Consider the following 114,237-nt stretch of genomic DNA (forward strand, 5'->3'; position numbering starts at 1 on the left):
AGCCAGGTGCTGCAGCTCACCGGCCCGGCGCAGGCGCCGCGCGGCCCCACCCTCGTCGTCGGCCCCGGCACCGGCCTGGGCGCCGCGCTCTGGATTCCCGTCGGCGAGCGCTCGGTCGTGCTCGCCACCGAAGCCGGGCAGGCCGCGCTGGCCGCCGGCACCGAACTGGAAATGGCCGTGCTGCAGCACATGCTGCGCAACCGCAGCCATGTCTCCATCGAGCACGGCGCGCTGTCCGGGCCCGGCCTGCTCAACCTCTACAACGCCCTGTGCGCGGTGCGCGGCACCGCGCCCGTGCACGCCACCCCCGACGCGGTCAGCGCCGCCGCCTGCGATGGCAGCGACCCGCTCGCGGTCCAGACCCTGGAGCTGTTCTGCGGAATCCTCGGCTCCACCATCGGCGACATGGCCCTGCTCTACGGCGTGCAGGGCGGCATCTACCTGGCCGGCGGCATCCTGCCCAAGCTCGGCCCGTTCCTCATCGGCAGCACCTTCGTCGAGCGGTTCCTCAACAAGGGACCCATGGCCAAGGCGCTGCAGCGCATCCCCGTGAAACTGGTCGAGCACGGGCAACTGGGCGTCATCGGCGCAGCCAGTTGGTACCTGCAGCACCGCAGCACCTGAGCACGCTCCCACCCACGCAGCCACGACACCGCCGCACGGGCACGCGCCCGCGCACCGGCACCCCCCAGCAACCGCGGTTCAACCCACAATCACGCCAATGATGAGGAGAGACATCATGAGGTACCGCAAGTCCGTACTGTCCGCCGCCATCGTCACCTGCCTGAGCTTTTCCGCGCACGCGCAGGAGGCCGGCAAGAAGGAGGCCACCGACCTCGACCGCGTCGTCGTCACCGGCATCCGCGCCAGCCTGCAGCAGTCGCTGGAGACCAAGCGCAATGCCGACGCCATCGTCGACGTCATCACCGCCGAGGACGTGGGCAAGTTCCCGGCCACCAACGTGGCCGAGGCGATGACCATCATCCCCGGCGTGACCATCGACCGCGCCTACGGCCAGGGCGAGAAGGTCTCGATCCTCGGCACCGATCCGGCGTTGAACCGCACCCTGCTCAACGGCCAGTCCATCGCCTCCGGCGACTGGAACATGTCCGACTTCCCGACCCGCACCTTCAACTACTCGCTGCTGGCGCCCGAGCTGGTCGGCAAGGTGGAAGTGTTCAAGTCGCCGGAAGCGCGCATCGATGAAGGCTCGATCGGCGGCACCGTGATCGTCTCCACCCGCAAGCCGCTGGACATGCCGGAGAAGGTCAGCCTGTCCGGCCGCGTCAGCTACGGCCGCAACGACCGCGTCGAGAAGACCGATCCCAACGCCTCGGCCGCGTTCGCGTGGAAGAACGACGCCGGCAGCTTCGGCGTGATCGTCTCGGCCCAGGCCTCCAACGAGAGCATCCGCCGCGACGGCATCGAGTCCTACGGCATCGTGCGGGCCAAGGACTACATCGCCGGCGTCGGCGGTGCCCCGGGCTCGGTGACCAACCTGCCGCCGGACTGGTCCAAGCCGCCGGTCAACGGCGTGCAGCCGACGCTGCCGGCCACCTGTACCGGCACCTGCGCCGAAACCCTGTACGCCAACCCGAACGCGGTCGGCCCCAACTCCACCAGCGCGCACTTCTTCGAGCAGCAGCGCGAGCGCAAGACCTACTCGCTGGCGCTGCAGTTCAAGCCGGTGGAGCAGATGAACATCGAGCTGAACGCGCTGAAGATCGACGCCAACTTCGACCACATGGCGCAGTCGATGTTCACCCACCAGGGCAACACCTGGAACAGCCTGAAGACGCTGAGCGACATCACCGTCAAGGACGGGCTGATCACCAGTGCCAGCCACAAGAACGGGCTGGTGGTGTTCGACCTGCAGAACCGCCGCGCCAACGTCGAGTCGTCGACCTACGACGTCAAGCTCGACTGGAACGACGAGCGCTGGTTCGCGTCCACCCATATCGGCCGCACCAAGGCCGACGGCGGCCCGAAGCAGGTGTTCGGCGAGTTCCTGGCGCGCACCGACTACACCTGGTCCATCGCCGACGCCCCGGGCAATCCCGGCAGCGTCACGTTCACCGGCAGCAATCCGTTCCTGAACCCGGACCAGTTCCAGATGGACGGCGGCTGGGGCGGCGACCCGTCCAAGCCCGGCTGGAACACCGGCTGGGGCGGCAACCTGGTCGAGAAGCCGACCGTCGACAAGGAAACCTACGGCCAGGTCGACTTCGGCATCAAGCTCGACTCGCCGGTCTACCTGGTCCGCTTCGGCTACAAGCAGCGCAAGCACGAGACCAGCCAGGTCCAGCAGGGCATCGGCCTGGCCGCAGTAGCCACCTATGGCGACGCCAAGGCCTCGCAGTTCGATCCGCGCGAGCTGCCCGGCAACTACCTCAACGGGTTCAGCGGCTACGGTGACCTGGGCAAGCGCTTCACCATCGATGGCTGGAAGCTGGCCGAGTACATCAGCAGCGGCAAGTGGCTGGCACCGTGGCAGACCATGCCGGTCGTCTCGCCGTTCAGCGCCGAGGAGTTCGCGCGCAACAACTGGTCGATCAACGAGGACATCGGCGCGGCGTACGTGCAGGCCGATTTCAGCTTCGACAAGCTGCGCGGCAACGTCGGCGTGCGCTACGTGCGCACCGACCTGGAGTCGGGCAGCTACGAATGCAACACCGGCCTGGCCGGCTGTACCAAGCCGGAATGGTCGGCCGAGAAGCTGGCGGCGTCGTACGACCCGGTGGTGAAGAAGAACAAGTACAACAACGTGCTGCCGAACCTGAACCTGGTGTACGACGCCACCGAGTCGCTGGTACTGCGTGCGTCCGTGGCCAAGACCATCGCCCGCCCGAACTACACGGACATCTCCTCCTACCTGTGGCTGTCCGACACCGCGCTGACCGGCGGCGGCGGCAACCCGAACCTCAAGCCGTACCAGTCCACCAACGTGGATTTCTCGGCCGAGTGGTACTTCTCGGAGAACGCCATCGTCGCCGGCTCGATCTTCTACCGCGACGTGGCCGACTACATCCTCACCGAGTCCACCCCGGAGACGCACTGGAACCAGAACCAGAACAAGAACGACACCTACCTGGTGGACCGTCCGCGCAATGCCGGCGACGCGAAGATCAAGGGTTATTCGCTGGCCTGGCAGCAGAACTTCGGGCTTGGCTTCGGCATCGTCGCCAACTACACCTACTCCGACGGCGAAGCCACCGGCGGCCGCCCGCTGCCGTTCAACTCGAAGAACCAGTTCAACATCAGCCCGTTCTTCGAGAACGACACCTGGACCGCGCGCGTCACCTACGGCTGGCGTGACAAGTACTTCACCAACGTCAGCGCCGGCCGCCAGCTGTGGACCATGGACTATGCCTCGCTGGATGCGTCCATCGCCTTCCGGATCAACGAAAACCTGTCCGTCGGCCTGGAAGGCATGAACCTGCTGGACGAGCAGTACCACTCCTACTCGGGCGTGGAACAGCTCACCCGCGGTGCCTACCTGAGCGGCCGCCGTTACATGGCCTCGCTGCGCTTCGCCTTCTAAGGGCGGAGCTGCAGGAATACCGATTGCGTTCTTTCTCCTCCAACGGGCCTGGAGCTTTTCCAGGCCCGCTTTTTTTACAGTGGCGGCCGGCGGCCCGCGTCGCAGGCCCCACCGCCCGGACACCGGCGCGGGCCGCCACGCCGCCATCCAGTTCCAGGGAGTCACGATGATCCGAAACCGAACCGCCGCCACACTGATGGCGGCCGCCCTGCTCGCCGCGGCCGCCATTGCCACAGGCTGCACGCCCAGCGCGTCCCCCGCGCCCGCACTGGCCGTGGCCGCCGCCGACGTGCAGGGCGCACCGGTGATTCCATTGCCGGCCGTGGTGCAGCCGGCCGAGGGCCGCTTCGTCGTCGATGCGACCACCGCGGTCCGCGCACCGGGCGATGCCGCCGGCCGCGTCGCCACGCAATTCACCGAACTGCTGGCCAGGACCACGCCACTGCGGCTGGCCGACGGCCAGGGCCCGGGCATCGAGTTCCGCATCGTGCCCGCAGCCGCCGGCACCTCGCCGGAGGCCTACACGCTGCACATCGGCGACGAAGGCATCAGCGTCCAGGCCGGCGACGAACACGGGCTGTTCAATGGCGCGATGACGCTGTGGCAACTGCTCGCCGGGCCGCAGTCCAGCGCGGTGGCGCTGCCGGCGATGCGGATCGAGGACACCCCGCGTTTCGCCTGGCGCGGGCTGATGCTCGATTCGGCGCGGCATTTCTGGAGCGTGGAGCAGATCAAGGCGGTGCTCGACGCGATGGCCACGCACAAGCTCAACACCTTCCACTGGCACCTCACCGACGACCAGGGCTGGCGCATCGAGATCAAGCGCTATCCGCGCCTCACCGAAGTCGGCGGCTGCCGCGTGCCGCCGGGCGAGGCCGGGCGCAGGGCCGACGGCTCCCCCAACCGCTACTGCGGCCACTACACGCAGGCGCAGATCCGCGACGTGGTGGCCTATGCCGCCGCCCGCCACATCACCATCGTCCCGGAAATCGACGTGCCCGGCCACGCCCAGGCGGCGGTGGCGGCCTATCCCGAGCATGGCGTGGTCGATGGCCCCACCGAACCGTCGCACAACTGGGGCGTGAATCCCTACCTGTTCAATCCGCGCGAGGAAACGCTGCAGTTCCTGGAAGGCATCCTGGCCGAGGTGATCGAGCTGTTCCCGGGCCCGTACGTGCACATCGGCGGCGACGAGGCGGTGAAGTACCAGTGGCAGGCATCGCCCGCGGTGCAGGCGCACATGCGCCGGCTCGGGCTGAAGGACGAGGAAGCGCTGCAGTCGCACATGCTCAAGCGGCTGGAAGCGTTCCTGGAGGCGCGCGACCGCAAGCTGATCGGCTGGGACGAGATCATCGAAGGCGGGCTGCCGCCGCAGGCCACGGTGATGTCCTGGCGTGGCATCGAAGGCGGCATCGAGGCCGCCACCCATGGCCACGACGTGGTGATGTCGCCCGGCAACACCCTGTACCTGGACTTCCTGCAGACCAACCTGCCGGACGAGCCGCCGGGCCGGCCGAAGTTCACCTCGATGCAGAAGATCTACGCGTTCGACCCGGTGCCGGCGCAGTTGCCGGCCGCGCAGCGCCGGCACGTGATCGGGGTGCAGGCCAACATGTGGACCGAACACACCCGCACCTGGGAGCGGCTGCAGCACAACCTGTTCCCGCGCATGGCGGCGCTGGCGGAAATCGCGTGGACGCCGCTGGAGCGCAAGGACTACGACGGCTTCCTCGCACGCCTGCCGGTACAGCTGCACCGCTACCGCGCGCTGGGCATCGCCTACGGGCAGACCGCACTGTCGGTGGCGATGCAGCGCCAGGACGACCGCGCCGGCAACCGGGTGCGGGTCGAGCTGTCCAATCCGCTGGGTTATGGCGACATCCGCTACACCACCGATGGCAGCGTGCCGACCTCGCGGTCGCCTGCCTACACCGCGCCGCTGGACGTTCCGGTGCCCACCGAACTGCAGGCCGCGGCGTTCTTCGACGGCAAGCCGCTGGCCGACCGCGCGAGCCAATGGACGCTGGACGCCGCCGCGCTGCTGACCCGCACCGACAAGACCCTGGCGCAGTGCCCGCAGGGCGGCCGCCTGCTGCTGCGGCTGGAGGATGACACCCCCGCCGAAGGCCCGCGCGCGAGCTTCGACGTGACCATCTTCAACCCGTGCTGGTTGTGGGAAGACGCGCAACTGCAGGACGTGGCGTCCATCCAGGTGCGCGCCGGCCGCATCCCCTACAACTTCGGCCTGCTGCGCGAGGAAGAAGCCAAGCGCGGCTTCCGCAAGGCGGTGGCGGCGCATGGCGAGTTCGAGGTGCGCGATGGCTGCGAGGGCCCGGTGCTGGCGTCCCAGCCGTTGCCGCAGGCCACGGACGCCGATGGCTTCATCACCCTGGAGGCGCCGCTGCGGGTCCCGGCCAGCGGTCGCGCCGACCTGTGCATGACCTTCAGCGGCGACACCCGGCCGCAGATGTGGGTGTTGCAGCAGGCGACCCTGCGCACGCGCGACTGAGCCCGCATGGCCGCCGGCGGACAGCCGGCGGCCGCGGGCGGGTCGGCTCACGGATACAGCAGATAGCGCGTGCGCAGCGCCTCGAAACGCTGCAGCGCCGGCTGCCAGCGCGCCTGCATCGCATCGAGCGTGTCGCCGCGCCCGATCGCCTCGCGCAGCCAGGCATTGCCAGCCAGCTTGTCGAAGAAGCCGGGCGTCGCGCCCGGCGCATCGGACTGGAAGCGGAACGCGTCCGGATACAGGTCGTGCAGGGTCTTGACCACCGCCAGCCCGGTGCGGAACGGCAGGAACGCCTCGCGGTCGGTGACGTGGATCTGCACCCCGCCGCAGGCCTTGCCGGCGTGCTTGGAGAAACTCGGGGTGAACGCGGTCGGGCGGAAACGCACGCCCGGCAGGTCGAGCGCGTTGAGCGCATCGGCCAGTTGCCGCGCATCGACGAACGGCGCGCCGAGGGTCTCGAACGGGCGCGTGGTGCCGCGTCCCTCGGACACGTTGGTGCCTTCCAGCAGCGCCGTGCCCAGGTAGACCAGCGCGGTGTCGCGCGTGGGCATGTTCGGCGACGGCGGCACCCACGGCATCGCCCCGCCCGGCTCGGCATCGCCGCGCCGCCAGCCGCGCATCGGCACCACGGTGAGATCGGCGCCGATGCCGAACGCGGCGTTGAACAGCCGCGCCAGCTCGCCGATGGTCATGCCGTGGCGCACCGGGATCGGGAACATGCCGACGAACGAGGCCTGCGCCGGCTCCAGCACCGGGCCTTCCACCTGCAGCCCGCCCACCGGATTGGGCCGGTCCAGCACCCAGACCGGGATGCCATCGCGCCGCGCCGCGCGCAGCACGTTGGCCAGGGTGTACGGGTAGGTGTAGAAACGCGCGCCGACATCCTGGATATCGAACAACAGCAGGTCGATGCCGCGCAGCATCTCCGGCGTCGGTTCGCGGTGCTCGCCATAGAGGCTGTGCACCGGCAATCCGGTGGCCGCGTCGCGCGACGAATCCACGTGCCCACCGGCCTGCACGTCGCCGCGCACGCCATGTTCGGGGCCGAACAGCGCGACCAGCTCGACGTCGTCGCGCGCGGCCAGCAGGTCGATGTCGCTGCGCAGCGCGCGGTCGACGCCGGTCATGTTGGTGACCAAGCCGATGCGCTTGCCGTGCAACCCGGCGGCGCGTTCGCGCAGCAACACCTCGATGCCGGGTTCGGGCCCGTTGCCGGGCGCCGTGGCCGCCTGCACGGGCGTCGCCGCCAGCAACAGTACGCACAGGAAAAGGTTTCTCATGTATCCATGCATGCGTGCGTCGGCAACGGTATCGGCGATGCGCAACGATAGCCGATCATCGGATAATCCGGCCTGGCCTTGGTCCAACCGGAACCCCTGATGCGTCGATCCGCGTGGCTGTCCCTCTGCCTGCTGGCGCTGTGCCAGCCGGCCCGCGCCGGCGGCGACGCCATCGTCCCCTCGCTCATCCCACAACCGGCCTCGATGCGGGTCGATGCCGGTGCCGCGGCCTTCGCCGTGGACGCCAGCACCGTCGTGCAGGCCGAGGGCGACGCCGCGATGCGGGTTGCGGGCCAGCTCAACGCGTTCCTCGCAAAGGCCGGGCTCACGCCGTTGTCCATCGCCGCGCGCGGCCAAGGTGCACGCGGCATCCGCCTGGCTGTCGACCCGGCCAGCAGCATCCCGGCGGAAGGCTATGCGCTCAGCGTCGGCGACGACGGCATCACGATCCGCGCCAGCAGCGAGGCGGGCCTGTTCCATGGCGCGGTGACCCTGTGGCAGCTGCTCACCCAGAGCGAGGCCGCGCGCGTGACCCTTCCGGCGATGCGCATCGAGGACGCGCCGCGCTTCCCGTGGCGCGGCTACATGCTCGATTCGGCCCGGCATTTCCAGACGCCGGCGCAGGTGAAGCAGCTGCTCGACACCATGGCCCTGCACAAGCTCAACGTGTTCCATTGGCACCTGACCGACGACCAGGGCTGGCGCATCGAGATCAAGCGCCATCCGCGATTGACGCAGGTCGGCGGATGCCGCATCCCCGCCGGCGACGCCGGCATCGATCCGGCCAGCGGCAAACCCGCGCCATACTGCGGCTGGTACTCGCAGGACGAGATCCGCGACATCGTCGCCCACGCCACCGCGCTGCACATCAGCGTGGTGCCGGAGATCGACATGCCCGGCCATGCCACCGCGGCCATCGCCGCCTACCCGGCGCTGGGCACCGAGGGCCGGCAGATCCCGGTCTCGGCGCACCGCGGCATCCACGCCAACCTGTTCAACGTGAACGACGCCACGTTCGACTTCCTCGACGGCGTGTTCGCCGAGGTGGCGCAGCTGTTCCCCGGCCGCTACATCCACGTCGGCGGCGACGAGGCCATCAAGGCGCAATGGCGGGCATCGCCGCGCGTGCAGGCACGCATGCGCGCGCTCGGGCTGGCCGACGAGGATGCGCTGCAGAGCTGGTTCATTCACCGCCTGGAAGCGCTCGTGCACGCGTACGGCAAGCGTCTGATCGGCTGGGACGAAATCCTCGATGGCGGCCTGGCGCCGGATGCCACGGTGATGTCCTGGCGCGGCATCGACGGTGGCGTGGCCGCGGCGCGGCAGGGCCACGACGTGGTGATGTCGCCCAACGCCGATCTGTACCTGGACTACCTGCAGACCGACTCGCCGGACGAGCCCGGCGGCCGGCCCAGCCCCCGGCTGATTCCGATGGAAAGGTTCTACCGCTTCGAGCCGGTGCCCGAGGCGCTGGACGCCCCCCAGCGCCGCCACATCCTCGGCCTGCAGGCGAACATGTGGACCACCGACGACGTGCGTTTCGCCGCCGTCGAACACAACACCTTCCCGCGCCTGCTGGCGGTGGCCGAAACCGGCTGGACGCCGAAAGCCGGCAAGGACTACGCCAGCTTCCTGCAGCGCCTGCCGGCCTGGACCCGGCGTTACGCCGCGCTGGGCGTCGGCTACGCAAGTACGCCGTTCCGCGTGCTGCTGGCCGACGCGCCCGCCGGCCACGACAAGGCGACGCTGCAACTGTCCAATCCGCTCGGCTACCCGGTGCGCTACACGCTCGACGGCAGCGAGCCCACGCTGCGCTCGCCGCTGTACACCGGCCCCATCGAGGCCGCGCTGCCGGTGCAGCTGCGCAGCGCCGCCTTCGCCAGCGGCGCCGCGCTGCAGCCGGCGGACCGCTTCGAGGTGACCGCCGCCAGCCTGCGCAGCCGCGGCAACGCCCAGCTGCAGCCGTGCAGCGCCGAAGGCCCGGTGCTGCGCATGCAGGACGACACCGTGCAGGCCGACGGCCGGCGCGCCCTGTTCAACGTCGCCTTCATGCAGCCGTGCTGGCGCTGGGAGCAGGCGCCCATGACCGGCGCGCAGCACATCGAAGTACGCGCCGGCCGCCTGCCCTACGTCATCGACCAGAGCGAGGAAGAGAACGCCCGCCGCCGCTACCTGCCGGCGCGCAGCGCGCATGGCGAACTCGACATCCGCGCCGGCTCCTGCGATGGCGACCTCATCGCCACCGCGCCCCTGCCCGCACGCCCCGACGCCGACGGCTTCATCACCCTGCGCGCGCCGCTGCTGCGCCGCGCCGACAGGACCGAAGCGCTGTGCATCCGCTTCAGCGGCGACTTCCGTCCGGACATGTGGGTGCTGGACCGGGTGACGCTGCGCTAGCGGCGCGCACGGGCGCGGGCGGGCCGCGGCAGGGGCCGTCCGGCTGCGCCGGCAGCTGCGCGCGGCCTACACCCAGACGTCGTTCGCTGCGGTGTAGGCGCCGCCGGCGTCGCCGGTGTTGATCACCCCGCGCGGCTCCACCAGCATGATGCTGCACTCGCTGGACGCCACCGGGCGGTGCTCCACGCCCCTGGGCACCACGTACATTTCGCCAGCGGCCAGTGCGACCGTCCTGTCCCTGAACTCGAGCACCATCTCGCCGGCCAGCACGATGAACACCTCATCGGTGTCCGCATGCGAATGCCAGACGAACTCACCCAGCACCTTGGCGAGCTTGAACTGGTAGTCGTTCATTTCCGCGATGACCCGGGGCGACCAATGCTCCGAGAACCGGGCCAGCTTTTCCTGCAGGTTGATGGCGGTGTCCGGCATGTGCATTGCGCTGTTGTCCAAAGATGAAAGGCCGCCGGCAGGGGGATCTGGCGGGAGAGACCGGCGGTGGCGCGGGATGGCCACCGTGCCCTGCATTGCCGTTGTGGGTCAGCGCCTGCAACCGGGTGCCCCGGCGTGCCGACGCGGCGTGCAGGCCATCGCCCGGATGGCACGGTAGCACCCGCACCGGACCCTCTCAATGCACGGCGCGGGTGCACACGCCTCCGCGGCAAGCACGCCCGATCGCGACGTCGCCTTTGCGTCGGCCATCGCTGGCGCGAGCCTGCGGACGGCGCCGCTGCGCGGGAACAGCCTGGGCAGACGCAGGCGCTTAGCGCTCCCCTGCGCCGTCGCGACGCGGCTGCAGCCGCAGCAGCAGATCGCGCAGCGGAGTGAACATCGTCGCCAGGCCCGCGGCCACGCCGAGGGTATTGGCCAGCGCGTCGAGCGGGTCGGCGCTGCGGGTGTCGGTCAACGCGCCCTGCGCGAATTCGATGCATACGCCCATCGCCACCAGCGCCAGGCCCACGGCCAGCAACGCGCGGCCACGGCGGAACAACTGCACCGCGCTGGCCGAGAGCAGGAAATAGGCAATGAAGTGTTCGGCCTTGTCGCCGTTCTCCGGCAGCGGTGGCAACGGCGGCGGCGGAATCAGGCACACCACGGTCACGCCCAGCACCGCCAGCGCCCACAGCCCGATCCAGAACGGCAGATGGCGCAGCGGTTTGAACAGCGGGCCGCTCACAGGCGCCAGGTCAGGTCGCCCATCGCGAAGGCGGCCGACAGGTCGACGTCGCGGCTGAAGCCCATCACCTGGAAGCGCTCGCCCATTTCGGTGGGCAGGGTCAGCCGCTTGAACTGTTCGCGCAGACGCACGCGCCCGACCTCGTCGGTGCGTTCGTCGGCCTCCTCGAGCAGGCCGGTGATGCCGTTGCCGAACAGGAAGCCGGCCTGGTGGCAGTAGCCGGCCAGGTCGAAGCCGGCGCCGGTGCCGGCCTCGGCCAGGGCGGTGAAGTCCACCGAGGCGGTGATGTCCTGCAGGCCCGGCCACAGGTACACGTCGTTGTGCACGCGGTGGCGGTAGAACGCGCGCAGGGTGCCGTCGCGGCGGTCGTCCTGGTAGAACTCGGCACGGGTATAGCCGTAGTCGACGAACAGCATGGCGCCGCGGCGCAGGCCGCCGGCCACCGCCTGGATCCAGTACGGCAGCTGCGGCAGCAGTTCCGAACGGTAGCCGTCGGCGAACGGGCGTTCCAGGTAGCGCTCGAGGTGGCGGACCGCCGCCGACAGCAGCATGTCCGCCGGCTGCGCGCCGCGCACGAAGCGGCCTTCGCCGTCGAGCTCGACGGTTTCCTCGTAGACCTCGCCCTGGTCGATGAGGAAACGCGGCGTGGGCAGCGCGTCGATCACCTCGTTGGCGAACAGCACCCCGTCCCATTCATCCTCGAACGGGCGGTCCAGCCATTCCACCCGCGCGAACACCGCCGGGTCGAGCGCGCCCTGCAGGCGCTGGCGCTGGCGCTGGCGCAGGTCGGCGCTGGGCTCGAGGATGGCGTAGCGCGCAGGCAGCGCGTCCAGCCCGGCCAGGTGGCGTAGCGCGGCCTCGGCGAACGCGCCGCTGCCGCCGCCCAGTTCCAGCACCCGTGCCTGCGTGCCCAGCTGGCGCAACACCGGCGCCAGCGCGTTGGCGGTGGCCGCGGCGAACAGCGTGCCCAGCTCCGGCGCGGTGACGAAATCACCGGCGGCGCCGAACTTGCTGGCGCCGGCGCTGTAATAGCCCCAGCCCGGCGCATACAGCACCAGTTCCATGAACCGCGAGAACGGCATCGCGCCGCCCTGGGCGAGGATCTCCGCGCGCAGGTGCGCGGCCAGCTGCTCGCTGTGGGCCAACGCGTCGGATTCGGGCAGGGGCAGGTCGGAATGCATGGGACGGCGGTTTGCGGAGACAATGCACAGGATAGCCGAGCGAGGAAAACGCAGATGACGGATCCGCAACGGGTGGCTTTGGTGACGGGCAGCGCGCGCCGTATCGGCGCGGTCATCGCCCGTCACCTGCACGCCCATGGTTACCGGCTGGCGCTGCACGCGCACCAGTCGGGCGAAGAACTGCAGGCGCTGGCCTTCGACCTGGAGAGCGAGCGCCCGGGCAGCGTGCTGGCGGTGCAGGCCGACCTGCGCGACCCACGGGCGCTGCCGGAGCTGGTCGAGGAGGTGGTGGCGCATTTCGGCCGGCTCGACGCGCTGGTCAACAATGCCTCCAACTTCTTCCCCACGCCGCTGGGCCAGGTCGAGGTCGAGCAGTGGGACGAGCTGTTCGCGGTCAACGCACGCGCGCCGTTCTTCCTGGCCCAGGCCGCCGCCGGGCACCTGCGCCGCCAACGCGGGGCTATCGTCAACCTGACCGACCTGCACGCCAGCCAGCCGCTGCGCGACCACCCCGCCTATTCGGCGGCCAAGGCCGCGCTGGAAATGACCACCCGTTCGCTGGCGCTGGAGCTGGCGCCGCACGTGCGGGTGAACGCGGTGGCGCCCGGCGCGATCCTGTGGCCGGAACAGGGCAAGAGCGAAGCCGCCAAGCAGAAGCTGCTGGAACGCACGCCGCTGGCGCGTACCGGCACCCCGCACGAGATCGCCGCGGCGGTGCGCTGGCTGCTCGACGATGCCGGTTACATCACCGGCCAGACGCTGCGGCTGGACGGTGGGCGCACGCTGACCTGAGCGATGGCGGCGGCGGTCGCGCCGATGCCGGCCCGGTTCAGCGGCAGGAACCAGATGCGGGCGACGCCTGGCCAGAACCGCCGCCGCGGCCCCGGCGGCGCACCGCGTGGCTTTCCGCGGTGCCGCGGAAAGCGGGCCACCGGCCGTCGGACGGCGCGCTCAGTCCGCCAGTTCGACGGTATCGAACACGTCGCCATGCTGCGGGTGTGCCTGCCACATCTGCCGCAGGCTGAGGCCACGGACCGGGTCGATGAAGTCCGGCGCGATGTCGGCCAGGGGTTTGAGCACGAAGGCGTGCTTGAGCTCGGGCCGGGGAATGCGCAGGTGCCCGGGGCCTTCCACCACCAGGTCGCCGTAGTACACCACGTCGATGTCCAAGGTGCGGTCGCTGAAGCGCGGCCCGCTGCGGTCGCGGCCGTGCGCGTCCTCGACCGCATGCAGCCAGTCGTCCAGCTCCAGCAGCGGCATGCCGGTGTCGAGCATGACCGCGTTGTTGAGGAAATCCGGGCCGTCGAAGCCCACCGCCGGGGTGCGGTAGGCCGGGGAAACGGTGATCTGCCCGAAGCGCCCGCGCAGCACCCGCAGCGCCGCCTGCAGGTGATGGTGCGGGCGCACGTTGCTGCCCAGGCTCAGTAGGACGGTCGTCATCGAAGGGGAGGCGCGGTGTTGCGCCAAACGGTCGGAATCGGGACGCACATGATAGGGCTTCGGGCCAGGAACCAGTGCAGCGGAAGCAGGAACCAGGGAGGGTGCAAGCAGGGGCGGTTGCCGCGGCGGTGACCCGCTCCCGCCTTCCCCCACGGGTTCCTGGCTTTTCCCCTGCTTCCTACCCCGTGCCCAGCGCGTCGGCCACGACCCGGAACACGCGCCGCATCTCCAGCGGGCGCGGCAGCACGTGCACGCTGATGCCGGTGGGTACCAGGCCGTCGGCGAACGCTTCGTTGCGGTTCTCCTCCAGCACGATGGCCGGCCCGCGGTAGCCCATGCCGTGCATCTCGGTGAGCAGCTGCCCGGCGGACAGCAGCGGGATGCCGCTGTCGACCAGTACCGCGTCCGGCATGCCGGCCTCCTGCAGGTGGCGCATCGCCGCGGCACCGTCGGCGGCCAGCCGCAGCCGGTAGCCCTGGCTGGCCAGCGCGTTGCCCAGCAGCGACAGGCGCGTGGCCTCGTCGTCCACCACCAGTATCCGCTGGCCACGGCCGGCCGGGACCACCGGCATGGCGCTCTCCTCGCGCTCCACCACGGCGCCATGCAGCGGCAGCAGCAGGTCGAAGCGGGTGCCCTCGCCCGGGCGGCTGGACACCGCAATGGTGCCGTCCAGGCTCTCGACGATGCGCTTGCACGACACCAGCCCCAGCCCGGTACCGCTGGCCTTGGTGGTGAAGAACGGGCTGAACAGGCGCTCCACGGTCGCCGCGTCCATGCCGATGCCCTGGTCCTGCACGCGGATGCACAGGCGCTCGCCGTCGGTGGTGGCCACGCGTTCGGCCACCAGGCTCAGGCGGCCACCGTCGGGCATGGCCTGGATCGCGTTGAGCGCCAGGTTGAGCAGCACCTGCTGCAGTTCGGTGTAGTTGCCCTCCACCGCCAGGCGCTCGTCGCGCACCTCCAGGTGCAGGTCGATGTTGCCCGGCAGGCTGCTCTTGAGCAGCATGCCGACCCCCTGGAACAGGCGCTGCAGGACGATGCGCTCGCTGGGCAGCCGCGAGCCGCGCACGAACGACAGCATCGACTCGACCATCTCGTGGCCGCGCCGCCCGCACTCGGCGATGACGTCGGCCAGCCGCACCACCTTGGGGTCGTCGCTGCGGTCGCGGATCAGGTCCGGCACGATCAGCAGCGGCTGCAGGATGTTGCGCAGGTCGTGGCTGAGCCCGGCCGCCAGCAGCGCCAGGCTTTCCAGCCGCTGCGCGCGCATCAGCTCGTCCTCGACCCGCAGCCGTTCCATCTCGCGCCGCGCCTCGCGGATGGCGCGTGCCACCGCCGAGGGCAGCCGTGCCGGCTGGTGCTTGATGATGTAGTCGTTGGCGCCTTCGTGCAGCGCCTGGACCGCGGTTTCCTCGCCCATCGTCCCGGAGACGAAGATGAAGGGCACCAGCGGATGCGTCTCGCGCAGGATGCGCAGCGCCTGGTAGCCGGAGAAGCCCGGCATGCTCAGGTCCGACAGCACGATGTCCGGCGTCCACTGCGCCAGCAGCGTGCGCAGCTCCGGCTCGCTGTCGACCCGCTCGAAGCTGCATTCCAGCCCGGCTTCGAGCATCTGGTCGCACAACAGTTCAGCGTCCTCGGCCGAATCCTCGACCAGCAGGATGCGCAATGGACCCAACGGCGTCCCTTTGTTGGGCATGGCGGCTTACTCCAGCTCCGGGGCCTGGTTGATGACCGCCCAGAAGGTGCCGAGCGTCTTGACCGCGTTGAAGAACTGGTCAACGTCCACCGGCTTGACCACGTAGGCATTGACGCCCAGGTCCCAACTGCGCGCCAGGTCGCTTTCCTCGCGCGAGGACGACAGGATCACCACCGGCAGGCGCTTGAGCTCGTCCTCGGCGCGGATGCGCTGCAGCACTTCCAGCCCGTCCATGCGCGGCATCTTGATGTCCAGCAGCAGGACCGCCGGCAGGCCCTCCTCGCGGTTGGCATACGCCCCGCGGCGCATCAGGAAATCCAGCGTCTCCACGCCGTCCTCCACGTGCACGATGGGATTGGCCAGGCGCGCGTCGCGCAGCGCGTCGATCGCCATTTCGGCGTCGGCGGGGCTGTCTTCGGCGATGAGGATGGTACGCAGGGGACTCATTCGGGTGGACCTCAGCTGTGCGCCTCGGGCGCAGGGGGTGGCAGGATGAAATGGAAGGTGGCGCCCTGGTCGACCTGGGCCTCGGCCCAGATGCGGCCGCCATGGCGGGTGAGCACGCGGCGCACGCTGGCCAGGCCGATGCCCGTGCCGGGATAGTCGCTGGCCTTGTGCAGGCGCTGGAACACGCCGAACAGCTTGCCGGCGTACTGCATGTCGAAGCCGGTGCCATTGTCGCGCACCGTGAACTGGTGGCTGCCGTCGGGCAACTGCTGCGCGGACACCTCGATCAGCGCATGTTCGCGGCCGGCGGTGTATTTCACCGCGTTGCCGAGCAGGTTCAGCCACACCTGCCGCATCATGTTCTCGTCGGCCACCAGCACCGGCAGCGGGCCAATGTTCCACTGCACGTCGCGCACCGCGCCGTCGGCACCGGCTTCGGCGCGCAGGTTGGAATCCAGCAGCGCGCGGGTGTCGGCGACCAGCGACTGCATGTCCACCGCCTGCAGGCGCATCGCGCCACGGCCCAGCCGCGAATAGACCAGCAGGTCGTCGATCAGCGCCGCCATGCGCCGCGCCGAGTCGCCGATCACCTGCAGGTAGTGGCGCGAGCGTTCGTCCGCGTCCTCGCCCAGGTGCCGCGCCAGCTTGTCGGAGAAGCCGGCCACGTGCCGCAGCGGCGCGCGCAGGTCGTGCGACACCGAATAGCTGAACGCCTCCAGCTCGCGGTTGACCTCGGCCATCTGCTCGACCTTGCCTTCCAGCTGCCGGTTCAGCTCCTCCACCCGCAGCTGCACGGCACGCTGCAGGGTGATGTCGCTGACCGTCATCAGCACCACTTCGTCGTCGCTGTCGGGCAGCGGCATGCGCCTGGCATTGACCAGCATGATCCGCACCAGGCCGTCGACGCCCCGCTGTTCATGCTCGTAGTCCCACAGCTCGCGGCCGCGCAGCAGCACGTCGGCCAGGCGCTGGTGGATGATGGGGTCGGCCCAGGCGCCATCGCCGATCGACTGCAGCAGCTGGCCGTTGGCATCGCGGCCCTCGACGCCGTACAGCTCGGCGAACGCGGCGTTGTGCAGCACGATGCGCTGCTCGGCGTTGAGCAGCACGATGGGTTCGCGCACCGTCTGCAGCACCGCGCTGGCGCGGGCGCTGGCCTGCAGCAACCGCTGCTCGGCGCGGGTGCGGCGGCCGATCTGCCGCTTCAGCAGCCACAACACCAGCCCCAGCAGCAGCAGCTGCGCGGCCAGGGTGCTCCAGGTCACCAGGGTGGACAGACGCTGCTGGCGCTGCGCCGCGGCCACGCGCTTGGCCAGCAGCTGCTCCTCGTGGCGCTGCAGCTCGACGACGATGTCGCGGATCGGATAACTGAACGTCATTTCCTCGATCAACTGCCGCTGGCGCGGCGAATCGACGCTGTCGGCGATCTGCTTGGCCAGCGCCATGCGCCGTTCCAGCATGGAGGTGATGCGGCCGATGCGCACCAGCTGCTCGGGGCTGTCGCTGACCAGGCTGGACAGCTCGCCGACGGTCTGCCCGACGTCATCGGCGCGCCGCAGGCGTTGCCGCAGCGCGTCCGACGACACGCCCTTGGACATGGTCAGCGCGGCCGACTCCACGTCGCGGATGTCGGCCTGCAGCACGTACAGCCGCGCGCTCACCGCCTGGGTGTGCGCCACCCAGTTGGCGGCATTGACGCTGTCGCGCGAAAGCTGCAGCAACAGCAACGAGGGCACCACGACGATCAGCAGCGCGGCGAGCGCCAGGCCGGCAAAGCGCCAGCGGTCCCAGCCCTCGTCGGTGAATCGATAAGCCATCCTCATTCCTTAAGCCTGTGGCCGGTACGAAAACCGGGATCAGCGTGAACGGTTTCCCAGGGACGCCAGGCCGTTGGCAGGCAGTGCCGCGGGCACGGCTCCCCTGGGACTGGAGCCGGCCGAGTGCATGCGAACCGGTACGCAAGCATTGCATGATTCGGCGCCGGAGTGAACGCGGCGCACGCGGTGGTCGTCACGGCTGCGGCGCTGCCCCGGCAATCCGCAGCGCCTGCGCCTCGACGCCGCGCACGCCCCTGACCGCGGCCACCCGCTCGAGCACGCGCTCGCGGGCCAGTGGGCTGTCGACCACGCCTTCCAACGTGACGATGCCCGCCGTCGTGTTCACCCGCACGTCGACCGCGGCATCGCGCTGCAGCGGTACCAGCGCCGCACGGATCCGCGTGGTGATCCAGGCATCGCTCATCGGGTCGGTTTCCGGCGCTGGCGGTAGCGGCAACGGCCCCGGCGCTGGCAGCGCCTGCAACGGCAATGCCAGCGACAGGCCGCACCCGAGTGCGGCCAACAGCATCCACGTGCGCGCGTGCGTGCTCATCGTCCCGCTCCTCCGCATTCATTCAGCATCGTTGGCCGCCTTCACCGCATGCCCGCCGAACCCGCTGCGCATCTGCGCCAGCATCCGGTCGGCGAAGGAGTTGGCTTCGCGCGAGCGCAGCCGCTCCAGCAGCGAGAGCGTGATGACCGGCGCCGACACGTCCAGCTCGATCGCCTCGCTGACCGTCCAGCGGCCCTCGCCGGAATCCTGGACATAGGGCGCGATGCCTTCCAGCTGCGGGTTGTGCCGCAGCGCATCGGCGGCAAGGTCCAGCAACCACGAGCGGACCACGCTGCCGTGCCGCCAGGTCTCGGCCACCTGCGCCAGGTCCAGGTCGAACTCGCGCTTCTTCTGCATCAGCGCGAAGCCCTCGGCGTAGGCCTGCATCATTCCGTACTCGATGCCGTTGTGGACCATCTTGCAGAAGTGCCCCGCGCCAACCGGCCCCACGTGCGCCCAGCCACGCTCCGCTGCCGGTGCCAGCACCCGCAGCGCCGGCGCCAACCGCGCCAGTGCCGCCGGCTCGCCGCCCAGCATCAGGCAGTAGCCTTCCTGCAGGCCCCAGACGCCGCCACTGGTGCCGCAGTCGACGAACGCCACCCGCGCCTGCTGGCAGCGCTGCGCGCGGCGCAGCGAATCGCGATACCAGGAATTGCCGCCGTCCACGACCAGGTCGCCCGGCGACAGCAGCGGCAACAGCTGGTCCAGCAGCGCGTCGACCGCGCCCGCCGGCACCATCAGCCACAGCGCGCGCGGTGCCGGCATTGCCTGCACCAGCGCTTCGAGCGAGGCGGACGTGGCCACGCCGGCCCCGGCCATGCGCTCGCGCGCGGCCAGCCCGGGGTCGAACCCGGTCACGCCGATGCCCCCACGGTGCAGGCGCTGCGCCATGTTGGCGCCCATGCGCCCCAGCCCGATCATGCCCAGTTCCATGTTCAACCTCGTTCGTCGATGTCAGCGGGTACCGGCGCACAGTCGCGCAACTGCGCCTGCAGCCAGCGGTGGTACAGCGTGGTGTGCAGATTGTGCAGCGCCAGGTCGATGCTGTACGGGGTGCGCGGGTTGCGGTCGAGCAGGCGCGCGATGTGGTAGCCCAGCGGGCGGATGCCCTTGGGGTGCACGTAGAGCATCAGCCCGGCGTAGACCGGGTCGGCCAGCACCTGGTCCATCTGCGCCAGCAGCGGCCGCTGCGCTTCGGGAACGGCGTCACGCAGCGCCGGGTCGCGTTCGTGCAGCAGCCGCTCGAAATAACGCCGGCCGGCGCGGGGCAGCTGCCGCGACAGTTCCCACAGGCGCCGGTTCTGCCCGTCGTAGTAGCTGAAGCCGCCGTGCCGCGCCAATGCGTCGGCCGCCTGCGCGCTGACGTCGGTGATGACGAAGTTCTCGGCCTGGTTGTTGATGTCGTCCAGGTAGCGCTTGTCGAACACGTGCTCGATGAAGCCGGGCACGCCCATGAACGCCTGCCGCCCCAGGCGCGCGGTGCGCACCGCCTTGCCGTCGGCGAAGAACTCGCCCGCGTTGGCCCCCAGCAGGATGCTGGGCGTGTCGTGCAGGGTGAGGAAAGTGCCGATCGACAGCTCGCCCGGGGCGAATTCGCGGTCGAAGCCGGCGTCGCCATAAAGCTCGCGCTGGGTGGCCAGCTGTGCGACCTGGCGGCCGACGCCGCATTCCGAGCGCACGCGGCCGCTGTAGAACGCCTCGATCGCTGCGGAATTGGAACCGGCCGGCGCATAGCCGCGGCCGAAGCTGCGGAAGCGCTGCCAGCCCTGCGCGCGGGCGCCGCCGGGCCCGAAGCCGATCCAGCCCAGCTGCAGCGCGGAGAAGCGATACCCGCGGTTGTCCTGCAGCTGCGTGGCGGCGCGGCGGGCGGCATCGCCCAGTTGGAAGGCGTAGGCGCACAGGGTCGCGGGATGCCCGAGCAGGTCGCGCTGCAGGCGCTCACGCGACGCACCGGCGTAGCCGCGCGGCACCTGTACCTGCAGGTCGCCATGGCGGCGCGCGTCGTCCAGCGAGGCGCGCCGGCAGGGTTCGCCCCCGTGCACCACCGGTGCGGTCACGTCGCTTTCGCGTATCTGCCAGCCCAGCCGCTGCAGCAGCGACGGCAGGCATGCGGCGCCATCGGCGGCCGTTGCCGGCGGCGCCAGCCCCAGCGCCAGCGCGCAGCCGCCCAACCAGGCCGGGACACGACGGACACGCCTCACCGCGTGGCGTCCCCGGGAGCCGCCGGGGCCAGGTACTGCTGCAGGCGATCGAAGAAATGGCGGTAGAACACCGGATCCTGCACGGTGCTGCTGGCCACCCGCACCAGCGAATCGTCCTTGCCGCCGAACGGCAGCGACACCGAGCCCAGCGCGCCGACGCCGACGCTGGCCGAGGTCGGCGATTTCTTCAACGCGTAGCGGTCCTGGACCGCGCTGGCGAACACCTGCGCGCGGCCATCGCCATGCGCCGCGCAGGACACCCGCAGCACCAGCTGCTCGTGGAGTTCTTCCCGGGGCTGGAAGTTCTTGTTGGCCTCGACGCTGTCGGCGCCGGCGCGGGTGATCGCATACCCCTGCCCCAGCAACGCGCGGCGCGCGGCTTCGCACGCCTGCGCCGGGCTGGCGTCGATGTCGCGGGTATAGGTGTCGCCGGAGTCGAACGACTCGCGCAGCAGCGTGGTGTCGGCCGCGCGGCCACCGCAGCCGCCGAGGACGGCGCAGCAGGCCAGGACCAGCACGACGCGTGAACGATGCCTGTGCATGGCGCCTCCACTTGCCGAAGGCCCCGAGCATAACGCCGCCGGCGTGCAGGCACGCTGACGGCGGCTTGAACGCGGGCGGGCGCCCCGCCCCGCGCTCAGTCGGCCCAGCGGCCAGGGCCGGTGGACTGCGGCAGTACCTGCGCCGACAGCGGCCGGTCCTTTTCCAGCAGGTTCACCGCGTCGGCCAGGATCGACGCCGACTCCTTGAGCAGCGGATCGGGGCGCTTCTCGGCGGCCTTCTCGCGCGCGGCGTCCTTGACGATGTCCCGCTCGTTGCCGGTCAGGCCGTCGTCGCTGCCATCGTCGGCCAGCGGGTCCAGCGGCAGGCCCAGCTGCCGGCGCACTTCCTGCCGCTGCTTGCGCTGCGCGTCCTGCCTGTCACGCTCGGCACGGCGCTCAGCCTCGTTGAGCGAGACGTACTTCTTCTCCGCTTCGGTGCGGAACTGCTGCACGTCCTCTTCCCACCACTGGAACTCGCGGTCGCCGCGGATGCGCGCGGCATGGCGGGTTTCCAGCTTCGGCAGGATCGGCGCGAAGTTGCCGTACTGGGTGTGCGGCACCGCGGCGATGCGGGTCCACGGCAGCGCGTTGTCGTAGGTGCTCTCGCCGAACTCGCTGGCATCGACGCTGGCCGGGAACGCCAGGTCGGGCACCACGCCCTTGTGCTGGGTGGACGAGCCGCTGACGCGGAAGAACTGGGCGATGGTCAGCTTGACCTGGCCGAAGCGCTCCTTCTCGCTGGCCGGCCAGCGGTCCAGCGGCACCACGTTCTGCACGGTGCCCTTGCCGAAGGTGGTCTCGCCGATGACCAGGCCACGGCCGTAGTCCTGGATGGCACCGGCGAAGATCTCCGAGGCTGAAGCCGAACCGCGGTTGATCAGCACCGCCAGCGGCCCGTCCCAGGCCACGGCCGGGTTGCGGTCGCTGTTGACGGTGACCCGGCCGCCGGATTCGCGCACCTGCACCACCGGCCCCTGTTCGATGAACAGGCCGGTCAGCTCGATCGCCTCGTCCAGCGAACCGCCGCCGTTGTTGCGCAGGTCCAGCACCACGCCGTCGAGCTTGTCGGCCTTGAAGCCGGCCAACAGGCGCGCCACGTCGCGGGTGGCCGACGCGTAGTCGCTGGCGTTGCGGCGGCGGCCTTCGAAATCCTGGTAGAAGGTCGGCAGCTTGACGACGCCGATGCGGCGCGCGGGCTCGCCGGCCGCGCCGGGGATGGTCATGGTCTCGCCCTTGGCGGCCTGTTCGGCCAGGCGCACCTTCTGCCGGGTCAGGGTCACCATGCGGTGCTTGCCGTCCAGGCCTTCGGCGGCGGGAATGAACTCCAGCCGCACCTGGGTGTCCTTGGCGCCGCGGATCTTGGCCACCACGTCGTCGATGCGCCAGCCGATCACGTCCTCGACCGGGCCCGAGCGGCCCTGGCCGACACCGACGATGCGGTCGCCCGGCTTGAGCGTGCCGTCCACCGAGGCCGGGCCGCCGGCGATGATCTCGCGGATCACCACCACGTCGTCCTGGCGCTGCAGCTGCGCGCCGATGCCTTCCAGCGACAGCGACATGGCCTGGTTGAAGTTCTCGGCCGTGCGCGGGGTGAAGTAATCGGTGTGCGGGTCGACCGCGCGGGTGTAGGCGTTCATGAAGAAGGAGAACACGTCCTCCCCCTTCACCTCGTTGACCGACTTGAGCAGCGTCGCGTAGCGCTTGTCCAAGGTCTTGCGGATGTCGGCCGCCGGCTTGCCGGCCAGGCGCAACCGCAGCCAGTCGTTCTTCACCGACTTGCGCCACAGCTCGTCCAGCTCGGCGCTGCTCGCCCACGGCACGTCCTTGCGGTCGTAGTCGAAGCGCTCGTTGCTGGTGAAGTCCGGCTCCTGCCGGAGCAGGCGCCGCGCATAGGCGACGCGTTCGCTCACGCGCTGGCGGTAGACCGCGAACACCTGGAACGCCGGGTCGAGTTCGCCCGTGCGGATCGCCGCGCCGGTCCGCTCGGCCAGCGGCGCGAAGCGCTCCACGTCCTCGCGGGTGAAGAACTGCTTGCCGCTGTCCAGCGATTCCAGATAACGCTTGAACACATCCTGCGCGGTCGCCGCGTCCAGCGGACGCGGGCGGTAGGCGTAGCGGCTGTCGGACAGCAGCCCGTAGACCAGCTTGGAGGTGGTGGCCTGGTCGAGCGTCGCGGCGGACGGCAGCGCCGAGGTGTCGGCGCGCGCCAGCAGCGCGGCCGGTGCGGTCAGCGCGAAGGCCAGCAGGAAAGCGGGTACTCGGTAGTTCATCAAAATACTCGTGGCACCGGGCGGTGGAATGAGACTGCGGATGACTCGGACAACGGGACAGTGCCGGAAGTTGCAGCGCTTGTCATCCGGACCGCCCACAGCCTAGCGGCCCGACCGTAGCGCAACGTGAACCGTGCCGGGGCACCGCGGCGGCGGCCACCCCGGCCACGGCCACAGTGGTCGTTCCCGCAAGGGCAAGCGCGGTGCCCGGCGATCGCCCGGCGGCCGGGGCGAGGCTCCCGGGCCAGGGCGCGGCCGGGGCGGCGGAACCGGAAAAGCAGGCCTGTGCCACGTGGCCGGGCCGCGCGGCGCGGGTACCGGCGGCGGCACGGCGCCGTGCCACCGCAGGGTGGCACGGGTCAACGGCCGGCGGCGTGCGCCGGACGCGGGTCAGCCGACCCCGGCGCCGGCGGCCTGGCGGTCGGCGTGGTAGGACGAACGCACCATCGGCCCGGACGCCACGTGGTGGAAGCCCAGCGCGTAGCCGTACTCCTCCAGCGCCTTGTACTCGTCCGGTGTCCAGTAGCGCAGCACCGGGTGGTGATGCGGGGTGGGCTGCAGGTACTGGCCGATGGTGACCATTTCCACGTCGTGGGCGCGCAGGTCGCGCAGGGTGGCCTGCACCTGCTCCAGGGTTTCGCCGAGGCCGAGCATGATGCCGGACTTGGTCGGCACGCCCGGGTGCTGCGCCTTGAACTTCTGCAGCAGGGTCAGCGACCACTGGTAGTCCGCGCCCGGGCGCACGTTGCGGTACAGGTCCGGCACGGTCTCGATGTTGTGGTTGAACACGTCCGGCGGATTGGCCGCCAGGATCTCCAGCGCGCGCTCCATGCGCCCCTTGCCACGGAAATCCGGGGTCAGGATCTCGATCCGGGTGCCCGGGCTGAACTCGCGGATGGCGCTGATGCAGTCGACGAAATGGCCGGCGCCGCCATCGCGCAGGTCGTCGCGGTCGACGCTGGTGACCACCACGTACTTCAGGCCCATGTCCTTGACCGTCTGCGCCAGGTGCAGCGGCTCGGCGGCGTCCGGCGGCTTGGGCCGGCCGTGGGCGACGTCGCAGAACGAGCAGCGGCGGGTGCAGACCTCGCCGAGGATCATGAACGTGGCGGTGCCGTGGCCGAAGCACTCGTGGATGTTGGGGCAGCTGGCCTCCTCGCACACGGTCACCAGGCGGTTCTCGCGCAGCTTGGCCTTGAGCTGCTGGACGGCGTTGCCGGAGGGGATGCGCACGCGGATCCACGACGGCTTGCGCAGCACCGGGGCCTCGGCGAACTGCACCGGCGAACGGTTGATCTTGTCGCCACCGAGCTGCTTGGCGCCGGCCTGCAGCGGCGCGGACGGGGTGTCACCCTGCAGGACCTGCAGGGGAATGGAGCGGTGGGAGGATTCGTTCATGGCGTTCCGGCGGCGTCAGGGCCGCATGGTCAGGTCGGGCAGTCCGGGATCGTCGCGCAGGTCCAGCCCGAACTGCCGGGCCAGGTGGGACAGCAGCACCGGCTTGACCGCCGCGATGCCCGAAGGACCGCCCAAGTCTAGCACCGAGGTCACCTGCATCCCGGCATAACCGCAGGGATTGATGCGGTGGAAGGGCTCCAGGTCGAGGCTGACGTTGAACGCCAGCCCGTGGAAGCTGCAGCCACGGCGCACGCGGATGCCGAGCGCGGCGATCTTGGCGCCGCCGACGTACACGCCGGGCGCGCCTTCCAGGCGTTCGGCGACGATGTTCCACTCGTCCAGGGTGTCGATGATGGCCTGCTCGATGCGGCACACGTAGTCGCGCACGCCGATGCCCAGCCGGCGCAGGTCCAGCAGCGGGTAGACCACGATCTGGCCGGGGCCGTGGTAGGTCACCTGGCCGCCGCGGTCCACGTGCAGCACCGGGATGTCGCCCGGCGCCAGCACGTGTTCGTCCTTGCCAGCCTGGCCCAGGGTGAACACCGGGTCGTGCTCGACCACCCACACTTCGTCGACGGTGGCGTCGTCGCGGGCGTCGGTGAAGCGCTGCATCGCGTGCCAGACCGGCGCATAGGCCTGGCGGCCGAGGTCGCGCAGCGTCGCCACGCGGACCCTGCCGCCGCCTGCCGCCGCGGCCGCGGCCGCGCAGGCGCCTACAGCGTCCACTTCACTTCCGGGTGGTTGCGCAGGGCCACGTGCGCGGCGTCGTACTGGGCGCGGCTGTCGGCCTTGAAGGCGATGCGCACGGACACGTACTTGCCGTTGGACGAGTGCTTCCAGCTGATGCGCTCGTTGAGCACATCCACGCCCGCCTGCAGCAGCAGCCGCGGCAGCTCGTGCTCCAGCCCGATGTTGGCCGCGCCCATGGCGCTCAACTCGAAGGTGCCGGGAAACTGGAAGCCGTGTTCGGGGTTGTCGGACTTGATTTCCATGCCCGCCATTATCGGGGCGCGGGCCGGCAAACCCAAGGTCCGGGAACGCGGAAGGGCCGCTGCGGGCGGCCCTTCCGTGGAAAGCTGCGTTGTCGCTGGCGCCGGTGCATGTGCCGGCCAACGGCCGGCACCTACCCGAAGCGTACCGGCCGCGGCCGGTACCCTCGCTTATTTGGACAGCTCCAGCAGGGTCGAGGAGACCCAGCCCTTGTTGCCCAGCTCGTCCTCGACTTCCCACATCACGCCTTCCTTGTTGCCGGTGGGGTACAGCATCATGCCCGGATCCAGCGAGCGCACCGGCGCGCCGGTGCCCTTGGCGTTGGCCAGCAGGCGGCCCGGGCGGGTCACCGTGACCGCCTGCTGGGCGTTGGCCGCCGAGGCGTTCTCCGGCAGGCCGCCGAGCTGGGCGACGATGTCGGTATAGGCCTGCAGGTAGGCCATGGTGATCACCTGGCCGATTTCGGTATTGGCATAGCCGCCGACGCCGGCCGCACCGAAGCCGCCGCCGCCGAACAGGCCGCCGCCGGCACCGAAGCCGATGTCGCTCTTGCGCGCCGAGCCCTCGGAGATCGCCACCTGCTCGGAGGAGCGCACGTCGGTCACGGTCAGCACCACGTCGGCGGTCTTGCTGCGGAAGTTCAGGCCACCGACGATCGCGCCGGCCTTGCCGCCGATCAGGCCGCCCAGCAGGCCGCCGATGGCGTTGCCGCCGGCGTTGCTGTTCTGGGACACCAGGTCGGGGATCATCACGTAGTCGGCGGCCTTGATCTGGCCCTTGCCGACGTTGGAGCGGCCGCGCAGGTCGCCGCTGGCGGCCAGCTCACGCTCGAACTGGCCGGCGGCCATGCCGGCGCCGCGGTCCACCAGGGTGAAGCAGCGCGAGCGGCTGACGAACACCTTGATCAGCCGCGACGGCGCCGGCAGCTGCTGGCCGGTCCACCAGTTGGTGGCGTCTTCGGGCTCGATCACCGAAATGGTGCCGATCGGGCGCTGGCACACCGGGATCTGGGCGGCCGCCTGCTTGCGCTGCTCCTGCGCCTGGGTACCGGTGTTCTTGAACGACGCCTGCGCCGGCTGGCTGGACAGGACCGCGGCGACACCCACGGTCAGGGCAGCCGCCATCAGCGGCGAAAAGACATTACGCATAGTGTTGTATTCCCCGTTAACCTGCGCCGCGTGGCGGGCGCGTTCCTTTGGTCTGAAAACCCAGCGACAGGGTCCTGGTCCTTGCAGGCAGCCAGTATGGCAAGCGCGGAGTGGTCGGCGGCGATGCTACCGCAGGGCCATGACGCTTTCCAACCGGCACCGGTCACGGTTCGCGGCGCCCGCCGGCGGCGCTGCAACGATGTGATCCGCGATCGCCACTGCGCCCACCCGGCCCGCGCCGTTAAGCTGCGCGCACTTCAACGACCCGGATCCGAGCGCATGCACACCCGCCTCCGGCTGTCCCTGGCGCTGTCCCTGGCGCTGGCCGGCAGCCCCGTCAGCGCCGCGCCCCCGCCGCCCGATACCTGCAGCGGCAGCGCGCTGCACGACCACCCGCCCGCGGTCAATTTCCGCGTGGACAACGACCTGTTCGGTGGTGCCCACCAGGACCAGGGCTATACCAACGGGGCCATGCTGACCCTGGTCTCGCCGAACCTGGCCGACTACACCGACGACCCCTGCCTGCCGGCGCCGGCACGCTGGATCAACCGCCACCTGGAGCGGTTGCAGCCGGGCGGGTTCGAGCAGCAGAACATGATCTTCAGTGTCGGCCAGGGGCTGTTCACGCCGACCGACAGCAGCCGCGCCGACCTGATCGCCGACGACCGCCCCTATGCCGGCGTGCTGCTGGTCAACTTCGGCTACAACGCCCGCAACGGCGACCGCCTGCGCACCACCCAGCTCGCGCTGGGCATGGTCGGCCCGTCCGCACAGGGCAGGCAGGTGCAGGATGCCGTGCACGGCGTGCTCGGCGACGAGAAATTCAGGGGCTGGAAGAACCAACTGCACGACGAGCCGGTGCTGCGCCTGCTGCATGAACGGATGCGGCGCTGGCCGGCGAACAACGCCGCCGGCTGGGGCTGGGACGCGATCAGCCACTGGGGCGGCGCCCTCGGCAACCTGGCGACCTACGGCAACGGCGGCGGCGAAGTCCGCTTCGGCTGGCAGCTGCCGGACGATTTCGGCAGCTCGCCGCTGCGTCCGGCGGGCGAGAACACCGCGCCGACGCGCGGCGGCAGGGCGGCCGGCTGGTCCGGGCACCTGTTCGCGACCGCCGATGCGCGCTGGGTGCTGCGCGACATCACCCTGGACGGCAACACCTTCCGCGACAGCCACCGCGTGGACAAGCGCGCACTGGTCGGCGAGATCGGCTACGGCGTGGCGTTGATGCGCGGCAAGTGGAAGTTCGCGCTGGCCCGCTACCACCGCAGCCGCGAATTCGAGGGGCAGAAGCAGCGGCCGGTGTTCGGCAGCTTCACCATCAGCCGCACGCTGTGATCGCCACGGCCGGCGCCGGCCCATCAAAAAAGCCGGCTTGCGCCGGCTTTTTCGTGGACAGGGTCAGGACTTCCACCACATCATGAAGGCGTCCCACAGGCGCTTGAAGAAGCCGCCCTCTTCCACCGCCTGCACCGCCACCAGCGGCGATTCGGCGACGACCTTGCCGTCCAGCGTCACCTTCACCGTGCCGATCTGCTGGCCGGCGGCGATCGGTGCGACGAGCTGCTTGGGCACGTCCATGCTCGGCTTGAGGTCGGCGTAGCGGCCGCGCGGCACGCTGACCAGCAGCGGCTGCGCCACGCCCAGCTGCACCTCGTCGGCGGCGCCCTTCCACACGTGCTGGGTGGTCACGGCCTTGCCGGTCTCGTACAGGCGGTGGGTCTCGAAGAAGCGGAAGCCCCAGTTCAGCAGCGCCAGGCTGTCATCGGCACGCTGCTTCTCCGACGCGCCGCCCATCAGCACCGCGATCAGCCGCTGGTCGCCGCGCTGGGCCGAACTCAGCAGGCAGTAGCCGGCCGCCGAGGTATGCCCGGTCTTGATGCCGTCCACGCTCGGGTCGCGCCACAGCAGCAGGTTGCGGTTGGGCTGGGTGATGTTGCCTACGGTGAATTCCTTGATCTTGTTGTAGGCGTAGGTTTCCGGGTAATCGCGCACGAAGGCACGGCCCAGCAGCGCCAGGTCGTAGGCGCTGGACTGGTGGCCGTCGGCGGTCAGGCCGTGGGCGTTGACGAAGTGCGAGTCCTTCATGCCGATCTTGGCGGCATAGTTGTTCATCAGCGCGGCGAAGGCTTCCTGGCTGCCGGCCGCATGCTCGGCCAGGGCGATGGCGGCATCGTTGCCCGACTGGATCGCCATGCCCTTTTCCATGTCCTCCAGGCGCGCGGTCTGGTTGACCGGGAACCCGCTGTAGCTGCCATCGGTACCGGCGCCGCCCTCGCGCCAGGCGCGCTCGCTCATCATCACCTGGTCGTCGGGCTTGATCTTGCCGTTGCGGGTCTCGGCGGCCAGCACGTAGGAGGTCATCACCTTGGTGATGCTGGCCGGCGGCAGCGGCATGTGGATGTTCTCGCCGGCCAGCACCTGCCCGGAGGCGTAGTCCATCAGCACCCACGCGGTGGAGGTGGACGGCGCCGGCGCGGGCGGGATCGCCACCTGGGCGGGGGCGGCGGCCGGCGCCGGGGCCGGGGTGGGCGTCTGGGCGGAGGCCAGGCCGATGGCGAACGTCGTGGCCATGGCGGCGGCGGCAAAGCGGAATTTCATCGGAAAGCGGTTCCTGTCGGGACAAGGAATGGAAAACAGGCGGTCATTGTAGGGCGTGGTGGCGGCATCGCACCGGCATCAGCGCCCGATCAGCGTGGCTTCCATGCCGTGTATCGCAGTCAGTCGCGGACGATCTGTGGCCTGCCGAAGCCCAGACCGGTGATGCGGCCGGCAAGTTCCGCCGCCTTGGCCACGTCGTCGGCCGGCACGCGCAGGCGCCACAGGGTGCGTCCGCCACTGACCACGTCGCTGAGCGTGGCGCCGGCGATGCCGGCCGCACTCAACTGCCCCAGCGCGCGGGCGGCGTTGTCGCGGCTGGAAAAACTGGCGACCTGCAGCAGGATCGCGCCCAGCGCGCGTGCCGCGGCATCGGGCGCGGGCGTGGCCGCCACCGGTGCGGCGCCAACCGGCGCCGCCGATGACGATGGGCCGGGGGCCGCCGGCAACGCCTGCACGGCCACCGCCTGCAGCGCCGGACCGGCGGCGTGGACTTCGGCCGGCCGCGGCGTTGCCGGTGCCGGCGCGGCGGCCGGCAGCGCCTGGACCAGCTGGTCCATGCGGCTGGGCGACGGCGGCGCGGCGGCGGTGCTGCCGGCCGTCGCCGCGGCGCGCGCGCGCGCCGGGCGGCGCGTCTCGCGCGAGGCCAGCAGGTTGTCGCTGCCGGGCGTCAGCCCGCGTACTTCCACCCGGCCGGTGCCACGCTGGGTGATGCCCAGCCGCACCGCGGCGGCATAACTGAGGTCGATCACGCGGCCATCATGGAACGGGCCGCGGTCGTTGACCCGCACGATCACCGACTCGCCGTTGTCCAGGTTGGTGACGCGGGCGAAGCTGGGCAGCGGCAACGTCTTGTGCGCGGCGGTGAACTGGTACATGTCGTAGACCTCGCGGTTGGAGGTCAGGCGCCCGTGGAACTTGGCGCCGTAGTAGGAAGCCGTGCCCTGCTCGACGTAATCGTCGACCCGCTCCATCACCCGGTATTCCTTGCCGAGCACCACGTACGGCGAGCGGTTGCCGATGGCCGAGCGCGGCTCGTCGCTGACCACCGGTTCCGGGATGCAGGCTACGTCGGGCACGTAGTCGGGGGTGCTGTCCTTGACGCCCGGGCGGTACAGGCCGCCGGCACTGTAGTGGCCGCGCGTGCCGGGATCCTCCTGTGCCTTGGCGTAGGGCGAACCCTCGGGGCAATGCGCGGGGCGCCCGCCGCGGCCCTGCACCACGCTGCCGTGCGTGGCGCCATGGCCGCTACCGGCGGACTTGGACTTCGGTGGCGCGCTGCTGCAGGCAGCCAGCCCGAGGACGATAAACGCAGGGACCAGCCACTTGCTGTTCATGCCGGCGGCAACTCCTGTCCGGCGATGGCCTGCGACAACTGGAACACGGCCATCGCGTACATCTTGGAAAGGTTGTAACGGGTGATCGCGTAGTAGTTCTGGAAGCCCAGCCAGTACTGCTTGCCGTCGCTGCCTTCCAGGGTGATCGGGGTGGCGGTGGCCCCGGCCGCGCGTACCGGCACCCGCGGGTGGTAGCCGCGGGCGGCCAGGGCGTCGAGGCCCAGGGTCGGCGTCCAGTCGACGGGGTTGAGTTCCTCGCGGCCGGCGTCGAGCGTGGCCGGCACCGCGACCGTGCCGCCGCGCACCCAGCCGCCCTTCTTCACGAAGTAGTTGGCGATGGAGGCGAACACGTCGTCGTAGCTGGTGAACAGGTCGCGGCGGCCATCGCCGTCGCCATCCACGGCATAGTCCAGGTAACTGGACGGCATGAACTGGCCCATGCCCATCGCGCCGGCGTAACTGCCCTTGAGCGCGGCGATGTCCAGCTTCTCCTGCGCGGCCAGTTCGAACAGCTTGGCCAGTTCGTCGCGGAAGAACAGTTCGCGGCGCACTTCGCGCTCGAGCTTCTCCGGGTCGCCGCTGCGCGGGTACTTGAACGCCAGCGTGTACAGCGCATCGAGCACGCGGTGGTTGCCGGTGTTGGCGCCGTAACTGGTCTCCACGCCGATGATCGCCACGATCACTTCGGCCGGCACGCCGCTGCGCGCCTGCACGCGCTGCAGGGCATCGCGGTGCGTGGCCAGGAACCTGCGGCCGCCGTCGATGCGCGCCTGGCTGATGAACATCGGCCGGTACTCGTTCCACGGCTTGACCCGTTCGGCCGGGCGCGCCATGGCGGCGATGATCGGTTCGCGGATCTGCGCCTGCGCCAGCACCGATTCGATGTAGGCCGGGTCCAGCCGGTAGCGCGCGGCGGTATCGCGTACGAAGTTGGCGCGCGCGGTCTCGAACGGCACCGGGGTCAGGTCCACCGGCGGCAGGTCGGACCTGCGCTCGGGGACGGCTTCGGCCGGCGTACCGCCGGTGCCTATCGGTTTGCCCGCCGCGGGCGGAGCGGGAGCAGGCGCCTGGGGCTGGGTCGCGCAGGCGACCATGCCCAGGGTGAGACAGCAGACCAGAACACGTCGAATCATCAGCCGAGATTAACAGGTCATTGATGAATTTCCATCAATAACACCATGAATCGCAAAGGGATTGGAAGTGCCCGGGACGGGCGGCCCGGGAGCCGGCGGTAGTCCATGCGACCACCCGGCAACTGAATGCGCTGCCAGCGGAAAGTACCGGCGCGGCGCCCTGCCCGCTCCCCCTCCGCACCCGGCGCGGAGGGCGGCCCGCTGCACGCACCGGCCTGTCCGCACCTGCCGCGACCGAGCGCACGTTTCCTGCCGGCCACGCGCGAGCCGGAACGCGCCGCACCACGCCAGCGGACGCCAGAAAAAATCTGGGCACCGGCTGCACCCCCCATCCCAGTGGGTGCAGCCGGTGCCCGGACCGGATCGCGACACGTGCCGGGCGTCTCCCCACGCCCGGCCGGCGGATCCCGGCCTTGCCGTCCCGCGGATTCGCAGGCCGGCCGCCACGGCGCGACGCGTCCGGTGGCGGGGAGCATTGTGACGCTTTTGTTAATTCCGGTGTTTGATCGTGATCAACCCTGGCCGGACCGGCGTCGCAGTTTCCGCCGGCTCAGCCGTGGCCGCCGTGCACCGGGTTGTAGCTGCGCGCGGCCATCACCAGGCCGAACCCGGCCAGCAGCGACACCGCGGCGGTACCGCCGTAACTGATCAGCGGCATCGGCACGCCCACCACCGGCAGCAGGCCCGAAATCATGCCGCCGTTGACCAGCGCATAGACGAAGAACGACAGGCCGGTGGCGCCGGCAACCAGCCGCGAGAAGCCATCGCGCGACTGCGCCGCGATCCACAGGCAGCGGCCGATGATGAAGATGTACAGCGCGATCACGATCGCCACGCCCAGCCAGCCGAATTCCTCGCTCAGCACCGAGAACGCGAAGTCGGTGGTCTGCTCGGGAATGAAGTTCAGGTGCGACTGCGACCCCAGCCCCCAGCCCTTGCCGGTCAATCCGCCCGAGCCGATGGCGATCTTGGACTGGATGATGTTCCAGCCAGCGCCCAGCGGATCGTTGTCCGGATCACGGAAAGTGAGGATGCGATCCTGCTGGTAGGGACGCAGGAACGAGAACCACGAGATCGGCGCGAACAGCACTACCGCCAGCGCGCTGCCGCCGACGGTGCCGGCGGTGATGAACCACCACCATGGCATGCCCGACAGGTACAGGACGAAGACGCCGCTGGCGGCGATCAGCATGGCGGTACCCAGGTCCGGCTGCAGCATCACCAGCGCGGTGGGCACGCCGATGATCAGGCCGGCGACCAGCACCACCGGTATCCGCGGCGGCAACGGCATCCGGTGCAGGTACCACGCCACCATCATCGGCATGCTCACCTTGAGCAGCTCGGCCGGCTGCAGGTAGAACAGCTTCAGGTCCAGCCACTGGCGCCCGTACTTGCCGGTGCCCAGCACGAACACCGCCAGCAACGGCAGCATCGACAGCGCGTAGATCATCGGCGTCCAGGCGCGGATGCGCAGCACCGGCACCCGCGCGATCGCCCACATCGCCACCAGGCCCACCGCGAAGCGCGCGCCCTGGGCCATCACCAGGCCGCTGCCGCCGGCGCTGTCCAGCACCGCCAGGCCCATGCCCATCAGCGCGCACAGCGCCAGCAGCAGCGGCCAGTCGAGGCCGCGGGTAAGGCGCTGCGCCATCTCCAGCAGCCAGCGCAGGAAGTCCCTCATCGCCGTTCCTCCTGTACCGGTTCCGGCGACGATGCCGGTGACGGCGCCGGTACCGGTGTCGGGGACGGCTCGCCCGCCGGCACTACCGTGGGAGCGGGGGCGGAGGTGGCGGAACCGGTATTGGCCGCCCCTTCGACCACGCCGCTGGCATCGACGGCCTGCTGCACCTCGGGCATCACCCCGAGCAGCCACGCATCGAACACCTTGCGCGCGATCGGCGCCGCCGCCGCGCCGCCATAGCCGCCGCCCTCGACCGCGACCGCGATGGCGATGCGCGGGTCCTCGGCCGGGGCGAAACCGATGAACAGCGCGCGGTGGCGCAGGTGCATCGGCAGGCTCTTCGGGTTCACCGCGGCGGTGCCCTTGCGGCTGACCACCTGCGCGGTACCGGTCTTGCCGGCCATCAGGTACGGCGCCCCGGCCGCCACCCGCCAGCCGCTGCCGCCCGGCTGCATGGTGCCCATCATGCCTTCGCGCACGGCCTGCAGGTTGCCGGGATTGGGGCTGATCGGCCGCGGTGCGGGCTGCGGCAGCGGCGTCCAGTCATGGTCGAAGCCGACCTTCTGTTCGACCACCAGGTGCGGCCGGCGCAACTGCCCGGAGGCCAGCCCGCCGACGCCGCGCACCAGCTGCAGCGGGGTCACTTTCCACAGGCCCTGGCCGATGCTGGCGTTGACCATGTCGCCGGGATACCAGCGCTCGTTGCGCAGCCGCGCCTTGGCCGCCGGCGACGGCAGGATGCCGCCGATCTCGCCGGCCAGGTCGATGCCGGTGGGCTGGCCGAAGCCGTAGTGGCCGCCCATGTACTGGTCATAGCGCTCCACGCCCATGTCCACGCCGAGCTGGTAGTAGTAGGTGTTCACCGACTGCGAGATCGACTTGCGCAGGTCGGTCCAGCCGTGGCCGCCGCGATTGGCGTCGCCCCAGCCGCGGCTCACGCCCGGCAGGTAGAACATGCCGCGCGAGAGGATCTTGTCCTCGGGCCGGCGCAGGCCGCTGTCGAGCCCGGCCAGGCCCAGGAACGGCTTGACCGTGGAGCCCGGCGCCACGCCGCCCAGCACCAGGCGGTTGAACTGCGGCCGCGAGGGGTTTTCGTTGAGGCGCTTGAAGTCGGCGTGGGAAATGCCGTTGACGAACAGGTTGGGGTCGTACGAAGGCAGGCTGACCATGGCCAGGATCTCGCCGGTGCGCGGGTCGATCGCCACCGCCGACCCTTCCTGCTCGCCGAACGCGGTCACCATCGCCTGCTGCAGGTCCACGTCGATCGACAGCCGCAGGTCGGCGCCGGACTGCGCCGGTACCCGGCCGAGCGTGCGGATCGCCCGGCCCTGCACGTTGGTCTCCACCCGCTCGTAGCCGATCCTGCCGCGCAGCCGGTCCTCGTAATAGCGCTCCAGCCCGGACTTGCCGATATGGGTCAGCGCCGCATTGCCCTCGCCCAGCTCCTGCAGGTCCTTGTCGTCGACCCGGCCGACATAGCCGATGACATGCGCCAGCAGGTCGCCGTAGGGGTAGCGGCGGGTCAGGTACGGCTCCAGCTCCACCCCCGGGTAGCGCCAGCGGTCGACCGCGAAGCGCGCCATTTCCTCGTCGCTGACGCGCAGCTTCAGCGTCACCGGCATGAAGCTGCGCCGCGCCTTGCGCGACTGGTTGAAGCGCTCGATGTCCTCGTCGCTCAACGAAAAGATCGCGCGCAGCCCGGCCAGCGTGGCGGCCATGTCCTGGACCTTGTTCGGGGTCACGTCCAGGCGGAACGCCGGCACGTTCTCGGCCAGCAGGCGGCCCTTGCGGTCGTAGATCAAGCCGCGCCCGGGCACCACCGGCCGCGCCTTGATGCGGTTGGCTTCCGAGCGGGTGGCGTAGACGTCGTGGTCCAGCACCTGCAGCTTGAAGTACCAGCCGGCCAGCACGCCCAGCCCCAGCAGCACGCCGAGGAAGCCGACCGCCGCACGGCGCCGGAACTGCTCGACCTCGGCCTGCGGGTTCTTGTGCTGGCGCCGCCCGTACATGGCTCAGGGCCCGCGCTTGCCCAGCCGCGCGGCGTCCAGCAGCACGTAGATCGGCAGCCACAGCAGCATGCCCGGCAGCGGCGCCCACCAGTAGCTCCACGGCAGCAGCGGCTCGGCGGTGAACAGGTGCACGGCGGCGCTGATGATGCGGTCGTTGAGCAGCAGCCCGCCGATCGCCAGCGCCTGCTGCGACAGCGGGAAGAAGCGGATGCGCGCGCGGAAGCGCTGCAGGATGAAGGCGAACACCACCAGCCGCAGCGCCTGCTCGCCGAGGATCCCGCCATACAGCAGGTCGGCCAGCAGGCCGATGATGAAGGCAAAGCCCAGCCCGACCCGCTCCGGGGTCTCGATCACCCAGTAGCCCAGCACCAGCGCCAGCCAGTACGGGCGGATGGGCTGCAGCAGTTCCGGCAGCGGCACCAGCCCCAGCAGCAGGGCCAGCGCGATGCTGGCGGGCAGTACCCAGCCGCGGTTGCGCAGGCGGCTCATGGCCGGGTCTCCTGTGGAAGCGTGGGCGCGCGGTCGGAGGTCGCGGGGCGGGGCGAAGGCGGGTTGGCGGCGGGCGCGGCGCTTTCCGGCGCCGGCGGGGTCGGGCGCGGCGCATCGGCCGCGCCGCGCTGCGTTGCCGCGGCCGCGGGACGCGGGCCGCTACCCCCGGATGTCCCGTTGTCCGGCGCCGGACGCGGGCCGGGCACCGTGTCGCCGCCGCCCGGCGGCTCCAGGCCGCTGGTCACCGGCATGCGCGGGATCTGCGGCACCGAGCGCAGCAGCAGCACGTCGCGGCCGCGGTCCAGCTTGGCCGCCGGCTCCAGCGCGCCGACCAGGAAGGCATGGGTATCGTCCGGCCGCAGTTCCACGATCCTGCCCACCGGGAAACCGGCCGGGAAACGCCCGCCCAGCCCGGAGGTGACGATCTCGTCGCCCACCTCGACCCCGGCGCTGAGCGGGATGTCACGCAGTTCGAGGCGGTCGCCGCGGCCATAGGCGATCAGGCGCACGCCGTTGCGCGCGACCGTCACCGGCACCGCGTGGTCGGGGTCGGTCAGCAGCAGCACGGTCGAATGCAGCGGGGTCACCGCGATCACCTGCCCCATCAGGCCACCGGCATCGATCACCGCCTGGCCGATGTGCACGCCTTCGCGGCTGCCGGCATCCAGCACCAGGCGCTGCTTCACCGGGTCCAGGTCGATATCCAGGATCGGCGCCAGCTGCACGTCCAGCCCGGCGCGCTCGGCCACGTTCAGCAGCTCGCGCAACTGGGCGTTGTCCAGCGCCGCGGTCTGCAGCCGGGTCAGGCGCGCGTTGGCCAGCAGCAGCTGGTTGCGCAGTTCGCGGTTCTCGGCGACCAGCTGGTTGTGGCTGGCGGCGTTGTCGCGCACCGAGGCGCCCAGGCGCCCGGGCAGGCCGGCCAGCGCCCACACCGGCTGCACCGCCACCGCGGCCTGGGTGCGCAGGCGCGACAGCCAGCCGCCCTGGTCGTCCAGCACGATCAGGGTGATCGCCAGGGCCAGGTAGGCCAGCAGCCGCAGGGTGCTGCTGGCGTCGCCCTGTCGGGAGGCTACGGGGGGACCGGCATAGGGCGGCACGACGGACTTCAGCTGGAAAAATACGGGAGAAGGATGCGACGACGCCCCGGCGGTGCGATGCCCGGCGCCTGCGCGCCAAGGGCACCGCGCCGCAGAGGCGCGGGCGCGGTAGCGGGCCGGTGCGGCTTATTCCGGCGCAAAGAACTCGTTGCCGTGCATGTCGACCAGCTCCAGCGCGCGGCCACCGCCACGCGCCACGCAGGTCAGCGGGTCGTCGGCCACCTGCACGTGCAGGCCGGTTTCCTCGGAGATCAGCCGGTCCAGGTCGCGCAGCAGGGCGCCACCGCCGGTGAGCACGATGCCGCGCTCGGCGACGTCGGCGCACAGTTCCGGCGGCGTCTGCTCCAGCGCCAGCTTGACCGCCGAGACGATCCCGGACAGCGGTTCGTGCAGGGCCTCGAGCACCTCGTTGGAGCTGATCTTGATCATCTTCGGCACGCCCTCGGCAAGGTTGCGGCCGGAGATTTCCATCTCCTGCACCTCGGCCTGCGGGTAGGCGCAGCCCAGTTCCACCTTGATGCGCTCGGCGGTGGCTTCGCCGATCAGCATGCCGTGGTTGCGGCGCACGTAGTTGGTGATCGACTCGTCGAAGCGGTCGCCGCCGATGCGGACCGAGGCCGAATAGACGATGCCGTTGAGCGAGATCACCGCCACCTCGGTGGTGCCGCCACCGATGTCGATGACCATCGAGCCGCGCGCCTCGGTGACCGGCATGCCGGCGCCGATGGCCGCCGCCATCGGCTCCTCGATCAGGTACACGTCGCGCGCGCCGGCCTCCTCGGCCGATTCCTTGATGGCGCGGCGCTCGACCTGGGTCGAGCCGGCCGGCACGCACACCAGCACGCGCGGGCTCGGGCGCAGCACGCGCGACTTGTGCACCTTCTTGATGAAGTGCTTGAGCATCGCCTCGGTGTAGGTGAAGTCGGCGATGACACCGTCCTTCATCGGGCGGATGGTGGTGATGTGCCCCGGGGTACGGCCGAGCATCTGCTTGGCCTCGGCGCCGACGGCGGCCACCGAGCGGGTACCGCCGATGGCGCGGTCCTGGCGCACGGCCACGACCGACGGCTCGTTCAGCACGATCCCCTGCCCGCGCACGTAGATGAGGGTGTTGGCCGTGCCCAGGTCGATGGACAGGTCATTGGAGAACATGCCGCGGAGCTTCTTGAACATCTGGGGAGTGATCCTGAGGGCGCGCGCCCACGCCGGATGGCGAAAAAATGGGCAGAAAACGAGGTTGGCTAGCCTATCAACCCACCCCGGCACGGGCAAGGAAAATCCATGCCCGCAGCGGGTTTGGAGGCACTCGCCGGGGTTCGCCGGCGACACGTGCTTCTGGTCGCGCGCCGCCGCAGCCGGTACCCTTATGCACTTTGGCGCGCGCCCGCGCCACCCCGCCTGCGCCCGCACGGCGGCGGTTCCCCTTTACCCGTATAGGCCCGTTCGCGATGTCCGCTCTGATCTGTGGTTCCCTTGCCTTCGACACCATCATGGTGTTCCCGGACCAGTTCAAGAACCACATCCTGCCGGACAAGGTGCACATCCTGAACGTGTCCTTCCTGGTGCCGCGCATGCGCCGCGAGTTCGGCGGCTGCGCCGGCAACATCGCCTACAACCTGCACCTGCTCGGCGGCAACCCGATCCCGATGGGCACCGTGGGCTCGGACTTCGGCCCGTACCGCGAGCATTTCGACGCGCTGGGCATCGACCTGAGCCGGGTGCGGGTGATCGAGGAACTGTTCACCCCGCAGGCGTTCATCACCACCGACCACGACAACAACCAGATCACCGCCTTCCACCCGGGCGCGATGATGCGCTCCTACGAGAACCACGTGAAGGACGTGCCGGGCGTGACCCTGGGCCTGGTCGGCCCCGACGGCCGCGAAGGCATGATCCAGAACGCCATCGAATTCAAGGAGATGGGCGTGCCGTTCATCTTCGACCCGGGCCAGGCCATGCCGCTGTTCAACGGCCCGGAACTGCGCACCTTCATCGAGCAGGCCGACTACGTGGTGGTCAACGACTACGAGTCCAACCTGCTGCAGGAGCGCACCGGCTGGAACGAGAAGGAGATCGTCGGCCGGGTCAAGGCCTACATCACCACCCGCGGCCCCAAGGGCGCGGTGATCCACACCCCGGACAGGAGCTACGACATCCCGCCGGCGCACGAGCGCCGCGTGGTCGACCCGACCGGCTGCGGCGACGCCTTCCGTGCCGGCCTGATCTTCGGCATCCAGAAGGGCTACGACTGGCTGACCATCGGCCGCATGGGCAACCTGATGGGTGCGCTGAAGGTGGAGCACCCCGGCACCCAGAACCAGCGCTTCGACTTCGACGAGTTCAACGAGCAGTTCAAGCAGCAGTTCGGCTACGCGCTCTGACCCGGCCGCCAGGCCACCTGCGGAAACGGCGCCGGAAGGCGCCGTTTTTCGTGGTAGGTGCCGGGCTTGCCCGGCACGCAGCCATTGCCCGCAAAGCCCCCGTGCGGGGCAAGCCCCGCACCTACGGACTACCTCCGGGCCCGCGTTCTGACCGCGAGGCCGGGACACACCTGCGGAAAGGGCGCCGCCATTCGTGTAGGTGCCGGGCTTGCCCGGCACGGGGCCCTTACCCGCAAAGCCATCATGCGGGGCAAGCCCCGCAGCTACGGATCACCTCCGGGCCCGCGTTCTGACCGCGAGGCCGGGACACACCTGCGGAAAGGGCCCCGCTCTTCGTGTAGGTGCCGGGCTTGCCCGGCACGGGGCCGTTACCCGCAAAGCCACCATGCGGGGCAAGCCCCGCACCTACGGATCACCTCCGGGCCCGCGTTCTGACCGCGCGGCCGGGGCTCATGCGCGCGGTTCGTAGCGGGCGGCCTCGCGCTCCAGCCAGGCCGGCAGGTCACGCCTGCGCACGCCTTCGCGCCTGGCCCGCTGCAGGCAATCGAGCATGTAGCACCGCTTGCCGGCGTCGTCGCCGGCCAGCGACAGCGCCAAGTCACGGTCCATCCAGCGCCGGAACAGCAGGTACAACGCCACGTGCAGGGCAATGGCCAGCAGACTGACCACGAGCACGATCGCCAGATCCATCACCGCACCTCCGTCGTTGCCGGCAACACCTTCGCCCCACGCACCTGCGCCAGCTCCTGTTCCAGGGTGAGCTCCTGAGGCCCGCGCCGCAGGTGGCCCGCACGCAGTACGCTGCCGCCGGCCAGGTAGAGCAGGTAGGCCTCCCCGGAGCGCAGTGCGACGTTGCGGAACTCCGCCGACGGCAGGCAGCCGATGGCGTCGAGCCGGTTCGCCGGCGCCACCTGCAGCGCCGCATCCCCTGCCCCCTTGATCCACTGGCGTACATGCACCCGGGCATCGTCCGGAGTGAGCGCCACGACGTCGGCGATCACGATGGCGTCGGCCTCGGCGGCCAGCGTGGCGGCCAACGTCTGTTGCTGTCGCAGGTCCCCGGCCACAAGCCGGCGCTGCATGTCGGCGGGCAGGCTGCCGCAGGCGAGCGCCGACGCCTGCGGCAGCCACAGCAGCGCGACCAGCACGCATGGCCAGTACGCGCGCGGCGCGCCACGGCGTCGCGGCATGCAGCCGGCATCCCTGCGCATGCCGCTCAATCCCAGCCCGCGGGCATCTGGCTGCCATCCAGGCCGCCGGTCTCGAAGACCGCGGTGCGGGTGCCGCCGGCCTTCACCGGGAATTCGATGCGCACCACCGTGGCCTTGCGCGCCAGCCGCCACAGGCCACGGTTGTCGGTGATGAACATGGCGATCGCCTCGTCGGTATCCGGGCGGTACGCGGCCATCCGCCGTGGCGCCTGGTCGTCCACCGTCACCGTGACCTGGCAGCTGCCGTAGCAGGCCTTGGCGAAGTCGCCGGTCTGCAGCACCAGGTAGGCGTGGCGCTTCCATTCCGGATGGTCGCGGAACACCAGCTGCACCACCTTGGGGCCGGTGCCGTCGACATCGACCCGCTCCTTGCCCTGGATCATCGCCGAGCGCTGCACGCCCTTGCTGCCCACCGATACCTGGTTGTAGCTCCACAGGCCCTGCATGCGGCGCAGCTCGCGCGCGGCCTCGGCCTTCTGCTTGACCTCGGCGAAGCCGGGTTCGATGCGGCGGGCGGCGTCCGAATCGGGGAACTGGTCGAGCAGCGCGGCGCCATGGACGCGCGCCTTCTCCCATTCGGTGGCGGTCACCGCCGCGTCGTAGAGCCTGGCGATGCCGTCGGCATCGGCCTCGCGCCGGGCACGCTCCTGGGCGGCGGCGGCGGCCTGCTGCTGGCGCTCCGCTTCCGGGTTGCTGCAGGCGGCCAGGGCGACGACGCACAGGGCGCCAAGGGTCAGGGGTTTCATCGAGCGACTCCGCGTGGACAGGCGCGGCAATGCCGCGCGGTGGCGCCCACTTTAAACATCCGCTGCCGCGAACCCCAGCCCTGCCGCTGCGGTGCCCGCCCTGGCCCAGACAGAAACGGCGGGCCCGGGGGCCCGCCGTTGTCGGTTCTGCTGCTACACGCCGGTTACGGCTTGGGCGCGGCCTCGGCCTTGGCGATCATGTCGGCCACCGAGGCGGTGGTGATCGGGTGATAGCCCGGCTTGGCCCTGGCGAATACCTCCTTGGCGAAGGCCAGGCCTTCCGGCGTCTTCAGCAGCTCGGCGTAGATCGGCAGGATCAGCTTGCGACGGCCGACCTTCTGGATGAACTCGCCGGCGGCCGGCTGGGCCTGGGTATAACCGCTGCGGATGGCCAGCGGATACCAGCGCATGGCGATCTCGCCGTTCGGGGTGCCGGTGAAGTGGTAGCCCTTGTCCAGCTGTTCGAGCTTGGCCACCGGCACGGTCTTGCCCAGGCCGTCGATGAAGCGCACCCACTCCTGGGTGGTCCACTGGCTGGTCACCTGGTTGCTCGGCAGCTGCTCGCTGCCCAGCCAGGCGATGCGCGCGGTATCGACCACGGCGAAGCCGCGCGAACGCGCCTTCGGTGCGAACGACGGGATACCCGGTTCTTCCAGCCACGCGTGCAGTTCGGCGTCGCTCACCGCGGTCGGGTTCTTCGGCAGCAGGTTCTTCTTCAGATACTCGACGAACTGGTCGGTGTTGGCGCTCTGGAAGGCATGGTCATCGAACCAGCCGCGCAGGAACGGATCGAACACTTCGCGGCCGAAGCGCTGCTCCAGGAACTGCAGGAACCACGCACCCTTGACGTAGGCCACCTGGCTCAGCGCGTCGTCCGGGTCGCGCTCGGTCAGCGGCGGCAGCGCCAGCGCCTGGTCGGCCGGGCTCATGTCCTTCACTTCGTTGAGCAGGTCGGTCTGGTCGATCTCGCGCTCCATCTCGGCCGCCTCCTGGCCGTACAGCGCTTCGGTGATGCGCGCCTGCACGTAGGTGGTGAAGCCTTCGTTGAGCCAGATGTCCTTCCAGCTGGCGTTGGTCACCAGGTTGCCCGACCAGCTGTGCGCCAGCTCATGGGCGACCAGCGAGACCAGCGACTTGTCGCCGACGATCACGGTCGGGGTGGCGAAGGTCAGGCGCGGGTTCTCCATGCCGCCGAACGGGAACGACGGCGGCAGCACCAGCATGTCGTAGCGGCCCCAGCGGTATTCGCCGTACAGCTTCTCGGCGGCACCGATCATCTTCTCGGTGTCCTCGAACTCCTTGGCCGCCTTGTTGACCATGGCCGGCTCGGCCCACACGCCCGAGCGCGGCGAGATCGGCTCGAACACCAGGTCGCCGGCGGCGATGGCCAGCAGGTAGGACGGGATCGGCTGCGGCATCTTGAACGTGTAGTCGCCGTCACGGGCCGCCTTCGGGTCGTTGTCGGCGCTCATCAGCACCATCACGTCCGGGCGGCTGGCCACGTGCGCGCTGTAGGTGAAGCGCACGCTCGGGGTGTCCTGCAGCGGCACCCACGAGCGCGCGTGGATGGCCTGCGACTGGCTGAACATGAAGGGCAGCTTCTTGCCCTCGGTCATCGACGGCTCCAGCCACTGCAGGCCCGAGGCGGTCGGCGCGGTGTGGTAGGTGATGCGCACGCTGGCCGGCTGCTCCGGGGCCTGGATGGTCAGCTTGCTGCCGAACACCTTGTCCGCCGGCGCCAACTCGAACTGCAGCGGCGTGGCGGCGCCGTCGGCGGCCAGCGCCTCGACCTTGGCGATGCTCAGTTCACGGGTGTCCAGCACCAGCTGCCTGGCGGCCTTGTCCTTCCACTCCAGCGCATAGGTGGCGGTGCCGCCGATCTGCTTCTGCTCGAAATCGACCTTCAGGTCCAGCGCCAGGTCCTTGATGACGACCTTGTCCGGCTCGGCGTAGGAGCTTTCATCGTGGCTGCGGCTGACGGTGTTCACGGCGGCGGCGGGCTTTTCGGCGACGGGGGCGGCGACGGGGGCGGCGGGGTCCTTGGCGCAGCCGGCGGCGAGCGCGACGGCCAGGGGCAGCATCAGGAAGGGTGAACGCATGGGATTCCTAGGGAGCTGAGGAGTGAGTGAAGAGGAGTGAGAAGTGAGAGAAGGCAGAAGCAGGAGCGCGGGCAAATCCGCTGTCTCTTGCTGCTCACTCCTCTTCACTCACTCCTAGATCTTGTAGCCGGAGTGGATGGCGACGATGCCGCCGCTGAGGTTCTTGTAATGGCAGCGCGCGAAGCCGGCCTCGGCCATCATCGCCTTGAGTTCTTCCTGCGGCGGATGCTTGCGGATGCTCTCGGCCAGGTACTGGTAGCTGTCACCGTCGCCGCGCGCGAACAGCTTGCCCAGCCGCGGCAGCACCTTGAATGAGTGGAAGTCGTAGATCGGCTTGAACCAGTCGGCGGTGACTTCGGAGAACTCCAGCACGCGCGCCTGGCCGCCGACCTTGAGCACGCGGTACATCTCGCGCAGCGCGGCGTCCTTGTCGGTGACGTTGCGCAGGCCGAAGGAAATGGTCACCAGGTCGAAGCTCTGGTCCGGGAATGGCAGCGCCTCGGCGTTGAGCTGCACCCACTCGAAGCCGGACACGTGGCCGCGGTTGGTCAGGCGGTCACGGCCCACCGACAGCATGCCGGCATTGATGTCGCCCAGCACCACGCTGCCCTCGGCGCCGAGCCGCTCCTTGAGCAGCACGGCGATGTCGCCGGTACCGCCGGCCAGGTCGAGCACGCGGTCGCCCGGCTTCACCTGGGCGGTGGCCACGAAGTAGCGCTTCCACAACCGATGGATGCCCAGACTCATCAGGTCGTTCATCAGGTCGTAGTTGTCGGCCACCGACGTGAACACCTGGCCGACAAGCTTCTGCTTGTCCTTGGCCGGCACGTCGCGGAAGCCGAAGTGGGTGGTGCCGCTCTTGTAGGGGGATTCGCTCATGCGGCCGATTATCGCACTCCCGCGGCGGCGGCGCGGCGGGCCCCCGGGAAGGCGCCGTTATCATGGCCGGCCACCCGACGGATCCCTGCCCCGATGATCGCCACGCCCGACTACCGCGCCCTGCTCGACACCGCCATCGCCGAGGCCCGCCAGGGCCTGGCCGAGGGCGGCATCCCGATCGGCGCGGCGCTGTACCACAACGATGGCCGCCTGCTCGGCTGCGGCCACAACCGCCGGGTGCAGGAGGGCGACCCCTCCATCCACGGCGAAACCGACGCCTTCCGCAAGGCCGGCCGCCAGCGCGGCTACCGCGACACCATCATGGTCACCACCCTGGCCCCGTGCTGGTACTGCTCCGGGCTGGTGCGCCAGTTCAACATCGGCACCGTGGTGGTCGGCGAATCGGTCACCTTCGCCGGCGGCATCGACTGGCTGCGCGAGAACGGGGTCAGGGTCATCGACCTGAACGATGCCGGCTGCATCGCGATGATGCGCGGCTTCATCGCCGACAACCCCGAGGTCTGGAACGAGGACATCGGCGAGTAAGGTGCCACGGCGCCCGCGCAGGACCGCGGCCGCGCCGCGCGCGGCTGCTCCGTTCGGCCGCCAGCGCGCCGGGTGTGACGCAGTCCACATCCAGGCAGTTCCGCCATCGCACTGCCACCCCGGCGTCATCGACACCGGCTATGCTCGGTCATGCAGGGGGCACTGCCATCAAGGTGACGCGATGCATATTCCGCCCGTACACGGACGCCATCGGGAATCGCTGCGCCAGGCCGGCGAACGCCTGCGCGCCCACTATGCCCGCCATCGCCGCTCCGCCGCCTTCTGGGACGCCTACCAGCAGATCCAGAACGAGCTGGCCGCCGCCTTCCCCGAGCACCGCGCCGAACTGTGCAACCGCATGGCCGCCTTCGCCCAGCGCCTGGGGGCGGTGGAGGAGGCGCAGCTGGTGGATGCGGCGGTCCGCCCGGACTGACCGCCAGGGCACGTGACGACGCCGCCGGGGCATGCCCCGGCGGCGCCATGCCGGCGCGGCGACCAGCGCCGCGCAGCGGTCAGGCCTGCGGCGGTTCCCCGTTCGCGGCCAGGCGGCGCCGATTGAACAGGCGCTGCACCACCACGAAGAACAGCGGGATGAAGAACAGGCCAAGCACGGTGCCGGCGATCATGCCGCCCAGTACGCCGGTGCCGATGGCGCGCTGCGCGCCGGAACCGGCGCCCGAAGCGATGGCCAGCGGCAGCACGCCCAGGCCGAACGCCAGCGAGGTCATCACGATCGGGCGCAGGCGGTCGCGTACCGCATGCATCGTCGCCTCGATCACGCCCGCGCCCTTCTCCAGGTGCTCCTTGGCGAACTCGACGATCAGGATCGCGTTCTTCGAGGTCAGGCCCACCGTGGTCAGCATCGCCACCTGGAAATAGACGTCGCGCTCCATGCCGCGGAAGGTGTTGGCCAGCACCGCGCCGAGGATGCCCAGCGGCGCCACCAGCAGCACCGCCGTCGGCACGCTCCAGCTCTCGTACAGCGCGGCCAGGCACAGGAACACGATCAGCAGCGACAGGGTGTACAGCAGCGGCGTCTGCGCACCGGCCTCGCGCTCCTGGTAGGACACCGCGGTCCACTCGATGCTGAAGCCCGGCGGCAGCTGGCTGGCCAGCTTCTCCACTTCGGCCATGGCGTCGCCCGAGGCCACGCCCGGCGCGGCCTCACCCTGGATTTCCAGCGCGGACACGCCGTTGTAGCGCTCCAGCCGCGGCGAACCGTAGTCCCAACGCTGGCTGGCGAAGGCCGAGAACGGCACCATCTGCCCGGCGCTGTTCTTCACCGTCCACAAGTTGAAGTCCTCCGGGTTCATGCGGAAGCCGTCGTCGGCCTGCATGTACACGCGCTTGACCCGGCCGCGGTCGATGAAATCGTCGACGTAGCTCGAGCCCCACGCGGTGGCCAGGGTGCTGTTGATCGCATCCAGCGACAGCCCGTGGGCGCCGGCCTTGGCCACGTCGATGTCCAGCCGCAGCTGCGGGGTATCGTCCAGGCCGTTGGGGCGGACGTTGGCCAGCTTGCTGCTCTTGGCGGCCATGCCCAGCAGTTGGTTGCGCGCGTTGACCAGCGCCTCGTGGCCCTGCCCGGTGTTGTCCTTCAGGAAGAAGGTGTAGCCCGAGGCGGTACCCAGCTCCGGCATCGCCGGCGGCGGGAAGGCGAAGATGAAGGCGTCCTTGATCTGCCCCAGCGCGGCCATCGCGCGCCCGGTGACCGGGCCCACGCCCTGGTCGGCGGTGCGCTCGTCCCAGTCCTTGAGCTTGACGAACGCCATGCCCGAGTTCTGGCCCATGCCGGAGAAGCTGAAGCCCTGCACCGAGAACACCGATTCCACCGCGTCCTTCTCGTTCTGCAGGAAGTGGTCCTCCAGCTTGTAGATCGACTCCAGCGTGCGCTCCTGGGTGGCGCCCACCGGCGCCTGCACCAGCGCCATCAGGATGCCCTGGTCCTCGTTGGGCAGGAACGAGCTGGGCAGGCGCATGAACAGCACCGCCATGGCCACCGCCAGCGCCGCGAACACCGCCATGAACCGCCACGGCCGCGCCAGGATCCCGCGCACGCCGCGCTGGTAGGTCGCGCTGGTGCGGTCGAAGCCATTGTTGAAGCCGTTGAAGAAGCGCCCGGCCAGGCCGCGGTGGGCGACATGGTGCTGGCCCTTCTTCAGCGGCTTGAGCATGGTCGCGCACAGCGCCGGGGTCAGCACGATCGCCACCAGCACCGACAGCGCCATCGCCGAGACGATGGTCGCCGAGAACTGGCGGTAGATCACGCCGGTGGAGCCGCTCATGAACGCCATCGGCACGAACACCGCCGACAGCACCAGGCCGATGCCGACCAGCGCGCCGGTGATCTGCCCCATCGACTTGCGCGTGGCCTCCAGTGGCGACAGCCCTTCCTCGGACATGATGCGCTCGACGTTCTCCACCACCACGATGGCGTCGTCCACCAGCAGGCCGATCGCCAGCACCATGGCGAACATGGTCAGCATGTTGATCGAGAAGCCCAGCGCGGCGAGGATGCCGAACGTGCCCAGCAGCACCACCGGCACCGCGATCGTCGGGATCAGCGTGGCGCGGAAGTTCTGCAGGAACAGGTACATGACCAGGAACACCAGCACGATCGCCTCGAGCAGGGTCTTGACCACGCCCTTGATCGACACCTTCACGAACGGCGTGGTGTCGTACGGGATCACCGCCTTGAGCCCGTGCGGGAAATTGGCCGCCAGCTCGTCCAGGGTCTTGCGCACGCCTTCGGCGGTGTCCAGCGCGTTGGCGCCGGTGGCCAGGGTGACGGCCAGGCCGGAGGCCGGCTTGCCGTTGTAGCGGGTCACGAAGTCGTAGGTTTCCGCGCCCAGCTCCACCCGCGCCACGTCGCCCAGCCGCAGCGTCGAGCCGTCGGCCTCGGTGCGCAGCACGATGTCGCGGAACTGCTGCGGGGTCTGCAGCCGGTCCTGCGCGTTGATGGTGGCGTTGAGCTGCTGGCCCTTCACCGCCGGCGCGCCGCCCAGCTGGCCCACGGCCACCTGCGCGTTCTGCGCGCGTACCGCCGCGCTCACCTCGTCCACCGAGACCCGGTAGGTCTGCAGCTTGTTCGGGTCCAGCCAGATGCGCATGGCGTACTTGCCGCCGAACACCTCGATCGAGCCCACGCCCGGCACCCGGCTGAGCGGGTCCAGGACGTTGGAGCCGACGTAATCGGAGATGTCGTGCTCGTCCATGCTGCCGTCCTCGGACACGAAGCCGACGACGTTGAGGAAGCCCGAGCTGGACTTGGCGACGTTGATGCCCTGGCGCTGCACTTCCTGCGGCAGCAGCGGCATCGCCAGCTGCAGCTTGTTCTGCACCTGCACCTGGGCGATGTCCGGGTTGGTGCCGCTCTCGAAGGTCAGGGTGATGCTGGCCTGGCCGTTGGAAGAGCTGTTCGACGAGAAGTAGATCAGCCCGTCCAGGCCCTTCATGTTCTGCTCGATGATCTGCGTCACCGAGTCCTCGACCACCTTGGCCGACGCACCCGGGTAACTGGCCGAGATCGATACCGCCGGCGGCGCGACCTCCGGGTACATCGAGACCGGCAGCTTGAGCATCGCCAGCGCGCCGGCGAGCATGATGATGATGGCGATGACCCACGCGAAGATGGGCCGATCAATGAAGAAGCGAGCCATGGATGTCTCCGCTTACTGCTGGGCGGCCGGCGCGGCGGGTGCCGCGGGCTTGGCGGGCTCGGCACCCTTCTCGGTGGCCTGCACCGGCATGCCCGGGCCGATCTTCTGCAGGCCCTCGACGATGACCTTGTCGCCGGCCTTCAGGCCGTCCTCGACCAGCCACTTGTCGCCGATGGCACGGCTGACGGTGACCGCGCGCTGGGCGACCTTGCCCTCGCCATCGACCACCATCGCGCTCGCATTGCCCTTGGGGTCGCGGGTGATGCCCTGCATCGGCACCAGCAGCGCGTCCTGGCGCACGCCGCTGCCCAGCACCGCACGCACGAACATGCCCGGCATCAGCACCTGCTCGGGATTGTCCACCCGCACCCGCAGGCCATAGCTGCCGGTGCCGGGGTCGACACTGACCTCGGAGAACTCCAGCGTGCCCTTGTGCGCGTAGGTGCTGCCGTCTTCCAGCACGATGTCCACCGGCAGCCCGGTCGCGCCCTGCAGGCGCCCGGCGGCCAGCTCGCGGCGCAGCTGCAGCAGCTCGGCCGAGGACTGGCTGACGTCGATGTAGATCGGGTCCAGCTGGTTGATGGTGGCCAGCGCTTCGGCCTGGCCGGCATTGACCAGCGCGCCCTGGGTGACGCTGGACTTGCCGATCTGGCCGCTGATCGGCGCGGTGATGCGGGCATAGCCCAGGGTGACGTTGGCCGCGTCCAGCGCGGCGCGGGCGGCACCGACGTCGGCCTCGGCCTGCTTCCAGGCCGCCTGCGCGTTCTCGTCGTCCTGCACGCTGATCACCCGGCTCTTGACCAGCTCGGTACTGCGCCGCGCGGCCAGCCGCGCGGCGTTGGCGCTGGCTTCGGCGCGCGCCAGCTGCGCCCGCGCGCTGTTGGCCTGGGCACGGTAGGCGGCGTCGTCGAGCTGGTACAGCGGCTGGCCCTGCTTGACCACGCTGCCCTCGGTGAACAGGCGCCGGGCGACGATGCCGCTGACCTGCGGCCGCACTTCGGCCACCTGGTAGCCGGTGGCCCGGCCGACCAGTTCGCGGGTCAGGGTGACCGGCTCGGCCTTCAGGGTGACGACGGTGACCTGCCCGGGGCCACCACCCTGCTGCGGCGGCTGCCCGCCACAGGCGGCCAGTGCGCCGGCGACCAGCAGCGACAGGAGGACGGGGCGGAGAATCGATCGACTCATGGCGGGGAAACTCGGCAGTAAGGAAGGAAGCCATGCGACCGGGCCGGCCCGCCCTGGACGGCGGCCACCCGCGGCGGCGCACAGGAAGGGCCTGCGCACGTTACCGCGATCGAATGACGGCAAAAGAGCGCGGAAGGATACATACATGCATGTCTGTTTGTAAATTGGTAGAATTCAGACATGTTTCATGTCAGTTGTGTGCAACGGCACTGCGATGGCGCGTAAGAGCAAAGAGGACGCACAGGCGACCCGCGAGGGCATCCTCGACGCGGCGATCGCCTGTTTCCACGAACACGGGGTGGTGGGCACCACGCTGGCGATGATCGCCACCCGTGCCGGCTATACCCGCGGCGCGGTGTACTGGCATTTCCGGAACAAGACCGAAGTGCTGGAGGCGATGATCGAGCGCGACCGCATGCCGTTCGTGCAGCGCCTGCAGCGCACCTACGCACCGCAGCGGCAGACGCCGATCCTGGACCTGCGCGAGGTCATCCGCGTTTCGCTCGCCGAACTGGCCGGCGACCCGCGGCAACGCAGCCTGATGGAGATCCTGCTGCGCAGCGAGCAGTCCAGCGAAAGCCTGAGCATCCAGGCGATGCAGCGCCAGAACTCGCAGGAGGAGCTGGACATGGTCACCCGCACCCTGGAGCGCGCGCGCGAACTGGGGCAGCTGCGCCCCGGGGTCGACGCGGCCACCGCCAGCCGCATGCTGCACATCAGCCTGACCGGCGCGCTGTACAACGCCATGGCGCAGCCGGAAGAGTACGACCTGGAGCGCGACGGGCTGATGGTGATGGACGTGGTGCTGCAGGCCTACGTCCGCGAGGGGGTGTTCCAGCCGGGCGTGTTTCCGGCGCACGACGACAGCGCGGGCTGGGATGCCTGACGCCCCGCCCTGGCGGCGCCCGGAACGACGACGGCGCCCACAGGGGGCGCCGTCATCGCACAGGCGATGGGGTTACAGGATGTAGCGGCTCAGGTCCGGGTCCTGCACCAGTTCGCCCAGGTGCCGGTCGACGTAAGCGGTGTCGATGGCCAGGGTTTCACCGTCGCGGTCCGGCGCCTCGTAGCTGAGCGTGTCCAGCAGCCGTTCCAGCACCGTGTGCAGGCGGCGGGCACCGATGTTCTCCTGCCGCTCGTTGACCTGGAACGCGATCTCGGCCAGGCGCTCGATGGCGTCGGCGGTGAAGCTCACCTTGACCCCCTCGGTGGCCAGCAGTGCTTCGTACTGCTTGGTCAGCGCCGCCTTCGGCTCGGTAAGGATGCGCACGAAGTCGTTCTTGCTGAGCGCGCCCAGCTCGACACGGATCGGGAAGCGCCCCTGCAGCTCCGGGATCAGGTCGCTGGGCTTGGCCAGGTGGAACGCGCCGGAAGCGATGAACAGGATGTGGTCGGTCTTGACCGTGCCGTACTTGGTGGACACGTTGGAGCCTTCCACCAGCGGCAACAGATCGCGCTGCACGCCTTCGCGCGAAACATCGCCCCCACCCACGTTGTCGCCACGCTTGGCGACCTTGTCGATCTCGTCGATGAACACGATGCCGTGCTGCTCGCACGCCTCGATCGCGGCCGTGCGGATGTCGTCCTCGTTGACCAGCTTGCCGGCCTCCTCTTCGACCAGCAGCGGGCGTGCGGCCTTGATCGTCAGCGTGCGCTTGTTCGACTTGGCGCCGCCCAGGTTGGCGAACATCGAACGCAGCTGCTGGCCCATTTCCTCCATGCCCGGCGGGGTCATGATGTCCATGCTCACGTTGGCGGACATCTCCAGCTCGATCTCGCGCTCGTCCAGCTCGCCGTTGCGCAGCATGCGCCGGAACTTGATGCGGGTCTCGCTGTCGGCCGCCGACGGCTCGTTGCGCGCGGCATCCGCATCGAAGCCGATGCCGACGCTGCGCCGCGGCAGCAACGCGTCGAGGATGCGGTCCTCGGCCTTCTCCTCGGCCTGGGTGCGCACCCGCACCTTGGCCTGCTCGCGGTACAGCTTGACCGCGGTGTCGGCCAGGTCGCGGATGATCTGCTCCACGTCCTTGCCGACGTAACCGACTTCGGTGAAGCGGGTCGCCTCGACCTTGACGAACGGCGCATTGGCCAGCGTCGCCAGGCGCCGCGCGATCTCGGTCTTGCCGACGCCGGTGGGGCCGATCATCAGGATGTTCTTGGGCATCACCTCGTTGCGCAGCTCGGCCGGCAGCTGCATGCGCCGCCAGCGGTTGCGCAGGGCAATGGCGACCGCACGCTTGGCGTCGTGCTGGCCGACGATGTGCCGGTCCAGCTCCTGCACGATCTCGCGCGGGGTCATGGTGGCGGAGGAAACTTCGATCTTGTGGGTCATGGCTCTACCTGGAAAACGAGGGCGCCGGAGGGGGGCGGGAGTCGCGGGCTGCAGGGGATGCCGGACGCAGTGGAAGCGGGATGCCGAACGTGGCCCCCAGCCGCCTGCGGGTCGCGTCCGGCAGGTGCCCTCAGAGTTCTTCGACCACCACGTTGGTATTGGTATAGATGCAGATGCCGCCGGCGATGTTGATCGCCTCGGTGGCCACCGCGCGCGCGTCCATCTGGGTATGCGCCAGCAGCGCGCGCGCCGCGCTCAGGGCGTAGGAACCGCCGGAGCCGATGGCGATGATGCCGTCTTCCGGTTCGATCACGTCGCCGGTGCCGCTGATGATCAGCGAGGTTTCCCGGTCGGCCACGGCCAGCAGCGCCTCGAGCTTGCCCAGGCGGCGCTCGGTGCGCCAGTCCTTGGCCAGCTCCACCGCCGCGCGGGTCAGCTGGCCGTGCTTCTCCAGCTTGGCCTCGAACAGCTCGAACAGGGTGAAGGCATCGGCGGCGGCACCGGCGAAGCCGGCCAGCACCTGGCCGTCGCGGCCGAGCCGGCGCACCTTGCGCGCATTGCCTTTCATCACCGTGTGGCCCAGCGTGACCTGGCCATCGCCGGCGATCGCCACGTGCTCGCCGCGACGCACGCAGCAGATGGTGGTGGCGTGGAAAACATTCGGGTTCTGGCTGGGATCCATTGGGGCCTCCGGGGTGTCACGGCAACAATGGGGGCAGTGGCCGACGGTTCAAGCAGCCGCCCGCGGGCGGCCACAGCTTGATTCAGGTCAAGCGGCGGCCCCACCCTCATGGCGGCGTGGCCCGGCCACCCGAGGAACACCGTGATTCCCTACCCGCTGCTGCTCACCGCGCACCTGTTCGCCGCACTGATGTTCGTCGGTGCGGTGTTCTTCGAGGTGCTGATCCTCGGCAGCGCCCTGTCACAAGTGTCGGCGACCCGGCAGCGCATCGAGGCGGCCATCGCCCGCCGCGCGCGCCGGGTGATGCCGTGGGTACTGGCGGTGCTGTACGCCAGTGACCTGGGCATGGCCTGGCATTACCGCGCGGCGCTGGCGCAGCCGCTGGCCAGCCGTTTCGCGTTGCTGCTCACGCTGAAGATCGCACTGGCGCTGAGCGTGCTCGGCCACTTCGCCGCGGCGATGGCCACGCGCGGTCACGGCCCGCGCATCGAACGCCGCTTCCGGCGCATCCACCTCAGCGTTTTCTGCCACATGCTCGGCATCGTGCTGCTGGCCAAGGCGATGTTCCATCTCAGCTGAGTGCGCGGATCCGCGCCGGCACGCCCGGCATGGCACAGGCAGCCGCCATGGCGGGCGCTGTGCAGGTGCGCCTGCGCGATGCCCGGGTCGTCCAGCTGGCTGCCCAGCCACGCCCCCACCTGCACGCCCTCCCTCACCTCGGCGGCCCCCCGGCAGTCGGCGGGGTCGCAGGCGCGCACCGACAGCAGCCGGTGCGCGACATGCGGCGGCACCTCGTTGGCCGCCAACCGCGCCGGCATCGCGCCGCGGCGGATGAACACCGGCGCGCAGACGCGGTACGGCGACGCCGCGGGCGGGTGCCGGTACGACACCAGCAGCAGTTCCTCGCCGACCGCGGCATCGCGCAGGCTGACGCGACAGGGGAAACCGCGCGCGCTGTCGGCGATGTGGCGCACGGCGTGGTGCGCCGCCAGCCCGGCGTCATCGAGATCGAACAAAGGCCGCAGCGATGCGGGATCGATGCCGGACAGCACCAAAGGGGCCATGGCGCTCAACGGGAAGCGGGACAGGCACGCAGGATGCCGCCGCGATGGCACCCCGGCCGGCCCTATCCAGACGCGGCATTGCGTCCGTGCGGAAGCGCTGCTCAGTCCGACGGGGAGCTGCGCCGCTTGGCGCGCGGATGCGCCGCGTCGTAGACCTTGGCCAGGTGCTGGAAATCCAGGTGGGTGTAGATCTGGGTGGTGGCGATGTCGGCATGGCCAAGCAGTTCCTGCACGCCGCGCAGGTCGCCGGACGACTCCAGGATGTGGCTGGCGAAGCTGTGCCGCAGCATGTGCGGATGCACATGTTTGAACAGCCCCTGGCGCTGCGCCAGCTGCTTGATCCGGATCTGCACCGCGCGCTGGCTGATCGCGCCGCCACCGCGGCCGGGGAACACCGGGCCGTCGTTGCTGCCGCCACTGTCCTTGCGCCACGCCAGCAGTGCCGCCAGCGCGTGCGAACCGACCGGCACGGTGCGCTCGCGGTTGCCCTTGCCGTGCACCAGCACCATCGCGCTGGCCAGGTCGATATCGCGCCAGCGCAGCGCGCACAGCTCGCTCAGGCGCAGGCCCGAGGAATAGAACAGTTCCAGCAGCGCGCGGTCGCGCAGGCCCAGCGGCGCGTCGGTCGGCAGCTCGACCAGGCGCACCGCCTCGTCGGCATCGAGCACCTGCGGCAGCTTGCGCGGCGCCTTGGGCGCGCGCAGCCTGGCCGCCGGGCTGCTGCCGATCGCGCCGCGCTTGAGCAGCCAGGCGTAGAAGCTGCGGATCGCCGACAGGCGCCGCTGCAGGCTGCGCGGCGACAGGCCGCGGCGGTGCCCGGCGGCGATGAATGCGCGCAGCTGGTCGGTTGCCAGCGCCAGCGGTTCGCCGGCCCCCTGCGCATCGCACCACTGCGCCAGCGCCGCGAGGTCGCGCCGGTACGCATCAAGGGTGTGCGCGGACATGCGCCGCTCGACCTGCAGGTAGGACAGGAAAGCTTCAACGGCGTTCATCGCCGCGGCCATCTCAGCCGGCGCGGAACCGCTGCAGCGCCACCACCAGCGATTCGCCCATCATGCGCAGGAACAGCGTGCCCATGCCGGGATAGAAGCGGTTGGGGTCGTGGCTGCCGACGGCGATCAGGCCGACGCCCGGCAGCGGCAGCAGCGCGGTGGACATCACCTCGCCGACCCGCTCGCCATACAGCACCTCGTTCTTCTCCGGCTGCAGGCGGCCGCAGATCGGCTCGCCATCCTGCAGGCAGTCGTGGAACGGCGCCAGCCGCGCGTCGCCGGCGGCGATGACCTGCAGCCATGGCGCCTGTTCCAGTTCCGCCACCGGCTGCAGGCTGACGATGCGCACCAGGTCGCCGGCGAAGTCCTCCTCCAGCGACGCGGCCATCGCGCGCAGGGTGTCGGCGGCGCTGCCCTGGCGCATCAGCGCCAGGGTCAGCTGGTGGGTGCGCACCGCCAGGCGCTCGTTGACCTGCGCGTTGGCGCCCAGCTCGGCCAGCCGCCGCGACAACTCGCGGTTCTTGTCGCGCAGCACTTCCAGCTGGTAGCTGGCCAGCGACGCGGTCGGGCCGTCATCACGCGGCACCACCAGGGTCAGCGCCAGGTCGGGGAACTGCTTGAGGAAGGTTGGATGACGCCGCAGCCAGGCCGCGACTTCATGCGCGCCGATCTTCTCCAGGGTTTCGTTCATCCCATCCACTCTCCATCGAATACGAAGGCCGCCGGGCCGGACATCACGATCTGCGCGTCATCGGCCGGCCACTGGATGCGCAGGTCGCCGCCGGGCAGCGACACCACCGCATCGCGCGCCAGCCGGCCACGCTGCATCAGCACCACCGCCGCGGCGCAGGCGCCGCTGCCGCAGGCCAGGGTCTCGCCGACGCCGCGCTCGAACACCCGCAGGCGGATATGCCCGCTGTCCAGCACCTGGGCGAAGCCGACGTTCACCGACTCCGGGAACGAGGCATGCTGCTGCAGCAGCGGACCGATCCGCTCCACCGGGGCGGCGTCGATCAGGCCCACTTCCAGCACCGCGTGCGGGTTGCCCATCGACACCGCGCCGAAGCGCACGTTCTCGCCCTGCAGCGGCACCACGTATTCCTCGCGCGCGCGCGGGAAACCGATCAGCGGAATCGACGCCGGCGCGAACCCGGGCCGGCCCATCGCCACCGCGTAATGCCCGGCGTCCAGCCGCTGCACGACATGCGTGCGCAGCGGGCTGTCGATCAGGAATTCCTCCCCCTGCGCCGCGCCGTCGCGTACCAGCCAGGCGCCCACGCAGCGCGCGCCGTTGCCACACTGCTGGGAGGTGGAGCCGTCGGAGTTCCAGATCCGGTATGAGGCCACCGAGCCGGCGGCGCGCGGCGGCTCGATGGTCAGGATCTGGTCGCAGCCGACGCCACGGTGGCGGTCGGCCAGGCGCGCGGCCAGCCCGGCATCGGGCGGTGGGGTGCCGTCACGCAGGTCCAGCACCACGAAATCGTTGCCGGCACCGTGCATCTTGCTGAAACGCAGGCGCGGCGTGGCCGCCCTATTCATGATCGTGGCCGTCGGCCTTCGCGTCCTGTGCGGGGCCGTCGGCCTGCGGCTGCGGGGCGGGCTTCACTTCCTGCTCTTCCACCGGCACCGGCTTCTGCGGCATCACCAGCGGCCCCTTGTTGCCGCAGGCGGTGAGGACCAGCAGCGCACAGGCGGCTGCAACGAGCATCGGAAGGCGGGACGTCTTGTTCATGGCCCGAGTATATCCACTCGGCGGTCAACACAGCCGCGCGCCCACGCACCCGGGCTCACTCTGCCGGCGGCAGCGGGCGCGTCCACAGCCAGGTGCAGACGCAGGCCATGCTGCCGATCGATATCGCCTTCACCCAGGCCAGCGGCACGCACCACAACATGATCAACGCGCAGGCCAGCATGGTGAGGGTGGCCATCCATTTGCCCCTGCGGCTGACCGCGTCGTGCGCCTGCCAGTCGGCGATGGCCTTGCCGAAGCGCGGATGCGACAGCAGCCAGCGGTGCAGCCGGGCGGAGCCGCGCGAGGCGGCCCAGGCCGCGATCAGCACGAACACCGTGGTCGGCAACCCCGGCACGAAGATGCCGACGATGCCCACCCCGAGGCTGGCATAGGCCAGCAGCCACCACGCCCAGCGCAGGCGTGGCGGGCGCGGTCCGCGCGGGGTGGGCGGCTCCGGCACGTACGCCGCTGCCGTCAGTGCGCCACGTCCAGCTGCGACAGCACGAACGCGTAGGCCTCGGCCAGCTCGTGGTAGCGCTGGAAGCGGCCGGACTTGCCGCCATGGCCGGCTTCCATGTTGGTGCGGAACACGATGGGATGGGTGCCGGTGTTGACGTCGCGCAGGCGCGCCACCCATTTGGCCGGCTCCCAGTACTGCACCTGCGAATCCCACAGCCCGGTACCGACGAACAGCGCCGGATAGGCCTGCGCCCGCACGTTGTCATAGGGCGAGTAGCCGAGCATGTAGTCGTAGTACGGCTTCTGCTCGGGGTTGCCCCACTCGTCATACTCGTTGGTGGTCAGCGGGATGCTGGCGTCGAGCATGGTCGTGACCACGTCCACGAACGGCACCTGCGCCACCATCACCCGGTAGTCGGCCGGCGCCTGGTTGGCGACCGCCCCCATCAGCAGGCCGCCGGCGCTGCCGCCGGCCGCGGCCACCCGGTCCTTCGCCGCGTAGCCCTGCGCCACCAGCGCGCGGGTGACGTCGATGAAGTCGTTGAAGGTGTTCTGCTTGCGCAGCAGCTTGCCGTCCTCGTACCAGTGGCGGCCCATTTCCTCGCCGCCGCGGATATGGGCGATGGCATAGACCACGCCGCGGTCCAGCAGGCTGACCACGCTCTGGTTGAAATGCGGATCCATCGACATGCCGTAGCTGCCGTAGGCGTACTGGTACAGCGCGGCGGTGCCGTCCTTGCGGAAGCCCTTGCGGTAGACCAGCGACACCGGCACCCGGGCGCCGTCGCGCGCGGTCACCCACACGCGCTCGGTCTGGTACAGCGACGGGTCGTAGCCGATCACCGGTTGCTGCTTGAGCTGGCGCCGCTCGCCGGTCTTCACGTTCAGTTCGTAGGTGGTGGCCGGCGTGGTCAGCGAGGTGTAGCTGTAGCGCAGCCAGTCGGTGTCCGGTTCGGCGTTGACCGACAGGCCCATCGAATACGCCGGCTCGTCGGCCCTGACCAGTTCGCTGCGGCCGTCGGCGAACAGCAGGCGCACCCGCTCCAGCGCCTCGGCGCGTTCGGCGATGGCGGTGAAGCCGTCGAACAGCTCGAAGCCTTCCACCAGCACCTGCGGGTCGTGCTTCACCCAGTCGCGCCATTGCGCGCGCGAGGTGGCGCCGTCGGCCGCGGTGACCAGCTTGAAGTTCTTGGCGCCGTCGGCATTGGTCCGGATCACCCAGCGGCCGTCGAAATGGTCGGCGTCGTACTCCACGTCGCGCTCGCGCGGCGCCAGCACGGTGAACACCGCCGGGTCGGCGGCCGGCGCGTAGCGCAGCTCGGAGGACACGGTGCTGTCCACGCCGATGGTGATGTAGCGGTCGTCGCGGGTGCGGCCCACGCCCATGTAGAAGCTGTCGTCGTCTTCCTCGTAGACCAGCGCGTCGCTGCTGGCCGGGGTGCCGAGCACGTGCTTCTTCACGCGCACCGTGAGCAGGGTCTCCGGGTCGTTCTCGACATAGAACAGGGTGCGGTTGTCGTCGGCCCACACCACGTTCGGCGACACCCCGTGGATCACGTCCGGCAGCAGCTGCCCGGTGGCGAGGTCCTTGAAGCGGATCACGTACTGGCGGCGGCCGACGTCATCCTCGGCCCAGGCCAGCAGGCGGTTGTCCTGGCTGACTTCCATGTCGTCGACGGCGAAGTAGCCCTTGCCCTCGGCCATGGCGTTCAGGTCCAGCAGCACTTCTTCCGGCGCCTGCATGTCGCCCTTGCGGCGGGCGTGGACCGGGTAGTCCTTGCCGGTCTCGTAGCGGGTGTAATACCAGTAACCGCGTTCGCGGTACGGCACGCTGGCGTCGTCCTGCTTGATGCGGCCGACGATCTCGGCGTAGAGCGTGTCCTGCAACGGCTTGAGCGGCGCCATCAGCGCATCGGTGTAGGCGTTCTCGGCGTTGAGGTAGGCCAGCATCGCCGGGTCCTTGCGCGCATCGTCGCGCAGCCAGTAGTACACGTCCTCGCGGACCGCGCCGAACGGCGCCCTGACCTGGTGGGGACGCTTTTCAGCATCGGGGGGGACGGGCGGGGAAGCGGCGGCGGTATTCATCATCAGGCTTGCGACCAACAGGCAAAGGACAGGTTTCACGGCACGGGCTCCATGGACGGACACGTTGCCGCCCGGGCGATGGCCGACAGTGTGCCATGGACGTCGCCGCGGGCACGGCCTGCGCGCGGCGGCCTATGATGGCGGCGATGAACACCGCCGCCCCCACCCCGTCCGGCTACAGCCGGCGCAGCCACGAGATCGCCCCGTTCCATGTCATGTCCCTGCTGGCCCGCGCCAATGCGCTGGAGCAGGCCGGCCACGACGTGATCCACCTGGAGATCGGCGAACCCGATTTCACCACCGCCGCGCCGATCATCCGCGCCGGCCAGGCCGCGCTCGCCGCCGGTCATACCCGCTACACCGCCGCGCGCGGCCTGCCGGCGCTGCGCGAGGCCATCGCCGGCTTCTACCGCGGCCGCTACGACCTGGAGATCGACCCGGAACGGATCCTGGTGACCCCGGGCGGCTCGGGCGCGCTGCTGCTGGCCTCCAGCCTGCTGGTCGACCCGGGCCGGCACTGGCTGCTGGCCGACCCGGGCTATCCGTGCAACCGCCATTTCCTGCGCCTGGTCGAGGGTGCCGCGCAGCTGGTGCCGGCCGGCCCGGACAGCGGCTACCAGCTGACCCCGGCGCTGGTCGAGCGGCACTGGAACGATGACAGCGTCGGCGCGCTGGTCGCCTCGCCGGCCAATCCCACCGGCACCACGCTCGATGCCGCGCAGCTGGCCGCACTGTCCGCCACGCTGAAGGCACGCGGCGGACACCTGGTGGTGGACGAGATCTACCACGGCCTGACCTACGGTTTCGACGCGCCCAGCGTGCTGCAAGTGGACGACGCGGCGTTCGTGCTGAACAGCTTCTCCAAGTACTTCGGCATGACCGGCTGGCGCCTGGGCTGGCTGGTGGCGCCACCGGCGGCGGTGCCCGAGCTGGAGAAGCTGGCGCAGAACCTGTATATCAGTGCGCCGTCGATGGCCCAGCACGCGGCGCTGGCCTGCTTCGAGCCGGAAACCATCGCCATCTTCGAGCAGCGCCGCGAACAGTTCCGCCAGCGCCGCGACTACCTGCTGCCGGCGCTGCGCAGCCTCGGCTTCCGCATCGACGTGGAGCCGCAGGGCGCGTTCTACCTGTACTGCGACGTAAGCGCATTCACCGACGATGCGCAGGCGTTCTGCGCCCACTTCCTGGAGACCGAGCACGTGGCGTTCACTCCGGGCCTGGACTTCGGCCACCACCGCGCTCGCCAGCATGTGCGCATCGCCTATACCCAGGACGTGGCGCGGCTGCAGGAGGCGGTGACGCGGATCGCGCGCGGGCTGGAACGCTGGAAGGCCCAGCGCCCGGGACGAGGAGCGGGTGAACAGAAGTGAGGGGGAGTCAAAGCAGCCCCACGCCAACCGGCCTGCGCGCGGTGCGTCAGCATGCCAAAGCGCTCAGGGATCAAGTAAATCAACCTGCAGGATCATGGGGACGCACCTCGGGCTCCCTGACTTCCTGCAACGGACCGACATCCACGCGACTCCGCCATCCCTTGAAATACTGTTCCGACATTTTGTTGAGCGTCTCCACGGCCCGAGTTGCAGGCGGACATGATTGACTGACCGCGTCAACGTCGCCTGCCAATGCGCCCGAGTTAAGCCCGGCAATGCATAGCCGGGGGCTGTACGCCGCATTGCCGGCAACCGCCCTTATTTCACGGTCGTACCTCGTCTTGGCACGTACCGCCGCGACATCGTCCCGGTATTGCTCCCGCAGCTTGGCGTAGAGCACTTCCGCCCTGCCTCGCTCATCGACCGGCATGGCGGCATACACCGATCTCATGACAGCCTTGAATGTCGGATCATCACGCTCCGCAGCCAGTGTCAGCCATGCCAGGCCCAGGGGTCGATCCTTCGCGACTCCCTCGCCGTTGAAATAGGCAAGGCCAAGGGAGTATTGAGCGGGCTTGCTGCCCCAGCCCGCGGCGAGCAGCAGAAACTCTTCACCTCGCCGATAGTCACCCTTTTCCCACATCTTGAGGGCAAGGCAATAATTGACTTCTCCGGGTAGAAACCGGTAGACCGCCCCGTTGCACTCCAGGGCTGGCGCCGGATCTTCAGACGCAGATACCGAAGGCTGGGCATGCGCGGCGGCAACCGCCCCTGCAATCAACAGGAGCCACAACGATGGCTTCATATTCACCAGCATATTGCGCCTCCCGTTTCCTACTACCAGGGACATGGAGTGGCATCACGTTTTAGGCGTCGCTCGCATCGAGAACCTGACTGCGCAGGGCGAACCACATTGGCCCAGAGTGCCGCACATTGGAATTGCGATCCAGAGCCGGACAAGCCGACGCCACCTTGCGGTGGCGTCGGCTTGATACCTCATTTACCGCCCAGCTGCTCCCACAGGAAGCTATAGGCCAGCGCCGACATGTGCGCGGCCTGCGCGTTGTTGGCCGCGCCGCCGTGGCCGCCTTCGATGTTCTCGTAGTAGGTCACGTTCTTGCCGGCGTCGATCATCATGGCCGCCATCTTGCGGGCATGGCCCGGGTGCACGCGGTCATCGCGGGTGGAGGTGGTGAACAGCACCGGCGGGTAGTTCTTCGCCGGGTCGAACAGGTGGTACGGCGAGAAGGTCTTGATGAACTCCCAGTCCGCGGTGTCCGGGTTGCCGTACTCGGCCATCCACGAGGCACCGGCCAGCAGGTGGCTGTAGCGCTTCATGTCCAGCAGTGGCACCTGCACCACCACCGCACCGAACAGCTCCGGATACTGGGTGAGCATGTTGCCGGTCAGCAGGCCGCCATTGCTGCCGCCCTGCACGCCCAGGTGCCTGGCGCTGGTGATCCCGCGCGCGACCAGGTCGCTGGCCACGGCTGCCATGTCCTCGTAGGCCTTGTGCCGGTTCTGCTTCAGCGCGGCCTGGTGCCAGCGCGGGCCGTACTCGCCGCCGCCGCGGATGTTGGCCACGACATACACACCGCCCTTGTCCAGCCATGCGCGGCCCATGCCGCCGGAATAGGACGGGGTCAGCGAGATCTCGAAACCGCCGTAGCCGTACAGCAGGGTCGGGTTGGAGCCGTCGCGCTTCATGTCCTTGCCGTGCACCACGAAGTACGGCACGCGGGTGCCGTCCTTGCTGGTGGCGAAGTGCTGCTCGATCACCTTGCCGCTGGCGTCGAAGAACGCCGGCATGGTCTTGAGCACTTCCGGCTGCTGGCCGATCTGCGCCAGCGACAGCGTGGTCGGGGTCAGGTAATCGGTGACGGTCATCCACACCGCGTCGCTTTCATCCGGATCCACCGCGCCGACGCCGATGGTGCCGAACGCCGGGGCGCCGACGAAATCGCTGCGGGTCCAGCCATCCTTGCCGTGGGTCAGCACCTGCAGCCGGTTCTTGACGTCATCGAGCACGTTCAGCACGACATGGTTGCGGGTCCAGGCGGCGCCGGCCAGCGAGGTGCTGTCGGTGGGCGCGAACAGCACGTCGAACTCGCGCTTGCCGGCCATGAAGTCGTCGAACTTCGTCGCCAGCAGCGAGCCGGCGGCGTAGGTCTTGCCGCCCACGGTCCACGGCTCGCGCAGTTCCAGGGTCAGCCACTCGCGGCGCACGCCCTTCTCGGCCGAATTGGGCGCATCGACCTTGGCCAGCTTGCCGTCGGCACCGAGCAGGAACAGCTCGTTGTTGTAGAAGGCGATGGTGCGGCTGACGAAGTCGCGCTCGAAGCCCGGGGTGTCGTCATGCATCGCCGCGATGTACATGTCCTGCGGCGTGCCTTCGTACACCGGGGTGGCCGCCGACATCGGCGTGCCGCGCTTCCAGCGCTTGACCACGCGCGGGTAGCCGGACGTGGTCATCGAGCCGTCGCCGAAATCGGTGTAGACGAACACGGTGTCCTGGTCGATCCAGCCCAGGCCGCCCTTGGCCTCCGGGCGGAAGAAGCCGTCCTTGATCCACTCCTTCTTCGACAGGTCGAACTCGCGGGTGACGTCGGCGTCGGCACCGCCGCGTGACAGCGCGATCAGGCAGCGGGTGTACTGCGGGCGCAGGCAGTTGGCGCCGTGCCATACCCAGTTCTCGCCTTCGGCCTTGTTCAGCGCGTCCAGGTCCAGGACGGTCTCCCACAGCGGCTCGGCCTTGCGGTACTCGACCAGCGTGGTGCGGCGCCACACGCCGCGCTCATGCTGCTTGTCCTTCCAGAAGTTGTAGTAGTAGTCGCCGATCTTCTCGACGCCGGGGATCTTGGCGTCCGAATCCAGCACCGCGCGGATGCCGGCCTCCATCTCCTTGAACTGCGGGCTCTGCGCCAGCCGCGCCTCGGCCTTGGCGTTCTGTTCCTTCACCCACGCCAGCGGCTTGTCGCCGGTGACGTCTTCCAGCCAGGCGTATTTATCCTGGCCTTCATCGGCGGCCATGGCGGCTCCGGACAGGCTGGCGGTGAACAGGCCCGCGGCAAGGCAGGCGGAAGAGAGTCGGGACATGATGGCTCCATGCGGTCATAGGCCGCGCACGCTAGCACAGCCGCCCCGCGGGCTTCCCCTGTCGAAGGTCAGGCCGCGCGTACCGCGGCGGCCGGGCGCGCCCGGCGCAGGCGCCGCGCCTGCGGCCGCTGCCGGCTGCCGCTGCGTTGCCGCCGGTTGCGCCAGGCCGCGGGCAGGCGGAACCGGTACAGCGCCCACCATGCGCTCAACGGCATGCCCAGCAGCCACAGCGGCAGCCAGCCGATCCAGGCATTGCTGCCGCGCATGGCCGGCCACACCAGCACCAGGGCCAGCCCCGCGAGCGCGGCCTGCCTGACGCAGCGCAACACGCGCGGATCGGGATGTTCATCGGAAGTACGGCGGGACGAGACAGCCATGACATGCTCCGGTAACGGGTTCGGGCGCATGCTGCCGGGCATCCATCTCAGGGGGTGCGACCGGGCATTGACGCGTCCATCGCCGCCCATCGAACATGCTGGCGTCATCCACCACGGCGCTCCACTCCGCAATGCGACCCTTTCCTGCGTTCCTGTCTGCCTTGTTGCTGAGCCTGACCCTGCCGCTGGCGCCGGCCCTCGCACAGGACGCCGCGGCGGCCGCTCCCCAGGCCGAGGGCATTGCCGACGGCCCGATCGACCTGCAGAGGTTCATGGGGCGCTGGTACGTGATCGGACGGGTGCCGAACTTCGTCGAGCGCGGGCATGTGGCCAGCGTCAACACCTACACCCTGCGCGGCGACGACCGGGTCTCGATCCGCTACCAGTACCGCGATGGTTTCACCGCGCCCGAGGAGGAGCTCGACCTGCGCGCGCGGGTGGACGAGGACAGCGGCAACCGCCGCTGGCGCACCTGGTTCTACAAGGTGGTGCCCACCCACACCCGCGTGCTGGAAGTGGCGCCGGACTATTCCTGGGCGCTGATCGGCTACCCGGGCCGCGAAATGGCGTGGATCTTCGCCCGCGAGCCGGACATGGACGCCGCGCTGTACCGGCAGCTGGCGTTGCGCCTGCGCGACCGCTACGAGGTCAACACCGACAAGCTCAAGCGGGTGCCGCAGCATCCGTCGCAGGTCGGCAAGCTCGGCTTCGAGGTGCCCAACCGCGACTGAGCGGCGCCGCCGGAGCCGGGGGCTTTGACCTGCGTCAATCGCCGCGCGCCGGCCGCGGCCTAGCATGGCTGTCCTTCGACCGGGACAACGCCATGCCCAATGCCCCTGCCCGTCCTTGCGCTCCCCGGCCGGCGCGACGGCGATGAACGCGCAGCTGCAGCGCCGCGGTACGCCGGCATTCCCACGGCACGCAGGCGACGGCGTGGGCCGCGCGCGGCCGCTGCTGTATTCATGCCCGGGCTGCTCCCGCGCGACGCAGGTGGCAAACCACCTGGCGCTGCGGCCGGACCGCGCCGGCCAGGCGGGGATGTCCTGCATCGCCGGGATCGGGGGCGGCGTTGCCGGTCGGGTCCGCACCGCACGCAGCCGACGCCGCATCCTCACCCTGGACGGCGGCGTGCTGCAGTGCGTTTGCGCCTGCCGGGCGAACGCGGGCGCGGTCGCCGGCACTCACCTCGTCCTGTCCAATCACGGGGTGAAGCAGCACAGGCACGCCGATTTCGATGCCACCGGGGCCGAAGCGCTCCATGCCACGCAGGTGCTGGCGGCCGTGCGGGCGCTCAACCAGGAAAAAACGCATGGCTGAACAGGCACGTGGGCTGGCGCCGGTGCGGCTGGCCATCGATGGCGTGGACGACGGGCTGGTGCTGCTGCTGGCCGCGCGCACGCGGCTGGCGCGGCTGGCCGGACGCATCAAGGCCCGTGCCGGGGTCCAGGGCCGCGATGGTGCGCGCGAACAGCGCGTGCGCCATCGGGCCGAGCGCCTGGCCTCGATGCTGGGAGTACCGCCGGCGACCGCCAGCGGCGTGCTGGCGCTGGCCATCGGCGACGCCTGCCGCACGCAAGGGCTGCAACCTGATCTGGATCAAGGAGCAACCGCGGGCAATGCCGCGATCATCGCCCCCATGATGCACACCCACGACGCTTACCCGCCGACACCGGCGCACACCCTGCTGCGGCTGCTGCCGCCGCCGCGCCGCATCGCCCCGCTGCTGCGTGCGGTACCACCTGCGGTGCACAGGCGCCTGCTGGAGCAGGCGATGGCCAAAGTGCTGGCCGCGCCGCTGCGCGACGGCACGCTCGACTTCATGGCCGGCCGCCGGCTGGGGATCGAGGTCAGCGACCTCGGCCTGCGCTGGGTGGTGGCGCTGCAGGGCCAGCGCCTGGTGGTTGTCGACGACGCTGCCGCCGAAGCCAGCGTGTGCGGCAGCGCCACCGACCTGCTGTTGCTGACCGGGCGGCTGGAAGACGCCGACACCCTGTTCTTCCAGCGGCGACTGCGGCTCACCGGCGATGTCGAGCTGGGCCTGACCGCACGCAACCTGCTCGACCGCCTGCCGTGGGAAAGCGTGCCGCTGGGGTTGCGCATCGCGCTCAACCGCAGCGCACGCCTGGCCCGCGCGGCACGCAGCGCGCACCAGGCGCGGGCCTGAGCACCGGCGCGCCTCCGATGCCCGCGCCGGCACCGCGCGGGAGCCCTCCCTCCCACCCCGGTACCGCATGAACACCTCCACCACGCCCGCCTGGCACCCCGGACTCGAAGTGCGCTACGCAGCGCTGGTCGACACTCTGGAACGGCTGATCCCGTGCCTGGAGGTACCGCTGCACCTGCCGTGGATCGACGCCATCGGCGAACTCAAGCGCCAGCGCGGCGCGGTGATCATGGCGCACAGTTACCAGTCGCCGGAGATCTTCCACGGCGTGGCCGACGTCACCGGCGATTCGCTGGCGCTGGCGCAGGCGGCGGCCGACTGCGACGCCGAGCTGATCGTGCTGTGCGGCGTCCACTTCATGGCCGAAAGCGCCAGAATCCTGGCCCCCGGCAAGACCGTATTGATTCCCGACCCGGACGCCGGCTGCTCGCTGGCCGCCTCGATCACCGCCGACGACGTGCGCGCCCTGCGCGCGCGGCATCCCGGCGTGCCGGTGGTGAGCTACGTCAACACCAGCGCGGCGGTGAAGGCCGAATCCGACGCCTGCTGCACCTCGGCCAACGCCACGCAGGTGGTCGAAGCCATGGCCGCCGAATTCGGCACCGGCAAGGTGATCTTCCTGCCCGACCGCTACCTCGGCGCCTGGGTCGCGCGGCAGACCGGTGTCGAACTGGTGCTGTGGAACGGCCAGTGCGAGGTGCACGAGAAGTTCACCGCGATCGAAGCCCGGCACACCCGCGAGCGCTTCGACGCGAAGATCGTGGCGCACCCGGAATGCCCGCCGGACGTATTGGCGGAGGCCGATTTCGTCGGCTCGACCAGTGCGATGGGGCGCTGGCTGGCCCAGGAAAAGCCGGCGCGGGTGGCGATGATCACCGAGTGCTCGATGGCCGACAACCTGCGCAACCAGTTCCCGCAGGTGGAGTTCATCAAGCCCTGCAACCTGTGCCCGCACATGAAGCGGATCACCCTGCCCAACATCCATGCCTGCCTGCGCGAGCTGCGCCACGAGGTGACGGTGCCCGAGGACATCGCCCGGCGCGCGCGCAAGGCACTGCAACGGATGCTGGCGGTGGGCCGTCGCGACCCGGTGTGAACGCGCCCATCCTCATCGTCGGCGGGGGCATCGCCGGGCTGGCGACGGCGCTGGCCGCCGCGCCAGCGCCGGTACTGCTGCTCACCCGTGCGCGTGAAGGCAGCGATGTGGCCAGCACGCTGGCGCAGGGCGGCATCGCCGCGCCGGTCGGCGATGGCGACACCGCGCAGGCCCATGCGCACGACACCTGCTTGGCCGGCAGCCAGCACAACGACCGCGCCGCAGTCGCGCGGCTGACCGGCGACGCGGTGGCCGCGGTCCAGTGGCTGCAGCACCAGGGCGTGGCCTTCGACCGCGACGCCAGCGGCACCCTGCAACTGGGCCGCGAAGGCGGCCATGACCGCGCGCGCATCGTGCATGCCGGCGGCGACGCCACCGGCGCGAAGGTGATGCAGGCCCTGGTCGCGGCCGCGCGCCGCGCACCGCACATCCATCGCTGCGCGGGCCTGGATGTCACCGGCCTGCTGCTGCGCGATGGCCACGCCTGTGGCGTCCACGCGCTCGATGCCTTTGGCCATGCCGAGCGGATCCACGGGTGCGCGGTGGTGCTTGCCACCGGCGGCATCGGCGGGCTGTTCGCACGGACCAGCAACCCGGCCGATGCCGACGGCAACGGGCTGGCGCTGGCCCTGGCCGCGGGCGCCGCGCCGCGCGACCTGGAGTTCGTGCAGTTCCATCCCACCGCGCTTGCCTTGCCCGGGCTGCACCGCCTGCCGCTGGTGACCGAGGCGCTGCGCGGCGCCGGCGCTCGGCTGCTCGACGCCGAAGGCCGGCCATTGATGGACGGCGTGCATCCGCTGGCCGACCTGGCGCCGCGCGATGTCGTCGCGCGGCAGGTCTGGCAGGCCTGCCGCGAGGGCGGCGCATGGCTGGATGCACGGGGCATCGGCACGACCTTTGCGGCGCGCTTCCCCACCGTGTTCGCTGCCTGCATGCAGCACGACATCGACCCGCGCCTGCAGCCGATCCCGGTGACACCGGCCGCGCATTTCCACATGGGCGGCATCGCCGTCGATACCGATGGCCGCAGTTCGCTGCCCGGCCTGTACGCGGTGGGCGAAGTGGCCTGCAACGGCGTGCACGGGGCCAACCGCCTGGCCAGCAACTCCCTGCTGGAAGGCGTTGTGTTCGGCCGCCGGCTGGGGGCGCTGCTGGGCGCACTGCCGGGCACCGGCGCAAGCCACGGCGGATGCACCCTGGTGCGGCGCGGTCCATCGCTCGATGCCATCCGCATTGCCGGCCTGCGCGAAACCATGATGCAGGCCCTGGGGCCGGTGCGCAGCGGCAAAGCCCTGCGGGCGGCCCTGCAGCAGTACCCGGCAGCGGACGGGTGGCAGGGCGGGCTGGCGCGCGCGCTGCTGGCGGCGGCGCTGCGCCGCACGCAGAGCCTGGGCGCGCACTTCCTGGCCGACTGAGCCCGAGCCGACATGCCCGCTGCCCATGGCTGGCGTCAGCGGGACCGAACCACGCATGCAGTGACAGCTGGGGCGGCTGGCGCGACCATCGCGCCCCGCATCCCAGATCCGGCGCGCCCCGTCGTGGCCGGCGCACTGCCCATCCAGGCCGATGCGCGCGGCCTGTGGGCCGCTCCCCGCATTGCGGTGCGGCAACGCGGCGGCGGATGCCGGCTCAGGCCGGCATGCGCATGCCCGGCTCGCCGTGCCAGTAGCCGTTGCGCTGGCCGAGCCGCGGCGGCACCGTCGCATGGGTGCGCGCCTGATCGAAATGCCGCACCACCGCTTCCATGCCTTCGGCCTGCGGATACAGGCGCAGGATGTCCACGCCCAGCGTGCGCAGCTCCGGCAGCTCCGGGCCGAGGTCGGTGGTTTCCTCGCCCTGCACCGAGATGCCGTTGATGCGCAGGAACGGGCGGCCCTCGCGGGTGGCCAGCGGCATGCCGTCGGGATGGTCGATGCAGCGGAAGCCGCAGTGGTCCTTGGGCACGTCCAGCGCGCGCGCGGTGAAGCAGCGCGCCGAGTACGACAGTGGCAAGCGTCCCCAGGCGGTCACCTCCAGCTCCGGCATCGCGCCACCGGCGGCGACGAACGCCTGCTTCAGCTCGCCGATCAACACGCGCCCCTGCTCGACGCCCGGCACCCAGCGGCGCATGCCGTCCTCGGCCAGCATCGCCAGCGCACGATGGTTGTAGACGTTGAGCGAAGGGCCGGCCACGAACGGGCGGCCCTTCTCCCGGCACCGCTGCACCGCGGACAGGTCGTTGGCCTCTATCCAGAAGCCGCCGTGCGACACCTGGCGGTCAAGCACGCCCAGTTCCGACTCGGCCTCGATCAGCGCCAGCGTCGACAGCACGATCTGCTTGCCGGAAGCGGCCAGCTCCGCGGCGAGCGCCAGCCAGTCGGCGGTGCGCAGTTCGCGGCGCTTGCTGCACACGGTCTCGCCCAGGTAGACCACGTCCAGCGGCCAGTGGATCGCCTCGCGGTAGAACGCCAGCGTGCGCTCGCGCGGCCAGAAGTACTGCAGCGGGCCAAGGCTGAGTTTCATCGTCGCTCCTTCAATGCCAGGCGCGGTGGTACGGGCCGAGCGTGGTCTGGTGGCCTTCGGCATGGCGCGCCAGTTCGGCCTGCCACTCAGGCCGCGGCCGCCAGTGCGCGGGATCGGCGGCGAGCTGGTCGATGGCCCTGCGCCAAGTGCGCGTGACCGGACCGACGTAGGCCACGCCGCGCTGGCGGCCCTCGATCTTCAGCGCGGCCACGCCGATCTGCCTGAGCCGCGGAAGCAGTTCCATGGTGTTGAGGCTGGTCGGCTCTTCCAGTGCATGGAAGACCTCGTCGCCGACCGCGAAGCGGCCCTTGCACACGGTCGGGTAGCCGGCCGCTTCATCCGGCTGGAACGCGTCGATCAGTACGTCGTTGAGGCGCACGCTGCGGCTGCCGTCGGGGTGCTCGTCCCAGCGCACGAATTTGGCCGGGGAACACACGCCATGCCGGTTCGGCGAGGCACCGGTGACGTAGCTGGACAGCTGGCAGCGGCCTTCGACCATGATGCACAGGCTGCCGAAGGCGAACACCTCCAGCGCCACCGGGGACCTTTCGCACAGGCGTTCGACCTGCTGGATGGACAACACCCGCGGCAACACCGCGCGGCTGATGCCGAAGCGCTCGTAGGCATAGCGCAGCGCCGGCGCGGTGGTGGCCGAGCCCTGCACGGACAGATGGCGCGGCAGCCGCGGGTACGTGCGCATGGCGTAATCGAGCACCGCCATCTCCGCGGCGATGATGGCGTCGGCGCCCAGCGCGGCTGCCTTGTCCACGGCCGCGTACCAGTCGCCCAGGCGCGCGCTGTCGGGATAGGTGTTCAACGCCAGATAGACGGATGCGCCGCGCGCATGCGCATAGCGGATGCCGGCACGCAGTTCGTCGTCCGAGAAGTTCAGGCCGGGGAACGCACGCGCATTGGTCTGATCGCGGAAGCCCGCGTACACCGCGTCGGCTCCCGCATCCACCGCCGCCTGCAGGGCCGGCAGGTTGCCGGCGGGACATACCAGTTGCATGCGGAGGCTCCGGCCCGGGGGAGCCGGCATGATCCTGCGGGCAGCCACATGCGTCCTTGACGTGGGTCAAGCGCCGCGCCCGCCCGCCGTTGACGTGGATCATGGGCGCCGGCGCGCCTGCGTGTGATGCTGCGGCACGGATGGGCATCGGCCCATCGTTCCGGAGAACACCATGCGACGCACGACCCTGCCTTGCGCCCTGCTGCTCATCCTCGCCGGCGCGCTTTCCTCCGCGACCGCCGCCGCGCAGTCCGCCCACGAGGGGCATGCCGCGCATGCGCCGCTCACCGCGACGGCGCCGGTACCCGCGCAGCGCTGGGCCAGCGACGCACCGCTGCGCAAGGGTATGCGCGACATCCGCGTGGCAGTGCAGGCGCTGGAACATTACGAGCACGGCCACATGGGCATCGCCCAGGCGACCAGCACGGTGGCGCTGATCGATACCTCGGTCAACGACATCTTCGCCAACTGCAGGCTCGAGCCCGACGCCGACGTGGCACTGCATGGCCTGCTGGCCCGGTTCCTGGCCGGTGCCGAGGCGGTGCGCACGTCGCAGCAGGTGCCGGTGGCGGAGATCGCCGCCATGCGCGCGGCGCTGGCACGCTACCCGCAGCTGTTCGACGACCCGGCATGGGATGCCGCCACCGACTGATCAGTGCGCGATCACCGCGCGCCACAGCGCGTCGACGCGGCGCTCCACTTCCGGGTCGGGCTGGATCGGCCGGCTCCAGGTGCGGGCGGTTTCCCCCGGCCATTTGTGGGTGGCATCCAGTCCCAGCTTGGACCCCAGGTTCGGGGTCGGGCTGGAGAAGTCCAGGTAATCGATGGGCGTGTTCTCCACCAGCATGCTGTCGCGCGCCGGGTCCACCCGCGTCGCGATCGCCCACACGACCTGCGACCAGTCGCGCACGTCGATGTCGTCATCGGTGACGATCACGAACTTGGTGTAGGTGAACTGGCGCAGGTAGGACCAGATGCCCATCATGATCCGCCGCGCATGGCCCGCATACTGCTTGCGGATGCCCACCACCGCGATCCGGTACGAACATGCCTCAGGTGGCAGGTAGAAATCCACGATCTCGGGGAACACCTTGCGCAGGATCGGCACGAACACGTCGTTCAGCGCCATCGACAGCACCGAGGGCTCGTCGTACGGCGCGCGCCCCATGTAGCTGCCGTGGTAGATCGCGCCGGTGCGCATGCGCATGCGTTCGACGGTGAGCACCGGGAAGGTGTCCTGCGCGTTGTAGTAGCCGGTGTGGTCGCCGAACGGACCTTCCAGCGCGGTGTCGCCGGGGTGGATGAAGCCCTCCAGCAGGATCTCCGCGCCGGCCGGTGCGTCCAGCCCGGTCAGGGCGCTGCGCCACAGCCGGGTGCGCGATGCCCGCAGCAGCCCCGCGAACTCGTATTCGGACAGCGTGTCGGGTACCGGCGCCACCGCGGCCAGCAGGGTCGCCGGGTCGGCGCCGATCGCCACCAGCACCGGGAACGGCCTGCCCGGGTGCGCGGCCTGCCAGTCGGCGAAGTCCAGCGCGCCACCGCGGTGCGGCAGCCAGCGCATGATCACCCGGTTGCGGCCGATCACCTGCTGGCGGTAAATGGCCACGTTCTGCCGCGGCTGGCGGGTGCCGCGGGTGACCACCAGGCCGAAGGTGATCAGCCTTCCGGCATCCTGCGGCCAGCAGCGCTGCACCGGCAGCACGCCCAGGTCGACGTCCTCGCCGCTGCGCACGTCCGCGTCGAACGCGGCCTCGTCTACCCGGCGCGGCGCCACGTGCGCCAGCTGCGCCAGTTCCGGCCAGTGCGCCAGCGCCTGGCGCAGGTTGCCGGGCCAGCGCGGCTCCTTGACCGCGGCCAGCAGTTCGCCGAGTTCGCGCAGCGAAGCCAGCGGGCGCCCGGCCAGGGCCAGCTCGATGCGGCGCCCGTGGCCGAACAGGTTGCCCAGCAGCGGATGCGCCGAACCCGTGGCCGGCATCAGCAGCGCCGGCCCCTGCGCCCGCAGCGCGCGCAGGCACAGCGCGGTGCTTTCCAGTTCCGGATCCACCGCTACGCCGAGTTCGCGCAGCTGGCCGCATGCCCGCAGGTGCTGCAGGAAGCCGCGCAGATCGTGGAAGGCCATGCGCCGCTCCGGGCCATCGGGGACACCGATTCTGGCGGCGCGGCCGCTCCCGCCCCATGACCTGGGTCAAGCGCGCCGGCGTTGCGGCGCGGGCGGCGTCAGTCGTAGTTGCTCAGCGCCAGCGACAACAGTGCCTTGGCCTGCTCGCGCAGCGACTGCGGCTCGACGATCTCGGCGTCCGAGCCGTAATGCAGCACGTCCATCAGCAGCTCGCGCGACACGCTGTACGGCACCTTCAGCTCGTAGCGCCCATCGGCCAGGAACCGGCCCTGCTGCTTCGAATGCCAGTGTTCGTCGGCCACCCAGCGCGCGGCCTTGGCGCTGAACAGGATGGTCGCCCAGCCCTTGGGCGCACCGGAGAAGATGCCGTAGCCGGCACCCAGCTGCGCGTCCAGTTCGCCATCGTCGATGTCGCGCGCGGCCTGGTCGATCACCCGCGCCTTGTGGATGCGGTCCACGGCGAAGCTGCGCAGCGCCTCGCGGCCATGGTCCCAGGCATCCAGGTACCAGTTGTCGCGGTAGTGGGTGATGCGCTGCGGCGAAACCGTGCGCCGGGTGACCTCGTCGGTGGAACGGGCGCGGTAATCGAAGGACAGCTGGCGGCGCTCGAGCACACCCGAAGCCACCGTGCGGAAGCTGGCCTCGTCGAGCTTGCGGCCACGGTGCGGGATCACCCGCACCCGCTCCACCGGCCACGACGAGGCACCGGCCTGGGCGGCCAGCAGGCTCTCGATGCGCTGCTGCAGCGGTGCCAGCACCGAGGACAGCACGCCGCCGCCGGTACGCGCCAGCAGGTGCTGGGACGCCAGCAGCGCGTGCAGTTCCTCCGAGCTCAGCCACAACCCCGGCAGCTCGAACCGGTCGCTTTCCCCGCTCTGGTAGCGGAAACCGGCCTCGCCATCGCCCTCCACCGGCGCCATCAGCGCATCGCGCAGGAAGGCCAGGTCGCGGTAGACCGTGGCCCGTGAACAGCCCAGTTCTTCCTGCAGGCGCGCCACCGTGATCGGATAGCGCGCGGACTTGAGCAGGCGATGCAGTGCGTTGATGCGTTCGTAGCGGTCCATGGCCCGATTATGTCCGACTCGGAGGTGAATGGCGCGCGGCGGGCGCGGCGCCAGGCTTAACCGCGGGTCAAGCGCCCCCGGCCAGCGGGCGGGGGCGGCGGGGCCATCCGGTATCATGAAAACGGTTCCCGTTCCCGCCCTCCCTGGAGACTTCCCGATGTCCCTGCGCGTTTCCCTGCTCCTGCCGTTGCTGCTGTGCGCCCCCATGGCGTGGGCGGACGATGCCTCCGACCCCGCCGCGATGACCTCGCCGTGGAGCGGCAGCGGCGGCGAACTCGGGTTCGCCTCGGCGCGCGGCAACAGCACCACCGAAAGCCTCAACGGCCGCCTGAAGCTGCGCTACACCGACGATGACTGGGTGCACAGCATGGACCTGTTCGGGCTGCGCTCCAGCGCCGAGTACAAGCAGACCGCCGACGACGGCAGCACCTACCGCAAGCGCCAGACCACCGCCAACCGCTATACCGCCGGCGCCGGCAGCGCGCTGCAGCTGGGCGAACACCGCCAGCTGACCGCCACGGTGCGCTACGAAAGCGATGATTTCGCCACCTATGACCGCCAGGGCAGCTTCGGTCTGGGCTATGGCACCCGGCTGATCGACGGCGAACGCCTGGTGCTCGATACCCAGATCGGCCCCGGCGTACGCCGCTCGCACAACTCCGAGACCGACGAGAACCGCACCGGGCTGATCGGCCGCGGCCTGTTCGACCTCAAGTTCGGCCTCACCGACAACACCGACCTGGTGAACACCCTGCTGGTCGAGTCCGGTTCGTACAACACCTTCGCGCAGAACGATTTCGGCGTTTCGGTGGCGATGAACCGCCATTTCGCGCTCAAGGCCGGCTGGCAGGCCCGCTACAACAGCGACGTGGCCGAGGACAAGCGCAAGACCGACACCCTGGCCACGATGAACGTGGTCTACAGCTTCAAGTAAGAAGCCGGGAACGGGGAACAGGAAGACGGGCAGCGGCCGCGGGATGAGCGCCTGCGGCGCGCCACGGCCACGCGCCACCCGTCCATTCCCCGTTCCCTTTTCCTGTTTCCCGCCTCAGCGCAGCAGGTCGCCGGCGCCGCCGTCCAGCAGCTGGCGCGCGACATCCCGGCCCAGCGCTTCCGGATCGTTGCCCGGGCCCTGCGCCTGAGCGCGCACCGCGCGCCCGTCGGCGACACCGCCGACCAGCCCCTGCAGCCACAGGTCCTCGCCGCGCCACTGCGCCAGCCCGGCCACCGGCACATGGCAACTGCCGTCCAGCGCGCGGTTCATCGCCCGCTCTGCTTCCACGCAGGCGCGGGTAGCGGCGTGGTCCAGCACCGCCAGCAATGCGATCACGTCGGCGGCATCGGCGCGGCACTCCACCGCCACCGCCGCCTGCGCTGGCGCCGGCAGCCACTGCGGCGGGCGCAGCCGGTCGCGGATCCGCGCCCCCAGCTCCAGGCGCTCGAGCCCGGCACAGGCCAGGATGATGGCGTCGTAATCGCCGGCGTCGAGCTTGGCCAGGCGGGTGTTGACGTTGCCGCGCAGGTCGCGCGCCTGCAGGTCCGGGCGCAGCGCGCGCAGCTGCGCCTGGCGGCGCAACGACGAGGTGCCCACCACCGCGCCATGCGGCAGCGCGTCCAGGCTGGCATGGCGGTTGGAGACGAAGGCATCGGCCGGATCGGCGCGTTCCAGGATCGCCGGCAGCGCGAACGGCGCATCCAGCTCCATCGGCACGTCCTTGAGCGAATGCACCGCGCAGTCGGCCTCGCCGCGCAGCATCGCCAGCTCCAGTTCCTTCAGGAACAGGCCCTTGCCGCCGATGGCGGCCAGCGAGCGGTCCAGGACCTCGTCGCCGCGGGTGCTCATCGGCACCAGTTCGACCACCAGGCCGGGGTGCGCCTGGCGCAGGCGGGCGGCGACGTGTTCGCTCTGCCACAGGGCGAGCGGGCTCTTGCGGGTGGCGATGCGCAGCATGTTCATGGCGCCATTATCGGCGCAGGACTCACGTGCCGGCCAGTTCCGCCTTCAGCGCCGCCACGCAGCGACGGCTGACCTCCAGCGGCTGCGCCACCCCGCGCAGCACCGCCTGCACCTGCCCGGCCGCGGTCCGCCGCAGTTCCTGCAGGCGTTGGCGCGAGACCAGGCAGTTGCGGTGGATGCGCACGAAGCGGGTGCCGAACTCCTCCTCCAGCGAACGCAGCGATTCCTCGATCAGGTCCTCGCCATGCGCGTGGTGGACCACCACGTACTTCTCCTCGGCCTGCAGGTAGAGCACGTCCTCCAGCGGGATCACCCGCAGGTTGCCGCGCAGCCGCGCGCACAGCACCCGGCGCCCGCCCGCGGCAGCGGCCGTCGCCGCGCCGCCACGCCCGGCCAGGAAGGTACGCGCACGCTCCAGCGCGGCCGCCAGCCGCTCGGCGCGCACCGGTTTCATCAGGTAATCGATGGCCGCCGCCTCGAAGGCCGACAGCGCGTGCGACTCGTAGGCGGTGCAGAACACCACCGCCGGGCGCGGTTCCAGCCGCGCCAGTTGCCGCGCCACGTCCAGGCCATCCATGCCGGGCATGGCGATGTCCAGCAGCACCACGTCCGGCTGCGCCCGCGCGCAGGCCTCCAGCGTCGCCTGGCCGTCGCCGGCCTCGGCCACCACCGCCACCCCGGCGTGCGCGGACAGCAGCATCCGCAGCCGTTCGCGCGCCAGCGGCTCGTCATCGGCAATGAGCACTTTCATCGCCACTCCCCTGCCCTGCATTGCTCCCTGGATGACGCATGGTAGCCAACCCCGGCACGGACCGGCAGTCACCGGCCGGGCGCACCGCGCCGGGCCTCAGCCGCGTGCGAACCGCGCCTGCAGCCAGTCGCCCAGGGCCTGGATTTCCTCGGCGCAGACCTGGTGGGCCATCGCATAGCGATGCCATTCCACCCCGAACCCCAACCCCTGGAGCACCTGCAGGCTGTGTTCGGCGACCTGCACCGGGATCACCGGGTCGGCGCTGCCGTGGGCCATGAATACCGGTTGCGCGGTGGCGCCTTGCACAAGCTGCGCGGCGGCGGCATCCACCTCCGGCAGGTAGGTCGACAGCGCGACCAGCCCGGCCAGCGGCGCCTGCTGGCGCAGGCCGGCGGACAGGGTGATGGCGCCGCCCTGCGAGAACCCGGCCAGCAGGATGCGCTCGCGGGCGATGCCACGCGCCTGCTCGCGCGCGATCAGCGCCTCGACCTGGGCCACGGACTCGGCCACGCCGGCCGCATCGGCACGGCTGCGGAAATCCAGGCTGACGATGTCGTACCACGCACGCATCGGCATGCCGTTGTTGATGCTGACCGGGCGCTTGGGCGCATGCGGGAACACGAAGCGGATCGCCGGCCAGTGCGGCCGCACCAGCTCCGGCACGATCGGCGCGAAGTCATGGCCATCGGCACCCAGCCCGTGCAGCCAGATCACCGACCACGCCGGCACCGCGCCGGTTTCCTGTTCCACTGTTTCCAGCATTGCATGCGACTCCAAGGGACCGGGGCGCATTATGCCTGCGCGGGCAGAGCAAACTCCTGCCGTTTGCTGTTGCTGTTGGTGTTGCTGTTGCTGTTGCTGTTGCTGTTGCTGCTCCCAGCTTTGACTTCCCCGGCCGTAGAGCGAGCCGAGCACCGCAGCGGGACAGGGGGCGAAGAGGCGCACGTGTCTGAGCGAAGCGAGTTGTGCGCCGTCCCCCTGGCACGCGAGGAGCGCAGGGAACCGGCGGGCGCAGACCGACGGATCGCGTCCCGGCCCGTGTTTCTTTTGGCTACCTTTTCTTTGCACGAGCAAAGAAAAGTAGCTCGCACCCCGAAGGGGGGCGAAAGCCTTTGATCCTGATTCTGTCCTTGCTGTGGCTCCCCCTGATCGCCAAAAGCGAAAGACCCGGGCATCTGCGCCAAAGCGACAACCAAAAGTTGGTAAATCAAGCAATCCAGAGGCAAAGCGAGAAGCGAAAGCTTGAAAGCAGAGATTTCGCCCCTGCCTACGCGCCCACGGCACTGCGTGCCGCAGGCCACTCCGCCGCCGGGATTTTTCGACGAAACCCAGCTGCGATGCAGCCGGGGGCCGGGGCAGTCGCCTCACGGCGCCAGCCCGCTCACCGGGGCGAAGCAGTGCTTCGCCTGTTTCCGCCGAACCCATGCACGTCGCCCTTCGGGTTTTTCCCGCCGGCTCCGTCGCTGCGGAAGGGGACCCGGAAATCAAAAGCAGAGAAGCAAAAGCACGATCAACGGCTACGGCGAAGGCGAAGCACCTTCCCCCTCGCCCCGTTTCACATCCGATCCGCTTTTTTTAAGCCACGAAACCCGACGCCCCGGCCGTCAACAGAACAGAGACCCGCCCTGCTACTCCACGGAAAGCGGCGCCTGCATCGCCGCTGCGCGCAGCTCGGCCGCGCGCACCAGCACCGGTGGCGGCGCGCTTTCCTCGGGAATGGTCAACAACCGGTGCCGGTGCAACCAGTCGCCAATCTGGCGCGACGAGGTCAGCCCCACCACCGGTACCGCCAGCACCATGCCGATCACCACCGGCGCCATCCACGCCGCCAGCGACGGTGACACCGCATAGGCCATCGCCCCCATCGCCAGGCCGAACACACTCAGCCCGCCATAGCTGCGCAGCAGCGCGGTCCAGGAGACCCGGCCGTCGTCGCGCTGCTGTGCGTCCCAGCCCGAGTCCTTGCCGGCCAGCACCTCGGCCACGCCACGCGACTGCACGTACATCACCACCGGCGCCATCAGCGCCGCCAGCAGCGTTTCCAGCAGCATCGAGACGAACGCGCGCAGCGCGCCGCCGCAGCCGCGCCGCTCGCTGCGCGAACTGAGCATGGCCACGTAGCCCATCGCCTTGGGCGCGAGCAGCACGGCCATGGTCACGCCGAACACCCACAGCACGCCCTGCTCGTCCAGCCCGCGCCAGTAATGCGCGGGTGACAGCCGCAGGTGCAGCTCCTCGGCCACGTCGATGCCGCCATGGATCAGCGGGATGGCCATGCCGATCAGCATCAGCATCGCCCACATCGGCGCGGTGAAGTAGTGGCCGATGCCGACCAGCATGTGCACCCGGCTGATCCAGTGCAGCCCGGCGGCGGTGACCACCTTGGAGTGCTGCAGGTTGCCCTGGCACCAGCGGCGGTCGCGGATCAGCAGGTCGGTCAGCGTCGGCGGGCCCTCCTCGTAGCTGCCCTGCAGGTACGGCACCATGTGCGCCGCCCAGCCACCGCGGCGCATGAGCGCGGCCTCGACGAAATCGTGGCTGAGCACATGCCCGCCGAACGGCTTGCGCCCGGGCAGTTCCGGCAGCCCGGCCTGCTCGGCGAAGGCGCGGGTGCGGATCACCGCGTTGTGGCCCCAGTAATTGCTCTCGGCACCGTGCCACCAGGCCACGCCGTAGGCCATCACCGGCCCGTAGACGCGGCCGCCGAACTGCTGCATGCGCGCGAACGCGGTACGTCCGCCGACCACCGCCGGCAGCGACTGGATCAGACCGACGCCGGGGTGTTTTTCCATGGCCGAGGCCAGGCGCACGATCACCTCGCCGGTCATCAGGCTGTCCGCGTCCAGGATCAGCATCTGCGGGTACGCGCCACCGAAGCGGCGCACCCAGTCGGCGATGTTGCCCGCCTTGCGCCCGGCGTTGTCGGCGCGGCGCCGGTAGAACAGCCGGCCGTGGCCGCCGGTGGCCTCGACCAGCCGCGCGAACACCTGTTCCTCGGCGCGGCCGATGGCCTCGCGGGTGGTATCGCTGAGCACGAAGAAGTCGAAGCGATCGAGCTGGCCGGTGGCCGCCACCGATTCGTAGATGGCCTGCAGCCCGGCCATCATTCGCCGCGGGTCCTCGTTGTAGGTGGGCATCAGCAGCGCGGTGCGGCTGTGCAGTTCCGGCAGCGGCGCGTGCGGGTGGATGCCCAGCTTGCGCCGCCCGCGCAGCAGCGCCTGCAGGCCGGCCAGGCTGCTGACGAAAGAGAACGCGATCCAGGCGAACAGCAGCACGAACAGGCCCAGCAGGCAGGCTTCGAGCACGTTGACGCCGCCGTTGGCCAGGACCCGCGCCATCATCCAGGTGGCCACCGCCGTCATCGCCGCGGTAGTGCCGAACACATACAGGCGGCGCAGCACGATGTTCGGCGGCGACGTGTCCTGCCGGCGCCCCTGCAGACGCCCCTCGCGCAGCGACTGCACCGGCATGGACAGCGGGCTCTCCGCCGGCAGCACGGCGATGCCGGCATCGCGCGCCGGACCCGGCGCAGCGGTCATGCGCCCCCCCTCGCGCCAGGACGCGCGGGGCGGCAGGCAGGTGCCGCCGCCGGCAGGCGGGCGGAAACGGCGGCAACAGGGGTTCCGTGGTGCACGGGGCTCTCCGGGGGCAGACAGGGCGCCAAAGCTAGAAGATCGAACCTAAACAGGCTGCGAACATGCCCGATGCAGGCGGACCGCTCGCCGTGGCCAGGCCTGGGGCCTGGCCGATGCCCGGCGCCGGCCCGGCCTCATCGTAGTGCATGTCCCGGCCACCCCGCCGCGGGTCGCCACGACCCGGCATGCGGTCAGCGCGGCGGCGACAACAGGCCGCGGCGGCGGAACCACCATTCCAGCGGCACCGTGACCAGCGGCGGTACCGCGGCCAGCAACGCCAGCAGCAGCGCCCACGACGGCCAGCGCTGGCGCACGCCGACATACACGCTGGCGACCACGTAGAACAGGAACGCCAGCCCATGCAGGCGCCCGAACAGCCATACCCCCAGCTCGGTCGTCTGCGTGCCGTACTTGAGCAGCATGCCGACCAGCAGCCCGGCCCAAGTGGCGCCCTCGACCAGGGCGGCGACGGCGAACAGCTTTCCAGCGGCGGACATCGGGTTGGCGGGCATCGGCACGGGGTCATGAACGGAAGGACGCGGATTGTAGGCTACCTGCGTCCCACGCATGGATTCCGTGCCCGCGGCCGGGGCCCGGCCGGCGCGGACATCGGCGTGGTCCTGGCGGCTTCCGGGCAACAGCGTGCCCCGGGGCGTCCCGCAACCGGCTGGCCGGCGGCCAGCCGGAGATCCGCTTCAGGCGTGCGCGAACGGCACGCCGGTGCGCGCCTTCAGCGTGTCCATGTCCACGCCCGGGGCGGCCTCCACCAGCACCAGGCCGTCATCGGTGACATCGAACACGGCCAGGTCGGTGATGATGCGGTCGACCACGCCCACCCCGGTCAGCGGCAGCGTGCACTCGGGCAGGATCTTGTGCTCGCCGTTCTTTGCGGTGTGCTCCATCAGCACCACCACGCGCTGCACGCCGGCCACCAGGTCCATCGCGCCGCCCATGCCCTTGACCATCTTGCCGGGCACCATCCAGTTGGCCAGGTCGCCCTTGGCGGTGACCTGCATCGCGCCGAGGATGGCCAGGTTGATATGGCCGCCGCGGATCATCGCGAACGAATCGTGGCTGCCGAAATAGCTGGCGCCGGCGCGGGCGGTCACGGTCTGCTTGCCGGCGTTGATCAGGTCGGCGTCGACTTCGGCGTCGGTCGGGAACGGGCCGATGCCCAGCAGCCCGTTCTCGGACTGCAGCCACACGTCCATGCCCTCGGGGATGTGATTGGCCACCAGCGTCGGCAGGCCGATGCCCAGGTTCACGTAGGCGCCATCGGTCAGCTCGCGCGCGGCGCGCTGCGCCATCTCGTCACGGGTCCAGGCCATTTCAGTTCTCCTCCTGACGCACGGTGCGCTGTTCGATGCGCTTTTCCGGCGTCGCGTTCAACACGATGCGGTCGACGTAGATGCCCGGCAGGTGCACCTGGTCCGGGTCGATGGCGCCCACCGGCACGATCTCCTCCACTTCCACCACGCAGACCTTGCCGGCCATGGCGCAGGCCGGGTTGAAGTTGCGCGCGGTCTTGCGGAACACCAGGTTGCCGGCAGCGTCGGCCTTCCATGCCTTGACCAGCGAGACGTCCGCCTTGAGCGCGGTCTCCATCACGTAATGCTTGCCGTCGAACTCGCGGGTTTCCTTGCCTTCGGCCACCACGGTGCCGTAGCCGGTGGCGGTGAAGAACGCCGGGATGCCCGCGCCGCCGGCGCGCAGGCGCTCGGCCAGGGTGCCCTGCGGGTTGAACTCCAGCTCCAGCTCGCCGGCCAGGAACTGCCGCTCGAACTCCTTGTTTTCGCCCACGTAGGACGAAATCATCTTGCGGATCTGGCGGGTTTCCAGCAGCTGGCCGAGGCCGAAGCCATCGACGCCGGCATTGTTGGAGATAACGGTCAGGCCGGTCACGCCGGAGTCGCGTAGCGCCGCGATCAGCGCTTCGGGAATGCCGCACAGGCCGAAGCCGCCGACCGCCAGGGTCTGGCCGTCGGCGACCACGCCGTCCAGCGCCTGGGCCGCGCTGGCCACCACCTTGCCGCGCCGCCCGTCCAGGGTTGAAGGATCGTTCATCGCATCACGCCCACAGTCATAAGGATGGCGGCATTCTAGCCGCAGTCGGGCAGCGGCCCTCTTGGACCTTCGTCCAGCCGCGAACGGCCCGCTCACCGCCAAGCGACTAAACTGGGCGTCTTTCCACGTTTCGACAGGTTGCCCGCATGCCATTACCCGCGTTCAAGGCCTACGACATCCGCGGCCGCGTGCCCGAGGAACTCAACGAGGACCTCGCGCGCAGGATCGGCAAGGCCTTGGCGGCCCGCCTCGACCACGGCCCGGTGGTGCTCGGCCACGACGTGCGCCTGACCAGCCCCGGCCTGCAGGAGGCCCTGGCCGCCGGGCTGCGCGGCGAGGGCCGCGAGGTGATCGACATCGGCCTGTGCGGCACCGAGGAGGTCTACTTCCAGACCGACCACCTGGGCGCGGCCGGCGGAGTCATGGTCACCGCCAGCCACAACCCGATGGACTACAACGGCATGAAGCTGGTCAAGGCGCAGGCGCGGCCGATCAGCTCGGACACCGGCCTGTTCGCCATTTCCGATGCGGTGGCCGCGGATGACGCGCCGGCGCAGGCGCCGCGCGCCGGGCAGGTGCAGCGGCACGACAAGGGCGCCTACATCGCCCACCTGCTGTCCTATGTGGACGTGCCCACGCTGCGGCCGCTGAAGCTGGTGGTCAATGCCGGCAACGGCGGCGCCGGCGCCATCATCGACCTGCTTGCCCCACACCTGCCGCTGGAATTCGTGCGCATCTGCCACGAACCCGATGGCAGCTTCCCCAACGGCATCCCCAATCCGCTGCTGCCGGAGAACCGCGCCGCCACCGCGGACGCGGTGCGCGCGCAGGGCGCCGATTTCGGGATCGCCTGGGACGGCGACTTCGACCGCTGCTTCTTCTTCGACCACAACGGCCGCTTCATCGAGGGTTACTACCTGGTCGGCCTGCTCGCCAAGGCGATCCTGGCGCGCACCCCCGGCGGCAAGGTCGTGCATGACCCACGCCTGGTGTGGAACACGGTGGAGATGGTGGAGGCGGCCGGCGGCGTGCCGGTGCTGTGCAAGAGCGGGCACGCCTTCATCAAGGAGAAGATGCGCGCGGAGAACGCCGTCTACGGCGGCGAGATGAGCGCGCACCACTATTTCCGCGAATTCGCCTATGCCGATTCGGGCATGATCCCGTGGCTGCTGATCGCGCAGCTGGTATCCACCAGCGGCCAGTCGCTGGCCGAACTGGTCGAGGACCGCATGGCCGCCTATCCGTGCAGCGGCGAGATCAATTTCAAGGTGGCCGATGCCAAGGCTGCGGTCGAACGCGTGATGCGCCACTTCGCCGCGCAATCGCCCACCTTGGACCACACCGACGGCGTCAGCGCCGATTTCGGCGACTGGCGCTTCAACCTGCGCAGTTCCAACACCGAACCGCTGCTGCGGCTCAATGTCGAGACGCGCGGCGACGCGGCGCTGCTGCAGGCGCGCACCGACGAGATCTCCACCCTGCTTTCGGCCTGAGACTTCAACATGAGCAACATCACGCCCGTCATCCTGTCCGGCGGCTCCGGCACCCGCCTGTGGCCGCTCTCGCGCGAGACCTACCCCAAGCAGTTCCTGCCGCTGACCGGTACGCTGACCATGCTGCAGGCAACCTGGCACCGCGCCGCCGCCGTCGCCGCGCGTGGCCCGCTGGTGATCGCCAACGAAGCGCACCGCTTCGTCGCCGCCGAGCAACTGCAACAGGCAGGCGCGGAGCCGCAGGCGATCATCCTCGAGCCGATGGGGCGCAATACCGCGCCGGCGATCGCGGTGGCCGCGCTGGAAGCCACGCGCCAGGGCGATGACCCGCTGCTGCTGGTGCTGCCGTCGGACCATGTGATCGCCGACGAGGCCGCCTTCCACGCCGCCGTGCGCCAGGCCGCGACCGCCGCCGAAGCCGGCAAGCTGGTGACTTTCGGCATCGTCCCGACCGGCCCGGAAACCGGCTATGGCTATATCAAGGCCGCGCCCGGTGGCGGCGCCCGCCCGGTCGAGCGCTTCGTCGAGAAGCCCGACCTGGACACCGCCACCGCGTATGTCGCCAGCGGCCAGTACCTGTGGAACAGCGGCATGTTCCTGTTCCGCGCTTCGCGCTACCTGGAGGAACTGGCCCGTTTCAATCCGGCCATGCTCGAGCGCAGCCGCACCGCCTGGGAAAGCGCGCGCCGCGACACCGACTTCACCCGACTCGATGCCGACGCGTTCGCGGCGGTGCCATCGGACTCGATCGACTACGCGGTGATGGAGAAAACCGCCGATGCAGTGGTAGTGGCGCTGGATGCCGGCTGGAGCGACGTCGGTTCGTGGACCGCGCTGCGCGACGTGTCCGCACGCGATGACGACGGCAACGCCCACCACGGCGATGTGATCGCCATCGATTGCCGCAATACCTATGCCTATGGGGAACGGCTGGTGGCGCTGGTCGGGCTGGATGACGTGATCGTGGTCGAGACCGATGACGCGGTGCTGGTCGGCAAGGCCGACCGCATGCAGGAGGTCAAGGACGTGGTGGCGCGACTGAAGGCCGACGGCCGCAGCGAGGCCACCTGGCACCGCAAGGTCTACCGCCCGTGGGGCGCCTACGACTCCATCGACAACGGCGAGCGGTTCCAGGTCAAGCGCATCACGGTCAAGCCCGGTGGCACCCTGAGCCTGCAGATGCACCACCACCGCGCCGAGCACTGGGTGGTGGTCAGCGGCACCGCCGAGGTCACCCGCGGCGATGAAGTGCTGCTGCTCAGCGAGAACCAGAGCACTTATATCCCGCTGGGAGTCACGCACCGGCTGCGCAACCCCGGCAAGCTGCCGCTGGAACTGATCGAGGTGCAGTCCGGCAGTTATCTCGGCGAGGACGACATCGTGCGCTTCGAGGACACCTACGGGCGCAGCTGAGGCGCTTTTGCACACGGCGCTCCCGGCCGACACCAGGAGCGCCACGCGTCACGCACGGCCAGCGGGTCGGAGGCACACCCGGCAGGGCCACGCCACATCGGGCCCACCGGGCCGGCGCATGGGCGGCCGCTATCGTTGCCGGCGCAGCCGTATGCCCTGCAGCGGCCGCTCGAACAGCCGCCAGGAGAGCCACGCCACCGCAAGCGCGACGGCGAGTACGACCAGCACGGCGGCCCACGACAGGTGCTCGATCACGCCCGCACGCAGCAGCGCCTCCATTACCGGCATGTGCCACAGGTACAGGCTGAAGCTGACCAGTCCGACCCAGCGCAGGCCCGGCCATGCGAAAGCCCGCTGCAGCCAGGCCGGCCCATGCAGCGTCGCCAGCAGCAGCATCGCCCAGATCATGCCGAAGAACAGGTACCAGGTGCGCGTCACCGTCGCTTCGAACGGCATGCCGCGCAGGCGGCACCAGATGACCGGGATCGCGATGCACCAGAGCGCCATGGCCAGCAACGCCGCCGCTCCCCACCAGGTCGGCGATGGCCGCCGCGCCGCCCATTCGTCAACGCGCGCGGCGAACGCACCGCACAGGAACACCGCTAGGTAGGGCCCAAGCTGCACGCCGTTCTCCACTGACTCGGCGGGCGGCCAGCGCCATGTCACCGCGGCCAGTGCAACCAGGAAAACGCCGGTCTGCGCCCAGGCCGGCCAGCGCCACCGCGCCATGCCCGCCAGCACCAGCACCAGCAACGGCAGCCACAGGTAGAAGGTGAACTCCACCGGGATGCTCCAGAGCACGCTTCGCCCTTCGCGCAGGGTCAGGTGCCGCCACAACGCCGCGGTGTCGATGTCGTACAGCAATGGGTGGCCCGCACTCAGCGCCAGCCAGCTGGCCACGAGCACCACCAGGTACAGCGGCCAGATGCGCAGCACCCGGCGCAGCGCGTAGTCCAACCAGGTACGCGCCTGGCGCAGGGCTCCCGGAGGCTGCCGCAACAGATTGCGCGCCAGCAGATAGGCGCTGAGCACGAAGAACAGATAGACACCGCTCTTGCCCACCCCGTGCAGGGCCGGGCGTGGCAACAATCCGGCGGCGGAAAAATGCGAAGCCAGCACCACCAGGACCGCCAGCCCGCGCAGCCCATCCAGCACGTCCAGCCGCGCTGCGTTGCCCGTACGGCCGTCACGGCGCACCGCGCGCTCCACGTCCATCTTCCGCCCCTGCCCAAGACAAGGGGACGATTCTGCCGGGTTTGCCCCGGCATAGGTAGACGTCAGCTGGACGCGCACGGGCACCGGGGTAGCCGGCGGACCCGCGAACACGGGTAGGCATCGGCGCCGCGCAAAAAGGAAAGGCCCGCCGAAGCGGGCCTTTCCAGGTACTGCTACCGAACTACAGGGGCGATTAGTGGCCGCCCGCAGCAGCGTTGCTCGGGTTGATCATGTTGATGTTGCTGATGGTGTTCGCAGCGGTGTTGACCAGCTGGTAAACGCCCTTGATGTCTTCAGCCGGCGCGTTGACGATGGCGGTGACGGTGCCACGGGCGCGACCGTTGAAGGTCAGGGTGTTGGCCAGGTTGTCGAACACGTAGGTGGTACCGGCCTTGACGACGAAGCTGTTCGGCTCGTTGACGGTCACGGTGCTGCTGTCGCCTTCGCTGTCGAAGCCCTGCGCCTTCAGGGTGAAGGTGCGGTCCTTGGTGCCGGTGTTGCTGATGGCCAGGCGGGCCAGCCAGTTGCCACCGGCCAGCTGCACCAGCGGGGTCATCAGCTTGACGCCGTCCTGGTCGATCTGACCAGCGTTGGCGGCATTGTCGGTCACGGCGGTGTCGGCAGTGATCAGGGTCTCGTCGATCGCCGGGACCAGATCAACAGCGGCGCCCGAACCGGGGCCCACGATGTAGTTCAGGGTGTAGCCGGCGTTCGGGGTGACGCGCATGCTGGCCTGGTAGATGCCCGCCGGGATCTCGCCGTCGCCGTTGGCTTCAACGGTGAAGGCGTTCGGGGCGGTCAGCACGGTCAGCGGGTCGAACGCGGCCGAGGTCACCGACTCTTCGTCGGCAGCAGCGGTCAGGGCGGCACCGGTGAACACGGCGCTGTCCAGCCAGTCGCTGTTGAAGTTGCCGGCGATCTTCAGCGTGGCAGCGGTCGGGAAGATGTCGGCCAGGGCGATCGGGGTGCCGTCAGCCTTCAGGATGACGCCCGGGACCAGCGCCAGGGTGGCGTTGCTGGCCAGGGTCACCGGACCAGTACCACCCGTGAACGCGTTCAGGCCCGAGCCCGCGGCGAAGGTGGTGTAGGACGGATCGACGGAAACGGTCGAGACGGCCTTGTGCGAGTCGATCTTCAGGGTGTAGGCCTGCTTGAACGAGATCAGCGGCTTGGAATCGCCGGAACCCGGAATACGCTGCGGATCCTGAGCGGCCGGCTTGTCGGCATTGCAGGCGCCCGCAGCTGCAGGGTTGTCGTACAGACCGACACTGGCAGTAACGGTGGTGTTGTAATCGCTGGCCGTAATCGACAGGGCCGGCATCGTGACGATATCGGTGGACGTGCCGCCGATGGTTGCGGTCGGATCCGAGCTGATCGTGAAGAACGCCACGTTGTTGCCAACGACGTTGACGACGCCGGCGGTCAGGTCACCGCTGCCGGTGATGGTCGGCGAAGCGATGGTGGGCGGCAGGGCCGCGCCAGACAGACGCACGCAGGCGTAACGGGTTTCGTTGGTGTTGAAGTTGTAGCCCAGCTTCCAGGCCACCGGCAGGGTCAGAGCGGCCGGCAGCGCGATTTCCTTGGCGTAAACGGTGTTGGTGGTCTGGATTTCTGCATCAGCCAGCGCATTGCCGGAAGCCAGTGCGCCGAGAACGGCGACGGCCAGGACCTTCTTGTTGATGAACTTCATTTACTCAGCTCCTAAGCTTAGGGTTTGTCAATCATTTGACGCTTTTCAACACCATGGGCACCACTCGCCGTTCGCAGATGCGCGTATCGGCGCCGATACGTAACCATCGGCCGGTCAACAGCTGCATGAAGCCCCCTGTCCCCCTGTGCCTTTGGTTCACCTGCGCATGCAAATCCAAGCGCAGCCCCCAGATGCCGAGGCATCATACGGGCATCGTTCAAAGAGTGTCAACGATGCTGGATGCCCGCTGAAGACAGGTGCAAGGAGCCCTCAAACGAGGGCATTTCCCCGGGTTGCGGGGGCCATCGCATTCACCCGAGTAATGGGTTTGATAAGCCGCCCACCCGGCGATGGCCCCGGACGAACCGGCCCGGCACCGTGACGAAGACGGCCAGGTGGAGCGAAGCCGGGCGACGCCGCCGGATGCGGGCCGCGGTGACTCAGTTACCGTCGCCCTCAGCCGCCGCGTTTTTCACAGGAACCGCCTTTTCCGGGGGAACCGCATCGCCGGGCCGGGACGACGCGGGAACGGTAGCATCGCCCTCCGGCGCCTCTTCCCTGCGGCCCGGATCGGGCTTGCCCGGCCACTGGCGTTCGTTGCGACCGAAACGATCACGCACCGCACGGCTGATGTCGTCCACCTGGGTGGCGTCCTCCAGCACGTAGGGGGTGATGAGCAGAAGCAGCTCGGTACGGTTGCCGGTCTTGTTGCGGTTCTGGAAAGCCCTTCCAATCAAGGGGATATCGCCCAGCAGCGGCACCTTGGTCTTGGCATCGCTGTGCGTGCTGGAAATCAGCCCGCCCAGCAGCGTGCTCTGCCCATCCGCCAGGCTGAGGCTGGTCTGCAGCTTGCGGCTGAGGATGCTCGGCGACGAGATGTCACTGGTATCGGTGGTGGTGGCCTCGCTGACTTCCTGCGAAACCTTCAGGTCCACCCGCTGCCCGGAGTGCACCACGGCCTCGATATCCAGCAGCGTACCGGTCTTGCGGTACTGGATGGACTGCAGGATGGAGCCGTTGTTGCCCAGGTCCGACGCCGTTGCCTGGCTGGTGATGATGGGCACCTCGGTACCGACGTCGATGCTTGCGGTCTCGCCGCTTTTCACCATGAGCCGGGGCGTGGAGAGAATGGTGACGCGGCTGTCCTTGGCGAACAGGTTGAGGGTGGCGCGGGTCTGCCCGGACGACGACAGCGCCGCCCAGCGCAGCCCGCCAGCCGGCGCGGAAAGGCCCGCCAGCGCCGTCAGCGGCCCGGACATGCCACCGGCCGAGACGTTACGCAGCGCCCATTCCACGCCGTGGGTGAGCTCGTCGGTAAGCGTGACCTCGGCGACGGTCACTTCGATCAGGACCTGGCGCGCCGGCTGGTCGAGCCGCGCCAGGACACCCTGCAGCGCGCGCCAGCTCTGCGCATCGCCCTGGAACACGATGAGATTGCGCACGGTATCGGCCGCCAGCTGCCCACCGAAACCGCTGACCGCCGTCGTACCCGCCCGCTGCCTGGGTGCTGCGGGCTGCTGGCCCGCCCCCGCCCCCGCCCCCGCCGCTGGCGTGGCCGCCGGCGCGGCGGTACTGCCCGTGCCTCCACCGGCCAGCGCCTGCAGGACCGGCAACATGGTTTCGACCGTGGTGTGGCGGGCGGCATAGACATACATTCCGCCGCCACCGGCGGACTCGTTGGGCTGGTCGAGCTTCAGCACCCACTCGCTGATCGCATCCAGCGCTTCCTGGCTATTGGCGAACACGACCAGCGCATTGGCCGAATTGATCGGAACGAAATTCACCGCCCCCGGCTCGCCCGACCCCAGACGCACGGCCATGCCCTGCGCGGTCAGCACGTCGCTGAGCTCCTTGGCCAGCAGGTCGGCCGGCATGTGCAGCGGGTTGACGCGCATGGAGTACTTGTCGCGCAGCACCGACTGGTCGAGGGCATCGAGGGCCTGCATGGCGGCGCGCACGGACGTCCCCGGACCACTGAGGAGCACCGCATTGGTTTCAACCAGCGGCGTGAAGGCAACGCTGCCGCCGCCGATCAGCTCCTTGGCCTGGGGAATGATCGAACCCGGGCGTCGATATTGCAGCGGCATGGCCACGAACACCGAACGCTGTCCCGCCGGCACCTCCGGCAAGGAGCGCGTCACCAGCATCTCCGCCTGTTCGGCGGCGCGCTGCTCGGCCGGCATGAAGCGCAGCACGCCGCCCAGTTCTTCGATGCGCACGCCATAGCTGCGCAACACTTCCTCGGCGACACGGAACGCCTGCTCCGGCGGCATCGGCGCGGCCAGGCTGAGACTCAGCAGTTCCGGTCGACGGCGCAGCGACTGGTCGATCTGGACCGGCAACCCGAGTTCCATGCCGTAGACAATGTTGATGAAGCTGTCCATGGCCACGCCATCGAGCACCAGCGACACCGGTTCGGTGCGCTGCATCGGCGGGATGCGGCTCAGGCCAGGATCGGCACGCTGCACTTCGCGCGCCGGTCCGGCGGGCTTCGGGCCGGCTTCGATGCGCGGGCGTGACTGCTCTGCGGCGCGCTCCTGGTTGAGCACCTCGCTGGCACTGGCCTCGGCCTTGGGCGCACGCAAAGGAGCCGGCAACTGCGGCGGCCGGGTGGCGCAGCCGGCGGCCAGCAGCGTCACCAGCACGGCGGCCAGGAAAACGGCAAATCGGCTGGCACGGCCCGAACCGGGCCGGTAGGTGTTCTGCGAGTGCTTCACTGGCTCAGACTTCGGTTGGTTTGCGCAAATCGGCGGGACCCATGGCCGCGGGTGGGAAGGCATCAACGCGTCCTCCGCGAGGGCTTGGCAGCGTCAGACCCGGCACCGGCCCGGGGAGTTCCACCCGCCGGCGCTTCTTCCTGGACGCGGTAGGCGTTGAACATCTCGTGCTCGTGGCGCTCCCCCTTGCCGTCCACCCATTCCACGCCGAGGCGCGAAACCTTCAGCACGCGGCCGCCGTCGGGCAGGCGCCCGCCCGGCGGGATGCGCAGTTCGCCCGCACCCTGCACGCTGAAAAGCGCCTCGAAATTACGCCTGCCCCTGGCGATGCCCACGGGCATGGGCGGTGGCGGCTCATCGGCCTTGGCCGGTTCGGCCGCCGCCGGCGGTGGTGGTGGCGCCGGCCACGGCGGGGTCTCCTGCCACTGCGCGTCGAGTGCGGCGAAGTCGAGCACCGCAAGCGCCGGCACCTGCCAGTCAGGCGCAGCAGGCGGACTGGCCGAAACCGAGGGCGGCTCCGCGCCGAACAGGACCGACGCGCCCGCGCCGAGGCCCAAGGCAAGCAGGCCTGCCAACGGGATTTTCCAGGCGCCGGTCATGGGCCTTTCTCCTCTGCAGTGGCCGGGGCATCGCCGGCGCCACGCTTGTAATAGAAGCGCACGACCATGTTGACCCGCGAGGACTTGGCCTGCTCGCCCAGCTCAAGGCGCTCGACCTGCACCCACGGCAGGCCCCGCGAGAGACCGCGCAGCAGGGCCGCCTGGCCGAACTCGGGGAGCTTTCCGTCGAGTCGCGCGAGCACCTGCTGCAGATCGGCATGACCCGGCACGTCCAGGACGCTTTCCAGCTTGATCGTCGGCCCTTCCAGGCCGACCGTTCCCGCCAGTTCGGTGAGCCATGCGCGGGCTTCGGCCTGCGCCTGCCCGGCGCTGCCCACCTGCATCATCTGCCGGCGCAGGGCATCCAGCTCCGCCTCCGCCTGGCTGGCCCGCTTCGTCCATTCGGGCTGCGCAGCCACCAACTCCATGCGCTCGCGCAACTGCAGGTCGGCCTCGTACTGCGCGGCGGCCTTTGCGCGCCGGCCATCGAGGGCATCGAGCACGTGCAGGCCGGCAAAAACCACGATGAACATCGCCGCCACCCGCAGGCGGAGATTGCCCTGCCATTGCTCACGCACCTTGAGCCACTGCCCGCGAAGCTTGTCCCACTGTTCGCGGCTCATTCCTTGACCTCGTCGGTTGCGCTGCCGGCCAGCTCGAATTCAAGCAGCATGCCCCCCTTTCCGGTGGGGGTCGCGGTGACGTCGGGCAGCCACGCCGCCTCGATGAAGGGAAGGATGAACCTGCGCGGATCAGCTTCGGGCGACGCTACCGTGAGCCTCAGCTTCCCCGGCTCACGGCTCCAACTGGTCATCTGCGTGCCTTCGGGCAACAGCGAGAACACTTCCAGCATCAGGCGGTAATCACTGCTGGCCGCCTGCTGCAGAGCCAACAGGTCTTCGATCTTGCCCGCGGCGCTTTCGGCGCGCTCGCGCGCGTCCAGCAACGGCTCCGCCTTCTTCCGCACCTGCTCCAGGCGCACCGCCCCGCTTTCGACGGCTGCATTCCAGCGCAGCAATGCCGTCACCTGCCAACCCACCGCGAACAGCAGGGCGAAGGCGATGCTCCACCATGCCAGGCGTTCGGCCATGACCGCATCGATGGCAAGCCGGCCTCCGGATTCACCCCATGGCGTTTCCGACCAGTCCATCCGCTGCGCCCCGGGGACCGCAACGACATCCGCCAAGCCCAGGCCGCCGCCACGCAGGAACCGCTGCCAGACCGGGAGATCCGGCGGCTCCGGCCACCACTGGCTGGCCTGCAGGCGTCCCTCGTGCCAGATCTGCCCTTCCACCCCCTGCGAAACGCGCAGCAGGCGCGCGCCCGAATCCAGCGGCGGCGCATAGAGGCGGCTTTCCGGCAGCCAGCGCCGGTAATCGACCTGGTCGTCGCCGTCCTCGCCCGGCATCCATATCCAATAGTGCGCAATGCCCTGCTGCCAGGCGATATGCACCCTGGCGCCGGGCGCGGGCTCGAAACGCGGTACCGCCAGGCGCGCGGCGGCACGCCGGCGGCGGGCCGGCAGCTGCGAGAAATCATGCTGCCGGTATTGGCACTCGCCCCGGGGAACGACCCATTCGCGCCCGCCCAGCAGGCCACCGGACGTCGGCGCCGCCCCACCATCCCGGACAAGGCTACGGCTCGGCAAAAATAGCGCCGTCGGTCGTTTTTGCAGTGTGGTCATCGGCAGGGCGTGGGACCGGGTAGGCGGCCAGAATTGTCCAAGGCCCTCGCCGATCGGCGAGGGGCGTCAATCTTATATGATAGCGCTGACCCGGCCCTTTACGCCCCCATACGTCCAGCCGCATCACATCGGACGGCACGAACCGGTAGTCCACGGCGGCGTCGCCCGGCAACAACGCGCCGGCCAGGGCCTCGACCTCCGAAGCGCGTACCAGCGGACGCTGCGCGCGGCGCGCGACTACCGCCTCGCACGCCTGCGGACAGTTGGGCACCCACGCCGGCAACAATGCCGCGGGGACGGTGTTGAGATTGACGGATCCGGCGTAATTGACCGTCACCTGCGCCGTGATGGCTGCCAACCGGGACGGAGGCAGTTCGTCCCATGCCAGGACGTTGGCCAGTTCACTGGGCAGCAGCAACGGCCGGTTTGGGGGCGGCGGGCGGCCGAGGCGCTCGTAATCGCGTCGCTCGGCGCCATTGAGCCGGTTCAGGTCGTCCTCGTCGATGTAGTCGAGCAGGGTGTCGCGCAGGCGGGGGATTTTTTCCGCCTCGACGCCGTTGGCCTGGAGGAAGCGCTCGATGCTGCCGCCGGGCATCGCACGCAGCGAAAACAGCCCCGATTCGTCCTGGATGTCGAAAATGGCACTGCCACGCCCCTTGTAGAGCGTGCCGTCAAGCCGAAGTTCACCGCCCACAGGGTCGAGCACGGTTCCCCCCAGCTCATCCAGCCGCCGGATCGCGAGCTCATCCTCGCCCAACGGCTTCAACGGCAGTCCGGCCAGGGTGAACTCCCGCGTCGAGGCGACGTACAGCAGCGTATCGCGCGTTTCCAGCGCGGCCACCTCATCGTCGAGGCGTTCGCTGTCGACATGCGCCTGCTCCACCTGCATGCGTGCCCACAGCGATATCAATCCCACCGCAACGGCGATGCCGGCGAGCAGCCATAGCGTCACCGCCAGTACGAAGCCGGACTGCCGACGGTTACCGGCCACCGATCAACTCCCTGAAACCCAGGTTCTGGTCCACCGGCCTCAGATCCGATGGCAGATGTACCACCCAGTCCAGCTGGCGCCCCTGCGCGGTCACCGCCTGGAAGCGGAGCAGGCGCGGCAGGATCGGCGGGGGTGGCGGCGGCGCCGGCTCCCCGGGAGCCTGCTGCGCGTCGAAACTCGGCAACTGCGCGGGATCGGGCACCTCGCCACGCCATTGCTGCATCCACTGCTCATCCGTGGATGCATAGGAAAAGCGCGCATCGCGCAGCGGCCCCTTGACGATGACCAGTTGCTTCACCGCGGAGTCGGAATAGTTCAATGACACGCCGCCCCCTTCGTCCTGGGCAAGCCACCAGCGCACGCGGCCGCTGCCGCCGGTCACCAGCGGCACCGCACTGATGAAGGACACGCTGTCGGCAGCGCCCTCGAAGGCATCTCCCGTCCCGATGGTCGGGGGCTGGGCCGTGGCGATGTTCTCCCTGAACCAGGCTTCCTGCAGCAACATCTGCCGCGACTCGCCATACAACCGCAGCAGCCGCGTCCTCAGGCCCAGCGACTGCGACAGCGCCTGCATCAGCAACGCCATCAACATGGAGACGACCACCAGGGTCACCACTGCCTCCAGCAGGGTGAAGCCTGCCTGGCCCCGCGACATGGACCTTTTCATAGCACGCTGGGCTCGCGCACCTGCTCGTAGCCGACCCGGCGCAGTTCGATCTCCGCCAGCGGCTGCCCGTCCCGGTCGAGCTCCAGGCGCATCTTGTACAGGCCCACTCGGTACAGCCCCGCGCGCTCATGCCCGGTGGCCGCGTCGCGGGGCGGCTCCACCGGTTCGGATGTCCAGCGCAATCGCAGGTCGCCCAGCTCGTGCTCGCCACGTGGCTGCTGGGCCGGATTGATGACCTGGATCCAGGCCACCGCATTGCGCAGCGCCGATTCACGCTCGCGCACCTTCTCCGCCCGGGCCACCATGCTCAGGGACTGGTTCATGGCGGCGAACAACGCCATGCCGACCGAAGCCAGGATCGCCAGTGCGACGATCGCCTCGAGCAGGGAAAACCCGCGCTGCCGGTCAGCGTGCATCGCCGACGGCACAATCGGGCATCTGCAGGTGCCAGCGCTCCACCAGGCCTTCCGTGCGCACCTGCACGTCAGCGTCGTCGCAGATTCCATTCTCCCTGACCCGCAACGGGCCCAGGGCTACCACGCTCCACCCTTGCGGCAGCGCCAGCAGCGACGACAGGTCGGCATGCTCGTCCACGTTGATGGCTGCCGCCTGGCGGCGCGCCAGCATCGGCAGCTCCTCGAGCTGCCGCACGACCTCGGCGCGGTCACCGCTGCGGCCGATCGCCGCCACCGTCTGCGAGAGACGCGGCGCCACGAGCGCCACGACCATGGAGGTCAGCGCGAGCACGATCAGCAATTCCAGCAGGGTGAAGCCGCGCTGCGCAGCCATCCGCCGGTTGCCGGCATCACTTGCCGGGCAGGAACCCGACGTCCGCATCATTGCCTTCGCCCCCGGCCTTGCCATCGGCACCGAACGAATACACCGCGAACGGCAGGCCATCGCGCCCGGGAATCGCATACTGGTAGGGATTGCCCCAGGGATCGGACGGCACCTGCTCATCCAGGTACGGGCCACGCCAACGGGCCTTGGCACGTTCGTCGGCCGGAGCGACGTAAAGCACGGACAGGCCCTCGCTCTCGGTCGGGATGCGCCCGACTTCGAGGCGGAACGTCTCGACCGCGCCGCGCAGCAGGCGCGTCTGCGTTTCGGCCACCTGGACCTTGGAGCTGTCCACGCGACTGAACAGGCGCGGGCCGACAAGGCTGGCGATCAATCCGATGATCACCAGAACCACCAGCATTTCCAGCAGGGTGAAGCCCGATTCGATTCGATGGGAACGCATGTGATACTCCGGAAATAACTTACAGGCGCACGTCGTTGACGCTGGTGATGGCCAGGATGATGGCGGTCATGATCGTGCCCACCACGATGCCGATCACGATGATGGCCAGGGGCTCGACCAGCTGCAGCGTGCGCTTCATGCGGTCCCGGCCGATTGTCTCATACAACTTGCCAAGCGCCGTGAGCAGCTTGGGCAGCTCGCCACTGGCCTCGCCCACCGCGACCAGATCGTAACCGGTGTCGTTCAGTGCCCGGTGCTCGCGCAGCGAGACGGCAATGGACTTGCCCGCCTTCACCGACTTGGCGACGGCGCCCAGCCGATCGCGCAGGAAGCCCATCTTGACCGATGCGGCGGCCAGGTTGAGCGCGCGGATCAGCTCCACCTTGCCGCCGAGCAGGGCCGCAAGGGTACTTGCCCAGCGGCCTACCTCGGCCTCGATCAGCCACTCCCCCAGCACCGGCAGGCGCGCCGCGCGTTCGATCAGCCCGGCGGTGAACCCCGGGAGCTTGAACACCATGCGCAGCGCGATGGCGATGGCCAACACCGCGGCCAGCACCAGCCATGCGTGCGAGCTCAGCCAGACACCCGTACTGATCACCCACCGTGAAAGCGCCGGCATGCTGTCGCCATGCTGGGTGAGCAGGCCACCGAAACGCGGCACCACCCACATGAAGATGATGCCGACGGCGGCAATGCCAGAACCCACCAGCACCAGGGGGTAGATCAAAGCCCCGGCCATTTCCTGGCGGACGCGCTGGTCGTACTCGAACTGCTCGACGCCGCTGCGCAGGGACTCGGCCAGCCTGCCAGTGGCCTCGCCCGCCTGGACCAGCTGATGGAAGTACTCCGGCACCGGCAGGACGGAGGCGCGCAGGGCCGTGCTGAAACTCTCGCCTCGCCGCACCATCCGCTCCATGTCCGCGAACGCGGCGACGAGTGCCGCGTGATGGCTGGAGTGGGCCAGCGAGGACAGCGCGGTCACCAGCCGGACGCCGGCCTCGAGCAGGGTGGTGAACTCGTGCAGCATCAGCTGCAGTTCCCGTGTGGACGCCTTGCCTCGCCTGAAGCCACGCCATGCCGGACGGACCGGGGACAGCGCCGATACGGTCAACCCCTGCGCCGCCAGCAGGCGCGACGCCTCGGCTTCGGTGGCTGCTTCCACATTGCCGGTTGCCCGCTTGCCGGCACGGTCGAACGCTTCGTAACGGAAGCCTGCGCTCTCACTCATCGAGACTGATTCCCCCGGTCACGCGCACGACCTCGTCGATGCTGGTCAAGCCCGCGCGCGCCTTGAGCAGGCCGTCCTCGCGCAGGCCGCGCCCGCCCTGCGCATCAGCGAGCGCGCGCATGCGTTCGGCCGGCGCGCGGGCGACGATCAGTTCCTGCATGGCAGGGGTAACGTCGACCAGCTCATAGATGCCGACCCGGCCGCGGTAGCCACTGCCCTGGCAACTTGCGCACCCCCTCGGCTGGCGCCAGTCGGCCGGAACGCCATCCTCCACCATGCCGGCGACCAGAGCCTCGATCGCCGGAGGGGCCTCGGCCGGTTCGCTGCACCGGGTACAGAGCTTGCGTACCAGCCGCTGCGCCTGCACCGCACGCACACTGGTCGCCACCAGGAACGGCTCCACCCCCATGTCCGTCAGGCGGGTGAAAGCGCTCACCGCGTCATTGGTATGCAGGGTGGACAGCACCAGATGGCCGGTGAGGGCGGACTGCACGGCGATGGCCGCCGTCTCCAGATCACGGATTTCACCAATCATGATGACGTCGGGGTCCTGGCGCAGGATGGCGCGCAGCGCACGGGCGAACGTGTAGCCGATCTCGGCGTTGCACTGGATCTGGGTGACGCCCTTGACCTCGTATTCGACGGGATCCTCGACCGTGATGATCTTGCGGTCGGCCTGGTTGAGCTCCTCCAGCGTTCCGTACAGGGTCGTCGATTTACCCGAGCCGGTCGGACCGGTGACGAGGATGACGCCGTGCGGCTCGCGCGCCCAGGCGCGGAACAGCTTCAGGTCCTGGGGCGAGAAGCCCAGCCGCTCCAGGTTCAGGTCCTCGCGCTCCTTCGGCAGCAGGCGCATCACGATCGACTCGCCATGCACGGCGGGCACCGCCGACGCGCGTATGTCCACTTCCTTGCCGCTGACGCGGATGCTCAGGCGTCCGTCCTGCGGCAGGCGGCGTTCGGCGATGTCCATGCCGGAGATCAGCTTCACGCGCGAAGCGACCGCCGGGTAGCGGCTGGCGGGCAGGGTCATGCGGGAATGGAGGATGCCGTCAATGCGCATGCGCACATGGAACTGCGCCTCCTCGGGCTCGATATGGACGTCGGACGCGCGCAGGTCCATCGCCTGCGCAAGCATGTTGTTCACCAGCTCGATGACCGGCGCCTCTTCCGCCAGCTCGCGCAGATGGTTGACATCGTCGTCCCACGACGGGTCCGAGCCACCGCCCCCGGCATTGGCCAGTTCAAGCAGGCGTGCCAGCTCCTGCGACTGCAGCAGCCGCCATTGCCAGGGCCGGCCGGGGAACGCGCGCAGCAGCGCTTCGTTGACGACCGGCTCCAGCGGATCGGCGGCGGCGACCAGGATCCCATCGCCGGCCGGCGACTCCCATGCCACCACGCCATTGTCCAGCCACCAGCCCAGCGCGAACGGCGATGCGCTCAGGAGGCTGCGGATCGCGTCCCCCTCCATGGGCCATTCGGAGGCATGGATCAGCGGTATGCCCAACTGCTCGGAAAGCACCGGCAGCAGCGACTCTTCGGACAGTGCGCCAAGCCGGACCAGCACGCTGCCGATGCGGCCGCCGTACTGCTCCTGGAAGGCCAATGCCTTGCCCACGTCATTGCCGGAAACCAGCCGGCGCTCGACCAGAATCTCGCCCAGCCGCCGCCCTGCGATGCCTGCTGCAGCGGAAGCCGGCAGGGGGTGCGTTTCAATCGACGGATTCATGCGTGGACGGTCCAGAGGGCGCGGTGCGGTACCGGAGGCATGGGGTTGCGGCACTTCGCCCCCGCAACCGCCCACTGACTCGAAGGTAGGCCGGGCGACATGGTAGCCGCAAAACCCGAGCTGGAGCCATGCTCCGCACCAGCGCCCGCAGGTGCGCCGTGGCCCGGCGCCCGGCCTTCACCCGCGGTGAAAACCGCGGCGGCTATCGGGGCGTCCCCGGCGCACACTGCCGCAGTTCGCCCAGCACCCGGCCCACGCCTTCGCGCCAATCAGGCAGCTCAAGACCAAAGTCCGCTACCAGCGCCGACGTATCCAGGCATGAATATGCGGGCCGCCGCGCCGGCGTCGGATACTGTTCCGTGGTGATCGGCAGCACCTGCGGCAGGCGCCCGATCAGGCCCATCGCACCGGCCTGCCTGAATATCTCCTCGGCGAAACCGTGCCAGCTGGTCTGCCCCGATGCGGTCAGGTGCCAGGTGCCGGACAGGCCGCCGGGATGCCGCAACGCGTGCGCGGTGACGTCGGCGATCAGGGCAGCCGGGGTCGGCGTGCCGATCTGGTCGGCGACCACGCGCAGTTCGTCGCGCTCGGCGCCCAGGCGCAGCATGGTGCGCAGGAAATTGCCGCCATGCGCGGCATACACCCACGCGGTGCGGAAGATCAGGTGGCGCCCGCCGGCGGCGCGCACCGCGTCCTCGCCATCGCGCTTGCTGGTGCCGTAGACCCCCAGCGGTGCGGTCGGCGCGTCCTCGCGGTAAGGCGCGCGGCCCTGCCCGTCGAACACGTAATCGGTCGAGTAATGCACCAGCGGCACGCCTTGCGCGGCGCACCAGCGCGCGATCACTCCCGGGGCCTGCGCGTTGGCGCGGAACGCGGCCTCCGGCTCCTGTTCGGCACGATCCACCGCGGTATAGGCCGCGGCATTGACCACCAGCGCCGGCCGCAGCCGGTCCAGCAGCGCCGGCAGGCTGTCGGGCCGGTCGAAATCGGCCACTTCGCAGGCGCTGCCGTCAGCCAGCGTGCCGCTGCGGGTGGTGGCGACCACCGTGCCCAGCGGCGCCAGCGCGCGCAGCAGTTCGCGGCCGACCTGGCCGTTGCCGCCGAACACCAGGATCGTCATGGCTGGTACACCGGCAGCCGGTCCTCGGCGATATCCGCCAGGAACGGCGCCGCTTCATCCTTGGCCGACAGCGTCGGCGCGCTGACCGGCCAGTCGACGGCGATGCCGGCATCGTTCCAGCGCACGCCGGCATCGGCTTCCCTGACGTAGACGTCGGTGCACAGATAGCTGAACACGGCGCGCTCGGACAGCACCGCAAAGCCATGCGCGAAGCCTTCCGGGATCCAGAACTGGCGATGGTTGTCGGCGCTGAGCAGCACCGCTTCCCAGCGCCCGAAGGTCGGCGAGCCGCGGCGGATGTCCACCGCCACGTCATAGACCTCGCCCTCGAGCACGCTGACCAGCTTGCCCTGCGGCCGCGGCCACTGGTAATGCAGGCCGCGCAGCACGCCCTTGACCGAGGTGGAGACGTTGCTCTGCACGAACCGGGTGGGCAGCCCGTGCGCGGCGAAGCGTTCGGCGTTCCAGGTCTCGAAGAACATGCCGCGGGCGTCGCCGAACACGGCGGGCTCGATCACCACGCAGCCCGGCAGTGCGGTCTCGATGACCTTCATGGCACCACCCCGCGCTGCAGCAGCTTCTGCAGGTACTGGCCATAGCCGTTCTTGAGCAGCGGCGCGGCCAGCGCCTCCAGTTCGGCCGCGCCGATCCAGCCCTGCCCATAGGCGATTTCCTCGGGGCAGCAGACCTGCAGGCCCTGCCGGGTCTGGATGGTCTCGATGAAGTTGGACGCCTCCAGCAGCGACTGGTGGGTGCCGGTGTCGAGCCAGGCATAGCCACGCCCGAGCTGCTCCAGGTACAGCGTGCCCGCGTCCAGGTAGCACTTGTTCAGGTCGGTGATCTCCAGCTCCCCGCGCGGCGAGGGGCTGAGCGCGGCCGCGTAGTCGCTGGCATTGCCGTCATAGAAATAAAGCCCGGTGACCGCGTAGTTGGAGCGCGGGTTCTGCGGCTTCTCGACCAGGCCGACGACCTTGCCGTCGCGATCGAACTCGGCCACGCCATAACGCTCCGGGTCATTGACCCAGTAACCGAACACGGTCGCCCCGGCCTCGCGCGCATCGGCGCTGCGCAGCAGCTGGCGCAGGCCGTGGCCGTGGAAGATGTTGTCGCCCAGCACCAGGCAGCTCGGCTTGCCGCCGACGAAATCGCGGCCGATCAGGTAGGCCTGCGCCAGCCCGTCCGGGCTTGGCTGCACCGCGTAGCGGATGTCCATGCCCCACTGCGAGCCGTCGCCCAGCAATGCCTGGAACAGCGCCTGCTCGTGCGGGGTGTTGATGATCAGCACCTCGCGGATGCCGGCCATCATCAACACGCTCAGCGGGTAGTAGATCATCGGCTTGTCGTACACCGGCAGCAGCTGCTTGCTGACGCCCTTGGTGATCGGATACAGGCGCGTGCCGGAACCGCCGGCGAGGATGATGCCTTTGCGTTGGGTCATGTCGTCTCCGGTGTCAGGCGGCGGTGCCGATGCGCTGCAGGCGGTAGCTGCCGTCGAGCACGCCGTTGACCCACGCCTGGTTGTCCAGGTACCAGTCCACGGTGAAGGCGATGCCCTGTTCGAAGGTGTAGGCCGGCTCCCAGCCCAGTTCGTCCTTCAGCTTGGACGCATCGATGGCGTAGCGGCGGTCGTGGCCCGGGCGGTCTGCCACGTGGGTGATCTGGCTGCTGCGCGGCTTGCCATCCTCGCGCGGGCGGCGGGCATCGAGCAGTGCGCAGATCGCCTGCACCACCTCGATGTTCTGCTTCTCCGAGTTGCCGCCAACGTTGTAGGTCTCGCCGACCCTGCCCTTGGCCAGTACCGTGCGGATCGCTTCGCAGTGGTCGGTGACGAACAGCCAGTCGCGCACCTGCCTGCCGTCGCCGTACACCGGCAGCGGCTCGCCGGCCAGCGCCTTGGCGATCACCAGCGGGATGAGCTTTTCCGGGAAGTGGTACGGGCCGTAGTTGTTGGAACAATTGGTGGTCAGCACCGGCAGCCCGTAGGTATGGTGGAACGCGCGCACCAGGTGGTCCGAGGCGGCCTTGGACGCCGAGTACGGCGAATTCGGCGCATACGGGGTGGTCTCGGTGAACTTGCCGGTCTCGCCCAGCGTGCCGTAGACCTCGTCGGTGGACACGTGCAGGAACCGGAACGCCCCGGCCTCGGTGGCCGGGAGCCCCTTCCAGTAGTCGCGCACCGCTTCGAGCAGGCCCAGGGTGCCGACCACGTTGGTCTGGATGAAGGCGCCGGGGCCGTCGATCGAGCGGTCGACATGGCTCTCGGCGGCGAAGTTCAGCACCGCGTCGGGCCGGTGCTCGGCCAGCAGGCGCTCGACCAGGGCGCGGTCACCGATGTCGCCCTGGACGAAAACATGGGCCGGGTTGCCTTCCAGGCTCGCCAGGGTGCGCAGGTTTCCCGCGTAGGTGAGGGCATCGAGGTTGACGACCCTGATGCCGCGGGCGACCGCCTCCAGCACGAAATTGCCGCCGATGAAGCCGGCACCGCCGGTCACTAGCCAGGTGGGCACTATTCTTGTCTCCTGTGACGTCCATTCGCCCGGATCTCCGCGATCCGAGGCTTGCTCCAAGCGGCACAGGATACAGGCAGCCCTGCCGCGCCAGCTTTGCCGCCACTGAACGCCGGACGATGCACGTGCGCCCGGGTGCAGGCAGGCGATGGACCCACGGCCGATGATGGCCCCCGCCCCAGCGGAACGCGGGGCGGGCACATCCATACGCATTCGCACGGGACTCCCCCAGCCGCTAGAATCGGGCCCTCATCTGTCCGGCACTGGCGCCGGCCCCCTGCAACCGAAGGATCCCGCAGCACATGAAAATCCTCGTCGCGTACAAGCGCGTGGTGGACTACAACGTCCGCATTCAGGTCAAGCCGGATGGTTCCGGCGTGGTCACCGACGGCGTCAAGCTTTCGCCCAACCCGTTCGACGAAATCGCGCTGGAAGAAGCCCTGCGCCTGCGCGACAAGGGCATCGCCAGCGAAGTGGTGGTGGCCACCATCGCCCCGGCCGACGCCCAGGCGCACCTGCGCAACGGCCTGGCCATGGGCGCCAACCGCGCCATCCACGTGGTCACCGACCAGGCGATCCAGCCGCTGACCGCCGCCCGCACCCTGCTCAAGCTGGTGGAAAAGGAACAGCCGGACCTGGTCATCCTCGGCAAGCAGGCCATCGACGACGACGCCAACCAGACCGGGCAGATGCTGGCCACGCTGTGGGCGCGCCCGCAGGCCACCTTCGCCTCCAAGGTGGAGATCGCCGACGGCAAGGCCACGGTCACCCGTGAAGTCGACGCCGGCCTGGAAACGCTGGAAGTGGACCTGCCGGCGGTGATCACCACCGACCTGCGCCTGAACGAGCCGCGCTTCATCAAGCTGCCGGACATCATGAAAGCCAAGGCCAAGCCGCTGGAGACCCTGCAGTTGACCGACCTGGGCGTCGAAGCCGCCGATACGTTCAAGACCACCCATTACGCCGCCCCGGCCAAGCGCAGCAAGGGCGTGATGGTGAAGGATGCCGCCGAACTGGTGGCCGCACTCAAGCAGAAGGGGCTCTTGTGATCATCCCTGATCAAGAGCCCGGCCATCCGTGGCCGGACTTTCCAATGCCGAAGCCTTGCGCCCCATTTGAAGGAAGTTCCGATGTCTAAAATTCTTGTGATCGCCGAACACCTGGACGGCAAGCTCAACAGCGCCGTCGCCAAGACCGTGTCGGCCGCGGCCGCCATCGGCGGCGACATCGACGTGCTGGTGCTGGCCGCCGATCCGGCCGCCATCGCCGCCGAAGCCGCGCAGATCGCCGGCGTCGGCAAGGTGCTGACCCTCGCCAACCCGGCCAACGAACACGCCGTGGCCCAGGTCCAGGCCCCGCAGATCGCCAAGGCCGCCGCCGGCTACAGCCACGTGCTCGGCCCGTCCACCACCACCGGCAAGGACCTGATGCCCGCGGTGGCCGCGCTGCTGGGCGTCAACCAGGTCTCCGACCTGATGGCCGTCGACGGCCCGCATACCTTCAAGCGCCCGATCTACGCCGGCAACGCCATCATCACCGTCGAGGTGCCGGCCGACCAGGTGGTCGTGGCCACCGTGCGCGCCGCCTCGTGGCCGGAAGCGGCGCGGGGCAACAGCGCGCCGGTCGAAGCGATCAGCGTCGATGTCGCGCTGCCCGCGCACACCCGCTTCGTCGGCCTGGCCGCCGGCAAGAGCGACCGCCCGGACCTGCAGAGCGCCAAGCGCGTGGTATCCGGTGGCCGCGGCGTGGGTTCGGAAGAGAACTTCAAGGTCATCTACCAGCTGGCCGACAAGCTCGGTGCCGCCGTCGGTGCCTCGCGTGCCGCGGTCGATGCCGGCTACGTGCCCAGCGACATGCAGGTCGGCCAGACCGGCAAGATCATCGCTCCCGAGCTGTACATCGCCGTGGGCATCTCCGGCGCGATCCAGCACCTGACCGGCATCAAGGATGCCGGCACCATCGTGGCGATCAACAAGGACGGCGACGCGCCGATCTTCGAAGTGGCCGACATCGGCCTGGTGGGCGACCTGTTCACCCTCCTGCCGGAGCTGGAAGCGGCGCTCTGACGCCGCGCGTGGCGGCAACCGGAAGCGGTTGCCGCCACCGTCATGCCGCCGGGTCGCGCGGGCGCCTGTACTTTCGCGTCGCTGGGTCCGTCTGCGCACGGACGAGGGCATCGCGCGTAGATGTGGCGGCCGTCTCCGTGCATTCGCTGCCGGCGCTCCTGACAGCGGCATCAGCGCAACGACACCGGCTCAACCATGCATCGTGCCCGAGTACCGCCACATGGGGGCCGCCGCCCGCCTGGGCCGCCGCCGCGCAGCCAACCGGAGCGGGCGCCTGCAGGAGCGGCCGGAAGGAGCTGCGCCCTAGGTTCGGGACACTGCTGACAGCCTGGAAAGCGACCGATGGATCGGGCGTTTGGGTACCGTCTGGATGTCATACCCCAGGAACGCCAGGAGAAACTGGAGCCCACTGATGATCGCCAAGGCCGGCAGGACCACGGTACCGGTGGATGCCGCCACACCGGAACGGCTGGAGATCCACCAGTGCACACCGCCGTAGGCGAGCCCGCCGGTCAGCAGCACCAGGGCAGCCACCAGCTCCAGCGACGCAACCGAAAGGTCACGCAGGTAGTAGCGGTACACGATCCGCTTGAAGAAATTCTTGGCATGCTTCACTGAAAATTCGCCCACCACCTGGGATATCTTCAGGCTGCTTTCCTCATCGCCGTACCTGGCGTCCATCGGTATATCCACCACCACCGCCCGCATCGTGTTCAGGCGGAACAGCATGTCGGTTTCAAAGAAGTAGCGCCTGCTGATCGAATTGACCGGAAGCCGTTCTATTATCCGCGCATGAATGGCGGTGTAGCCGTTGGTGGGGTCGAACACGTCCCAGTAGCCGGTCGACGCCTTTGACATGAAGGACAGCCCCAGGTTTCCGATGCGGCGAAGCATCGGCATCTGCCGGATCTCGCCGAGATCCCAGAACCTGTTCCCCTTCGTGTAATCAGCCTCTCCCAGCATGATGGGACGCACGAACTGGTACAGCAGCGCGGGGTCCATCTGGCCGTCGCCATCGAGCTTGACCACGATGGTGGCGCCATCGGCCACCGCACGCTGGTATCCGGTGAGCATCGCTCCACCAACGCCCTGATTGACCGCGTGGCGTACCACGGTCACCCGCGGATCGTTGCATTCACGCGCGATGAGATCACCACTGCCATCGGGGCAGGCGTCGTCGACGCAATAGACAAGACTCACCCGGTCGTCGATCGCATCGATCACCTGCAACACGTGCCTGCGCACCTTGTAGCAGGGGATGACAACCGCAATGACGTCGCCAGACTCCAATGATTCCATAGTGAAATTACCCATATTCATGGCCGTCCGCGCCGCGGGCATGGACACTCAACCCGGGATTCTCCGCCAACACCGCTCTACGCGGCGACAAGATCGGCGCTTCCGGTCATTGGCACGCCCCCGCCTGGTCGAAGCGATAGAGGCTCTGGGGGCCAAAATCGAAACGCCCGGCCGCCTCCCGCGCGACATGCACGTCGGACGGGGCAATGATCCAGTTGACGCCCGGTGGCAGCTCGCCAGCGAAATCGGCCGCCTTGCCTATGCTACGGACATGCTGCAGGTTGGCGAACTGCATGAGGAAGAACGAAGACCGGCCATAACGATCGTCGACAAGGACCAGGCCACTTCCCGGCCGCGCGCCCACCAGGCACTCCCGAAGCATGTCCCCGGCCTCGATCATCGCGCGGTTGTCCCGTGCGCTCTGCCGCAGCCAGTTGGCCATCTGCACATGGCTGCCGAGCATCAGGAGCACGAGGTAGACCAGGTAGGATCTGGCCGCGAACCTGTCGCGGAGAGCGCAGACAAAAAAAGCGACTGCCGCGAGCACCACCAACCACATCAGCCAGTTGTTCACCCCGGGAAGCGACCAATGCTTCAGGCCCGAGGTGAAGAAAACGAAGATATCGGGATAGTCCCACGGATAGATGCGGTACTGGAAACGCAGGTAGAAGCAGAACATGAGCACCGAAACCAGCAGCACCGTGCCCATCACCTTCAACCTTCGCGAGGCGTACACGCCCCATACCGAGAACAGCAGCAGCAGCGGCAGCAACGGCTCCAGGTAGCGGCCGTGGAGGCGGTACTTCTCGAATTCACTCACCTGCGAAGCGGTATTGGTGAACGCGCCGATCATGGCCAGGAACGCAATGCCCAGCAGCGCGACGAATACCGCCAACCGCCTCCGCTGAAGCGCGTCACCGGCAAGTGGCGCCTCGCTACGCCCCGTCGCCAGCGACCTTGCCGCCCTCCAACACTCCCCGGCGATCACCAGGCAGCCCGGCGCGAACATCAGCATCAGCACCCACGCGTGGCCGACAACATAGTCCAGCATCGACCAGGCATTGCTCAGCAGATACGCCGGCGAGGACAGCCGCTGCAGATAATAGGCATAGAAGTTTGAAACCACCCCGCCCGCACCACCGCCGGCGTCACCGGCGAGCAGGCGCACCATGTAGACAAGCCCGGCGGTCGCGACCAGGTAGAGCGCCGCGCGCGCCATGCCCGACCTGATCCCCGCCCACCTGCTACCGACCTGGCCTGCCAGATCGGCCACCATGAAGAACGCGGCGGTACCGACCACAAGGGCCGCCGCGTGCGGCTTGGCAAAATAGGCGGCCGCAGACACCAGCGCCGGAAGCAATACCGCCCAGACCGACCCCCGCCCCGCCGCCCACAGAGCCAGTGCGACCCCGGCATAGACCAGCGCCTGGAATTCAACCTCGGGGAGAAGAAGCGTCGAATAGAAGGAGAATGGAAACAGCAGGTAGATTATGGACGAGATGGCAGCGGTTTTCCGGTCAAAAACCCTGCTGCCCAGCCAGAACACCAGCAATGATGACAGGACGAACAGCAGCGCGTTGCACAGGCGCCCCACGAGTGCCACGCGCTCGGTCGAAACCAGTGTCCACGCCTCGAAAAGAACCCGATACAGCTTGTTGTCGATCGGCTGCATCGCCGGATCGTAGCGATACAGCTCCTGTCCCTGAGCCGCGTATTTCGCCCCCATGAAGTAGGCATACTCGTCACTGGCCATGACCGGCGATTCGGTCGAAACCACGCGGGCCACCAGGATGACGAAGGCAACGAACATCGCCACCAGCAACGCTTTAGGCACCGGCGTGACCAGCGGCTGCCGCCAGAAATGCTTCATAGGACAATCCACCTGACGGCAAGCCGGAAACCCGGAAACCGGGCACCTGCTGGATCACATTCGAGAAAAAAAGCCCGCACCGGTTACTTGATAATCACGGCCCGGCCATTGTCACACACGACTTTCTGTCCACCGCGATCGTAGGAGAGCGTCAGGCGATAAGTGCCGGCATCCAGGCCCGATGCATCGATCTCGCTGGAGAAGCCCGATTTCAGCGCGCCAGCGGCCCCGCCGTGGGCCTGCTGGACGTCCGGTCGCTCCATCGTGGGCACCACCCCGTGCTGCCAGACGCGACCATCGCCGGACTGCGACGCGACGCGGATCACCAGCGCGGCAGGCGCGTCGGCACCGGCTTCGTCGACCAGCCATCCCGCGACCACGAAGCGCCTGTTCTTGAGCACGATCGGAGTCATGTCCTGCACGACGACACCATCCACCGCCTCGATGTTGCAGGCGCTGGAGAGGATCGGCGCGATGCCGGACGAAACCTCGGCGACCAGGCCCTGTTTCCCTTCCGCGTCGGCATTGGCCTGGTCGCCGGACGCAACGGGCTCGGGACGGCTGCAGGCAGCCACGAGAGCAAGCAGGGCGAGGGAGACGAAACGCTTCATGTTCACTCTCTGGATGGCGGGTGATTCACATCGGGCCATGTCAATGCTGGAAAGCCGTCGCCCCTGAAAGCGCGACATGCCTCCCGTTGACACGGGTAAAGCCGTAGCGCGGTGCCGGAGCCGGCCCGCGGTGCGCGAAAAAAACGTCGTGCTGATATACCTGACGCGACGACGGAACACAATGGAAAACCATGCTCCGCCGGGTAAGGCCAGGATCCGTGGCCAGGCTCCCGCCGTGGGGCAACTGCGGATGCCAGATCGCGACATCACCCTTTTTCAGTGCCACCACGGCCGGTGCGCCAACGCCGGAGGCGGCCCTGATCACTTCACCGTAGTACTGCTCCAGTGCTTCATTGATCAGCGCACTACGCTGTGCTGCGGGCATGCGAGCCGCGACGGCGTCATAGATCCGGTGAGGGTCGCACTCAAAACGATGCCCTCCCGGAACATACATGAGCGGACCCGCATCGACCGAGATGTCCTCGAGCGCAACCCACACACCGAAGAAAAGGTTGCGCGGGAACGTTTCGAAGAAGGGGGAATCACGGTGTATCGGCTGCTGGCTCCCATGTTCGAAATACAACGAAGAATAGACCGAGGCCTCGTCCCCCAGCAGGAAATCAAGAATCGCCATCAACCGCGGGTTGCACCCGATGTTCGCGGCCGCGCCCGAGGACAGATGAAAGTTGACCACCCGCAGCAGGCGCCCGCCGGCATCCTTGTGCCGTTCCACTTCGGTGCCGAGATCGTCGATGAAGCGCTGATAATCGCTGACCACCGTGTCGCATTCCGTACCCGCTATCGCCGACGGAAGCACCACGAACCCGTCCTTGATCATGCGCGAACCGATCGCCTCCAGCTGCACGTCTCCTGCCGCCCGTCCCTGCAACTGGGCGACCGCATCCGCCTGATCCAGCCACAATCCTTCCATTGCCCACTCCTGATCAACTTGCAGTTGAAGTGAAAAGCCCGGAGAGCCGCACCGGGGCTTCAGGCCGCAGCCATTGGCTTGGTGGCGACGAAAACCACAGGCCAGGCATGCCCATCGGGGTAAGGGCACCCATTCGAGAACACCCCCTCGACAGGATTGAACGCCAACCACGCCTCAATGCGACAAAAGCCCGATGCCGCCACCATGTCGAACAGGTCCTGCCCGAACTGGATGAAGACCAGGGCTCCTCCTTCGTCGACCGGATTGCCATGATAGGCAGCAGGCAGGTCATGCACCAGCACACCATCGCGTAGCCGCGCCCGCCTGATGGATGCATTCAATCCCTCATAGAACGGTGTGGAAAAGACCAACCTTCCGCCAGGCACAAGAATCCGATGGCATTCGCGCAACGCGGCCAGCGGATCGGGCACGTGCTCAAGGACGTCGAAGTGCATCACCAGTTCCAGCGACTCACTCGCATACGATGCGTCATCCATGCTTTCGTGGCGCACCTGCCGGCCACCACGATCCACCAGCTCCCCGGGGCGGCATTTGTCGCCGAGGAATTCGCTTCCTGTCACGCCAGGAACACGCCGGAACAGGGCTTCGAACAGGGGGGTGAGCCGTTCGAACACTGCCGCCCGCGGCACGCCCCGCATGCGGGCCAGCACATCATCGACGACGCCAAGCACACCCCGCATCCTCCCGTTCAGGCCGCACGCGCACAGCATGCCCTCGGACAGGTTCGACCACCCTTCCGCCTGGGCCGGTTGGAAGAACCAGCCCCAGATGCCACATCCCCTGCAGAAGCCGAACGCCCGCCCTTCATCCAGTGCCCGCGTCTCCAGCATGTGCGCCACCGGCGACAGAGCCTCCATCGCGATACCCAGCGATGACATGCCATCGAAACCGCGCATGGATTCATCTGCAACCTGCATCACATCTCCTTCGCACGATGGGCAAGCGGTTCTCGCCTATAATTGGCCGTTTGCACGTGCCGATACAAGGCCCGCCCGGACAGACGCCGGCTACGCCAGCCTAGGACAGTAACTTAATGCTCCGTTCAGGACCCACTTCCGCCTCATCCATATCGCCGCTGGCGCTTTGCGCGTCGATCTGGCATCACCGCGCCACGATCAGGGCGTTGGCCAGGCGCGAGGTACAGAGCAAATACCGGGGATCGGTGCTTGGGGTTTTCTGGTCGCTGATAAACCCGCTGTTGATGCTCGCCATCTATACATTCGTTTTCAGCGAGATATTCCGCATGCGCTGGGGCGGCGGGCTGGACCACCCACTGGATTTCGCACTGATGCTGTTCACCGGAATGATAATCTTCGGATTCATCTCCGAGACCCTGTCACGCGCGCCGCACTTGATTACCGGCAACCCGAATCTGGTCAAGAAGATCGTATTTCCCCTTGAAATATCCGCACCGGTCGCGGTCATCAGCGGATTGTTCCAGCTCATGATTGGCCTCGCGCTGCTGCTGCTGGTATTCACGGTGACCAAGGGAGCGCCGCCGGCAACCACCCTGCTGTTCCCGGTCATCGCCATCCCCCTGCTGCTGCTTACCCTCGGCGCCACCTGGTTCATCTCATCGCTGGGCGTTTTCATCCGCGACATCAGCCAGCTGATCGCGCACCTGCTGATGGTGACGATGTTCCTGTCCCCCATCTTCTACCCGATAACCGCGATCCCGGAAAAGTTCCGTGCGTTCTTCTACCTCAATCCGCTGACCTTTCTGGTCGAGCAGACCCGGCGGATACTCATCCTCGGCCTGCAGCCGGATTGGCAACAGTTGATCGCATTCACCGGAATGTCCGCGCTCGTCTGCTATCTCGGGTTCGTATGGTTCCAGTTCACCCGCAGGGGCTTCGCAGATGTCCTCTGAGATCGCACTGCGCGTCAACCACGTCAGCAAGGTATTCCGCGCGTACTCCAACCCGGCAAAGCGCCTCACTCACGCGCTCGGCATCCGTGCGAACAACCTGCTCAGGACGTTCGGGCTCCCGCAACTGGCGGGCGACCAGGCCGCGGTCCAGGAGTTCACCGCGCTCGACGACATAAGTTTCGAGGTCATGCGCGGCCATACCACGGGCATTGTCGGGCGCAACGGCGCCGGGAAATCCACACTGCTGCAGATCATTGCCGGCACGCTCGCACCCAGCCAGGGTACGGTCGACGTCAGCGGGAGAATCGCCGCACTGCTGGAGCTGGGGTCCGGCTTCAATCCCGAGTTCAACGGCATCGAGAATGCCCGGCTCAATGCCGCGATCCTGGGGCTTTCCCCGGAAGAGATCGATGCACGGATGGACTCCATCCTCGCGTTCGCCGATATCGGCCATTTCGTCAACCGGCCGGTCAAGACCTACTCCTCGGGCATGATGGTTCGCCTTGCGTTCGCGGTGCAGGCGCAGGTCGACCCGGAGATACTCATCGTCGACGAAGCACTGGCCGTAGGCGATGCGAAGTTCCAGTCCAAATGCTTTGCCCGGCTGGAGGCCCTGAAGGAAACGGGAACGTCCATCCTGTTCGTATCCCACTCCACCGAACAGATCGTCAGCCACTGCGATGACGCCATCCTGATAGAAGGCGGGCGGCTGCGGCAGCGCGGGCAACCAAAGGACGTGGTCCACACTTACCTGGACCTGTTGTTCGGCAAGCCGCCGGCATCCACGCCGGCGACGGGACAGGCACCCCGACCCACGACGCCAGCGCACACTGGCGGCACCCCCGCGCCGGAAACGCGGGGCAACCGGTACGTCGACCAGCCCCACTACAACCCCTATGAATTCAGGTGGGGCGACGGTGCGGCATGCATCGCCGATTTCAGGCTGCTCGCCAATGGCACCGAGGCAGCGCAGATCATTCCCGCGGGTACTTCGCTGCAGCTGTTGCTTGGAATATCGTTCGAACGTGCCATCAGCCGCCCGATCATGGGCCTGACGATCAAGTCGAAGGACGGTGTCACCGTCTTCGGGACGAACTCGGAACTGAGCCGTTTCGCCGGCCTGCCCGGCTCGGTCGCGGAAGGCACGGAAATGCAGGTGGATATCCACTTCGAATGCAATCTTGGCCCAGGTGATTACTTCATATCGGTCGGCCTGGCCAGCCGGAGTGGCGAAGAGATCATCCCCCACGACCGGCGCTATGACTCCATACACTTCACCGTCACGGACGACGAGTGCTTCGGCTTCACCAAGCTACCGATGACTTTCAGCATCAAGGAACTACGGTCTTGACTACCAACAACAACTACTCCGATTTCCTGAGCCGCAATGGCCTGCGCAGGAATGATGACACGGGAGTATGGTCGCGCGGACCGGGCACCAGCTTCGACTACAGCGACGGCGACGAGGTCGAGAACAGGATCGCCAGGGCCATCGCCACCAGTAATGATGTCTCGCTGTTTTCAGCGGAGCTGGCGGAGCACCAGACCGACTGGGCATCCACTTACCACCTGAGTCCGGTGCGCGCCAACCTGCTGCGCCCTCTTCAGCCCGTCCTTGGAGGCAGGAAAGTCCTGGAGATCGGGGCCGGCTGTGGGGCCATCAGTCGATACCTCGGCGAACAGGGCTGTGAGTTGCTGGCACTGGAAGGCAGCGAGCGACGCGCGGCGATCGCCGCAAGCCGCTGCCGTGACATGGACAACGTCACCGTCGTCAACAGCAGCTTCGACGAACTTCCGGACGGACCCCGGTTCGATGTGGTGACCTTGATCGGGGTACTGGAGTATGCCCGCAAGTATTCATCCGGACCCGATGGCATCGCGACCACCCTGCGCAAGGCGAGGTCGCTGCTGGGCGAAGGCGGGGTGCTCATAGTTGCGATCGAGAACCAGCTGGGGCTGAAGTATTTCGCCGGGATGCACGAAGACCACCTGGGCCGCGCCATGGAGGGCATCCAGGATCACTACGCGCCCGATGGCGTGGTGACGTTCGGTCGTCGCGAGCTGTCCGATCGCATCCTGGCCGCGGGTTTCACGTCCTGCGAATTCGCATTGCCATTCCCCGACTACAAGCTTCCAAGCAATCTGGTTCTTCCCGCGGGTTGGGACAACCACGCGCATTTCGATTGCGCCACCCTTGCCGGGCAGGCCACGCGCAGCGACCGGCAGCTCAACCACCCGCTCCTGTTCTCGACTGGCCAGGCCTTTGCGGTAGCGCAACGCAACGGTCTGATCGCCGATCTTTCGAACTCGTTCCTGGTGCTCGCGCAGGCGACCGAGGGCGCCCCCCGCTTTGCCGGGTTCTCGCCTGGCATCCTGGCGCACCACTATGCCGTCGAACGAACGCCGCGCTACGCCACCGCCACCACCATCGTGGAGCAGTCCGGATCGATCGAGGTCCGCAGGCAACCATTGGCCGGGAATGCGCCGGGCATGGCGTCGCCACTGCTTTCCCATGCAGTGCGCAGCGAGCCGTACGTGCCCGGCAGGCATTGGGTGGATGAGCTTGACCTTGTCCTGAGCCGGCATGGCTGGAACGTGGATGACGTGGCAGGCTGGCTGCGCCAGTGGATGGATGCACTGCAGCTCAAAGCCACCGGGCACGACATTGGCGAGCGGATCTCGCTGCACACGCAACTGCCGGGCAACCTGATCGACGCGGTGCCCAGGAATCTGATCAAAGCCGCCGATGGCGAGTGGGTCTTCTTCGACCAGGAATGGGAGCTGCGCCATCCCATAAGCCTGGGCTACCTCATGTTCCGCGCCTTCAACGTAAGCCTGGCCTCGGTTACCTGCGTGGCGGAGCCGGCAGAAACCGAGCTTCTGCATGTACCGACGCTGTTCCGGGCCTGCCTGCGGCAACTGGGCATGGTCGTAACGGCATCGGACATTCTTGATTACCTCGACTTCGATGCCGCATTCGAGAGCGAGGTCCGTGGAAAGCTGGCCAGGCCGCTGACGCTCGCACAGTATGAGGCCTACGTGCTCGCGTCCACGCCGGATATCACCTCACTCCTGCATGGCAA

The 114,237-nt window shown here is 69.2% G+C and carries 103 protein-coding genes (1 of these 103 only partly in view); 26 read left to right on the top strand and 77 right to left on the bottom strand.

Going from position 1 to position 114,237, the window contains the following annotated elements; all coding sequences use genetic code 11:
* From MKP15_RS15260 to MKP15_RS15270, 3 genes are all read left to right on the top strand, one after another.
* The coding region (locus MKP15_RS15260; RefSeq protein ID WP_240213291.1) for a glucokinase at nt 1-624 on the top strand (624 nt) is incomplete at its 5' end.
* 115 nt (nt 625-739) lie between these two features.
* Complete coding sequence (locus MKP15_RS15265) at nt 740-3,541, top strand: TonB-dependent receptor (RefSeq protein WP_104938046.1); 2,802 nt, start codon at nt 740-742, stop codon at nt 3,539-3,541.
* A 166-nt stretch (nt 3,542-3,707) separates the two neighbouring features.
* Entirely contained in the window at nt 3,708-6,050 is a 2,343-nt protein-coding gene (locus MKP15_RS15270; protein WP_240213292.1) for a family 20 glycosylhydrolase, read from the top strand.
* A 47-nt stretch (nt 6,051-6,097) separates the two neighbouring features.
* Here the strand turns inward: MKP15_RS15270 and MKP15_RS15275 are convergent, their stop codons facing one another.
* Nucleotides 6,098-7,330: a DUF1343 domain-containing protein gene (locus MKP15_RS15275; RefSeq protein WP_240213293.1), complete on the bottom strand. Its 1,233-nt coding sequence runs from the start codon at nt 7,328-7,330 to the stop codon at nt 6,098-6,100.
* Between the two features lie 99 nt (nt 7,331-7,429).
* Here MKP15_RS15275 and MKP15_RS15280 point away from each other — a divergent pair, with 99 nt between their 5' ends.
* A complete protein-coding gene (locus MKP15_RS15280) occupies nt 7,430-9,727 on the top strand; it encodes a family 20 glycosylhydrolase (protein ID WP_240213294.1) in 2,298 nt (765 codons plus the stop codon).
* 66 nt (nt 9,728-9,793) lie between these two features.
* Here the strand turns inward: MKP15_RS15280 and MKP15_RS15285 are convergent, their stop codons facing one another.
* The 3 genes from MKP15_RS15285 to MKP15_RS15295 all read right to left on the bottom strand — a co-directional run bounded on the left by MKP15_RS15285 (nt 9,794) and on the right by MKP15_RS15295 (nt 12,085).
* Nucleotides 9,794-10,159, bottom strand: coding sequence for a cupin domain-containing protein (locus tag MKP15_RS15285; RefSeq protein WP_104940110.1), 366 nt, complete (start codon nt 10,157-10,159; stop codon nt 9,794-9,796).
* Between the two features lie 331 nt (nt 10,160-10,490).
* On the bottom strand, nt 10,491-10,904 hold the full coding sequence (locus MKP15_RS15290; RefSeq protein WP_240213295.1) for a VanZ family protein: 414 nt from the start codon (nt 10,902-10,904) through the stop codon (nt 10,491-10,493).
* Nucleotides 10,901-12,085, bottom strand: coding sequence for an SAM-dependent methyltransferase (locus MKP15_RS15295; RefSeq protein ID WP_240213296.1), 1,185 nt, complete (start codon nt 12,083-12,085; stop codon nt 10,901-10,903). The genes MKP15_RS15290 and MKP15_RS15295 overlap by 4 nt, the downstream gene beginning before the upstream one ends.
* Before the next feature lie 54 nt (nt 12,086-12,139).
* On the opposite strand from MKP15_RS15295, the gene MKP15_RS15300 reads away from it, so the two are divergent.
* Complete coding sequence (locus tag MKP15_RS15300) at nt 12,140-12,877, top strand: pteridine reductase (RefSeq protein WP_104938039.1); 738 nt, start codon at nt 12,140-12,142, stop codon at nt 12,875-12,877.
* 159 nt (nt 12,878-13,036) lie between these two features.
* Here MKP15_RS15300 and folK read toward each other — a convergent pair whose 3' ends face one another.
* The 13 genes from folK to MKP15_RS15365 form a co-directional block, all read right to left on the bottom strand.
* A complete protein-coding gene (gene folK, locus MKP15_RS15305; RefSeq protein WP_161613198.1) occupies nt 13,037-13,525 on the bottom strand; it encodes a 2-amino-4-hydroxy-6-hydroxymethyldihydropteridine diphosphokinase in 489 nt (162 codons plus the stop codon).
* Between the two features lie 178 nt (nt 13,526-13,703).
* Nucleotides 13,704-15,224: a response regulator gene (locus tag MKP15_RS15310; RefSeq protein WP_240213297.1), complete on the bottom strand. Its 1,521-nt coding sequence runs from the start codon at nt 15,222-15,224 to the stop codon at nt 13,704-13,706.
* Nucleotides 15,225-15,230: 6 nt separating this feature from the next.
* Nucleotides 15,231-15,671: a response regulator gene (locus tag MKP15_RS15315; RefSeq protein ID WP_054662938.1), complete on the bottom strand. Its 441-nt coding sequence runs from the start codon at nt 15,669-15,671 to the stop codon at nt 15,231-15,233.
* Between the two features lie 11 nt (nt 15,672-15,682).
* Nucleotides 15,683-17,488 carry an ATP-binding protein gene (locus MKP15_RS15320; RefSeq protein ID WP_240213298.1) on the bottom strand — a complete coding sequence of 602 codons (1,806 nt, stop codon included), beginning with the start codon at nt 17,486-17,488 and terminating at the stop codon, nt 15,683-15,685.
* A 193-nt stretch (nt 17,489-17,681) separates the two neighbouring features.
* Nucleotides 17,682-18,041: a BON domain-containing protein gene (locus MKP15_RS15325; RefSeq protein WP_240213299.1), complete on the bottom strand. Its 360-nt coding sequence runs from the start codon at nt 18,039-18,041 to the stop codon at nt 17,682-17,684.
* Between the two features lie 18 nt (nt 18,042-18,059).
* Nucleotides 18,060-18,974 carry a phosphogluconate dehydrogenase (NAD(+)-dependent, decarboxylating) gene (gene gnd / locus MKP15_RS15330; protein ID WP_240213300.1) on the bottom strand — a complete coding sequence of 305 codons (915 nt, stop codon included), beginning with the start codon at nt 18,972-18,974 and terminating at the stop codon, nt 18,060-18,062.
* Nucleotides 18,975-18,976: 2 nt separating this feature from the next.
* A complete protein-coding gene (locus MKP15_RS15335; protein ID WP_240213385.1) occupies nt 18,977-20,197 on the bottom strand; it encodes a hypothetical protein in 1,221 nt (406 codons plus the stop codon).
* Between the two features lie 41 nt (nt 20,198-20,238).
* Nucleotides 20,239-20,784: a DUF2242 domain-containing protein gene (locus tag MKP15_RS15340; protein WP_240213301.1), complete on the bottom strand. Its 546-nt coding sequence runs from the start codon at nt 20,782-20,784 to the stop codon at nt 20,239-20,241.
* A 95-nt stretch (nt 20,785-20,879) separates the two neighbouring features.
* Nucleotides 20,880-23,054 (bottom strand): carboxy terminal-processing peptidase, encoded by a 2,175-nt coding sequence (locus MKP15_RS15345; RefSeq protein ID WP_240213302.1) that lies wholly within the window; start codon nt 23,052-23,054, stop codon nt 20,880-20,882.
* A 390-nt stretch (nt 23,055-23,444) separates the two neighbouring features.
* Complete coding sequence (lipA, locus tag MKP15_RS15350) at nt 23,445-24,452, bottom strand: lipoyl synthase (RefSeq protein ID WP_161615593.1); 1,008 nt, start codon at nt 24,450-24,452, stop codon at nt 23,445-23,447.
* A 15-nt stretch (nt 24,453-24,467) separates the two neighbouring features.
* Nucleotides 24,468-25,118, bottom strand: a complete 651-nt coding sequence (lipB, locus tag MKP15_RS15355) for a lipoyl(octanoyl) transferase LipB (protein WP_240213386.1) — start codon at nt 25,116-25,118, stop codon at nt 24,468-24,470.
* Nucleotides 25,119-25,165: 47 nt separating this feature from the next.
* The gene (locus MKP15_RS15360; protein WP_104940108.1) at nt 25,166-25,444 is read right to left on the bottom strand and encodes a DUF493 family protein; all 279 of its coding nucleotides are present in this window, start codon (nt 25,442-25,444) and stop codon (nt 25,166-25,168) included.
* 168 nt (nt 25,445-25,612) lie between these two features.
* The gene (locus tag MKP15_RS15365; RefSeq protein WP_233996294.1) at nt 25,613-26,590 is read right to left on the bottom strand and encodes a CsgG/HfaB family protein; all 978 of its coding nucleotides are present in this window, start codon (nt 26,588-26,590) and stop codon (nt 25,613-25,615) included.
* A gap of 279 nt (nt 26,591-26,869) precedes the next feature.
* Here MKP15_RS15365 and MKP15_RS15370 point away from each other — a divergent pair, with 279 nt between their 5' ends.
* Nucleotides 26,870-27,928: a lipid A deacylase LpxR family protein gene (locus MKP15_RS15370; RefSeq protein WP_240213303.1), complete on the top strand. Its 1,059-nt coding sequence runs from the start codon at nt 26,870-26,872 to the stop codon at nt 27,926-27,928.
* Nucleotides 27,929-27,991: 63 nt separating this feature from the next.
* On the opposite strand, the gene MKP15_RS15375 is transcribed toward MKP15_RS15370, so the two are convergent.
* The 8 genes from MKP15_RS15375 to MKP15_RS15410 form a co-directional block, all read right to left on the bottom strand.
* Nucleotides 27,992-29,191, bottom strand: a complete 1,200-nt coding sequence (locus MKP15_RS15375) for a D-alanyl-D-alanine carboxypeptidase family protein (RefSeq protein ID WP_104938031.1) — start codon at nt 29,189-29,191, stop codon at nt 27,992-27,994.
* 119 nt (nt 29,192-29,310) lie between these two features.
* Nucleotides 29,311-30,525 carry a septal ring lytic transglycosylase RlpA family protein gene (locus MKP15_RS15380; RefSeq protein WP_240213304.1) on the bottom strand — a complete coding sequence of 405 codons (1,215 nt, stop codon included), beginning with the start codon at nt 30,523-30,525 and terminating at the stop codon, nt 29,311-29,313.
* Nucleotides 30,522-31,658 (bottom strand): lytic murein transglycosylase B, encoded by a 1,137-nt coding sequence (mltB, locus tag MKP15_RS15385; protein WP_240213305.1) that lies wholly within the window; start codon nt 31,656-31,658, stop codon nt 30,522-30,524. Before mltB ends, MKP15_RS15380 begins: the two co-directional genes overlap by 4 nt.
* A 550-nt stretch (nt 31,659-32,208) precedes the next feature.
* Nucleotides 32,209-33,339, bottom strand: a complete 1,131-nt coding sequence (rodA, locus tag MKP15_RS15390) for a rod shape-determining protein RodA (protein ID WP_104938028.1) — start codon at nt 33,337-33,339, stop codon at nt 32,209-32,211.
* Entirely contained in the window at nt 33,336-35,348 is a 2,013-nt protein-coding gene (mrdA, locus tag MKP15_RS15395; protein WP_240213306.1) for a penicillin-binding protein 2, read from the bottom strand. Before mrdA ends, rodA begins: the two co-directional genes overlap by 4 nt.
* Nucleotides 35,349-35,351: 3 nt before the next feature.
* Entirely contained in the window at nt 35,352-35,837 is a 486-nt protein-coding gene (gene mreD / locus MKP15_RS15400; protein ID WP_161615648.1) for a rod shape-determining protein MreD, read from the bottom strand.
* Nucleotides 35,834-36,934, bottom strand: coding sequence for a rod shape-determining protein MreC (gene mreC, locus MKP15_RS15405; protein ID WP_240213307.1), 1,101 nt, complete (start codon nt 36,932-36,934; stop codon nt 35,834-35,836). Before mreC ends, mreD begins: the two co-directional genes overlap by 4 nt.
* A gap of 126 nt (nt 36,935-37,060) precedes the next feature.
* Nucleotides 37,061-38,107, bottom strand: coding sequence for a rod shape-determining protein (locus MKP15_RS15410; RefSeq protein ID WP_054662886.1), 1,047 nt, complete (start codon nt 38,105-38,107; stop codon nt 37,061-37,063).
* Nucleotides 38,108-38,382: 275 nt separating this feature from the next.
* Here MKP15_RS15410 and MKP15_RS15415 point away from each other — a divergent pair, with 275 nt between their 5' ends.
* Nucleotides 38,383-39,315 (top strand): carbohydrate kinase family protein, encoded by a 933-nt coding sequence (locus MKP15_RS15415; RefSeq protein ID WP_104938026.1) that lies wholly within the window; start codon nt 38,383-38,385, stop codon nt 39,313-39,315.
* A gap of 450 nt (nt 39,316-39,765) precedes the next feature.
* Here MKP15_RS15415 and MKP15_RS15420 read toward each other — a convergent pair whose 3' ends face one another.
* The 5 genes from MKP15_RS15420 to ubiE form a co-directional block, all read right to left on the bottom strand.
* Nucleotides 39,766-40,005, bottom strand: a complete 240-nt coding sequence (locus MKP15_RS15420; RefSeq protein WP_240213308.1) for a hypothetical protein — start codon at nt 40,003-40,005, stop codon at nt 39,766-39,768.
* Nucleotides 40,005-40,505, bottom strand: coding sequence for a hypothetical protein (locus tag MKP15_RS15425; protein WP_240213309.1), 501 nt, complete (start codon nt 40,503-40,505; stop codon nt 40,005-40,007). The genes MKP15_RS15420 and MKP15_RS15425 overlap by 1 nt, the downstream gene beginning before the upstream one ends.
* 26 nt (nt 40,506-40,531) lie before the next feature.
* A complete protein-coding gene (locus MKP15_RS15430; RefSeq protein WP_240213310.1) occupies nt 40,532-41,272 on the bottom strand; it encodes a hypothetical protein in 741 nt (246 codons plus the stop codon).
* Nucleotides 41,273-41,436: 164 nt separating this feature from the next.
* Complete coding sequence (locus MKP15_RS15435; RefSeq protein WP_161615314.1) at nt 41,437-43,371, bottom strand: M1 family metallopeptidase; 1,935 nt, start codon at nt 43,369-43,371, stop codon at nt 41,437-41,439.
* Nucleotides 43,372-43,485: 114 nt separating this feature from the next.
* A complete protein-coding gene (gene ubiE / locus MKP15_RS15440; RefSeq protein WP_054662867.1) occupies nt 43,486-44,250 on the bottom strand; it encodes a bifunctional demethylmenaquinone methyltransferase/2-methoxy-6-polyprenyl-1,4-benzoquinol methylase UbiE in 765 nt (254 codons plus the stop codon).
* A 93-nt stretch (nt 44,251-44,343) separates the two neighbouring features.
* On the opposite strand from ubiE, the gene MKP15_RS15445 reads away from it, so the two are divergent.
* Both MKP15_RS15445 and MKP15_RS15450 read left to right on the top strand, forming a co-directional pair.
* Nucleotides 44,344-44,796, top strand: coding sequence for a nucleoside deaminase (locus tag MKP15_RS15445; RefSeq protein WP_240213311.1), 453 nt, complete (start codon nt 44,344-44,346; stop codon nt 44,794-44,796).
* Between the two features lie 181 nt (nt 44,797-44,977).
* On the top strand, nt 44,978-45,229 hold the full coding sequence (locus MKP15_RS15450; protein WP_161615312.1) for a hypothetical protein: 252 nt from the start codon (nt 44,978-44,980) through the stop codon (nt 45,227-45,229).
* 79 nt (nt 45,230-45,308) lie between these two features.
* On the opposite strand, the gene smeE is transcribed toward MKP15_RS15450, so the two are convergent.
* On the bottom strand, nt 45,309-48,455 hold the full coding sequence (smeE, locus tag MKP15_RS15455) for a multidrug efflux RND transporter permease subunit SmeE (RefSeq protein ID WP_240213312.1): 3,147 nt from the start codon (nt 48,453-48,455) through the stop codon (nt 45,309-45,311).
* 12 nt (nt 48,456-48,467) lie between these two features.
* Nucleotides 48,468-49,640: an efflux RND transporter periplasmic adaptor subunit gene (locus MKP15_RS15460; RefSeq protein WP_161615308.1), complete on the bottom strand. Its 1,173-nt coding sequence runs from the start codon at nt 49,638-49,640 to the stop codon at nt 48,468-48,470.
* A gap of 187 nt (nt 49,641-49,827) precedes the next feature.
* Between MKP15_RS15460 and MKP15_RS15465 the strand changes: the two genes are divergently transcribed.
* Nucleotides 49,828-50,526, top strand: coding sequence for a TetR family transcriptional regulator (locus tag MKP15_RS15465; protein WP_275692601.1), 699 nt, complete (start codon nt 49,828-49,830; stop codon nt 50,524-50,526).
* A 72-nt stretch (nt 50,527-50,598) separates the two neighbouring features.
* Here the strand turns inward: MKP15_RS15465 and hslU are convergent, their stop codons facing one another.
* Nucleotides 50,599-51,972 carry an ATP-dependent protease ATPase subunit HslU gene (hslU, locus tag MKP15_RS15470; RefSeq protein ID WP_240213313.1) on the bottom strand — a complete coding sequence of 458 codons (1,374 nt, stop codon included), beginning with the start codon at nt 51,970-51,972 and terminating at the stop codon, nt 50,599-50,601.
* 130 nt (nt 51,973-52,102) lie between these two features.
* On the bottom strand, nt 52,103-52,654 hold the full coding sequence (gene hslV / locus MKP15_RS15475; RefSeq protein WP_104938016.1) for an ATP-dependent protease subunit HslV: 552 nt from the start codon (nt 52,652-52,654) through the stop codon (nt 52,103-52,105).
* A gap of 141 nt (nt 52,655-52,795) precedes the next feature.
* Here hslV and MKP15_RS15480 point away from each other — a divergent pair, with 141 nt between their 5' ends.
* Nucleotides 52,796-53,233: a hypothetical protein gene (locus tag MKP15_RS15480; protein ID WP_240213314.1), complete on the top strand. Its 438-nt coding sequence runs from the start codon at nt 52,796-52,798 to the stop codon at nt 53,231-53,233.
* Here the strand turns inward: MKP15_RS15480 and MKP15_RS15485 are convergent.
* From MKP15_RS15485 to MKP15_RS15515, 7 genes are all read right to left on the bottom strand, one after another.
* Nucleotides 53,128-53,718, bottom strand: coding sequence for a DUF1203 domain-containing protein (locus MKP15_RS15485; protein WP_240213315.1), 591 nt, complete (start codon nt 53,716-53,718; stop codon nt 53,128-53,130). The two genes, MKP15_RS15480 and MKP15_RS15485, sit on opposite strands and share 106 nt — an antisense overlap.
* 101 nt (nt 53,719-53,819) lie before the next feature.
* On the bottom strand, nt 53,820-54,722 hold the full coding sequence (gene xerC / locus MKP15_RS15490; protein ID WP_240213316.1) for a tyrosine recombinase XerC: 903 nt from the start codon (nt 54,720-54,722) through the stop codon (nt 53,820-53,822).
* A 1-nt stretch (nt 54,723) separates the two neighbouring features.
* On the bottom strand, nt 54,724-55,401 hold the full coding sequence (locus tag MKP15_RS15495; RefSeq protein WP_161615304.1) for a DUF484 family protein: 678 nt from the start codon (nt 55,399-55,401) through the stop codon (nt 54,724-54,726).
* On the bottom strand, nt 55,398-56,249 hold the full coding sequence (gene dapF, locus MKP15_RS15500; RefSeq protein ID WP_240213317.1) for a diaminopimelate epimerase: 852 nt from the start codon (nt 56,247-56,249) through the stop codon (nt 55,398-55,400). Before dapF ends, MKP15_RS15495 begins: the two co-directional genes overlap by 4 nt.
* Nucleotides 56,242-56,442 carry a lipoprotein gene (locus MKP15_RS15505; protein WP_240213320.1) on the bottom strand — a complete coding sequence of 67 codons (201 nt, stop codon included), beginning with the start codon at nt 56,440-56,442 and terminating at the stop codon, nt 56,242-56,244. Before MKP15_RS15505 ends, dapF begins: the two co-directional genes overlap by 8 nt.
* A gap of 55 nt (nt 56,443-56,497) precedes the next feature.
* Nucleotides 56,498-56,902, bottom strand: coding sequence for a YbaN family protein (locus MKP15_RS15510; protein ID WP_240213322.1), 405 nt, complete (start codon nt 56,900-56,902; stop codon nt 56,498-56,500).
* Nucleotides 56,903-56,916: 14 nt separating this feature from the next.
* Nucleotides 56,917-59,025, bottom strand: coding sequence for a S9 family peptidase (locus MKP15_RS15515; RefSeq protein ID WP_161615301.1), 2,109 nt, complete (start codon nt 59,023-59,025; stop codon nt 56,917-56,919).
* A gap of 107 nt (nt 59,026-59,132) precedes the next feature.
* Here MKP15_RS15515 and MKP15_RS15520 point away from each other — a divergent pair, with 107 nt between their 5' ends.
* The gene (locus MKP15_RS15520; protein ID WP_240213324.1) at nt 59,133-60,356 is read left to right on the top strand and encodes a pyridoxal phosphate-dependent aminotransferase; all 1,224 of its coding nucleotides are present in this window, start codon (nt 59,133-59,135) and stop codon (nt 60,354-60,356) included.
* 79 nt (nt 60,357-60,435) lie between these two features.
* On the opposite strand, the gene MKP15_RS15525 is transcribed toward MKP15_RS15520, so the two are convergent.
* The 3 genes from MKP15_RS15525 to MKP15_RS15535 form a co-directional block, all read right to left on the bottom strand.
* Nucleotides 60,436-61,206, bottom strand: a complete 771-nt coding sequence (locus MKP15_RS15525) for a hypothetical protein (RefSeq protein WP_240213326.1) — start codon at nt 61,204-61,206, stop codon at nt 60,436-60,438.
* 146 nt (nt 61,207-61,352) lie between these two features.
* Nucleotides 61,353-63,452, bottom strand: coding sequence for a prolyl oligopeptidase family serine peptidase (locus MKP15_RS15530; RefSeq protein WP_240213327.1), 2,100 nt, complete (start codon nt 63,450-63,452; stop codon nt 61,353-61,355).
* A gap of 68 nt (nt 63,453-63,520) precedes the next feature.
* Complete coding sequence (locus tag MKP15_RS15535; protein WP_240213328.1) at nt 63,521-63,829, bottom strand: hypothetical protein; 309 nt, start codon at nt 63,827-63,829, stop codon at nt 63,521-63,523.
* 131 nt (nt 63,830-63,960) lie between these two features.
* Between MKP15_RS15535 and MKP15_RS15540 the strand changes: the two genes are divergently transcribed.
* The 5 genes from MKP15_RS15540 (at nt 63,961) to MKP15_RS15560 (ending at nt 68,504) form a co-directional block, all read left to right on the top strand.
* On the top strand, nt 63,961-64,560 hold the full coding sequence (locus tag MKP15_RS15540; protein ID WP_240213329.1) for a lipocalin family protein: 600 nt from the start codon (nt 63,961-63,963) through the stop codon (nt 64,558-64,560).
* A 142-nt stretch (nt 64,561-64,702) separates the two neighbouring features.
* The gene (locus MKP15_RS15545) at nt 64,703-65,146 is read left to right on the top strand and encodes a putative zinc-binding protein (protein WP_240213330.1); all 444 of its coding nucleotides are present in this window, start codon (nt 64,703-64,705) and stop codon (nt 65,144-65,146) included.
* Nucleotides 65,139-65,993 carry an SCP2 sterol-binding domain-containing protein gene (locus MKP15_RS15550; protein WP_240213331.1) on the top strand — a complete coding sequence of 285 codons (855 nt, stop codon included), beginning with the start codon at nt 65,139-65,141 and terminating at the stop codon, nt 65,991-65,993. The genes MKP15_RS15545 and MKP15_RS15550 overlap by 8 nt, the downstream gene beginning before the upstream one ends.
* 67 nt (nt 65,994-66,060) lie before the next feature.
* Nucleotides 66,061-67,089, top strand: a complete 1,029-nt coding sequence (gene nadA, locus MKP15_RS15555) for a quinolinate synthase NadA (RefSeq protein WP_240213332.1) — start codon at nt 66,061-66,063, stop codon at nt 67,087-67,089.
* Nucleotides 67,086-68,504 carry an FAD-binding protein gene (locus MKP15_RS15560; RefSeq protein ID WP_240213333.1) on the top strand — a complete coding sequence of 473 codons (1,419 nt, stop codon included), beginning with the start codon at nt 67,086-67,088 and terminating at the stop codon, nt 68,502-68,504. Before nadA ends, MKP15_RS15560 begins: the two co-directional genes overlap by 4 nt.
* 214 nt (nt 68,505-68,718) lie before the next feature.
* Here MKP15_RS15560 and MKP15_RS15565 read toward each other — a convergent pair whose 3' ends face one another.
* Together MKP15_RS15565 and MKP15_RS15570 are read right to left on the bottom strand one after the other, a co-directional pair.
* A complete protein-coding gene (locus tag MKP15_RS15565; protein ID WP_240213334.1) occupies nt 68,719-69,591 on the bottom strand; it encodes a U32 family peptidase in 873 nt (290 codons plus the stop codon).
* 10 nt (nt 69,592-69,601) lie between these two features.
* On the bottom strand, nt 69,602-70,600 hold the full coding sequence (locus MKP15_RS15570; protein WP_240213335.1) for a peptidase U32 family protein: 999 nt from the start codon (nt 70,598-70,600) through the stop codon (nt 69,602-69,604).
* Between the two features lie 172 nt (nt 70,601-70,772).
* On the opposite strand from MKP15_RS15570, the gene MKP15_RS15575 reads away from it, so the two are divergent.
* A complete protein-coding gene (locus MKP15_RS15575) occupies nt 70,773-71,252 on the top strand; it encodes a DnrO protein (protein WP_240213336.1) in 480 nt (159 codons plus the stop codon).
* Here the strand turns inward: MKP15_RS15575 and MKP15_RS15580 are convergent, their stop codons facing one another.
* On the bottom strand, nt 71,253-72,719 hold the full coding sequence (locus MKP15_RS15580) for a UbiD family decarboxylase (RefSeq protein WP_240213337.1): 1,467 nt from the start codon (nt 72,717-72,719) through the stop codon (nt 71,253-71,255).
* Between the two features lie 98 nt (nt 72,720-72,817).
* Complete coding sequence (locus MKP15_RS15585) at nt 72,818-73,783, bottom strand: YafY family protein (RefSeq protein ID WP_240213338.1); 966 nt, start codon at nt 73,781-73,783, stop codon at nt 72,818-72,820.
* Nucleotides 73,784-73,940: 157 nt separating this feature from the next.
* On the opposite strand from MKP15_RS15585, the gene MKP15_RS15590 reads away from it, so the two are divergent.
* Nucleotides 73,941-74,717: a DUF481 domain-containing protein gene (locus MKP15_RS15590; RefSeq protein WP_104938006.1), complete on the top strand. Its 777-nt coding sequence runs from the start codon at nt 73,941-73,943 to the stop codon at nt 74,715-74,717.
* A gap of 114 nt (nt 74,718-74,831) precedes the next feature.
* On the opposite strand, the gene hemC is transcribed toward MKP15_RS15590, so the two are convergent.
* The 7 genes from hemC to MKP15_RS15625 all read right to left on the bottom strand — a co-directional run bounded on the left by hemC (nt 74,832) and on the right by MKP15_RS15625 (nt 82,190).
* A complete protein-coding gene (gene hemC, locus MKP15_RS15595) occupies nt 74,832-75,740 on the bottom strand; it encodes a hydroxymethylbilane synthase (protein WP_240213339.1) in 909 nt (302 codons plus the stop codon).
* Between the two features lie 22 nt (nt 75,741-75,762).
* On the bottom strand, nt 75,763-76,491 hold the full coding sequence (locus MKP15_RS15600) for a LytTR family DNA-binding domain-containing protein (RefSeq protein WP_104938004.1): 729 nt from the start codon (nt 76,489-76,491) through the stop codon (nt 75,763-75,765).
* A gap of 96 nt (nt 76,492-76,587) precedes the next feature.
* The gene (locus MKP15_RS15605) at nt 76,588-77,253 is read right to left on the bottom strand and encodes an alpha/beta hydrolase (protein ID WP_161615135.1); all 666 of its coding nucleotides are present in this window, start codon (nt 77,251-77,253) and stop codon (nt 76,588-76,590) included.
* An 866-nt stretch (nt 77,254-78,119) separates the two neighbouring features.
* Complete coding sequence (gene mdoH, locus MKP15_RS15610) at nt 78,120-80,030, bottom strand: glucans biosynthesis glucosyltransferase MdoH (RefSeq protein ID WP_240213340.1); 1,911 nt, start codon at nt 80,028-80,030, stop codon at nt 78,120-78,122.
* A 287-nt stretch (nt 80,031-80,317) separates the two neighbouring features.
* A complete protein-coding gene (locus tag MKP15_RS15615) occupies nt 80,318-80,623 on the bottom strand; it encodes a DUF3817 domain-containing protein (RefSeq protein ID WP_240213387.1) in 306 nt (101 codons plus the stop codon).
* A gap of 198 nt (nt 80,624-80,821) precedes the next feature.
* The gene (locus MKP15_RS15620) at nt 80,822-81,454 is read right to left on the bottom strand and encodes a CoA transferase subunit B (RefSeq protein ID WP_161615133.1); all 633 of its coding nucleotides are present in this window, start codon (nt 81,452-81,454) and stop codon (nt 80,822-80,824) included.
* 1 nt (nt 81,455) lies between these two features.
* On the bottom strand, nt 81,456-82,190 hold the full coding sequence (locus MKP15_RS15625; RefSeq protein WP_240213341.1) for a CoA transferase subunit A: 735 nt from the start codon (nt 82,188-82,190) through the stop codon (nt 81,456-81,458).
* A gap of 146 nt (nt 82,191-82,336) precedes the next feature.
* Between MKP15_RS15625 and MKP15_RS15630 the strand changes: the two genes are divergently transcribed.
* Nucleotides 82,337-83,683, top strand: coding sequence for a phosphomannomutase (locus MKP15_RS15630; RefSeq protein WP_240213342.1), 1,347 nt, complete (start codon nt 82,337-82,339; stop codon nt 83,681-83,683).
* Nucleotides 83,684-83,692: 9 nt separating this feature from the next.
* On the top strand, nt 83,693-85,096 hold the full coding sequence (locus MKP15_RS15635; RefSeq protein ID WP_240213343.1) for a mannose-1-phosphate guanylyltransferase/mannose-6-phosphate isomerase: 1,404 nt from the start codon (nt 83,693-83,695) through the stop codon (nt 85,094-85,096).
* A 129-nt stretch (nt 85,097-85,225) separates the two neighbouring features.
* On the opposite strand, the gene MKP15_RS15640 is transcribed toward MKP15_RS15635, so the two are convergent.
* The 17 genes from MKP15_RS15640 to rfbB form a co-directional block, all read right to left on the bottom strand.
* Complete coding sequence (locus tag MKP15_RS15640; protein ID WP_240213344.1) at nt 85,226-86,311, bottom strand: acyltransferase; 1,086 nt, start codon at nt 86,309-86,311, stop codon at nt 85,226-85,228.
* Between the two features lie 193 nt (nt 86,312-86,504).
* The gene (locus MKP15_RS15645; RefSeq protein WP_240213345.1) at nt 86,505-88,001 is read right to left on the bottom strand and encodes a hypothetical protein; all 1,497 of its coding nucleotides are present in this window, start codon (nt 87,999-88,001) and stop codon (nt 86,505-86,507) included.
* Nucleotides 88,002-88,441: 440 nt separating this feature from the next.
* Nucleotides 88,442-90,718 (bottom strand): secretin N-terminal domain-containing protein, encoded by a 2,277-nt coding sequence (locus MKP15_RS17040; protein ID WP_240213346.1) that lies wholly within the window; start codon nt 90,716-90,718, stop codon nt 88,442-88,444.
* A 62-nt stretch (nt 90,719-90,780) separates the two neighbouring features.
* Nucleotides 90,781-91,317: a hypothetical protein gene (locus MKP15_RS15655; RefSeq protein WP_240213347.1), complete on the bottom strand. Its 537-nt coding sequence runs from the start codon at nt 91,315-91,317 to the stop codon at nt 90,781-90,783.
* Nucleotides 91,314-91,940, bottom strand: coding sequence for a hypothetical protein (locus tag MKP15_RS15660; RefSeq protein ID WP_240213348.1), 627 nt, complete (start codon nt 91,938-91,940; stop codon nt 91,314-91,316). Before MKP15_RS15660 ends, MKP15_RS15655 begins: the two co-directional genes overlap by 4 nt.
* Nucleotides 91,937-93,001 (bottom strand): hypothetical protein, encoded by a 1,065-nt coding sequence (locus tag MKP15_RS15665; protein ID WP_240213349.1) that lies wholly within the window; start codon nt 92,999-93,001, stop codon nt 91,937-91,939. The genes MKP15_RS15660 and MKP15_RS15665 overlap by 4 nt, the downstream gene beginning before the upstream one ends.
* Nucleotides 92,952-93,992, bottom strand: a complete 1,041-nt coding sequence (locus tag MKP15_RS15670) for a type II secretion system protein GspK (RefSeq protein ID WP_240213350.1) — start codon at nt 93,990-93,992, stop codon at nt 92,952-92,954. The genes MKP15_RS15665 and MKP15_RS15670 overlap by 50 nt, the downstream gene beginning before the upstream one ends.
* Nucleotides 93,982-94,647 (bottom strand): prepilin-type N-terminal cleavage/methylation domain-containing protein, encoded by a 666-nt coding sequence (locus MKP15_RS15675; RefSeq protein WP_240213351.1) that lies wholly within the window; start codon nt 94,645-94,647, stop codon nt 93,982-93,984. Before MKP15_RS15675 ends, MKP15_RS15670 begins: the two co-directional genes overlap by 11 nt.
* Nucleotides 94,648-94,655: 8 nt before the next feature.
* Nucleotides 94,656-95,075 (bottom strand): type II secretion system protein, encoded by a 420-nt coding sequence (locus MKP15_RS15680; RefSeq protein WP_240213352.1) that lies wholly within the window; start codon nt 95,073-95,075, stop codon nt 94,656-94,658.
* Nucleotides 95,065-95,448, bottom strand: a complete 384-nt coding sequence (locus MKP15_RS15685) for a prepilin-type N-terminal cleavage/methylation domain-containing protein (RefSeq protein ID WP_240213353.1) — start codon at nt 95,446-95,448, stop codon at nt 95,065-95,067. The genes MKP15_RS15680 and MKP15_RS15685 overlap by 11 nt, the downstream gene beginning before the upstream one ends.
* Nucleotides 95,449-95,464: 16 nt before the next feature.
* Nucleotides 95,465-95,902: a type II secretion system major pseudopilin GspG gene (gspG, locus tag MKP15_RS15690; RefSeq protein WP_182336118.1), complete on the bottom strand. Its 438-nt coding sequence runs from the start codon at nt 95,900-95,902 to the stop codon at nt 95,465-95,467.
* 19 nt (nt 95,903-95,921) lie between these two features.
* Nucleotides 95,922-97,130 (bottom strand): type II secretion system F family protein, encoded by a 1,209-nt coding sequence (locus MKP15_RS15695; protein WP_240213354.1) that lies wholly within the window; start codon nt 97,128-97,130, stop codon nt 95,922-95,924.
* On the bottom strand, nt 97,123-98,934 hold the full coding sequence (locus tag MKP15_RS15700) for a GspE/PulE family protein (protein ID WP_240213355.1): 1,812 nt from the start codon (nt 98,932-98,934) through the stop codon (nt 97,123-97,125). Before MKP15_RS15700 ends, MKP15_RS15695 begins: the two co-directional genes overlap by 8 nt.
* Nucleotides 98,935-99,061: 127 nt before the next feature.
* Nucleotides 99,062-99,979 (bottom strand): dTDP-4-dehydrorhamnose reductase, encoded by a 918-nt coding sequence (rfbD, locus tag MKP15_RS15705; RefSeq protein WP_240213356.1) that lies wholly within the window; start codon nt 99,977-99,979, stop codon nt 99,062-99,064.
* Nucleotides 99,976-100,533, bottom strand: a complete 558-nt coding sequence (gene rfbC, locus MKP15_RS15710; protein ID WP_240213357.1) for a dTDP-4-dehydrorhamnose 3,5-epimerase — start codon at nt 100,531-100,533, stop codon at nt 99,976-99,978. The genes rfbD and rfbC overlap by 4 nt, the downstream gene beginning before the upstream one ends.
* Nucleotides 100,530-101,417, bottom strand: a complete 888-nt coding sequence (gene rfbA / locus MKP15_RS15715; RefSeq protein ID WP_161615128.1) for a glucose-1-phosphate thymidylyltransferase RfbA — start codon at nt 101,415-101,417, stop codon at nt 100,530-100,532. The genes rfbC and rfbA overlap by 4 nt, the downstream gene beginning before the upstream one ends.
* A 13-nt stretch (nt 101,418-101,430) precedes the next feature.
* Nucleotides 101,431-102,486 carry a dTDP-glucose 4,6-dehydratase gene (gene rfbB, locus MKP15_RS15720; RefSeq protein WP_240213358.1) on the bottom strand — a complete coding sequence of 352 codons (1,056 nt, stop codon included), beginning with the start codon at nt 102,484-102,486 and terminating at the stop codon, nt 101,431-101,433.
* A gap of 302 nt (nt 102,487-102,788) precedes the next feature.
* On the opposite strand from rfbB, the gene MKP15_RS15725 reads away from it, so the two are divergent.
* Both MKP15_RS15725 and MKP15_RS15730 read left to right on the top strand, forming a co-directional pair.
* Entirely contained in the window at nt 102,789-103,535 is a 747-nt protein-coding gene (locus tag MKP15_RS15725) for an electron transfer flavoprotein subunit beta/FixA family protein (protein ID WP_240213359.1), read from the top strand.
* Nucleotides 103,536-103,616: 81 nt separating this feature from the next.
* Nucleotides 103,617-104,552 carry an electron transfer flavoprotein subunit alpha/FixB family protein gene (locus MKP15_RS15730; RefSeq protein WP_104940103.1) on the top strand — a complete coding sequence of 312 codons (936 nt, stop codon included), beginning with the start codon at nt 103,617-103,619 and terminating at the stop codon, nt 104,550-104,552.
* Between the two features lie 303 nt (nt 104,553-104,855).
* Here MKP15_RS15730 and MKP15_RS15735 read toward each other — a convergent pair whose 3' ends face one another.
* From MKP15_RS15735 to MKP15_RS15755, 5 genes are all read right to left on the bottom strand, one after another.
* Nucleotides 104,856-105,872, bottom strand: coding sequence for a glycosyltransferase family 2 protein (locus MKP15_RS15735; RefSeq protein WP_240213360.1), 1,017 nt, complete (start codon nt 105,870-105,872; stop codon nt 104,856-104,858).
* Nucleotides 105,873-105,957: 85 nt separating this feature from the next.
* Nucleotides 105,958-107,721 carry a hypothetical protein gene (locus MKP15_RS15740; protein ID WP_240213361.1) on the bottom strand — a complete coding sequence of 588 codons (1,764 nt, stop codon included), beginning with the start codon at nt 107,719-107,721 and terminating at the stop codon, nt 105,958-105,960.
* Between the two features lie 83 nt (nt 107,722-107,804).
* Nucleotides 107,805-108,332, bottom strand: coding sequence for a hypothetical protein (locus tag MKP15_RS15745; RefSeq protein WP_240213362.1), 528 nt, complete (start codon nt 108,330-108,332; stop codon nt 107,805-107,807).
* 40 nt (nt 108,333-108,372) lie between these two features.
* Complete coding sequence (locus tag MKP15_RS15750; protein ID WP_240213363.1) at nt 108,373-109,263, bottom strand: phytanoyl-CoA dioxygenase family protein; 891 nt, start codon at nt 109,261-109,263, stop codon at nt 108,373-108,375.
* Nucleotides 109,264-109,322: 59 nt separating this feature from the next.
* Nucleotides 109,323-110,201: a class I SAM-dependent methyltransferase gene (locus MKP15_RS15755; RefSeq protein WP_240213364.1), complete on the bottom strand. Its 879-nt coding sequence runs from the start codon at nt 110,199-110,201 to the stop codon at nt 109,323-109,325.
* A 116-nt stretch (nt 110,202-110,317) separates the two neighbouring features.
* On the opposite strand from MKP15_RS15755, the gene MKP15_RS15760 reads away from it, so the two are divergent.
* The 3 genes in view from MKP15_RS15760 to MKP15_RS15770 are tightly spaced (each overlapping or abutting the next) and all read left to right on the top strand, a layout consistent with a single transcriptional unit that may run on beyond the window.
* A complete protein-coding gene (locus tag MKP15_RS15760; RefSeq protein WP_240213365.1) occupies nt 110,318-111,154 on the top strand; it encodes an ABC transporter permease in 837 nt (278 codons plus the stop codon).
* Complete coding sequence (locus MKP15_RS15765; protein WP_240213366.1) at nt 111,144-112,505, top strand: ABC transporter ATP-binding protein; 1,362 nt, start codon at nt 111,144-111,146, stop codon at nt 112,503-112,505. The genes MKP15_RS15760 and MKP15_RS15765 overlap by 11 nt, the downstream gene beginning before the upstream one ends.
* Nucleotides 112,502-114,237 carry the 5' end (the start) of a glycoside hydrolase family 99-like domain-containing protein gene (locus tag MKP15_RS15770; protein WP_240213367.1) on the top strand. 2,629 nt of this gene lie beyond the right edge of the window, so 1,736 of the gene's 4,365 nt are visible here — the first part of the coding sequence; its start codon is at nt 112,502-112,504; its stop codon lies beyond the right edge, outside the window. Before MKP15_RS15765 ends, MKP15_RS15770 begins: the two co-directional genes overlap by 4 nt.

The organism is Stenotrophomonas sp. Y6 (assembly GCF_022436665.1).
GTDB lineage: Bacteria > Pseudomonadota > Gammaproteobacteria > Xanthomonadales > Xanthomonadaceae > Stenotrophomonas > Stenotrophomonas acidaminiphila_A.

Bases quoted from the DNA above. Each gene is read 5' to 3' on its own strand.
- MKP15_RS15265 (WP_104938046.1), top strand. From the start codon at position 740: ATGAGGTACCGCAAGTCCGTACTGTCCGCCGCCATCGTCACCTGCCTG.
- MKP15_RS15270 (WP_240213292.1), top strand. From the start codon at position 3,708: ATGATCCGAAACCGAACCGCCGCCACACTGATGGCGGCCGCCCTGCTC.
- MKP15_RS15275 (WP_240213293.1), bottom strand. From the start codon at position 7,330: ATGAGAAACCTTTTCCTGTGCGTACTGTTGCTGGCGGCGACGCCCGTG.
- MKP15_RS15280 (WP_240213294.1), top strand. From the start codon at position 7,430: ATGCGTCGATCCGCGTGGCTGTCCCTCTGCCTGCTGGCGCTGTGCCAG.
- MKP15_RS15285 (WP_104940110.1), bottom strand. From the start codon at position 10,159: ATGCCGGACACCGCCATCAACCTGCAGGAAAAGCTGGCCCGGTTCTCG.
- MKP15_RS15295 (WP_240213296.1), bottom strand. From the start codon at position 12,085: ATGCATTCCGACCTGCCCCTGCCCGAATCCGACGCGTTGGCCCACAGC.
- MKP15_RS15300 (WP_104938039.1), top strand. From the start codon at position 12,140: ATGACGGATCCGCAACGGGTGGCTTTGGTGACGGGCAGCGCGCGCCGT.
- folK (WP_161613198.1), bottom strand. From the start codon at position 13,525: ATGACGACCGTCCTACTGAGCCTGGGCAGCAACGTGCGCCCGCACCAT.
- MKP15_RS15310 (WP_240213297.1), bottom strand. From the start codon at position 15,224: ATGCCCAACAAAGGGACGCCGTTGGGTCCATTGCGCATCCTGCTGGTC.
- MKP15_RS15315 (WP_054662938.1), bottom strand. From the start codon at position 15,671: ATGAGTCCCCTGCGTACCATCCTCATCGCCGAAGACAGCCCCGCCGAC.
- MKP15_RS15320 (WP_240213298.1), bottom strand. From the start codon at position 17,488: ATGGCTTATCGATTCACCGACGAGGGCTGGGACCGCTGGCGCTTTGCC.
- MKP15_RS15325 (WP_240213299.1), bottom strand. From the start codon at position 18,041: ATGAGCACGCACGCGCGCACGTGGATGCTGTTGGCCGCACTCGGGTGC.
- gnd (WP_240213300.1), bottom strand. From the start codon at position 18,974: ATGGAACTGGGCATGATCGGGCTGGGGCGCATGGGCGCCAACATGGCG.
- MKP15_RS15340 (WP_240213301.1), bottom strand. From the start codon at position 20,784: ATGCACAGGCATCGTTCACGCGTCGTGCTGGTCCTGGCCTGCTGCGCC.
- MKP15_RS15345 (WP_240213302.1), bottom strand. From the start codon at position 23,054: ATGAACTACCGAGTACCCGCTTTCCTGCTGGCCTTCGCGCTGACCGCA.
- lipA (WP_161615593.1), bottom strand. From the start codon at position 24,452: ATGAACGAATCCTCCCACCGCTCCATTCCCCTGCAGGTCCTGCAGGGT.
- MKP15_RS15360 (WP_104940108.1), bottom strand. From the start codon at position 25,444: ATGGAAATCAAGTCCGACAACCCCGAACACGGCTTCCAGTTTCCCGGC.
- MKP15_RS15365 (WP_233996294.1), bottom strand. From the start codon at position 26,590: ATGCGTAATGTCTTTTCGCCGCTGATGGCGGCTGCCCTGACCGTGGGT.
- MKP15_RS15370 (WP_240213303.1), top strand. From the start codon at position 26,870: ATGCACACCCGCCTCCGGCTGTCCCTGGCGCTGTCCCTGGCGCTGGCC.
- MKP15_RS15375 (WP_104938031.1), bottom strand. From the start codon at position 29,191: ATGAAATTCCGCTTTGCCGCCGCCGCCATGGCCACGACGTTCGCCATC.
- MKP15_RS15380 (WP_240213304.1), bottom strand. From the start codon at position 30,525: ATGAACAGCAAGTGGCTGGTCCCTGCGTTTATCGTCCTCGGGCTGGCT.
- mltB (WP_240213305.1), bottom strand. From the start codon at position 31,658: ATGATTCGACGTGTTCTGGTCTGCTGTCTCACCCTGGGCATGGTCGCC.
- rodA (WP_104938028.1), bottom strand. From the start codon at position 33,339: ATGAGGGACTTCCTGCGCTGGCTGCTGGAGATGGCGCAGCGCCTTACC.
- mrdA (WP_240213306.1), bottom strand. From the start codon at position 35,348: ATGTACGGGCGGCGCCAGCACAAGAACCCGCAGGCCGAGGTCGAGCAG.
- mreD (WP_161615648.1), bottom strand. From the start codon at position 35,837: ATGAGCCGCCTGCGCAACCGCGGCTGGGTACTGCCCGCCAGCATCGCG.
- MKP15_RS15410 (WP_054662886.1), bottom strand. From the start codon at position 38,107: ATGTTCAAGAAGCTCCGCGGCATGTTCTCCAATGACCTGTCCATCGAC.
- MKP15_RS15415 (WP_104938026.1), top strand. From the start codon at position 38,383: ATGTCCGCTCTGATCTGTGGTTCCCTTGCCTTCGACACCATCATGGTG.
- MKP15_RS15420 (WP_240213308.1), bottom strand. From the start codon at position 40,005: ATGGATCTGGCGATCGTGCTCGTGGTCAGTCTGCTGGCCATTGCCCTG.
- MKP15_RS15425 (WP_240213309.1), bottom strand. From the start codon at position 40,505: ATGCCGCGACGCCGTGGCGCGCCGCGCGCGTACTGGCCATGCGTGCTG.
- MKP15_RS15430 (WP_240213310.1), bottom strand. From the start codon at position 41,272: ATGAAACCCCTGACCCTTGGCGCCCTGTGCGTCGTCGCCCTGGCCGCC.
- MKP15_RS15435 (WP_161615314.1), bottom strand. From the start codon at position 43,371: ATGCGTTCACCCTTCCTGATGCTGCCCCTGGCCGTCGCGCTCGCCGCC.
- ubiE (WP_054662867.1), bottom strand. From the start codon at position 44,250: ATGAGCGAATCCCCCTACAAGAGCGGCACCACCCACTTCGGCTTCCGC.
- MKP15_RS15445 (WP_240213311.1), top strand. From the start codon at position 44,344: ATGATCGCCACGCCCGACTACCGCGCCCTGCTCGACACCGCCATCGCC.
- MKP15_RS15450 (WP_161615312.1), top strand. From the start codon at position 44,978: ATGCATATTCCGCCCGTACACGGACGCCATCGGGAATCGCTGCGCCAG.
- smeE (WP_240213312.1), bottom strand. From the start codon at position 48,455: ATGGCTCGCTTCTTCATTGATCGGCCCATCTTCGCGTGGGTCATCGCC.
- MKP15_RS15460 (WP_161615308.1), bottom strand. From the start codon at position 49,640: ATGAGTCGATCGATTCTCCGCCCCGTCCTCCTGTCGCTGCTGGTCGCC.
- MKP15_RS15465 (WP_275692601.1), top strand. From the start codon at position 49,828: ATGTCAGTTGTGTGCAACGGCACTGCGATGGCGCGTAAGAGCAAAGAG.
- hslU (WP_240213313.1), bottom strand. From the start codon at position 51,972: ATGACCCACAAGATCGAAGTTTCCTCCGCCACCATGACCCCGCGCGAG.
- hslV (WP_104938016.1), bottom strand. From the start codon at position 52,654: ATGGATCCCAGCCAGAACCCGAATGTTTTCCACGCCACCACCATCTGC.
- MKP15_RS15485 (WP_240213315.1), bottom strand. From the start codon at position 53,718: ATGGCCCCTTTGGTGCTGTCCGGCATCGATCCCGCATCGCTGCGGCCT.
- xerC (WP_240213316.1), bottom strand. From the start codon at position 54,722: ATGGCCGCGGCGATGAACGCCGTTGAAGCTTTCCTGTCCTACCTGCAG.
- MKP15_RS15495 (WP_161615304.1), bottom strand. From the start codon at position 55,401: ATGAACGAAACCCTGGAGAAGATCGGCGCGCATGAAGTCGCGGCCTGG.
- dapF (WP_240213317.1), bottom strand. From the start codon at position 56,249: ATGAATAGGGCGGCCACGCCGCGCCTGCGTTTCAGCAAGATGCACGGT.
- MKP15_RS15505 (WP_240213320.1), bottom strand. From the start codon at position 56,442: ATGAACAAGACGTCCCGCCTTCCGATGCTCGTTGCAGCCGCCTGTGCG.
- MKP15_RS15520 (WP_240213324.1), top strand. From the start codon at position 59,133: ATGAACACCGCCGCCCCCACCCCGTCCGGCTACAGCCGGCGCAGCCAC.
- MKP15_RS15525 (WP_240213326.1), bottom strand. From the start codon at position 61,206: ATGTCCCTGGTAGTAGGAAACGGGAGGCGCAATATGCTGGTGAATATG.
- MKP15_RS15530 (WP_240213327.1), bottom strand. From the start codon at position 63,452: ATGTCCCGACTCTCTTCCGCCTGCCTTGCCGCGGGCCTGTTCACCGCC.
- MKP15_RS15535 (WP_240213328.1), bottom strand. From the start codon at position 63,829: ATGGCTGTCTCGTCCCGCCGTACTTCCGATGAACATCCCGATCCGCGC.
- MKP15_RS15540 (WP_240213329.1), top strand. From the start codon at position 63,961: ATGCGACCCTTTCCTGCGTTCCTGTCTGCCTTGTTGCTGAGCCTGACC.
- MKP15_RS15545 (WP_240213330.1), top strand. From the start codon at position 64,703: ATGAACGCGCAGCTGCAGCGCCGCGGTACGCCGGCATTCCCACGGCAC.
- MKP15_RS15550 (WP_240213331.1), top strand. From the start codon at position 65,139: ATGGCTGAACAGGCACGTGGGCTGGCGCCGGTGCGGCTGGCCATCGAT.
- nadA (WP_240213332.1), top strand. From the start codon at position 66,061: ATGAACACCTCCACCACGCCCGCCTGGCACCCCGGACTCGAAGTGCGC.
- MKP15_RS15565 (WP_240213334.1), bottom strand. From the start codon at position 69,591: ATGAAACTCAGCCTTGGCCCGCTGCAGTACTTCTGGCCGCGCGAGCGC.
- MKP15_RS15570 (WP_240213335.1), bottom strand. From the start codon at position 70,600: ATGCAACTGGTATGTCCCGCCGGCAACCTGCCGGCCCTGCAGGCGGCG.
- MKP15_RS15575 (WP_240213336.1), top strand. From the start codon at position 70,773: ATGCGACGCACGACCCTGCCTTGCGCCCTGCTGCTCATCCTCGCCGGC.
- MKP15_RS15580 (WP_240213337.1), bottom strand. From the start codon at position 72,719: ATGGCCTTCCACGATCTGCGCGGCTTCCTGCAGCACCTGCGGGCATGC.
- MKP15_RS15585 (WP_240213338.1), bottom strand. From the start codon at position 73,783: ATGGACCGCTACGAACGCATCAACGCACTGCATCGCCTGCTCAAGTCC.
- MKP15_RS15590 (WP_104938006.1), top strand. From the start codon at position 73,941: ATGTCCCTGCGCGTTTCCCTGCTCCTGCCGTTGCTGCTGTGCGCCCCC.
- hemC (WP_240213339.1), bottom strand. From the start codon at position 75,740: ATGAACATGCTGCGCATCGCCACCCGCAAGAGCCCGCTCGCCCTGTGG.
- MKP15_RS15600 (WP_104938004.1), bottom strand. From the start codon at position 76,491: ATGAAAGTGCTCATTGCCGATGACGAGCCGCTGGCGCGCGAACGGCTG.
- MKP15_RS15605 (WP_161615135.1), bottom strand. From the start codon at position 77,253: ATGCTGGAAACAGTGGAACAGGAAACCGGCGCGGTGCCGGCGTGGTCG.
- mdoH (WP_240213340.1), bottom strand. From the start codon at position 80,030: ATGACCGCTGCGCCGGGTCCGGCGCGCGATGCCGGCATCGCCGTGCTG.
- MKP15_RS15615 (WP_240213387.1), bottom strand. From the start codon at position 80,623: ATGTCCGCCGCTGGAAAGCTGTTCGCCGTCGCCGCCCTGGTCGAGGGC.
- MKP15_RS15620 (WP_161615133.1), bottom strand. From the start codon at position 81,454: ATGGCCTGGACCCGTGACGAGATGGCGCAGCGCGCCGCGCGCGAGCTG.
- MKP15_RS15625 (WP_240213341.1), bottom strand. From the start codon at position 82,190: ATGAACGATCCTTCAACCCTGGACGGGCGGCGCGGCAAGGTGGTGGCC.
- MKP15_RS15630 (WP_240213342.1), top strand. From the start codon at position 82,337: ATGCCATTACCCGCGTTCAAGGCCTACGACATCCGCGGCCGCGTGCCC.
- MKP15_RS15635 (WP_240213343.1), top strand. From the start codon at position 83,693: ATGAGCAACATCACGCCCGTCATCCTGTCCGGCGGCTCCGGCACCCGC.
- MKP15_RS15640 (WP_240213344.1), bottom strand. From the start codon at position 86,311: ATGGACGTGGAGCGCGCGGTGCGCCGTGACGGCCGTACGGGCAACGCA.
- MKP15_RS15645 (WP_240213345.1), bottom strand. From the start codon at position 88,001: ATGAAGTTCATCAACAAGAAGGTCCTGGCCGTCGCCGTTCTCGGCGCA.
- MKP15_RS15655 (WP_240213347.1), bottom strand. From the start codon at position 91,317: ATGACCGGCGCCTGGAAAATCCCGTTGGCAGGCCTGCTTGCCTTGGGC.
- MKP15_RS15660 (WP_240213348.1), bottom strand. From the start codon at position 91,940: ATGAGCCGCGAACAGTGGGACAAGCTTCGCGGGCAGTGGCTCAAGGTG.
- MKP15_RS15665 (WP_240213349.1), bottom strand. From the start codon at position 93,001: ATGACCACACTGCAAAAACGACCGACGGCGCTATTTTTGCCGAGCCGT.
- MKP15_RS15675 (WP_240213351.1), bottom strand. From the start codon at position 94,647: ATGTCGCGGGGCCAGGCAGGCTTCACCCTGCTGGAGGCAGTGGTGACC.
- MKP15_RS15680 (WP_240213352.1), bottom strand. From the start codon at position 95,075: ATGCACGCTGACCGGCAGCGCGGGTTTTCCCTGCTCGAGGCGATCGTC.
- MKP15_RS15685 (WP_240213353.1), bottom strand. From the start codon at position 95,448: ATGGCTGCGCAGCGCGGCTTCACCCTGCTGGAATTGCTGATCGTGCTC.
- gspG (WP_182336118.1), bottom strand. From the start codon at position 95,902: ATGCGTTCCCATCGAATCGAATCGGGCTTCACCCTGCTGGAAATGCTG.
- MKP15_RS15695 (WP_240213354.1), bottom strand. From the start codon at position 97,130: ATGAGTGAGAGCGCAGGCTTCCGTTACGAAGCGTTCGACCGTGCCGGC.
- rfbD (WP_240213356.1), bottom strand. From the start codon at position 99,979: ATGACGATCCTGGTGTTCGGCGGCAACGGCCAGGTCGGCCGCGAACTG.
- rfbC (WP_240213357.1), bottom strand. From the start codon at position 100,533: ATGAAGGTCATCGAGACCGCACTGCCGGGCTGCGTGGTGATCGAGCCC.
- rfbA (WP_161615128.1), bottom strand. From the start codon at position 101,417: ATGACCCAACGCAAAGGCATCATCCTCGCCGGCGGTTCCGGCACGCGC.
- MKP15_RS15725 (WP_240213359.1), top strand. From the start codon at position 102,789: ATGAAAATCCTCGTCGCGTACAAGCGCGTGGTGGACTACAACGTCCGC.
- MKP15_RS15730 (WP_104940103.1), top strand. From the start codon at position 103,617: ATGTCTAAAATTCTTGTGATCGCCGAACACCTGGACGGCAAGCTCAAC.
- MKP15_RS15735 (WP_240213360.1), bottom strand. From the start codon at position 105,872: ATGAATATGGGTAATTTCACTATGGAATCATTGGAGTCTGGCGACGTC.
- MKP15_RS15740 (WP_240213361.1), bottom strand. From the start codon at position 107,721: ATGAAGCATTTCTGGCGGCAGCCGCTGGTCACGCCGGTGCCTAAAGCG.
- MKP15_RS15745 (WP_240213362.1), bottom strand. From the start codon at position 108,332: ATGAAGCGTTTCGTCTCCCTCGCCCTGCTTGCTCTCGTGGCTGCCTGC.
- MKP15_RS15750 (WP_240213363.1), bottom strand. From the start codon at position 109,263: ATGGAAGGATTGTGGCTGGATCAGGCGGATGCGGTCGCCCAGTTGCAG.
- MKP15_RS15755 (WP_240213364.1), bottom strand. From the start codon at position 110,201: ATGCAGGTTGCAGATGAATCCATGCGCGGTTTCGATGGCATGTCATCG.
- MKP15_RS15760 (WP_240213365.1), top strand. From the start codon at position 110,318: ATGCTCCGTTCAGGACCCACTTCCGCCTCATCCATATCGCCGCTGGCG.
- MKP15_RS15765 (WP_240213366.1), top strand. From the start codon at position 111,144: ATGTCCTCTGAGATCGCACTGCGCGTCAACCACGTCAGCAAGGTATTC.